At 45.5% G+C, this 115343-nt stretch carries 94 protein-coding genes and 1 pseudogene (2 of these 95 only partly in view); 21 read left to right on the plus strand and 74 right to left on the minus strand.

Annotation, left to right across the window (positions count from 1 at the left end):
- The 3 genes from BFJ94_RS05970 to BFJ94_RS05980 all read left to right on the plus strand — a co-directional run.
- A protein-coding gene (locus tag BFJ94_RS05970) for an SIR2 family protein (RefSeq protein WP_120461838.1) crosses the window boundary here: on the plus strand, window positions 1–604 show its 3' portion. 575 nt of this gene lie to the left of the window's left edge; only the last 604 of its 1179 coding nucleotides appear in the window; its start codon lies off the left edge, out of view; it ends in the stop codon at window positions 602–604.
- Complete coding sequence (locus BFJ94_RS05975) at window positions 588–2024, plus strand: helicase HerA domain-containing protein (RefSeq protein WP_162944198.1); 1437 nt, start codon at window positions 588–590, stop codon at window positions 2022–2024. The genes BFJ94_RS05970 and BFJ94_RS05975 overlap by 17 nt, the downstream gene beginning before the upstream one ends.
- 126 nt (window positions 2025–2150) lie before the next feature.
- Window positions 2151–3344, plus strand: a complete 1194-nt coding sequence (locus BFJ94_RS05980) for a transposase (protein WP_016311143.1) — start codon at window positions 2151–2153, stop codon at window positions 3342–3344.
- A 617-nt stretch (window positions 3345–3961) separates the two neighbouring features.
- Here the strand turns inward: BFJ94_RS05980 and BFJ94_RS25320 are convergent.
- From BFJ94_RS25320 to BFJ94_RS06005, 5 genes and pseudogenes are all read right to left on the minus strand, one after another.
- A complete protein-coding gene (locus BFJ94_RS25320) occupies window positions 3962–4291 on the minus strand; it encodes a hypothetical protein (protein WP_162944199.1) in 330 nt (109 codons plus the stop codon).
- Between the two features lie 883 nt (window positions 4292–5174).
- The gene (locus tag BFJ94_RS05990; protein WP_120460554.1) at window positions 5175–6470 is read right to left on the minus strand and encodes an IS110 family RNA-guided transposase; all 1296 of its coding nucleotides are present in this window, start codon (window positions 6468–6470) and stop codon (window positions 5175–5177) included.
- 508 nt (window positions 6471–6978) lie between these two features.
- The gene (locus tag BFJ94_RS05995; protein ID WP_162944200.1) at window positions 6979–7713 is read right to left on the minus strand and encodes a hypothetical protein; all 735 of its coding nucleotides are present in this window, start codon (window positions 7711–7713) and stop codon (window positions 6979–6981) included.
- A gap of 401 nt (window positions 7714–8114) precedes the next feature.
- Window positions 8115–8276, minus strand: a pseudogene (locus BFJ94_RS06000) (DUF3934 family protein).
- Window positions 8277–8412: 136 nt separating this feature from the next.
- Window positions 8413–9303 carry an alpha/beta fold hydrolase gene (locus BFJ94_RS06005; RefSeq protein ID WP_120461842.1) on the minus strand — a complete coding sequence of 297 codons (891 nt, stop codon included), beginning with the start codon at window positions 9301–9303 and terminating at the stop codon, window positions 8413–8415.
- 151 nt (window positions 9304–9454) lie between these two features.
- Between BFJ94_RS06005 and BFJ94_RS06010 the strand changes: the two genes are divergently transcribed.
- Together BFJ94_RS06010 and BFJ94_RS06015 are read left to right on the plus strand one after the other, a co-directional pair.
- Complete coding sequence (locus tag BFJ94_RS06010; RefSeq protein WP_120461843.1) at window positions 9455–10165, plus strand: MerR family DNA-binding transcriptional regulator; 711 nt, start codon at window positions 9455–9457, stop codon at window positions 10163–10165.
- 490 nt (window positions 10166–10655) lie between these two features.
- Window positions 10656–11060, plus strand: a complete 405-nt coding sequence (locus tag BFJ94_RS06015; RefSeq protein ID WP_120461844.1) for a VOC family protein — start codon at window positions 10656–10658, stop codon at window positions 11058–11060.
- Window positions 11061–11219: 159 nt separating this feature from the next.
- Here BFJ94_RS06015 and BFJ94_RS06020 read toward each other — a convergent pair whose 3' ends face one another.
- Window positions 11220–11675, minus strand: a complete 456-nt coding sequence (locus BFJ94_RS06020; protein ID WP_120461845.1) for a DinB family protein — start codon at window positions 11673–11675, stop codon at window positions 11220–11222.
- A gap of 153 nt (window positions 11676–11828) precedes the next feature.
- Here BFJ94_RS06020 and BFJ94_RS06025 point away from each other — a divergent pair, with 153 nt between their 5' ends.
- Window positions 11829–12548 carry a CAP domain-containing protein gene (locus tag BFJ94_RS06025; RefSeq protein ID WP_162944201.1) on the plus strand — a complete coding sequence of 240 codons (720 nt, stop codon included), beginning with the start codon at window positions 11829–11831 and terminating at the stop codon, window positions 12546–12548.
- Window positions 12549–12631: 83 nt separating this feature from the next.
- Here BFJ94_RS06025 and BFJ94_RS06030 read toward each other — a convergent pair whose 3' ends face one another.
- The 13 genes from BFJ94_RS06030 to BFJ94_RS06085 form a co-directional block, all read right to left on the minus strand.
- A complete protein-coding gene (locus BFJ94_RS06030) occupies window positions 12632–13525 on the minus strand; it encodes an AraC family transcriptional regulator (RefSeq protein ID WP_120461846.1) in 894 nt (297 codons plus the stop codon).
- A 23-nt stretch (window positions 13526–13548) separates the two neighbouring features.
- A complete protein-coding gene (locus BFJ94_RS06035; RefSeq protein ID WP_120461847.1) occupies window positions 13549–15846 on the minus strand; it encodes a glycoside hydrolase family 95 protein in 2298 nt (765 codons plus the stop codon).
- A 235-nt stretch (window positions 15847–16081) separates the two neighbouring features.
- Complete coding sequence (locus BFJ94_RS06040; RefSeq protein WP_120461848.1) at window positions 16082–17167, minus strand: GNAT family N-acetyltransferase; 1086 nt, start codon at window positions 17165–17167, stop codon at window positions 16082–16084.
- Between the two features lie 174 nt (window positions 17168–17341).
- Window positions 17342–17545, minus strand: a complete 204-nt coding sequence (locus tag BFJ94_RS06045) for a zinc ribbon domain-containing protein (RefSeq protein WP_021260544.1) — start codon at window positions 17543–17545, stop codon at window positions 17342–17344.
- A 517-nt stretch (window positions 17546–18062) separates the two neighbouring features.
- Window positions 18063–18536, minus strand: coding sequence for an IS200/IS605 family transposase (gene tnpA, locus BFJ94_RS06050; protein WP_120460925.1), 474 nt, complete (start codon window positions 18534–18536; stop codon window positions 18063–18065).
- Between the two features lie 234 nt (window positions 18537–18770).
- Window positions 18771–19520: an ABC transporter permease gene (locus tag BFJ94_RS06055; RefSeq protein WP_120461849.1), complete on the minus strand. Its 750-nt coding sequence runs from the start codon at window positions 19518–19520 to the stop codon at window positions 18771–18773.
- A complete protein-coding gene (locus BFJ94_RS06060; RefSeq protein ID WP_120461850.1) occupies window positions 19517–20287 on the minus strand; it encodes an ABC transporter permease in 771 nt (256 codons plus the stop codon). Before BFJ94_RS06060 ends, BFJ94_RS06055 begins: the two co-directional genes overlap by 4 nt.
- A complete protein-coding gene (locus BFJ94_RS06065; RefSeq protein WP_120461851.1) occupies window positions 20284–20997 on the minus strand; it encodes an ABC transporter ATP-binding protein in 714 nt (237 codons plus the stop codon). The genes BFJ94_RS06060 and BFJ94_RS06065 overlap by 4 nt, the downstream gene beginning before the upstream one ends.
- A 93-nt stretch (window positions 20998–21090) precedes the next feature.
- Window positions 21091–22101, minus strand: coding sequence for a HAMP domain-containing sensor histidine kinase (locus BFJ94_RS06070; protein WP_120461852.1), 1011 nt, complete (start codon window positions 22099–22101; stop codon window positions 21091–21093).
- Complete coding sequence (locus tag BFJ94_RS06075) at window positions 22098–22775, minus strand: response regulator transcription factor (protein WP_120461853.1); 678 nt, start codon at window positions 22773–22775, stop codon at window positions 22098–22100. The genes BFJ94_RS06070 and BFJ94_RS06075 overlap by 4 nt, the downstream gene beginning before the upstream one ends.
- Window positions 22772–23785 carry an aminoglycoside phosphotransferase family protein gene (locus tag BFJ94_RS06080; protein WP_120461854.1) on the minus strand — a complete coding sequence of 338 codons (1014 nt, stop codon included), beginning with the start codon at window positions 23783–23785 and terminating at the stop codon, window positions 22772–22774. Before BFJ94_RS06080 ends, BFJ94_RS06075 begins: the two co-directional genes overlap by 4 nt.
- Window positions 23782–23928 (minus strand): hypothetical protein, encoded by a 147-nt coding sequence (locus BFJ94_RS25325; RefSeq protein ID WP_162944071.1) that lies wholly within the window; start codon window positions 23926–23928, stop codon window positions 23782–23784. The genes BFJ94_RS06080 and BFJ94_RS25325 overlap by 4 nt, the downstream gene beginning before the upstream one ends.
- 300 nt (window positions 23929–24228) lie before the next feature.
- Window positions 24229–25194 carry a helix-turn-helix transcriptional regulator gene (locus tag BFJ94_RS06085; RefSeq protein ID WP_120461855.1) on the minus strand — a complete coding sequence of 322 codons (966 nt, stop codon included), beginning with the start codon at window positions 25192–25194 and terminating at the stop codon, window positions 24229–24231.
- A gap of 294 nt (window positions 25195–25488) precedes the next feature.
- Here BFJ94_RS06085 and mreC point away from each other — a divergent pair, with 294 nt between their 5' ends.
- Entirely contained in the window at window positions 25489–26265 is a 777-nt protein-coding gene (gene mreC / locus BFJ94_RS06090; RefSeq protein ID WP_162944202.1) for a rod shape-determining protein MreC, read from the plus strand.
- Between the two features lie 99 nt (window positions 26266–26364).
- On the opposite strand, the gene BFJ94_RS06095 is transcribed toward mreC, so the two are convergent.
- From BFJ94_RS06095 to BFJ94_RS06105, 3 genes are all read right to left on the minus strand, one after another.
- Window positions 26365–27711, minus strand: coding sequence for a lytic polysaccharide monooxygenase (locus BFJ94_RS06095; protein WP_162944407.1), 1347 nt, complete (start codon window positions 27709–27711; stop codon window positions 26365–26367).
- Between the two features lie 713 nt (window positions 27712–28424).
- Complete coding sequence (locus BFJ94_RS06100) at window positions 28425–31583, minus strand: collagenase (protein WP_229717232.1); 3159 nt, start codon at window positions 31581–31583, stop codon at window positions 28425–28427.
- Window positions 31584–31881: 298 nt separating this feature from the next.
- A complete protein-coding gene (locus BFJ94_RS06105; RefSeq protein ID WP_120461858.1) occupies window positions 31882–32763 on the minus strand; it encodes an AraC family transcriptional regulator in 882 nt (293 codons plus the stop codon).
- Window positions 32764–32883: 120 nt separating this feature from the next.
- On the opposite strand from BFJ94_RS06105, the gene BFJ94_RS06110 reads away from it, so the two are divergent.
- On the plus strand, window positions 32884–34989 hold the full coding sequence (locus BFJ94_RS06110; RefSeq protein ID WP_120461859.1) for a DUF5054 domain-containing protein: 2106 nt from the start codon (window positions 32884–32886) through the stop codon (window positions 34987–34989).
- A gap of 19 nt (window positions 34990–35008) precedes the next feature.
- Complete coding sequence (locus BFJ94_RS06115) at window positions 35009–37456, plus strand: glycoside hydrolase family 38 N-terminal domain-containing protein (protein WP_120461860.1); 2448 nt, start codon at window positions 35009–35011, stop codon at window positions 37454–37456.
- A gap of 164 nt (window positions 37457–37620) precedes the next feature.
- Here BFJ94_RS06115 and tnpA (BFJ94_RS06120) read toward each other — a convergent pair whose 3' ends face one another.
- The 5 genes from tnpA (BFJ94_RS06120) to BFJ94_RS06140 form a co-directional block, all read right to left on the minus strand.
- Complete coding sequence (gene tnpA / locus BFJ94_RS06120; RefSeq protein WP_120460925.1) at window positions 37621–38094, minus strand: IS200/IS605 family transposase; 474 nt, start codon at window positions 38092–38094, stop codon at window positions 37621–37623.
- A 207-nt stretch (window positions 38095–38301) separates the two neighbouring features.
- Window positions 38302–39687, minus strand: a complete 1386-nt coding sequence (locus tag BFJ94_RS06125) for a DUF4832 domain-containing protein (protein WP_162944203.1) — start codon at window positions 39685–39687, stop codon at window positions 38302–38304.
- A gap of 260 nt (window positions 39688–39947) precedes the next feature.
- Window positions 39948–40376, minus strand: coding sequence for an arsenate reductase (thioredoxin) (arsC, locus tag BFJ94_RS06130; protein ID WP_120461862.1), 429 nt, complete (start codon window positions 40374–40376; stop codon window positions 39948–39950).
- A gap of 5 nt (window positions 40377–40381) precedes the next feature.
- Entirely contained in the window at window positions 40382–41434 is a 1053-nt protein-coding gene (arsB, locus tag BFJ94_RS06135) for an ACR3 family arsenite efflux transporter (RefSeq protein WP_120461863.1), read from the minus strand.
- Window positions 41431–41766, minus strand: a complete 336-nt coding sequence (locus BFJ94_RS06140) for an ArsR/SmtB family transcription factor (RefSeq protein ID WP_240431898.1) — start codon at window positions 41764–41766, stop codon at window positions 41431–41433. Before BFJ94_RS06140 ends, arsB begins: the two co-directional genes overlap by 4 nt.
- Window positions 41767–42354: 588 nt before the next feature.
- Between BFJ94_RS06140 and BFJ94_RS06145 the strand changes: the two genes are divergently transcribed.
- Window positions 42355–43167 (plus strand): class I SAM-dependent methyltransferase, encoded by an 813-nt coding sequence (locus BFJ94_RS06145; RefSeq protein ID WP_120461864.1) that lies wholly within the window; start codon window positions 42355–42357, stop codon window positions 43165–43167.
- Between the two features lie 134 nt (window positions 43168–43301).
- On the opposite strand, the gene BFJ94_RS06150 is transcribed toward BFJ94_RS06145, so the two are convergent.
- The 6 genes from BFJ94_RS06150 to BFJ94_RS06180 form a co-directional block, all read right to left on the minus strand.
- Window positions 43302–43985, minus strand: coding sequence for a succinylglutamate desuccinylase/aspartoacylase family protein (locus BFJ94_RS06150; protein ID WP_120461865.1), 684 nt, complete (start codon window positions 43983–43985; stop codon window positions 43302–43304).
- 1048 nt (window positions 43986–45033) lie between these two features.
- A complete protein-coding gene (locus BFJ94_RS06160) occupies window positions 45034–45420 on the minus strand; it encodes a cysteine peptidase family C39 domain-containing protein (RefSeq protein WP_120461867.1) in 387 nt (128 codons plus the stop codon).
- Between the two features lie 351 nt (window positions 45421–45771).
- Entirely contained in the window at window positions 45772–46395 is a 624-nt protein-coding gene (locus tag BFJ94_RS06165; protein WP_120461868.1) for an HAD family hydrolase, read from the minus strand.
- An 84-nt stretch (window positions 46396–46479) separates the two neighbouring features.
- Window positions 46480–47430, minus strand: a complete 951-nt coding sequence (locus BFJ94_RS06170; RefSeq protein ID WP_120461869.1) for a LacI family DNA-binding transcriptional regulator — start codon at window positions 47428–47430, stop codon at window positions 46480–46482.
- 63 nt (window positions 47431–47493) lie between these two features.
- Window positions 47494–49323 carry a UbiD family decarboxylase gene (locus BFJ94_RS06175; RefSeq protein WP_120461870.1) on the minus strand — a complete coding sequence of 610 codons (1830 nt, stop codon included), beginning with the start codon at window positions 49321–49323 and terminating at the stop codon, window positions 47494–47496.
- A gap of 244 nt (window positions 49324–49567) precedes the next feature.
- Window positions 49568–50032 (minus strand): DUF8821 family protein, encoded by a 465-nt coding sequence (locus tag BFJ94_RS06180; protein WP_120461871.1) that lies wholly within the window; start codon window positions 50030–50032, stop codon window positions 49568–49570.
- Window positions 50033–50300: 268 nt separating this feature from the next.
- On the opposite strand from BFJ94_RS06180, the gene BFJ94_RS06185 reads away from it, so the two are divergent.
- From BFJ94_RS06185 to BFJ94_RS06195, 3 genes are read left to right on the plus strand one after another with little or no spacing between them, the layout of a single operon-like run.
- On the plus strand, window positions 50301–51248 hold the full coding sequence (locus tag BFJ94_RS06185) for an ABC transporter permease (RefSeq protein WP_120461872.1): 948 nt from the start codon (window positions 50301–50303) through the stop codon (window positions 51246–51248).
- Window positions 51249–51267: 19 nt separating this feature from the next.
- Window positions 51268–52017 (plus strand): ABC transporter ATP-binding protein, encoded by a 750-nt coding sequence (locus BFJ94_RS06190; protein ID WP_120461873.1) that lies wholly within the window; start codon window positions 51268–51270, stop codon window positions 52015–52017.
- Window positions 52014–52973: an ABC transporter ATP-binding protein gene (locus BFJ94_RS06195; RefSeq protein ID WP_120461874.1), complete on the plus strand. Its 960-nt coding sequence runs from the start codon at window positions 52014–52016 to the stop codon at window positions 52971–52973. Before BFJ94_RS06190 ends, BFJ94_RS06195 begins: the two co-directional genes overlap by 4 nt.
- Before the next feature lie 66 nt (window positions 52974–53039).
- On the opposite strand, the gene BFJ94_RS06200 is transcribed toward BFJ94_RS06195, so the two are convergent.
- From BFJ94_RS06200 to BFJ94_RS06255, 10 genes are all read right to left on the minus strand, one after another.
- Entirely contained in the window at window positions 53040–53690 is a 651-nt protein-coding gene (locus BFJ94_RS06200) for a glycosyltransferase (protein ID WP_188831439.1), read from the minus strand.
- A gap of 102 nt (window positions 53691–53792) precedes the next feature.
- Window positions 53793–54758 (minus strand): DUF4367 domain-containing protein, encoded by a 966-nt coding sequence (locus tag BFJ94_RS06205; protein WP_120461876.1) that lies wholly within the window; start codon window positions 54756–54758, stop codon window positions 53793–53795.
- Window positions 54748–55344, minus strand: coding sequence for a sigma-70 family RNA polymerase sigma factor (locus BFJ94_RS06210; RefSeq protein ID WP_120461877.1), 597 nt, complete (start codon window positions 55342–55344; stop codon window positions 54748–54750). The genes BFJ94_RS06205 and BFJ94_RS06210 overlap by 11 nt, the downstream gene beginning before the upstream one ends.
- Before the next feature lie 48 nt (window positions 55345–55392).
- The gene (locus BFJ94_RS06215) at window positions 55393–55899 is read right to left on the minus strand and encodes a putative periplasmic lipoprotein (RefSeq protein WP_120461878.1); all 507 of its coding nucleotides are present in this window, start codon (window positions 55897–55899) and stop codon (window positions 55393–55395) included.
- Between the two features lie 1229 nt (window positions 55900–57128).
- Window positions 57129–57623, minus strand: coding sequence for a DUF4358 domain-containing protein (locus tag BFJ94_RS06230; protein WP_120461881.1), 495 nt, complete (start codon window positions 57621–57623; stop codon window positions 57129–57131).
- 5 nt (window positions 57624–57628) lie between these two features.
- Complete coding sequence (locus BFJ94_RS06235) at window positions 57629–58768, minus strand: DHHW family protein (protein ID WP_120461882.1); 1140 nt, start codon at window positions 58766–58768, stop codon at window positions 57629–57631.
- Between the two features lie 12 nt (window positions 58769–58780).
- The gene (locus BFJ94_RS06240) at window positions 58781–60187 is read right to left on the minus strand and encodes an MBOAT family O-acyltransferase (protein ID WP_120461883.1); all 1407 of its coding nucleotides are present in this window, start codon (window positions 60185–60187) and stop codon (window positions 58781–58783) included.
- A 36-nt stretch (window positions 60188–60223) separates the two neighbouring features.
- Complete coding sequence (locus BFJ94_RS06245; protein ID WP_120461884.1) at window positions 60224–60919, minus strand: GDSL-type esterase/lipase family protein; 696 nt, start codon at window positions 60917–60919, stop codon at window positions 60224–60226.
- Between the two features lie 126 nt (window positions 60920–61045).
- The gene (locus BFJ94_RS06250; protein ID WP_120461885.1) at window positions 61046–62875 is read right to left on the minus strand and encodes a sensor histidine kinase; all 1830 of its coding nucleotides are present in this window, start codon (window positions 62873–62875) and stop codon (window positions 61046–61048) included.
- Window positions 62872–63549 (minus strand): response regulator transcription factor, encoded by a 678-nt coding sequence (locus BFJ94_RS06255; RefSeq protein WP_120461886.1) that lies wholly within the window; start codon window positions 63547–63549, stop codon window positions 62872–62874. The genes BFJ94_RS06250 and BFJ94_RS06255 overlap by 4 nt, the downstream gene beginning before the upstream one ends.
- Before the next feature lie 194 nt (window positions 63550–63743).
- On the opposite strand from BFJ94_RS06255, the gene BFJ94_RS06260 reads away from it, so the two are divergent.
- From BFJ94_RS06260 to BFJ94_RS06275, 4 genes are all read left to right on the plus strand, one after another.
- Entirely contained in the window at window positions 63744–64925 is a 1182-nt protein-coding gene (locus BFJ94_RS06260; protein ID WP_229717025.1) for a serine hydrolase domain-containing protein, read from the plus strand.
- A 157-nt stretch (window positions 64926–65082) separates the two neighbouring features.
- Window positions 65083–65463, plus strand: a complete 381-nt coding sequence (locus BFJ94_RS06265) for a GntR family transcriptional regulator (protein ID WP_120461887.1) — start codon at window positions 65083–65085, stop codon at window positions 65461–65463.
- Window positions 65460–66320, plus strand: a complete 861-nt coding sequence (locus BFJ94_RS06270) for an ABC transporter ATP-binding protein (RefSeq protein ID WP_120461888.1) — start codon at window positions 65460–65462, stop codon at window positions 66318–66320. Before BFJ94_RS06265 ends, BFJ94_RS06270 begins: the two co-directional genes overlap by 4 nt.
- A complete protein-coding gene (locus tag BFJ94_RS06275) occupies window positions 66320–66955 on the plus strand; it encodes an ABC-2 transporter permease (protein WP_120461889.1) in 636 nt (211 codons plus the stop codon). Before BFJ94_RS06270 ends, BFJ94_RS06275 begins: the two co-directional genes overlap by 1 nt.
- A 331-nt stretch (window positions 66956–67286) precedes the next feature.
- On the opposite strand, the gene BFJ94_RS06280 is transcribed toward BFJ94_RS06275, so the two are convergent.
- From BFJ94_RS06280 to BFJ94_RS25330, 3 genes are all read right to left on the minus strand, one after another.
- A complete protein-coding gene (locus tag BFJ94_RS06280; protein WP_120461890.1) occupies window positions 67287–68099 on the minus strand; it encodes a DUF368 domain-containing protein in 813 nt (270 codons plus the stop codon).
- Between the two features lie 186 nt (window positions 68100–68285).
- Window positions 68286–70694, minus strand: a complete 2409-nt coding sequence (helD, locus tag BFJ94_RS06285) for an RNA polymerase recycling motor HelD (RefSeq protein WP_120461891.1) — start codon at window positions 70692–70694, stop codon at window positions 68286–68288.
- A 235-nt stretch (window positions 70695–70929) separates the two neighbouring features.
- Window positions 70930–71076 (minus strand): hypothetical protein, encoded by a 147-nt coding sequence (locus tag BFJ94_RS25330; RefSeq protein WP_162944205.1) that lies wholly within the window; start codon window positions 71074–71076, stop codon window positions 70930–70932.
- Window positions 71077–71256: 180 nt separating this feature from the next.
- Here BFJ94_RS25330 and BFJ94_RS06290 point away from each other — a divergent pair, with 180 nt between their 5' ends.
- Window positions 71257–71991, plus strand: coding sequence for a DUF1266 domain-containing protein (locus BFJ94_RS06290; protein WP_120461892.1), 735 nt, complete (start codon window positions 71257–71259; stop codon window positions 71989–71991).
- A gap of 327 nt (window positions 71992–72318) precedes the next feature.
- Here the strand turns inward: BFJ94_RS06290 and BFJ94_RS06295 are convergent, their stop codons facing one another.
- The 6 genes from BFJ94_RS06295 to BFJ94_RS06325 all read right to left on the minus strand — a co-directional run bounded on the left by BFJ94_RS06295 (window position 72319) and on the right by BFJ94_RS06325 (window position 77732).
- A complete protein-coding gene (locus BFJ94_RS06295) occupies window positions 72319–72660 on the minus strand; it encodes a DUF1801 domain-containing protein (protein WP_120461893.1) in 342 nt (113 codons plus the stop codon).
- A 53-nt stretch (window positions 72661–72713) separates the two neighbouring features.
- On the minus strand, window positions 72714–74012 hold the full coding sequence (locus BFJ94_RS06300) for an RNA polymerase sigma factor (protein ID WP_120461894.1): 1299 nt from the start codon (window positions 74010–74012) through the stop codon (window positions 72714–72716).
- On the minus strand, window positions 74009–74443 hold the full coding sequence (locus BFJ94_RS06305; RefSeq protein ID WP_120461895.1) for a YciI family protein: 435 nt from the start codon (window positions 74441–74443) through the stop codon (window positions 74009–74011). Before BFJ94_RS06305 ends, BFJ94_RS06300 begins: the two co-directional genes overlap by 4 nt.
- Before the next feature lie 64 nt (window positions 74444–74507).
- On the minus strand, window positions 74508–75317 hold the full coding sequence (locus tag BFJ94_RS06310; RefSeq protein WP_120461896.1) for an alpha/beta fold hydrolase: 810 nt from the start codon (window positions 75315–75317) through the stop codon (window positions 74508–74510).
- Window positions 75318–76027: 710 nt separating this feature from the next.
- A complete protein-coding gene (locus BFJ94_RS06320; protein ID WP_229717027.1) occupies window positions 76028–76909 on the minus strand; it encodes a CPBP family intramembrane glutamic endopeptidase in 882 nt (293 codons plus the stop codon).
- 112 nt (window positions 76910–77021) lie between these two features.
- Window positions 77022–77732: an oxygen-binding di-iron domain-containing protein gene (locus tag BFJ94_RS06325; RefSeq protein WP_120461898.1), complete on the minus strand. Its 711-nt coding sequence runs from the start codon at window positions 77730–77732 to the stop codon at window positions 77022–77024.
- A gap of 409 nt (window positions 77733–78141) precedes the next feature.
- Between BFJ94_RS06325 and gntK the strand changes: the two genes are divergently transcribed.
- Together gntK and BFJ94_RS06335 are read left to right on the plus strand one after the other, a co-directional pair.
- Window positions 78142–79674, plus strand: a complete 1533-nt coding sequence (gntK, locus tag BFJ94_RS06330) for a gluconokinase (protein WP_120461899.1) — start codon at window positions 78142–78144, stop codon at window positions 79672–79674.
- 33 nt (window positions 79675–79707) lie between these two features.
- A complete protein-coding gene (locus tag BFJ94_RS06335) occupies window positions 79708–81054 on the plus strand; it encodes a GntP family permease (protein ID WP_120461900.1) in 1347 nt (448 codons plus the stop codon).
- Window positions 81055–81211: 157 nt separating this feature from the next.
- Here the strand turns inward: BFJ94_RS06335 and BFJ94_RS06340 are convergent, their stop codons facing one another.
- From BFJ94_RS06340 to BFJ94_RS06345, 3 genes are all read right to left on the minus strand, one after another.
- Entirely contained in the window at window positions 81212–81499 is a 288-nt protein-coding gene (locus BFJ94_RS06340; protein ID WP_120461901.1) for a hypothetical protein, read from the minus strand.
- A gap of 210 nt (window positions 81500–81709) precedes the next feature.
- Window positions 81710–81814 carry a DUF6254 family protein gene (locus tag BFJ94_RS25780; protein ID WP_229717028.1) on the minus strand — a complete coding sequence of 35 codons (105 nt, stop codon included), beginning with the start codon at window positions 81812–81814 and terminating at the stop codon, window positions 81710–81712.
- A gap of 83 nt (window positions 81815–81897) precedes the next feature.
- Window positions 81898–82800, minus strand: a complete 903-nt coding sequence (locus tag BFJ94_RS06345; protein WP_229717029.1) for a hypothetical protein — start codon at window positions 82798–82800, stop codon at window positions 81898–81900.
- 214 nt (window positions 82801–83014) lie between these two features.
- Between BFJ94_RS06345 and BFJ94_RS06350 the strand changes: the two genes are divergently transcribed.
- Window positions 83015–84274 (plus strand): M24 family metallopeptidase, encoded by a 1260-nt coding sequence (locus tag BFJ94_RS06350; protein ID WP_229717030.1) that lies wholly within the window; start codon window positions 83015–83017, stop codon window positions 84272–84274.
- 27 nt (window positions 84275–84301) lie between these two features.
- On the opposite strand, the gene BFJ94_RS06355 is transcribed toward BFJ94_RS06350, so the two are convergent.
- The 19 genes from BFJ94_RS06355 to BFJ94_RS06445 all read right to left on the minus strand — a co-directional run.
- Window positions 84302–84970: a CerR family C-terminal domain-containing protein gene (locus BFJ94_RS06355; RefSeq protein WP_120461902.1), complete on the minus strand. Its 669-nt coding sequence runs from the start codon at window positions 84968–84970 to the stop codon at window positions 84302–84304.
- 200 nt (window positions 84971–85170) lie between these two features.
- Window positions 85171–86673 carry a thiol-activated cytolysin family protein gene (locus BFJ94_RS06360; protein WP_120461903.1) on the minus strand — a complete coding sequence of 501 codons (1503 nt, stop codon included), beginning with the start codon at window positions 86671–86673 and terminating at the stop codon, window positions 85171–85173.
- 502 nt (window positions 86674–87175) lie between these two features.
- Window positions 87176–88360, minus strand: coding sequence for an aminotransferase class I/II-fold pyridoxal phosphate-dependent enzyme (locus tag BFJ94_RS06365; protein ID WP_120461904.1), 1185 nt, complete (start codon window positions 88358–88360; stop codon window positions 87176–87178).
- A complete protein-coding gene (locus tag BFJ94_RS06370; RefSeq protein WP_120461905.1) occupies window positions 88353–89291 on the minus strand; it encodes a D-alanine--D-alanine ligase in 939 nt (312 codons plus the stop codon). The genes BFJ94_RS06365 and BFJ94_RS06370 overlap by 8 nt, the downstream gene beginning before the upstream one ends.
- Window positions 89292–89320: 29 nt before the next feature.
- Window positions 89321–90811, minus strand: a complete 1491-nt coding sequence (locus BFJ94_RS06375; protein ID WP_120461906.1) for an aminotransferase-like domain-containing protein — start codon at window positions 90809–90811, stop codon at window positions 89321–89323.
- A gap of 204 nt (window positions 90812–91015) precedes the next feature.
- Complete coding sequence (locus BFJ94_RS06380) at window positions 91016–92035, minus strand: ABC transporter ATP-binding protein (protein ID WP_120461907.1); 1020 nt, start codon at window positions 92033–92035, stop codon at window positions 91016–91018.
- Between the two features lie 19 nt (window positions 92036–92054).
- Window positions 92055–92852, minus strand: coding sequence for an ABC transporter permease (locus BFJ94_RS06385; RefSeq protein ID WP_120461908.1), 798 nt, complete (start codon window positions 92850–92852; stop codon window positions 92055–92057).
- Window positions 92853–92872: 20 nt separating this feature from the next.
- A complete protein-coding gene (locus tag BFJ94_RS06390) occupies window positions 92873–93673 on the minus strand; it encodes an ABC transporter permease (RefSeq protein ID WP_120461909.1) in 801 nt (266 codons plus the stop codon).
- Between the two features lie 206 nt (window positions 93674–93879).
- Window positions 93880–94590 carry an AAA family ATPase gene (locus BFJ94_RS06395; protein WP_120461910.1) on the minus strand — a complete coding sequence of 237 codons (711 nt, stop codon included), beginning with the start codon at window positions 94588–94590 and terminating at the stop codon, window positions 93880–93882.
- 208 nt (window positions 94591–94798) lie between these two features.
- Complete coding sequence (locus BFJ94_RS06400) at window positions 94799–99685, minus strand: CLIPPER-2 domain-containing protein (protein ID WP_120461911.1); 4887 nt, start codon at window positions 99683–99685, stop codon at window positions 94799–94801.
- Window positions 99686–99861: 176 nt separating this feature from the next.
- The gene (locus tag BFJ94_RS06405) at window positions 99862–100131 is read right to left on the minus strand and encodes an AbrB/MazE/SpoVT family DNA-binding domain-containing protein (protein WP_120461912.1); all 270 of its coding nucleotides are present in this window, start codon (window positions 100129–100131) and stop codon (window positions 99862–99864) included.
- Between the two features lie 122 nt (window positions 100132–100253).
- The gene (locus BFJ94_RS06410; RefSeq protein ID WP_120461913.1) at window positions 100254–101639 is read right to left on the minus strand and encodes a glycosyltransferase family 2 protein; all 1386 of its coding nucleotides are present in this window, start codon (window positions 101637–101639) and stop codon (window positions 100254–100256) included.
- 23 nt (window positions 101640–101662) lie between these two features.
- Complete coding sequence (locus tag BFJ94_RS06415; protein WP_120461914.1) at window positions 101663–102757, minus strand: cysteine peptidase family C39 domain-containing protein; 1095 nt, start codon at window positions 102755–102757, stop codon at window positions 101663–101665.
- Between the two features lie 43 nt (window positions 102758–102800).
- Window positions 102801–103943 carry a radical SAM/SPASM domain-containing protein gene (locus BFJ94_RS06420; protein ID WP_120461915.1) on the minus strand — a complete coding sequence of 381 codons (1143 nt, stop codon included), beginning with the start codon at window positions 103941–103943 and terminating at the stop codon, window positions 102801–102803.
- A 14-nt stretch (window positions 103944–103957) separates the two neighbouring features.
- Window positions 103958–104224, minus strand: a complete 267-nt coding sequence (locus tag BFJ94_RS06425) for an acyl carrier protein (protein WP_120461916.1) — start codon at window positions 104222–104224, stop codon at window positions 103958–103960.
- Window positions 104225–104255: 31 nt separating this feature from the next.
- Window positions 104256–107627 (minus strand): beta-ketoacyl synthase N-terminal-like domain-containing protein, encoded by a 3372-nt coding sequence (locus tag BFJ94_RS06430; RefSeq protein ID WP_120461917.1) that lies wholly within the window; start codon window positions 107625–107627, stop codon window positions 104256–104258.
- A complete protein-coding gene (locus tag BFJ94_RS06435; RefSeq protein ID WP_162944206.1) occupies window positions 107620–111651 on the minus strand; it encodes a type I polyketide synthase in 4032 nt (1343 codons plus the stop codon). The genes BFJ94_RS06430 and BFJ94_RS06435 overlap by 8 nt, the downstream gene beginning before the upstream one ends.
- A gap of 24 nt (window positions 111652–111675) precedes the next feature.
- Complete coding sequence (gene fabD, locus BFJ94_RS06440; protein WP_120461919.1) at window positions 111676–112959, minus strand: ACP S-malonyltransferase; 1284 nt, start codon at window positions 112957–112959, stop codon at window positions 111676–111678.
- A 32-nt stretch (window positions 112960–112991) separates the two neighbouring features.
- Window positions 112992–115343 carry the 3' portion of a non-ribosomal peptide synthetase gene (locus BFJ94_RS06445; protein ID WP_162944207.1) on the minus strand. Its footprint extends 1506 nt past the window's final position, so 2352 of the gene's 3858 nt are visible here — the last part of the coding sequence; its start codon lies off the right edge, out of view — the gene reads right to left on this strand; it ends in the stop codon at window positions 112992–112994.

The following is a 115343-nucleotide window of genomic DNA, read 5'->3' on the forward strand; positions in this document are numbered from 1 at the left end:
GTTAGGGATACACTATACAAATGGTTTTAAGGGATTCGTCTCTAGAACATTTGATCCATCTGTGTTTCGATTTAGACTCGTTGACGAGGAAAATAGATACAAAGAAAAATGGAGTGCTGTTAGACGGTTTGTAAAATTATTTAAAATCCACGGTTCTATTGACTGGAGATTTGATGAAAAGGATCAAGCAATAAAGCAAAGTAATAATATAGACATTGATTATGCTAATTACTCTCAAGAGATTTTGATTTATCCAACTTTACAGAAACATCTTGAGTCTCAACAGAGTCCTTACTCTGAACTCTTCAGAGAATTCACTAATCATATGCAAAGAAAAAACTCAACACTTATAGTAATTGGATATGGATTCCCCGATGAGCATATCAATCAACTAATTTCCCAGTCTCTTCAGCATGATGATTTTAATCTAATTGTATTTGGCAATAAAAATGAGCTAAATGCTAAATTATTTATTGAGAAACACAAAGAAAAAAGCAATTTCCACTTCATCGGCGGAAATTTTAATAATTTAAATGATGGACATTATTTCAGTAATGTTATCCAATTGCTAGAGGATGGGATCAATAATGCAGACTCGAAATAGTATTGGAGTTATAAGCAAGGTATACACTAATAAAATTGTAATAGAAATACCAGATACAAATAAGATAAATTATAATTTCCAGGGAGATTTATATATTTGTGAGGGGATAAATTCTTTTGTTACAATATATAAATCATTACATCAAAAATTTATTTACCAAATTATTAATTTAGCGGAATTAGAAAAGCCATTTGATAATGAAGATGAATCAAAATTTTATAATAAGGCATATTTTGAAGCAATACCAATTGGGGAGATAAAAGAGGAAAACTTTAAATTTGGTTTATCTAAATTCCCGATGATTGGTAATGATGTTTATCTAACTGATATTTTAGATATGAACCAAATTTTTAAAATTGATGATGACATTCCTTCCTTGTCGTTAGGCTTATTATCTAGCCATGAATATTACTCTCCAAAATTCGCACTGGATAAATTACTTACGAATCATATGTGTATTTTAGGTAATACAGGATCAGGCAAGTCAACAACAGTACGTAAACTTTTAAATGAAATAATTTTATCAGCCAAAGAATTTTCTTTAGATATTAATTCTGCAAAGTTTATAATATTTGATGTTCATGATGAATATGATAATTTGCCAAGCAATATCTCTACTATTACTGATGTGCTAACGGAAATATCAATTCCTCTTAATACTTTGTCTCCAGATGATTGGATTAATTTAGTACAGCCTTCTAATGCAGTGCAACTCCCAGTTTTGATGAATGGACTGCGTTTAGCTAATTTAATTGAAAACAATGAGTCTTCCATTTGTGACTGGGTAAAAGCGTATTGTGCATTAGAACTTTATAATAATGTTCAAACAGAGGTTGTAGGTAAGAGAACTAAAATAGTCTCTTTGCTTCAAGATATAAATGATATTGGTATCAAAAGTATACTTAAAACATATAATTCTCAATTTGGTAATTTTAATAATTTTGATGAACAAGAGTTCATCAATGCTATTAAAAATTTCATTCGAATCAACTCGAATCATGATTATGAAAATTGTAAAGAGTTAATTTTTTCCCTTTTAGAAAGTTCAACTAGCAAAGTAACTCAACTGAAAAATTTAGAGTTAGGAATAGAACTTACTTTTTTATTTGAAGAAAGTAAAGGTAATACTCAAATTCGTTCATACTGTTCCACATTAATGACACGTATTAGTAATTTAATTGCGTCTTATTCTGGATCAATTTTTGATAACAACGAACAAAAAATCAATAAATTCAATGAAGTTTGTAATTTTGAAAAAGGTTTTACCTTATTTAAGGTGGCAAGTCTAGAGAATAAAGACTTACTTTTCTTTACGAGTTATATCTTAAAAAAAACTTATAATAGTCAAAAAGAACAACGGGCTAGTAAAATAAAAGGCGATTCACTTTACCATTTTATTTTTGACGAAGCACATAAATGAGCGTTTTGCAGTAATCTGAGGCCTTGAGCCGTAAGGATTTTCGGACATAAAAAAGGGACTTCACCCCAACTTGGAGAAGTTTTCAAGTGACCAAACCCAAAAACCTCAAGGATGGAGGAAGTCACTTTGTATATTCTCCAAGAATGTCTGTTTTCCTTCGAAGAACTTTTAAAAATTCAACCCAAGGAGAGATTGCCGATCTTCTTCAGTTCTCTCGATCTGAGACCGTATGCCAAGGAACTGAGAAGCCGTTCACCCCGAGGCGCTGAGGGATACTGCAGACAAGGTATTCTACGAGCACTCTTGGCTGCGCCGCTTGAAGGAATAAGTACCTTTTCAGGGTTGCATAAGCGTTTGGATACGGATCTCCGGTTTCGTTATCAGTGTGGTCTTCCGCTGGATCGAGAAGCTCCTTCCATATCCACATTAAGCCGAGTTTTCTCAGAACTGACGAGAAAGGACTTGGCAAAACGGCTTTTTGAGGATTTGGTCACACGCTGTCAGCAGGAAGGTATCATAGAAGGCAGTAACGTCGCCATAGACAGCGCCGCTCTCCGCGCTTACGAGAAAAAGCAGCCCAAACGCAAAAGCGAGCAAACGGGTAATGCGAACTGGGGCGCAAAAATTGATTCCTTCGGCAATAAAATCACATGGTTTGGTTACAAAATTCATCTGGCGGTCGATACGAAAAGTGAATTGCCGATCGCCTTGGAAGTAACGCCGGCGCATGTCAATGATGGAGAAATGGCGCCGGGCCTGATCGAGAAAACAGCGTCCAGGACGAGCACACGATTTTTCATACTCGATGCGGGCTACGACCAAATGAAAGTTTATGAGGCCGCCCGCAACGTCAAGGCACAAGCCATCATTCCCCTTAATCTGCGGGGGGAGAAGGAACCGCCTGCTGGCATGACCTCGAACGGAACACCGTGCTGTTCCATGGGTTATGCGATGACATACTGGGGAGTTGACGGCGATATGCATAAATTTCGCTGCCCGCATGCCACGGGTAAAGTCGACTGTCCGCTTGGCATGGCTGCCTGCTCGTCTTCAAACTATGGAATGGTCGTCAAAGTAAATGCGAAGGATGATCTCCGGCGATACAGCATCCCTCATCGGGATACAAAGCGTTGGAAGGAACTTTACAATGAACGAACCAGCGTAGAACGCTGCAACTCCCGATTGAAAACCTATTTGACGGCAGACGCCGCACATGTCCGGGGCATTCAGAAAGTCACAACTCACCAGTATTTGAATGCCATTGTTCTGCTTGCATCTGCGCTCGCCGTTTCTCATCATTCAAAACGGGCTGCCGCTTAAAAAACGAGCTGTTCTAAAATTCTGCAAGTCTGCCCTTTTCTTCACCCATATAATACCATTTTCGAAAATTACCCCTTAACGACAGTGAATATGCTATCGCTTCTTCTCTGAAACGGAATTATGCAAAACACTCAAATATATAACCGAAAGCGATACTGACATTTTTAATTCTATTAAAATGTTCGAACAAATAGCAAAAGAAGGTAGGAAATTCGGAATTTTCATGTTTCTAGCAAGTCAAAGACCTGGTGAACTATCCAAAACTGTGTTATCCCAATGCAATAATTTCATTCTACACAGAATTAGAAGTAATGTTGACCTAGAACAAATGAGAAGAAGTATCCCATATATTAGTGATTCCCAATTACAACGTATTTCGTATCTAACGACAGGTTCAGCATTATTAGTTGGTGATGCTTTTTCAGTGCCGATGGAATTAATAATCAAAGGAGAAGATTATGGATATCCTTCAGATACTTTTTTTCCATCTAGTATATGGGGAAGATTTAGCAAATCAACTGAGGTATGATCGGGGCCAAGCGAAGGGAATATTAAATTGATGGAGAGATGAGAACAGCTGTAAAATAATATGAACCGATAAAATCGTTTTACACGGTTTATTGTACATCATATTCACAAAACTCGTATTTTGTACATATGTATAACCCAGTAGCCCAACCCTTGGCAGGATTTAAATCCCTTTTTGCTTCTTCAACTATATCTGAACTATCTTTAATTCCATCTAATGATTCAAACACTTCTTCATAATTTGTCATATCCTCACTTGGAATTGTATTAATAATTTCTTTGTCATGAAGTGTGTAAATTATTGATTTAGGAGAACCTGGAACTGAAAAAATCATGTTCCAATATCTCCTCTTTCCATCATATCCTTGATTAGAACCTGATTCTCCGTCAACACTAGATATTAAGTATAACTTTGCCATGGGATCCCATTTAATTGCTTTGAGTTGTCCTATCTTATATGCCTCAAGTAAAGTTACCTTGAAATCTTGTTCGTCGTGAAGAGCTATACTTTGTAGACTTCTATGAAAGTGACTACTGTTGCTTATTGTCAATATTACTGAAGCTAGAACGAGGAAAGTTATGATATAGAATTTATATTTTTTAAAAAGTATAAGACTCTCACCCCTCTCGCTCATATAATTCTTTGGAGTTCATATGGATGCATTCCTCCTTCCCTCCAAAGTTTCATTCCAAGAAATTAAAATATAAACAGATAATCGTTCGATATACTAATAAATTCCAATTGATTCTATTTTATTCTAGTATTTTACCTAATGTCAATATAAGTGGAATTTTATTCAAGTGTTTTTTTAAAGAGGACTATGATTAGTTTCATTTTGAAAGGATGTAAGAAAGCATTATCGTAATAAAAAATAATAAGAGTATCTTATCTTTCATAAATTATCTCCCACTATAAATTAATGTTTTCTTTCATTTGCTCACGTTTTCTTAGAATCTCAAACACGATGTTCTCAAGAGATGGGGATATCATGCTGTTATGACATATTTTTCTCGAGGAACCGGTGACGGGAATAAAGCCTGGAACACATTTTCCAATCTGTGGATGGTACCTATGATCGCACCTTGGATATCCACAATTCCCTCGACGGTTTACCCTCCCATGTCACACTGGGTCTATGCCCTCACATTCCTTCGTTCTACCTCTCAAGGGGTGGATGCCGCTTCTTGCTCCTTTACTGGGTCGTTGCCCTTATGATGAAAAATCTGCGGCTACTCCGTGCTTCTGTTTGTCGCGTTTGAAGTCTAAGCACTGTGAAGCAAGATGAATCGTTAATGTTTGAATTAAGCAACCATCTGTAGCTGAGACTGGCGTACCGGTCCCAATACGTCATTTGCATTGTAGCGTATCTGTTTTGTTCCCAACGTATGCAATACTCGAATGAGTTTTCCACATAAGGCTACAATAGATTGTTTCTTCTTTAGCGGGTTCTGGGCTCGTTTCGTGTAATAGTGATGCAGCGCTTTAAATTCTGTATTTTTTGCCACCATGGGCATCATCGCACGGAACAGTAAAGCTCGAAGTCGAGACCGTCCCCGTTTGGTAATCGTGGACTTCCCTTTCTTCTTCCCAGAACTGTTCTCCCTTAGATTAAAGCCCGCAAGCCGTATAATCTGCTGACTATGATTATATCCTTTGAGATCGCCTACCTCGGCCAGAAATCCAGCCAATGTTACGACTCCAACCCCAGGAACCGTTAGCATTTCTTCCGAACCAGGGATCTGTTCAAGCAGTTCTACCACCTGTCTCATGATGTCGTCTATCTGCCGAGTAAACAAAGTATGCTGCTCCAGCAAGTTCTTCAATTCAATCTTGGCTGCCATTAAACCCTCTGTGAGGCCGATAGAGTCCTGAGCTGCTTGAACCAGTTTCTCTGCTCGCTTCATGCCAACCGCCCGTTTAACCTCTTGTTTCCACCGTTTCAAAACTGTGAAAGCTCCAAGTGTTACAATTTCTTGCGGGGTAGGAAATTCTGCAAGCGTGATGAGAGAGGCTTTTCCTTCCCAGTCAGCAAACACGTTTTGATATTCAGGAAAGAACCGGTCGAGCCAATTTTGAATCCGTCTTTGGACTTGACCCAGGTTTAACATAACCTTTTCTCGATGATTCATGAGGATGCGTAAATCCGCATAAACGCTCTTTGGAAGCCGGGGCTCCGAATAATGGCCGTTACGAACGAGATCTGCAATAACCTTGGCATCCTTGTAGTCGTTTTTCGTTGGTGAATTGTCTTCAAGTTCTTTACTCTTGCTAACATGATGAGGGTTTACGATAACTAGTTTAATGCCCTCATGCTGTAGAAACTCAGCCAGGGTAAACCAGTAGTGTCCGGTTGGTTCGATGCCGAAGATGACGTCAGTCTTGGCATGTTGCCGTTGAAGTTCCTTCATCCACGATACTAGTTTTAACAAACCTGAACGGTCGTTTTTAAATACACAATCTTTTCCCAATTCGATCCCACGAAAATCGATCCCGCGTGCTACATGGGTTTCTTTGGCGATGTCTGCACCGATAACCAGTGTATTTTCGGTAATTTGTTCAATACGTTGATTCTGTTTCTTAGATTGTTTATACTTCATATTGAGCGTCCTCCTTCTAACTTAGGGAATGAATGTCGACCATTCGGAACCCAGCATACAGGAGACGCTCTTTTTATTCAAACCTCAAATTAATTCATTACAGGAATGGCTCCTTAAATATTATATTTAATATTTACCGGTAATTGGCAAATAACTTATATATCTGCGAAGTTCGCATATCATGCTCACTAAATGATATCATGCGAAGTTCATATAATCCAGAATTATCCATTAACTCTACCCGTTAGTAAATTTAATATCTCACCCTTAACCACATAATGGGTCATGGTAGCAGTATATCGCTCTTACTTAAACCATATGCATAAAGATGCACTAGTGCAGTATCGAATGTTCTACATTTGCAAATCAAATGTCCAAGGCCCTCTTATGACTACGCTGGGTTGTGCCAGCTTCAGAGTCACTTGCTTGCTGCCCGGCTCGATTGCAAATTCGATATATTCGATTGCACCGGTTTGCTCATTTAGCTTCGCTATGGAGCTCAATCCATCTAGATCAAAAAGATAGAGGGAAGCAGCGCTTGTTCACTGTAATGAAGGTCCATGTACACACGTAAGCTGTTTGGCGCGACTTTCCCCGTCTTTGTGACGGTCACTGGAAATCCAGCGAGCTGGAACGTTTTATCCATGTGTTCTTGCGCTACCGTCGGCAGCTTGACCGACACCTCATCCCGATAAGTGACGCTAATTTCAGGCAATGTAAGTGTGTAATGAGCATCCTCTTTTATTTCCCTCAATGTAAAATAAAAATCGCTTGCAGGCGCACTTACGCCTGGAATGCGTTCAATCTTAACCCTCTCTCCGCTAGTGCCGTCGATTACATGCAGCTTATGATTCTCATCATGCATGTGCACACCATCTATCCCGTAATCGCTTATGCTAAAGCCCTCCATTGGAGGAGAAACCAACGATACCCTTGCCTTCTCTTCTATTCGGTCGGTGATCGCTGTGATCGTTACTCCATTTGCCGTGGCGGTCTTACCTAGTTCTGCGTAACTGGAGCAGGACTCCGCTTTCTCCAGATGAGCAGATACTCCAATGGTGGGTTCCTGGTGGAGAACAATCTTAATATTTCCCTTCACATCCAGCTTTCCTTTGTGCCAAAAGGAAGCAGTCCAGTCCCCAGAACTGCCCCACAATGCAAAGGAACGACTCAAGTTATACTCCGTTCCCTGTGCATTAACAACGGTGACCTCATCGAATTGTGGCGTTTCCTTCCCTGCCATCGTGATATAGGTCATTTCGTTGTCGGTGAGAATACCTGTTTTTTGAAATATTCTGCCCGTTAGCTTAATGAAGCGTAGTCAAGGATATCAAATCAGCACACTTTAATTGCCTTCTTTGCCCGTTCCATTCAGATGGATTTGCATTATAGGTTTATTTTACCAAACTAAAACTCATGACAATCGGTACAAGTTCTTGTCCTTCGACGGATGTGTCCCATAATATCTATAGATAAGATTTTTAATATCCCGTTGGGTACAAAGCTATACAAAATCAAAGGTATTAACGAAGGGGCTGCAATTGCAGTAGAACTCGAGAAAGACATATATATTAAAGCCTACAACAAAAAAAAGCCGCGGATTCCGCGACTCATATACTGCCACCCAGATAAACTTCAGATAGGTCAGGTAGTTCCCTCGTTTTTAGCATCGCTGGATTTTTTCGTACCTTTACTCGTATAAGGCTTCGGGGTGCTTTTGGCCCGGCGGGCTTTTGCGTCCCAGCGGGTCTAGCCTTTCTTCCCTGTGCCTCTACCTGTTCCACCCTTGCCTTTTGATTTGCTCAATAGATCACTCCGTTACATGCGGTATTCTTATTTTGGTCATATTCATTTCTTTAGATTAATTAACCAGCATGTTGTAATATACACCACTGCGGTCATTATGTACATACTGTAAGCATCAAAGCCCTTTCTAGGATGACTATTTTTTCCTGATAGGGTATTTTAATTTTTCAATCAACCAAGCCTTTATCAATGGCAGAACTGTTATTGGTTGCATTGCCTTGGTGTGGTCCATTTCATTTCCCTTTATTATTTCTACATCCCATCCCGAGTGTTCTAATTCTTCTTTATTTTTCTGTAAGATACCTACAATATCAACTGTAACACTCCCAAAGTTTTCTCCATAAACAATTGTATCTTTCTCACCTGCAAACGTCAGTTTTGGAATAGATAATTGATGTTGAATTTTTCGATCATCAAAATCCATTAAATTTTTGTACATCGTTACAAATTGTTTGGTTTGATTCGTATCAATCTTTACCTTTATATTATCCCAATCGATCTCTTCTGGACTTTCAAGGTTTACTTGTTCATCGCAAACAGGAGAATTTTGATTATCCAAAGCCTGTTGGTACGTTTTATTGGTAACTACCATCATTTCTTTATATGGGCCATCCAATGGTGGGAAACCACCCATAATTAAACTTTCTAATCGATTTGTCCTAATGGCTAATTGTAAGCCAACTAAAGCCAACCAAGAGTAACCATAATAGCTGAACTTATCAACGTTCATTTCATCGGCAATTAATATCAAATCATTTACAATGTTATCAGGTGTAAGATTTTCTGGATTGGGGTTTTGAAAACGATGTCCTTCATAGTCAAAATATAAAACTTGAAATTCGTCTAACAGTCCCTCAATAAAGTGTTTTCCTAGCTCAGGATCAACTCCCCACAACTTTAAGTTTTCGGCTTCTTGTCCATAAACAGATTCTTTAGCTACTGGAAGCATGATTGTTTTAAAAACGGGATTTCCAACTAATCCAACTTTTATTTCTGTTCCATCCGTAAGTTTTATGATTCTCTCCATGTGAATCACTCCTAAATTGTTTATACTACTAGCATATAACATTCATGCAATCTTTCGGTTTTATAATTAATTTCCCTTTAATGATAGGATTTTGAATAAAATATGTTATTGTAGCACTTGAATCTTTTACTTTAAAGAAGGAGCATTAAAAATGGATAAATACACCCCAAAACACATTGCGGAAATTTTAAATATCAGCACAACAACCTTGAGAAGATATGAAGAACAAGATCTCATCCCAGAGGTACCAAGAACGAAAAGTAATCACCGCATCTATACATCGGTTCATTTCCAAGCATTTAATACTATTAGAACTTTGTTAAAAGGGTATGAAATCCCCGTGGTTTATGAAGTAATGAGAATGATTAGAATAAAAAAGTTTGATATGGCTCTTTGGTTAGTAAATGAACAACTATTCCATATACAAGTAGAGAGACAAAGAGTGGAAGAAATACTCACTATGATTCAGACTACTGATTTTAACCAATTTAAAAAAATAAAATTAAAAGAATTTATGAGTATTGGAGAGGTCGCCGAGATAGCAAACGTAAATACTTCAGCTATACGGCATTGGGAACACGAAGGGTTAATTCATTCAGAAAGAAACAAAAACAATGGTTATAGGATGTTCACAATGCCTGAACTACGTAAAATTCTAGTCATTAGCAGTTTAAGAAAAACCGTTTTTTATATAGAAAATATGAAGAAGCTTTTACATGATTTAGATACACACAGCTATGGTCAAATCGAACGCTCTCTTCAACTTGTTTTGGAAAATCTAAATGAACAACTTTTCCTTCAATTTAAAGGCATCGAAGAACTGATGAACTATATTGATTTAATTAGAAAAGAAATCATATAAAATTACCCGGTAAACATCCATCCAATGGTGTGTGCTTACTATCTGCATACTGTCTACATTGCAAATCAAATGTCCAAGGCCCTCTTATAACGGCTCTCGGTCGTGTCAGCTTCAAAGTCAAATCGAGTCACATTTCATAGTTACAGGGAATTTTGTACTTTATGTCGGTAGTATGGCTTTCATAGGATTAACAATGCAATGTACGGCGCTCCCGCAATAACCTTACACCGACATTCATACCGCGCAACAAAACTACTAAAACTATGGTTTCAGCGGTTAGATATCCATCCGTTATGAAGGATATGGACGCAAATCTTCCTGATTCCCTGACATGCCAAAAATTTCGATATCGATAATGTCAAAACACTACTGACATAATGTTGTCAGTAGTGTTTTTGTATACTTGGAATAAGTAACCGTAAAGGAGATAAATGCGAAGCATTTTGACCCAAAATGATATGATACGGTATTGTAGAGAGGATGGTATTTCGTGAATTTTGCTTCTGTACGCATCATTACCGACGACGTGGATCGTCTCGTCCATTTTTATGAGAAAGTCATGGGTGTTTCGGCGGAACGCCCCGCGCCCATCTTTGCCGAACTCATTGTGCCATCGTGCACCCTGGCGATCGGCCACTCCCAGACGGTGCAACTGTTCGGCGCTGGTTCCGCAGTGGCGGCCGACAATCACACTGTCATCATCGAGTTCCGCGTCCACGATGTTGATGCCGAATACGAGCGCTTAAAGCCGTTTGTCAACGAGTGGGTAAAGGAACCAACCACGATGCCGTGGGGGAACCGTGCTGTGCTGTTTCGCGATCCCGACGGCAACCTGGTTAACCTCTTCACGCCGGTGACCGAGGAAGCAATCAAACGGTTCAGCGGTAGGTCGTAGACGGACAGTTGAAGTGAGTGAGGCGAATTTCGTCGTTAGTATTTTAACTAAGCACTTCATAATAAAGAGACCATATCACGAGCTATGGTCTCTTTATTTTATCTAGGTTCTTTAGGTCAATGTCAATCCATTCAGAGTGATGGTGATTATTAGGCACCGTTAGAGCCTCGCAAACGCAATGTAATCGACTTGGACGGGCTCTGCCAATTCGATCCGAAGTGCCCGGTTGATCTGTCCCCGGTGATATTGCCCATGTAAGAGCACCTGCAACAGGATGTCTCGGACGGACGTCTGGAACGGAACCCCGCTCTGGCTCGCATAGTCGACCATTTCGTCCAACCCAGATTCCTCGAGACCTTCGATATAGACGCGATATTGCTCGGCGTTTTCTTCGAATATCTTCCGGATCGCCGTCAGGTCTTCTGCTTCCTCCCACAACGAATATTGCGCGCTGCCCTTGCCCTGCAAACGCGACAGCCAGACTCGTTCCGCTACCGCGACGTGCCGAACCAGCTTCAGAATGTCTTTGTTCTTCATCTCACTCTCCTCGAGCGCGTCCAAGATGCGTCCGTTCGCCCAGTACAGGTGATCCATCATGCGCTTGATCGTCTTCATTTCGGTTTCCCCTCTTCGTCTCTTCTGATTACTTGAACCTACTGTTATTCGTAAGGCCCCCCTTCAAAAACCCTATAAGAGAATAAGTAAATAGCATACAGGAAAACCTAAATCCGGTAACTTCAATAACTAACGGATCTAGGAGGTTGGCAAATGGCAAAGTTCCTCGTTTTAACAATATTATTATTGGTAGCAGGCTGTTCGTCCCATAACAATATGATACAAAAGCAAGTAACTCCTAAGCAAAAACAAATTTCAACTTATGATCATGCTGCTGCACCAAACTCTGTCCTCACACAAGCATCATCAACAGCAACATCTTGGCAAGAGAGATCATCTATTACAACAAAAGGAGCACAAAATGGAATTCCATTGGATTTGCTGGATTTGATTCGAACACCGGATGGAAATCCAGCAAACCAGGCACCTACAGAAAACCCTGAAAATAAAGAGCCAACAGATTCAGCAGGACGAGAACAGGAAGGTAAAAGAGATACTACGGATAACTCTGATTTTGAACAACAGGTTCTGGATCTAGTCAATCAAGAAAGAGCCAAAGCAGGATTAAGTTCCTTGAATAGAGATGAAGAATTGTCAAATGTGGCTATGGTCAAGGCACAGGACATGTACAATAACAATTACTTTGATCATAATTCTCCGACACATGGATCCCCCTTTGATATGATGAAAGAATTCGGAATCACATACAATACCGCTGGTGAAAACATCGCAAAAGGGCAAACCACCCCTACCCAGGTTATGAAGGAGTGGATGAATAGCCCTGGCCACAAAGCAAATATACTGAATAATAGCTATACTCATATCGGTATTGCTTATTATAACAACACATGGGTCCAGGAATTTACAGGATAGCGCCTGTCCTTAACTGACTCAAATGCATTGTTAAAAGCCGCCTCTTCGCAAATTCCAGAAGAAGCGGCTACATCTTCAATTTTCTAACTTTTCAAGCAACGGTTGCGGTATTCCCTTGGAGACATGCCTAACGCTTTAGTGAAGCTGGTATAAAATGATTTATAATCGTTGAACCCTACGTCCAAGGCAATTTCCGCCATACTGACACTCGCCGATTTCAGGCGTTCGCACGCCTCCTCAATCCGCAGCTTATAAATATATTCGGTGACAGTTATTCCAGTAGTCTCTTTAAACACCTTGCAGAAATAATTTTTGCTTAGAAAAGAATGAGCGGCGATATCATTTAGACTTAACGATTTACTGTAGTTTTGTTTTAAATATGCAATCGCTGAATCAATGGCTGTTATCCTTTTATACACGTCTTGGCTTTTCGGATTTTGATCGAACAACCGCATAATAGCGATAATGAACTCGATCATGTAGGCACGAATAAGTGAACTGTATCCCGCCTTTTTTTTCGAATACTCATCATACATTTTCTCAATCAACAATTCAATTTCTAAACTTTCATCGTAATTCAAACGGAGATCGGGCTTTAACATCGGCTTATCCATCACATTAGCAAATAAATACGAAAGAGAAAGACTGTTAAAATCATTAAAATCAATTAAGCTTATGTCAATAAATTCAGGCCTAAACAAAATATTGTAAGTAATCAAAGGTTCCAGTTCATTCTCACGGTAAAAAGTATGCGATACATCATAATTAATAATAAATAAATCCCCTCGGGCTACAGGGCTGATCTCATTCTCTATGAGATGATAACCGCTGCCTTCAGACACATAACAAATTTCAACGAAGTCATGAGAATGATAGGTTTGTTTCCCTTTGACGTTCTCGTTGACACGGACAATATTGAAAGAATCTCCGGATTCAAAAAAATTCTGGCCTTTAAACTGAACTGATTGATGATTCAACTGGCACCACCTACAGTATAAGATTAGTTCCGCATAACCAATAGGGTTGAACCGTTATTTATCGTTTGGTACCTTCCTTCACTGCCGACCCTTATTGGCATAGGAATGGTAACCTCTGAAAGATACAATGTCGCCTTTGTAAGCAAACCGTTCTCCCAGAACATATCTAGCGTGTACCCGCCTCGAAGCTTCATTCCGGTCACACTTCCGTTTGCCCATGCTTTAGGAAGCGAGGGAAGAAGTACAATCTCATCCTCATGGCTTTGAGCCAACATCTCCAAAATGGCAGCTGGAACCCCCTGTGCGTCCCCTACTTGCGGATTCCCGTGAGCATTTATAAACAGGTTATGAAGGATATGGTGTTGAAATATATCTTGCAACGCCTCCATCGCCCTTTCAGGTTCTAGAAGTCTTGCCCATACATTGGCGATCCAGGAAAGAGACCATCCCTGTCCATTATATCCGTGTTCATACTTTCTATTGATTGTACATTTAGCCGCATTAGCAAGCTCTGGACTGTTATTCAGAGTTATCATCTTCCCTGGATACACGCCATAAAGCTGCGATATATGCCGATGATCAGGATAGTATTCTTCGAAATCCTCAGCCCACTCCTGAATGCCTCCAGTACGATTACTGATCTTTACAGGAGGCAATTTCTTGAGTGCTGCCATGATCTCTTCCTTAAAGCTATGATCAAATCCTGCTTGATGTATGCTTAAAATATCGATAATCTCAACACAAATCGTGCCAATGTCGTAAATAATTTCAGTATCCATCGTGGCTCCATAGGTGAATATGCCAATCGAACCGTCAGGTGCTATAAAATAGTTCTCAGGAGAATGCGATGGATTACACACCAGACTTCCAGGACAAGCTGTACCTTCAGGCGCTTCTACCATAAAGTCAAGAAGGAATCTGACCACCCCTTTGATGAGCGGATACGCCTTCTCCCTAAGAAATAACTCATCCAAATTATATAGATAATGCTCATATAAATGTCTGCACATCCAAGCAGCTCCCATCGGCCATATCCCTACAATATCAAAAAATATGGCAGTAGAACCCCAAATATCCGAGGCATGATGAACGACCCAGCCACGAGCATCATAACATACCTTCGCTGTATGACTGCCCGGAGCAACCAATGTTTCAAGCCAATCAAATACAGGAGTATGGCACTCACTTAAATGGTAAGCCTCCACCGGCCAATAGTTGGCCTGCAGATTTACATTCGTATGGAAGTCGCTTTCCCATGGTGCCCACATCTGATCATTCCATATGCCTTGAAGATTAGATGGCAGACAGCCAGGTCTTGAGCTGGAAATCATCAGATATCTGGTATAGTTCATATAAAGAACTGCAAATGCCGGATCGTTTTTTCCTTCTCGTATTTGATTGAGCCATTCATAGGTAGATACTTCCCCATCGTCGTGTTCGTTCTGGCCGCCAGATGAAAGCTCAATTGAAAATCTGTCATAATAAGCCCGATAATCTTTGATATGATCTTCCCGTACTTTATGATATCCCTTTTCACTCGCCTTTTGGACGGTTTGGATACATTCTTCTCGATGATCCATTCCTCGATAATTGGAGTTTGCGGCAATATAGAATGTAACACGGTCCGCCTTTTCTACAAACGCTATAATTTCATTTCCGTCTCTTCTACGGTCATTCAAAACCACGGTACCATTCTCACAAATGATTTTGACCGCTCCGCTAAAGGCAACGCCATTATCCCCGCACTGCCCAACAAGACCTATTGTATCTTCTGAAAATATTTGGCTAACTGACTCTTGAGATCGGGTCAGCGTTACGGACAAATCTAATCCGTCTGGCTTATCACATTCGTATCGAATGGCAATCACCTGGTCAATCGCTGATGAGAAATATTCTCTTTTAAAGTTTGTCTGGTTATCTTTAAACTGTACGGAAGCTACGGCATTGCCGAGGTCAAGCTGCCTGCAGTAGTGGCTGTATTCAACTGTATTCGTCATTTGTATGGTTAAATCTCCTAGAGGCTGGTAGGAATCAAAACGCTTGGGGTTTGAAACCATTGCTTTCTGGGCAAGCTCAGAAGCTTTGGCAGTCTCACCGGCAAAGAGAAGTCTTCGGATCTCGGGAAGTGCTTGAGCTGATTGATAGTTATTTCTATCCTGATAGTGTCCTGCCCAAATCGTCTCTTCGTTGAGTTGAACAACATCCTTATTCACTCCGCCGAATACCATTCCTCCTAATCTGCCGTTTCCTATCGGCAGAGCTTCAACCCATCTTTCTGCTGGATTCCTGTACCACATGATCTCTTTTTGCTGCTTGTTCATTCCTTCTCCTCCTAGGGTATGCTATCATTGTCATTATTCTCTGCATGATCTTCATCAAGTTTATTCGTGTACCAAGGATTGGCATACTATCAGCATCTTAGGAGATTATTATACATTTCATCAGCTCTTTGATATATGGTGATTATTCATATGATTATGGTGAATATTACGAATTCAAAGTGAATGTTAATAACGTGAACATATTTGAAATCTTTTTGAAGAAGATATTAGCGAGTTAACGTTGAGTGAGTAGCGATTTCAATCGCGCCTTATTGAATTGAATGAGGGAATGGGCCCGAAGCAGCTTAGTTCTACGTGCTCGGTTAATGAACCGGATATGATAGTTGATTTTCAAACGATCTGCCCAGTAAAATTTATAATCCTGCTGACCGCTTAGAAAATCGATTTCTCGCAAGCAGCTACTAGTATCCATGAGATGACGAATCACCCGATTGGTCAATACTAATCCAATTCCATATTCCGCGTAATGCTTAGGTGATGCGATCAAGTACATATATGCTTTGTCTGCATAGATCATGGTGAGCCAAGCTGCAGCGGTATGGCCATTTATTTCAAGATAAGAGAGGTATGTGCATTCTTGGTTGTGGAGTTGCAACAAGACTTCTTTAAAGAAAGCTTGATTATCAGGTTGGTTAAACCAACTATCCTGCCAACGTTGTTTATGTAATTCGATAAAGATGCTCCATTTTTGCAGATCAAAGGGCTCAAGGATTTTAATGGTTACATCATGATTCCGTAATAATTTCCGCTCTTTGCGTTCAATTGCTTTAATCCTGCTCTTATCGGCCTTCTTATCATTATATTGCTTTAAATCAATATATGGGGCAACAGATAATTTTCTTTCGAACAGATCAAATGATTCACCGAAGAAATGCTTGACCAGCTCTGTTTGCGGATTACCCGATTGCAGACTATACAAATCGATCCAATCCCATTCATCTTGATGCTGCAGAAGTACTTGGGTGATTTGGTTGAGTACTTTCACGCCATGATAGTCTTTATGAATGTAAATACGATTTACTTCCCCTAAACCGGTAACAATAAACTGCAGTGTACTTATCCTGCGCCATTTGATATTCTCGCTCACTTCACATAAAGGAGCTATAGCTACGCATGTATCTTGATCGGTAACGACGATAATGAAGAGTTCTTTCGAAGGATCCATCAAGTGATGAATATACGTTTTCATCCACTCCCACGTTGCGAAGATTTCAGGATTCTCTGTATGACGAATGAAATCCCGCCATTGTTGTTCTATGCTGGATAATTCCTCCACAGTTCGAATAATTGACGTATGCATGATATAACCACCCTTTTAGCGTAGTCCTATTCCTTCCATATACGAAATCCCCCCTTTAAATTCCTTCTGACTTCCACTCATTCGACAAATGTTCTAAAAATCCGCCAGAAAATAGTTAGTTCTCAGATCCCAATTTTACGATACAGTTGTTAAACTATACTGTTGCCTTACCTATCAACCGAAAAAGAAATCAAGAACATTCGAACCGGCCGAAGATTTTTTATTGTAAAATTCGGAATACCCGCAATTTGCACAGTATACGACTATAAATTGATTATGCTGAATATCGAACATTTTGGAAAGTCCTGTGCCGGTCATTGCTACTTCTTTCGTCCTGGCGTCTCTGCTTCCACATTTGATACATCCCTTTTCACTCATACATCTATCACTCCCTAGGCGAGATTATATTCCGTTGCTGCGCAAGCGGCTGCTCTTCATCACTAAAAAATGACCACTTGGTTTGGAACACCATTTTTCCTTCTTACTAGCTTGGAGTTATGTTTCGCATCATTTTGCTTGTTCATCACATTACACCTCCTCATATTGTGAGAATGGCGATTATTGAGAAATCAATGTTTCCTCAAGTAGTATTATGTGATGAGTAGCCTCACCCTATGCGTTGTTCTGCGAGCAGCATGTCTCATAAATTCCCTCAATTGTAGCGTAGGTCCTATTGGCTTTAGCACTACTGCATCCAATAAAGACCGGTCTCGTTCATAACCGTTGCCGTCAAGGAAGAACTTATATCGTAAAAATCATGACCACCCGTCCAACGGGTGGTTTGCACTTGGGGTATAACCCCCTGTTGCCAAACTGCGCCTAAAGACGCTAGCCTGACCACAAATCTGTTCAGGCTCAGTGTAATTTGTCACTTTCACTAACCAGTTAAACTGGTTTATTTCTTTTTGCTCCTGTTACTGCTAAACGGATCTTCGTACTCTTTTACACTCAACTTATCTATTGCTTGGTCATGTGCTTCTTGTTCACGAATGTATTTTGCTACGGTTGCTTCATTTAGGCCCACTGTACTTACATAATAGCCTTCTGCCCAAAATTTTCGATTCCCATATTTATACTTTAGTTGCGCGTGCTTTTCAAAGATCATTAGCGAACTTTTCCCCTTCAGATATCCCATGAATGTGGACACGGCTATCTTTGGGGGGATCGCTACCAGCATGTGTACATGATCTGGCATCATATGACCTTCCAGGATGTCCACTCCCTTATACTTACATAAACGTTTGAAAATTTCGATTAAGTCTTTCCTCACTTGATTATAGATCTCTTTCCGTCTATACTTCGGGGTGAACACAATGTGGTATTTGCACATCCACTTCGTGTGAGCTAGACTATAGCTCTTGTTTGCCATCTAAGACCATTCCTTTCAATTGAGCCTGAACATCTCAATTCTATCGGGATGGTCTTATTGGTCAAACCCTCGATCCCTCCACCCGCATAGCGGGTGGTTTTTTGTTTCGCGCGTTTCACGCACTCAACTGGCTAAAGCCATAACAAAAAAAGCCGCGATTTTCGCGACTCCTTAAGCGTATGTTGTTCTTGTTCGAGTACTTCTGCGTTTAGACTAAAAATATAAAGCCTAAATTTAGGCATCTCGTTGACGGTAAAATATAATAGCTACTTTAATAAAGATCAGTGTCCATAACATTAAAATACCTGTACCTTGCATCGGTGTAAGGACATTTATTTCATCATTGGAAGCGGGCATATACATATAATATCCTGCCGTATCCGGAAAATAATTAGGTAGAAAATCTCTCGACAAGGGACTGATAATGAAATAATAACCAAGTAGCATCACTAAAGCAGGAGTGGTTCGTCTTAATAAAGCACCTATAGCTGCACTGAGAAGTGTGGTTAATGTTAGATAGCCTGTTGCTCCTACTAATGTTTCTATCATTGTGTCTATTTCAAACCCTACTGCTGTGTCTCTCATCATCATAAAAGTATATAGTATACCTGATGCAGCAATAATAAAAGCCGCAGGAATGGTTATAACTGCCAATGCCAAATGCTTCGCGGATAATTGAAATCCACGCCAGGGTATCACAGTTAAAGTAGTTCGAATCTGTCCACTAGTATACTCCGAACAAGTAGCTGAGATGCCAAGAATAATGAACCCTGCTTGAAGATATCCCATAGAAGCAAGTCCTATATTCAGTATACTTTGCGTTCCTGCTGCCCCTTGTAGACCAGCAGAAGTAAAAGCTGCGGCTAAAACTAAATTAAGAATGAATGTACCAATAAGAGTGAGCCATATCAATGGTAATGAAACTAATTTATCCAGTTCAGCACCAAGGATTTTTGTAATCTTTTTACTAGAAGAGATACTCATGCTGCAACATCCCTCCTATGGAATACAATAACTGCAACAATGAAAAAAACGGCTACCCAAACTAACATGACTAAACCGGCTGTGAATGGGGTGTGAAATCTGTTGAAAATGGCGTTAGATTCGTCGTTAAAGGACATAAACATTTCAATGCCAGCCCGATCTGGTAAGTAAAATGCCAACTTTGTAATCTTAGAAAGCAGGAAACTAAATGATATAACGGATGAATTTATGATGAGTACTGTAAGCGGGATAATGCCATTCTTAGTTAGAACAGTGATCCCAAATGCTAAAAGAGCAGTGAATGTCCAGTAACAAACCACGCCGATAAGTCTAGATGCTTCAAATGCAGGGGCGTATTCACCAAGAATAAGATGTGTTGCTGACACCGTTGTCATCATAGCAACCATACAAAGCAGTATGCTGGTCACTGTCACAGCACCTGCTTTGGCCATCAAGAAATGAGGCCGGGATGGAACAACCGTTAAACTTGTTGTAATCTGTTGCCCTCCACCCGATTCACTGCTCTCTGTCAAATACTCACTGCTGACGGAAAGCACACCAAGAATAATGACACCTTGCACACCAAAACCTAATCCCGAATAGCCGATTTCCGCTAGCCGTGTGCTAACTCCAGCTATAATATCCTCTTTTTCTACTATACTGTCCAAGGCAGCAATGACCGCTGGGGCCAATGCTCCAATAAGAAAGGCAAGCCAAATGCCTGGGAGGGAGAACAATTTAGATAGTTCCGCGTTGAGCGCTCTCATACAACATCACCTGCATGTTCAGATGTCAGGGCAAAAAAAGCTTCCTCCAGCGTGGAATGATTACCTATTACTTCTTCCAGTGTCCCATCTGCAACGACTTTTCCATGATGAATAATCACCACATCATCAACAGTCTCTGCAAGCTCTCCCATCAGATGGCTGGATAGTAGCACCGTGTTTCCAGACTGAGCACGTTCACGTAAAAATGTCCGAATCCAACGGATTCCTTCTGGGTCAAGTCCATTTACAGGCTCATCTAAAACTAATATTTGGGGATCCCCAAGTAGTGCAGCTGCCATTCCAAGTCTTTTCCCCATACCAAGGGAATAACTACCAACTCTTTTCCCAGCTGCATTCGTAAGACCTACAATTTCCAGAACTTCCTCGACACGTGACCGAGACAATCCTGCGGCACGAGCAATCCAACGCAAGTGTGCCCGTCCTGTTCGCATCCGATGAGCTCCAAATCCATCAAGTGCTGCACCAACTGTTGTTAGCGGATTATGTAATTCTGCGAACGGCTTTCCATTAATCAGTGCACTCCCTGAGGTGGCATGATCTAATCCAAGTAGAATGCGAAGTGTAGAACTTTTACCTGCCCCATTTGGACCTAAAAAACCAGTTACTCTGCCTGGTCTAGCTTTAAAGCTGATGCCGGATAAGATTTTGTCAGTTCCGCGATGTTTGACTAAGTTATTAATTGTCAGCAACCATAACACTTCCTTTCTGTTATGGTTCTAAATTATAAAGAAGCAAAGTTACATCCCGGTAATCATGGTGTTTACTTCTGGGTTAACTTTAGGTTACGCTCTACCAATAGCTACGCTTGTGCCATTTTCATTTGATGTAAAGTCAGCTTTCAGCTTCATTTTTTTCAACATATACTTTGAAGTCGATAAACCAATCCCCGCCCCACGCTCATAGGGAGAGCTATCCATACCCGGTCCTCTGTCTGCGACAATGATCTGTTCTTGTTCTACATCAACCACAATGTTTGCATATTTCCCCTCTGCTGCATGACGAAGAATATTTTGAAATAAATTATCCAGAACCCGTGTCATCCATTTAGGATCTGCTTCCCAATAAAAAGTTTCCTCTGTTGGTAAATCAACATCGAGCTGAATTTCTTTTTCTTCAAAAGCAGGATACCACGCAGCTACCGATGCTCTTACTAAACGTCCAATATCTGTTGGTGTAGGCTCAAAAGGATATTTCCCTGATGTAAGCAATGTATAGGAAAGCAAATCATCCATTAGATCTCCAATTCTTGTAATCGTATGGTTCATCTCTGCTAACGAGTTTTGTCCTTCTAAACTCATGGATTCTTTATTTAATCTGGTGACCTGTCCTCTCAAAATGGTCAGTGGCGTTCGTAAGTCGTGAGATAAATTTGCAATAAGTCGATGACGTAATAATTCCTCTTCATATTCTCGCTTACGGCTATCTTCAAGCTGCTGAATCATCCAATTAAAAGAACTTCCTAATTGGTCTATTTCATCCATACGATCCGTTTGAACAGGTATTGGTTTAGGAAATGAGTTATTATGAGCTGAAAATGACATGACTTCCTGTAAGCGTGTAAGACGTTTTTGAAGTTTTAAGAAGAACAGCCAAGATAATATAACAAATGTGACAATAATAAAACCAAACAATAGCACGGTAACGTAAAATAGATTTAACGTATTTAGATCTTTTTCATGGATATCAGAAAACCCAACAAACGCACTGAAGAAAATAAGCACAATGGGAGGAAGAAAGATAAATAGAAAATGTACTTTTAGAAAACGACGAAATAATGATCTATTCTGCTTCATCGTTTCACCCGATAGCCTATTCCCTTCAGCGTTTCAATAATCTCCGGGGAATCGGGATGACGTTCCAGCTTTTGACGCAGTCGATGAATATGCACCATCACTGTTTTATCACCAGTTAAATAGGGTTCTCCCCAAATTGCTTCATAAATCTGTTCCTTGGGTAGAACTTGATTAGGGTGGCGTAAGAAATACATTAAAATTTGATGTTGCTTCCCTGTCAATATAATTTCTTCTCCTGTGCGTTTGTCATATACCATTTGGACTTCCGGATCTACTTCAATATGATCTCCTAATGAAATGCGTTCGGAATGTGTTCCCCCTCTTCGACGGATTAACACTTCTAATCTTGCAACTAATTCATCCGTATGGAAGGGTTTCGTTAAATAGTCATCAGCAAATTGTAGACCATCTACCTTATCATCAATCGATGTTCGAGCAGATAACAGCAAAATAGGAACCTCAGGAGCTTTCCTTTTTAATCGTTTTCCCACCGTAAATCCGTCTAGACCGGGTAACATGATATCCAAAATAACGACTTCATGCTGATTTACTTCTTTTTCGACTCCTTCACCAGAAAGCAGCCACTGGACTGAAAATCCCCGCTGTTCCAATTCTTCTTTTACCCAGCTGCCTATTTTCTCATTATCTTCGATATATAATACATTTCTTTTCAAGTAATATCCCCCTCTCTAATTTCATATATTTTTTGGAGTGTTTGGACATGCTTCCTCTTCTCGTCATCGTCCTCTGTGTAGAGATACCACTCCACAAGTCTGTACCCGAATGCGAGAAGAATCAGCTCGTAGACGCAATGATCAGCGAGAGGTGATACATCCGCATACTCCGAAAAGCCTTTGTAATACGCCGGGACACATCGCTGGTAGTTTTCGACCATGTGATCGATATCAGCTTCATCCGCAATCAGGCTAGCGAGATCCTCTCCCAGGTAGCCCCATCCGAATGTATCCCAATCGATGAGTGCAATTTTCCCGTCGGCATAGATCAGGTTCGTCACCCAGAAGTCCCGATGACACAGCACGAGGGGCAATCTTTCGATGCGGGCGAGTATCTCGTCGGCATGCTCATCGATGTCGATGAGCATTTGCCGCACGTTCTGTGGGAATTCGCAGTCCTCCGAGCGTATATAATCGTAGACGACCGGCCATGAACGGTAATGTAGATACGTATTCTTCATGAGATCCGCATGGCTCAGATTGCTCAGGCTCTGCAGCACAGCAGGCTGCTCCACATAAAGCTTGCCTTGATAGCGTCCTAACTCCAGCGCGGCCTGTTCATACATGTCACAGGTCAAGTCTAAACCGGTTACACCATCGATAAATTCTAGCCACAGCTGGAATTTATCTTCATTAGCATTGATCTCGGCATGATAACATGTCGGCCAGCGGAAGGAATCCGAGAACGTCGTTCCCAATTCAGACGTATAGAGATCATATTCCCGGCGCCATGACCCCGGATCACCGTAACGCTCCCATTTCTTCTGGATTTTCAACACGATACGGTACGAAAGATTTTCGCTATCTGCGGTTTCGGCACCCCCCGTTACTAGGTACACTTTTCCCACAGTTCCGCCCTGTAACGGCATGGTTTCGTAGTTGGCCGAGATGATATCCTTCTTGAACCGTCGGCTTAAGACATAGATCAGCGTTTCGAATTTAATATTCATTTCTTCCCTCCTCCGTTTTTCTTCGTTTGCTTGCTCCACATGGCGAGCATTTTATTTCGCGCCCTCTTGTCGATGAGGTTTTTAAATCCATCATAGTTTTTGTTAGCTCCTTTAATGTTGTTTTTTGGACGCAAAAATGCCACGGACAAGCAGCCTCTTAAGAAGCTGCTGTCGCGCGGCATCAGGACGCAAAAAAGATACGACCTTCATCGTATCCTGCAAACAGCAATATTCACGAAAGGTTACTTTGGATGGCATACCAAATAAATACGGGCGTTTTCCCGCTTATCTCGCGTATGCCTGCTATTCAGTTTTAAGACCAAACCACCATATAAGTAGTTGCCATTAAAACACATCTCCCTTCGTGTAAGGAACTAGCTTATCGCTAAGCTGTCTATAAAATAACCTATTTGGGAAAAAAAATCAATGGACTCGGTGCATTTTTACTTCCGTACGGGTCTGATATACTTCCAAAACCGCTCCGGATCATGATAAAAGTAAATTATTCTACCGGGGGAAGTATCAAAGCAGTAACCGGTATCTGCAAAATCAAAAGTTGCCATTGCCTTTTCAATCTTTGCCTCCACACTACGATTTTCCTGCTCATAATCGAATGGCCCATGTTCAAAAACAAGATACTCGGCTTCGGGAACATCAATCATAAGCATTTGTGATGGTACTTCGCCTTTATAATCAAAAGGAAGACGTACACCATGACACTCTGTACGCGGAACCCCCCAATCGCAGAGTCTGCCGTCCGGATCATTAATGTACGCCATAATCTGCCCACTGCTGCTGTTAGATTCGCTCCCACCCACGTCATCCAATTTGCCCTTGATACTATCGAGTAAGCCGCAAATTGTTTCGCAGTCCTGTCCCGGAATAAGACTTTGCTTTTGCCAAAAATCCCAATACCCATTACTCTCATAGTTTTTAATGTGCAAAAATTTGTGTGCGGGAATAGTTACAAAATAAATTTTAACATCATCTGTAGATTTCATCATACCAATCTCTCCAAATCCTAAAAAGTAGCAGTCGAAAAGGTTTATTTTAGTACGAAGAACGACAGGCTTAGGCTTTTTTCGGTACTCACTTGGAGTTACACCATATGTTCCCTTGAAAGCTCTGGTAAAAGCTTCATGTGATGAGAAACCATAGTCAAAAGCAATGTTCAAAATACTTTTTTCGCTATCCCGCACCTCTTTTAGTGCAAAGGCTAATTTTCTAAGCCGCAGATAATCCCTAAATGGCATACCCGATATTTCTTTGAATTTCCTCGTTGTATAAAATTCGGAATAACCCAGCCTGCGAGAAAGAAAACGTAGTGTCAAGGCTTCATCATTATAATTTTTGATACATTCGTCAATTTCATCAACAATTATTTGAATTTGCTTCTGCCACTCGTACATTCGTTTTTTCACCTCATTTCAACCACCCTACTTTTACTATAAGTATATAGGGAGAGTACTGCTTGATTTTACTTGCTATTATTTCATGCTATGATATGTAAGAGCCATTTTCCCGAAAAGAGGTGAAGGCTATATGCCTGATTCAAGAAGAATAAAGCAAATAGCCTTCATCCCTTTTCACTCATACCTCTATCACTCCTTAATGTTATGCTTCTTTGTACGTTTCTAAGGTTTAGAAGGTTTCGTAAAATCAGAATAAGTTTATTTTCAATAGGTTCAAAGGGGAAATTCAATTTGTATTGGTATAAGAGAAAACGTAAAAAGAGCAAAATGATTGTTGCTGTTTCTGTGGTTGTTTTTCTTATTGGCTCACTATTTGCTGCTTCGTATTATAAATTCAATGTTTCGTTGCTGCAGCGTGAAATGTTCCATTTAGTATCTATATACATAGAGAATAAGCAACTGAAAAAGTCAATTGAATTCCTCAAAATTCAAGATATGGATTTAAATATGATGGAATCTGAAAATAAGCAATTAGTCAAAGCTTCTAAAGCAAAAAAACAGTTGCCTCCTTCTTATTCATATTCAATCGCTAGAATTATTGATTATATACCTCCGATAGAAAACAACATCCCCGTTGAATCAATTATCATCGATCTTGGTAAGTTAGATGGAGTAAAAGAGAATGATTCTGTTATATCCCTCGATCAGGATCTAATAGGTGTTGTTACAGAGATAAAGAACCATACATCTACCATACAACTAATAAATTCAGGGGAATTCTTAAAAAATCAAGGGATATCGGTGAAAGTAGGGGACCATTCAACAATTGGAGTTCTAGAATATGATCTTCTAGAGAATACAGCAGTTATTAATAAAATTTCGAAAGATAGTAAAATAAATGTAAATGACAGCGTTAAAACAAATGGAGGAAATGAATCAAAGTATCCTGCAGGTTTTAGTCTTGGAACGATCAGTTCCGTATCAACCAATCGCTTTGGTTTGTCGCTTCAAGCAACCGTTGAATTATCCCCATTACCGAATGATATATATGTTTTTATAGTTCATTGATATTTGTCAAGAACCCAAAAAGGGTATAAGATCGACCCTTAAAAATAAGCCCGCCGCTCTTTTCAAGCGGCGGGCTTCCTACTCATCTAAATCCTGGGTTTACGGTTGTAGCTGCCAGAGAGCGGGCACGTTGCTCGGCTCCCAACCCGGCAAGGAGGTATGGGCCTGGGTGCATTTGTACACCTTGCCGTTATAGGATACGAGTGCATTGACCGCATAAGCGGTATTGGGCTCCCATGGCGTTGCACTTGGACCGTCAGGCGTTGACACCGTCACAGCATTGCTGTCGCCAGATTCGTTGTTCGACGGGTCGTAAGCGCGGACCGTAAACGTATATTGCGAGTTCGGTGACAAACCGGTAACGACCTTCTCGGTTGCCGTTCCAGTGATGGTAGCGATGACCGTATTGCCGTTGTAAATCCGGTAACCCGCGATGCCGGAAGCATCTGTGGATGCATTCCACATCAACGTAACTGACGTTGACGTCGGGGTTCCCATCACATGCAAGCCGGTCGGATTGGTCGGCGGCGTCACGTCAACCGGAAGCTCCGTGGTCGTAAACTGGACACTATTGCTGGACGGCGATCGATTGCCGGAAGCGTCGAACGCCTTCACAGCTAAGTTATAAGTCGTGCCCGCCAATAGATTGGTGAGATTGGCGCTCGTCTGACTAGCAGGCACAGTGGCGATGACATTGACGCCGTTGTACACCTCATAACCCGTGACGGCAATGTTGTCCGTCGAGGCCCCCCAAGTCAGCGTAGCCGTCGTTGTGCCCACGTTGCTGACCTCCAAATTAGTCGGCGCCGTAGGCGCAATGCTGTCGCCAGGACCAAATTGAGCATCGATGACGACGTACCAGGCATTTTGAGTATCCGCGATATCCCACACGCCGAGGATGACATGATAACCGTCTCTTTGCGGTACGTTGCAGGAATGGGTTAACGTGGCCGGCGGTTGCTGACCATTCCCGTTAATTGTACAGAACGGAGTCAGATCAAACTGGGCGCGGGTCAACGGTGCATTGGGATTCCAATCCGGCTTGGTGATGAAATAACGGTAGCTTGTCGTGGCATGACGAGCGGTAAAATTCCAAGTAAAGTTATTGGTGCCGCTCGTCATGTTCACCTTGTTCCAGCGCGTAGCTGATTGTTGGTCAAGCTGAGCGAAGCCGGCAAGACCGGCGCTAGCGATTTTACCGTCAGGGGGTCCGGCAGCAGGAAAGCCTTTCGGCCCTTCCAGGCTCTGAGGTTCATAGATGATCGGGCCGCAGTTGGTATTCAATCCGTTTTTACACTGGATCGCGCGGCTGGCCGGGTCATTAATATATCCGTGGGCTGACACGATCTTCGAGAACGCGAACGTACAAGCAAATACGAGCAACAATCCGCCGCCGATCAGCATTAATCGCTGGATGAAACGGGAATCCAAACGGGTTTGAAACATCATCACATTACCTCCCATGATTTGGTTTGGTCATCATGTGCCTTTCATTTTTCGACACCATCTTTGCCGCGATCCTTTAAGTTCCCTCCTCTCTTCAATATGATCCTGCCAAGGCTGTGCACAACCGTTAACGTGGGGGCATCCGCTCCTTTTTAAGCCGATTTATATAAACTCTAAGGAGCTTATATACTCGTACAAAGTCATGAAAAGCAATACCAATCACATTGTGAGAAGCATAAACAAGCGAGTTGGAAATCTTCATGGGAAGGTGAATTAAGCGTTTACAATTCTGCTCTCCTATATAGAATCAGCTATATAATCTGCCAACTAATGCTGACATTCATAGCTCGCAACTATGCAGGGATCAAAACCAAAAGTACACCCATGAGTAAAGTATGGAGGGGATTAACATCATATCTCAAAATGGAGGAATCTATATAGATAGGTATAATAGAGTTTTGTCACCATTGGAGTCGTGTTAGCGGAGTGTCATAAAGCCAAGTAAAGTAGATTTATGGGGCTGACAGAAAAGAAAGATATACTATAGTAAATGATGTATATATTATTAAATAATAACCATTTCTTGTCAAGATTTATTATCAAATAGCACTTGGTAAATGCAAAAAAAAGCGTGCCGCTCATTCAAGAGTGACACACTTTTCAGGTTACAATAGCACTCCGGTAACCTACTTACCGGTTTATGAATTTAAATACTATTGAATTTGGAGCTTGTAGCGTACATCCTCATCGGCATATTTATATACATACAAATGATACCGACCAGGCCCCGCCTCGACTTGACCCTTCATCCAATTTCCGTCTATATCAACAGGATACAGAACCTGCTGATTATCGCCCTCGCGGTACAACACCCAGTTTACGTGTTCGCCCTGTTGCTTCTCCAATCCAATGTTCAACGAGGTCGATTTTTCCAAGTCAATCATAAATACATCCTGTTTGTCGTCTCCTTCAAGCGTTCCATTTACTATTCGGCCTAATGGTACCGGTCCGTTAGCCATGTCAGGCGCATCATTCGGTTCAGTCTCCTCAAATAGAGATAGCTCTGATTCAGGCTGTTGCTGCGCATCCGACTTAACAGACAGACGGTACGACTGATCTCCATCTGCTACCGCATATACATGCAAATAATAGATTCCCGGCTCGGAAACTGATATGGAGCCAGCTAAGCTGTTCCCTACCATTTTAGTTGGATAGGCCTTATAATTATCTGGGTCAGACTCATGGAAAAGCACCCAAGCTACTCCCCGTGTCTGCGCTGATTCCAATTCGATCGTCCATTCCCCCACCTGCTTCGCGTTAAAACGGTAAATATCCAGCGCATCTGTATTACTCACTTTACCGGAAACCGTTTTTCCTGTATCGTCGAGCCGGATAGCTGTTTTCCATGTGTCGTTCGGTTCACGATCCACAGGTTCTTGTTGATCGCCGTCATGATTCCCGCTGTTGTCTTCGTTACCGTTTCCGGAATTGGCGCCATCGCCCGGCAATGTAACATCCCCGCCGTCTGCACCTTCTGGAAGCTTGCCATTGAACACAACTTCATATTCAAAATTGCCTTCATCATTAACGCGATAATTAGTAAAATATGCAGTAAGCGTTTTGTACCCATTCCATGGTTTATCCGATAAGGTTTGCAAGAAGCCATCCGTCAACTGGTTCATTGTCTGCCAGTCTTGTTCTATTCCTGCAGAAGCACCGCCGACATAAGTGCCGCGCAGCTCGTACGACTTGAACAAGCCAGAATTACTTTTCTTAACGCTTCTGTTGCCCAGCTCAGCCACGTTCGTGATCTCATCGTAAATTTCAATTTCCGGCTTCTGCTCCACTGCTTGCAAATAGTCGTCAGACACCAGCGGTACCGACAATTCATCGTAACGTGCGACCTTCTCACCAATGGAGCGTTGGTACGATTCGTTCATGCGCGCATCGCCGCTAATGGAAGTGAGCTCATGCTCGTAAGCATTCGCATCATTGTATCTGATCGCGCGATGAATCCGATCCATGGCCGAGAAATCATGATGATATAAATAATCATATAGTGCAAAGGAATAATTATAAAATTGCCACGATCCATAGTTCGAATTTACCGTATCCGACACAGTGAAGCGCTGCTCCGACTCGTCAGCCACCAAATAGCCGACAACCGACTTGCGAGGCTGAATTCCCTCCATTCGCGTAGCGCCAGCGAAGAATTCAGCTCCCCCTTCGTCGAACCATTGCATGCGTCCGCCTCGATACAACGGCCCTTGGCCAAACATGCCCGGTACCTCAAAGCGTGCTTGCAAATAATGGGTGAACTCGTGCCGGAACAACTCTTCCAAACTATAAATGCTTTGCTCTTCCGTGCGATCAAATGTAAAGAAGGTGCCATCCCCTTCGATGTAAATGCCGCCGTTGTCCGTATCATATCCGTATAAAAACCGGTTCATTTTATATTCATCTGGACTGTTATAAATAACGATCGTCAGCACATCGTCTGGATTTCCCGCCTCTAATGGCTGGTCATTGCCGATGACCCGGTGGAATTGGGCCTTCACTTCTTTCGCCGCCCAATACAGGCGTTGGAGCTGCTCTTGGGTCAATTGGCCGCCCACCTGGAACACAAACTGGCCATCATCGAATTCAACTCGCTGCGGCAAATAATGTTTCTTCCCGAGCTGCTTCAGTTCGTCTATATCAACCCGGTTGCCGTAAGCGTCCTCCCCATCGTAATTCTGTGAAATCTGATCAGCTGCAACGAAATAGAGCTCCCCCAGCTTCGGATTCGTCTGCATAACGCTCGTCAGCACCTGGTTCGCTTTCTGCGGGTCGCTATGATAATGCCCGAGCGTACCAGTATAGTAAATCGCATTGCTGGTCAACCATTTCCTATCCTCTGCTGTGGAACCTTCGCTCCCCAGACGGAATAATTGCTCCAAATATCCGTCGATGTTTTCCTTGAATTCGGCCTTCTGATCCGGTTCGATCATGCGATACATCAGAACATATCCAATGCCCTGGATTACGTCGTAGAAGGCCTTTCCCGATAAAAAATTACCACCCAATTGCTCTTGGCGATCCGTAAAGTCTGACAAAAGTCCGGTTAACCGGTTGATGATATATGTATCGGCTGTGACGTTAGAAATCAGTCTGCCCGTTGATGAAATCACCGAATGCTGCACTTCATTTCCCCAAGTAAAGGAAGGATTATCTACAATCGCCTTCATGGCAGGCAGCATCTTCTCACGGAAATCCAACTCATTAAGGCGACTTAGCTCCTTATTGTAATACCCCAGGTACACACCGGAACGCAGTACCTCTACCAGCGTTGGAATGCCTTGTATATCCTCGGTCGTAAATCGTCTGCCGCTTTCCTCCAGCCGATCAATGATCGCTTGCATACGATTCTCGTCCGAATAAAAACGCTGGGTATCCTCATTCAATTTGAACAACTCAGGGATCTTCTCCCACTCAATGCTTACAAGCAGATCTGTAAGCTCCTCATACGACATTGCATTCAAATATGCCATGCTGTATGTCGATCGCTCGCTTGAGCTTGAGCTCGTCAAGGCTCTAGTCTGCGACTCCATAATCCCTGAAACTTCAGACTGTTCCGCAATCGGTAGACTCCCATCGAAGTCGAACGGTAAATCAGTTGCAGAAGGATCTTGCTGTGCGATTACATTGCGATATCCAGAGTGAACGGCGTCTTCCCTAACGTTCCATCCTCGCTCTTCAGCCGCAGCGAAGCCCGCTGTACTCCCCGCTGCGACAGTGGCCGCCAACATAATCGAAGACCACTTCATCCATGCCCGTTGTTTCATCTGTTGTTTCTTCAGTTGCTTTTTCTGCTTTTTCGTCATTTGTTTCATCTGCAGTTATCTCCCTTGTGCGAATTTGTGTACGTCCACGATAGATGAACGATAATTCTAATATCGGCGTGACACAGAGCTGCAGTCATACGGCTAAATTCCTGTTTTTTCCCGTGGATAGTCCTTTCGGATCAGTAATATACTCCAAAAATAGGGACTTTCTCCCTTGGCAAATTACCCCTTTTATTCTGGAATTTCGTATCGTTAAACTAAAAAAAGCCGCGATTTCCGCGACTCCTTCTGAATATGGTCAGTGGCTGCTTTCAAAGTGCATTTGCTATTGTTCCAGATTATTGTCTCACTTCGTATTTTGCTTTCTCCACGCCTTCGGCGTCATCCCAATCATTTTTTTGAAGACCGTTGAAAAATGCTGACTAGTCTTGAAGCCTAGTTCCATGGCGATATCCGTTATGGACATCTCCGATTCCTTCAACACTTGACATGCATAATCCATGCGAACTCGTTCCATATACGCAGTAGGAGATTGTCCATTCGTTTCTCGGAACACGCGATAGAAATGCGACTCGCTTAACCCCATCTCTTCCGCAAGCTGTCCGATTGTATATCGTTCAAATGGATTTTGTAGAAGTCTTTCTTTCAGCTGCAATGTGTAGGTATGCATGTTTGGAGATTGTACAACATGCTGCGGATGATGCAGAATATGCAGCAAAAGCTCCAAGACGTAATGACGAAGCTGAAATTCAAGTAATTCCGTATGCTGCTGCTGTTGAAGAAGCTGTTTCAAGCGTTTGAAATAGATGACAATATCTTTACTGACTAATTGTACGCGAGGACAGTTTTGTATCCATTTGACGAAGATCTGTCGCTCCTCCTCTTGGAGTCCGAACCATTCTTTCTCCTGAGCTGGATCCCGAATAATCATCCACCAAATGGTGGACGGCCCAATATAGTCAAAGCTGGCACGATGTCGTTCACCTGGTCTTGTATGAATGATATGCTGAGCATTCGTACTGTAAGGTTCTTCTCCTACTTCCCAATCAACCGCTCCCTGATCAACATAGACAAACTCGTAGGCATCTTCATGCATATGACTCGTCAAAGGTGTTGCTTTGCTGAAATGATCATATCCCAAGAGAACTAAATCCTCAACACGAGCCGCCGGGCCGTGTTCCCAATCTGCAAAGTATACCCATCGTTCATTTTTGATATGTTCTGTCACCCTATTACACAACCTCTGCAAGTATATGTTTCTGATCCTATTAGATATAAATCGGAAAGTCAAATGAGATAAATTTTAATACAATGAGGGCGTAATCATCAGGAAGGAGCGATACGCTTGATGAAAGACCGAGTACAAATTCACGTTATATTTAAGACACATTTGGACATTGGCTACACGGATCTCGCACAAAACGTTACGGATCGCTATATGAAATTGTTCTTCCCAAAAGCAATACAAACAGCGGAATATTTCGATAAGCATCCAGAAAAAGGTTCTTTTATCTGGACTACTGGCTCTTGGTTAATCCATCATCTATTGAAGCATGGAACCGCCGAGGAAAAGCAACGAGCAGAAGAAGCGATAGCCAAAGACTATTTAAGATGGCATGGGCTTCCTTTCACCACCTATACCGAGTTATATGATAGCGAATTGCTCGATTATAGCATTCAAATGGCAATGCGGCTTGATGAACGATTTGGCAAACATACGATCGCAGCCAAGATGACCGATGTTCCGGGGCATACCCGCTCCTTAGTCACGCATATGGCGAAGGCTGGATTGAAGTATTTGCATCTAGGTGTCAATCCATCTAGCCATGTTCCCCATGTCCCTGAAATGTTCCTATGGCGAAATACAGACGGCTCTGAAATTGTTGTCCATTATAGTAAAGATTACGGCACAACTTTTGAAATAGAAGGATTGAATGATGTTCTTTACTTCGCGCACACCCATGATAACCATGGACCTTCCACGGTCGAGCAGATTGAGGCAGAATTCGCACAGCTGCAAGCGGCGTATCCGCATGCCGAGATTAAAGCTTCTACTTTAGATCAATATGCCGAAAAGGTATGGGCCATTCGCGATGCCTTGCCTGTTGTGGAAGATGAAATCGGAGACAGCTGGATTCACGGCTCCTCCACTGACCCTTATAAATTGGCGTGCTACCGGGAATTACTTCGCTTAAAAAGCAAATGGCTACACGAAGGGCAATTGACGGCAAACGACGTAGAATACCACAATTTCTGTGATGAATTAATTATGATCCCTGAGCATACCTGGGGCGTAGATATCAAAAGATATCTTGCGGACTATGCCCATTATGATAAGGATGATTTTCAAAAAGCTAGAAAGCGTGACAAGGTTGATATTAGCCTGAATCCGTTGGAATATCGTTTTTACGAAATGAATTCACGTGCCGAAATGATCGAAATGTTCGGTGATGAAGCCGAAGATAAGCTGAATTCACGCTCCTTTAGTCTTATGGAGCGATCCTGGCAGGAGCAGCGTGAGTACCTGGATCAAGCGATTCAAGCACTTCACCCTGCACGGCAAGCTGAAGCGCAGGCTGCTTTACTCGCTTTAAAGCCTGCTCGCAACGAGCTTGCTGATGCAGCTAGTTTATCTAGTGATCAACCTTATGCATTAGGAGATTTTGAAGTTGTATTTGAGGATACTGGCGCTATCGTCGGACTCAAAGATGCTCAAGGTCGAGAATGGGCAGGACCTGACAATCTGATCGGATTATTCTCTTACGAAACCTATTCACAGGCGGACTATGAACGCTGGTATCGTGAATATCATGTAAGATGGAAATATACGCATGTATGGGCAACTGGAGACTTCGGCAAGCCAGGAATGGACTTAACTAAAGAATGGATTACACATGAAATTATAACTCCGAAGCTCTTGTCCTTACAGGCTGTCTATGGCGAAGATCAGGATGTCGTGCTTGCCAGCTTGCGTATGCCAAGAGCGGCATGGGAGCGCATGGGAGCTCCCAGAGAATTAACGCTGGAGTACGTCTTCAAGAAAAATACGCATTCACTGGAATGCAAGCTGCAATGGTTTGACAAGGATGCCTATCGCCTTCCTGAAGCGACTTGGATGAGCTTTAATCCGATCGTTAACAATCCGAATCAATGGAAGCTGGACAAACTAGGACAACTCATTTCACCTTTGGACGTTGTAAAAGGAGGAAATCGCAACATGCATGCCGTACAGCGAGGGATGTACTATGCAGCCGCTGATGGAAAGGTTCATATTGATACCTTGGATGCTGCCCTTGTATGTCCTGGAGAACCTCGCTTGGTTCAGTTTGATCATACTTTTGCTCCGCTCTCCGGGGGGATGCATGTGAATTTGCATAACAATGTATGGGGTACGAACTTCCAAGCATGGTATGAAGAAGATGCTTTATTCCGTTTTAAGTTGATGATCCTGTAACTGCGAAAGGAGTTTGACTATGAGTCAAAACAAACCATGGAAAATTTATGTTATTCAGCACTCTCATACCGATGTTGGCTACACCGAACGTCAGGAAAAAATCAGACAATATCATGTGAATTATATCCGACAGGCTTTGCAGATTGTAAGAGATATCGAGAGCGGCGCAAGACCCGATTGGAAGGGCTATAAATGGGTCTGTGAAACCTATTGGCCTGTTGAATCATTCCTATTAAAAGCAACGGAAAAAGAAAAAGAAGAATTTGCTCATGCGGTGAAGAAAGGCTATATCGGCCTCTCTGGTACTTATCTCAATTTTAGTGAGCAATTAAGTCAAGACATGCTCTCTGTCATGATCAAAAGAATTACCGATTACGGGCTATCCATTGAATTTCCTGTACATTCTGCAATGACAGCAGACATCACCGGCTTTGGCTGGGGGTACAGTCAGGTCCTAGCCGATGCCGGCGTCGAGAATCTAATAACTTGTATCCATACGCATCATTCCATGTTCCCATTATGGAAGAAGCAAGTTCCATTCTGGTGGGAGACACCTAGAGGTGATCGTATTCTCGTTTGGAGCGGCGAGCATTACATGTTCGGTAACGATCTCGGCTTGATCCCTAGCATTGGAGGATCTTATACGATTCGCGATGATCATGATGTCCGTAATGGCGTATCCTTCGAAGTGGCCGAAGCACGATTTGACCGCTACTTAGAGCAATTAGTTGCAGATGGCTTCACATTCCCGTTCGTACCTGTGATGGTGTCCGGTCTTCCGACCGACAACGGCTCGCCAAATGCAGCGTTGATGGATTTTATTAATCCTTGGAACGAAAAGCATGGTGACCGCATCTTTATTCAACCCGCGACATTGGACGATTTCTTTGCAGATTTGGAAGGCTATGCAGAAGAACATCCTGAAGAAATCGAGACCTTCCGTGGGGACTGGCCAGATTGGTGGACAGACGGTTCAGCAACAACACCGATGCATGTGCAGATCTTCCGTGAAGCTCAACGTGTGTATACGAAGGTGAAGCAATTAGATCCTTCCTGTCAGATTGTCTCCAAAGAACGGCTTGAAGCGATAGAGTATGAGCTAGCCCTTTTCGCTGAGCATACATGGGGTTATCATTCCTCAGTCACAGAACCATGGAATCCATTCGTTCAAGAGCTGGGTTGTAGAAAAGAAGCGTATGCTGCCAATGCGAGCTCACTCGCTCATACAGCACTATATGACATCCTTGAGGCGCGTGGTGATGCGTTACTTCGTCCTAATCGTCCAATGAAATTTGAGTTATATAACCCCAATGACTATGAGCAAACCGATTATGCTCACCTCATTATGGAAGGCTGGCATGGGACGGAGTTACAGAATGGCTTCGAGGTTATTGATGAAACAACGGGTACTAAATATGATGCGCAAATGGTTACAGGACATCGTGGTGTCGTCATTACTATCCCGGTAAGCCTACAGCCTAAACAACAGGTTCAATTGACGATCAAGGCCCTTGCAGAACGCAAGCCTGTGACGGCTTATCGGACAGATTTTGTTGGGTCGGATCGCATGATGGATATCATGCCACCTGTTAAACCGCAGCTGCACATTACCCCGAAGTTCATCGAATCCCCTTTCGTTCGACTCGAATGGGAAATGGGAGCTGGCATGACGAAGTGGATCGACAAGACCACAAATGAGGATCTGCTTCGAGCAGATCGTAAGCATCATGTATTTACTCCCGTCTATAATGTAACACATGCACCTAATGAATTTGGTATGTATGATGTTCGCCGTAAGATGGGACGTAACCGTAGAGGACCTGATGCGATAACTTCAGTGGGAACATTAATAAATGTTGATATTATTGAAAAAGGAGTCCTTTACGGTAAAGTTCGTTTGACATACAGTGTGGACGGTTGCAGTCATTACTCCCTACTCGTCACGGTATACCGTGATCGTGCTCGTGTCGATGTGGCCGTACGGATTCATAAGGAAAGCGTATGGGACCCAGAAAATCTATACATCTCACTTCCTTTTGGAAGTTCCATTGCATCGGAGCAGCAAGAACTTTGGGTTCAAAAAAAGGGGGCAGCCTTACGCCCGCGAGTCGATCAACTTCCAGGTTCCCTGGCAGATTTTTACTGTGTTGATGAAGGGGCCGCGTATGTCAATGATGCACGAGGCGTTGCGATTGCCATGCCGGATACGCCGCTCATTCAGATAGGATCTCTAGATTATGAGGATCGACTCTTAAGCGGGCATCTTGAGCTAGTTAAAGATCCAGCCCACCTCTACTCATGGCCGATGAACAATTACTGGGAAACGAACTTTAAGGCAACATTAGGTGGGTTTTATGAATTCCGATACTATGTTGCATGGGGAAAAGAACTTAATACACCAGAAGCCGCTTTGACGGCATGTACGAGCATGAACACTGGCATACTGGCTTGGAGAACAAGCCAATAATCCTGTTTAAAACCTCTGCTACAATCATGACCACCCGTCCAACGGGTGGTTTGCACTTGGGGTATAACCCCCTGTTGCCAAACTGCGCCTAAAGACGCTAGCCTGACCACAAATCTGTTCAGGCTCAGTGTAATTTGTCACTTTCACTAACCAGTTAAACTGGTTTATTTCTTTTTGCTCCTGTTACTGCTAAACGGATCTTCGTACTCTTTTACACTCAACTTATCTATTGCTTGGTCATGTGCTTCTTGTTCACGAATGTATTTTGCTACGGTTGCTTCATTTAGGCCCACTGTACTTACATAATAGCCTTCTGCCCAAAATTTTCGATTCCCATATTTATACTTTAGTTGCGCGTGCTTTTCAAAGATCATTAGCGAACTTTTCCCCTTCAGATATCCCATGAATGTGGACACGGCTATCTTTGGGGGGATCGCTACCAGCATGTGTACATGATCTGGCATCATATGACCTTCCAGGATGTCCACTCCCTTATACTTACATAAACGTTTGAAAATTTCGATTAAGTCTTTCCTCACTTGATTATAGATCTCTTTCCGTCTATACTTCGGGGTGAACACAATGTGGTATTTGCACATCCACTTCGTGTGAGCTAGACTATAGCTCTTGTTTGCCATCTAAGACCATTCCTTTCAATTGAGCCTGAACATCTCAATTCTATCGGGATGGTCTTATTGGTCAAACCCTCGATCCCTCCACCCGCATAGCGGGTGGTTTTTTGTTTCGCGCGTTTCACGCACTCAACTGGCTAAAGCCATAACAAAAGAAGCCGGGAATAAAGCAAAACCCGGCTTCTTTTGTATAACATTATTTTCTCCCACGATCTATTCGATTACATCTGGTGATTCAAGTTCAAGCTGCACTTCTACGTTGCCAAGGGCATACCAACCGTCCGATTGTCGTCCAGTATTGGCTAGTTGTATAGCAGGCTGATGGGTATGCCCATGCAATATGGCCATCTCAAGCTCGTAATTCCCCAATGGCATATCTGCCGGAATCCATACGGCGCTATCGAAAAGGCTGTCTCCAGGGAGCCACTCGCGTATATTGGCGTCCGTGATGAAGACTTGGGTTGATCGATCATTTTTAAGTCTCAGTGCCAAAGGAAATTTCTTGTAGCATGGAGCGACACCAAGATTCTCCCACCAAGAAGTAAACGCAAGCTTACCACCCGGTTTTACCTTCTCAGGGAACGAAAATTTGCGTAATGCCAGGCGATAACCCATCTTTTTAAGCCAACGGTTCACATTGGGCTCCCATTCCTTGGGGATCGGTGAAGATTTTGCGTTAAAGGATGAAATATGCCATTTCAGCGATTGATCGATAATGTAATCAATATCCCACCCCATATCCTTCCAATGCTGAACCACCCAGCATACCTCTAGTGAAACGGGCGCCTTCTTCCACGCCTCTTGCATGCCAGATCGTATCAGTTGCTGTGGATAGTAATCGTTCATATGCGACCAGTCATCAGAGAACTCCCACGCTTTACCACATACATCTCCTAGGCAATCCACACGCCAGCCCACGTGGGCTTTGGACATGCCATAACTATTCGTCTTCTGATCGGTCAGCAGCATCACTAGCGGAGTTTCTTTGAAAGAATCCGTATACGCATCCACCAGCGCCTCTCTAGTTGTACGGGTTAATAGATTAGAACCGATCCCTTCCCCCCAGGAGCCTACAATGGACAGATCGATACTTTCCATATCCGGGTGGCCGTCGTATCTTCTTCCCAAGGCGCGGATAAAACCTCCGAAATATTCGGCATAAGTCGGGTCTTCCGGATCGACCATCCAACCGGGTCCATCAAACTTTTCGGGCGGTTTCCCTAGTAATTCTCGGTACCAGGCGGGAACGTCTTCTGCTTCATTTGCACCATAAGGGGCTATTCGAAGCATCAGCGTCTGTTTGCGTTCACGAGCCGTCGCCAGCGCCTTGTCAATGAGCTCCCAATTGTAGCTGCCTTTTTCCCCCTCTATGTATCTCCAGTAGATTCTGAAATAAGCGATTGAAGTCATTGGATGATTTTCATTCTCCAGGTTCCCATCGAAGTCTTGATATACAATAGGTAGTCCCTCTGTCCAACGTTTCCCTTCGTTCAATTTGTCTCCATTGAAGCGTTGAAAAGTCGTAAATCCGATTCCGGGGTTAATCAGAACATCATCGATTAATTTCGGTCTTGTGACAATGACTCTGCAAGTACTCATTCTATCTACTCCTTCCGGGGATGTTACTTTAATCATAAATCAGCTCAACTGTAGCTCAATATCAATTTATTGATTTTACTTTAGTTTTGTTTACTGTTTTCAGTTTAAGCTTACAATCTATATTGCCTCGTTTATCCAAAAAGGTTCGATCGAAACCCCAAGAAATTATCATTATAGATTTCATAATACAAATAAGGGAGCACAACATAATATTGTGCCCCCCTCTTATTTTAAAAGAAAGTTTGCTTTGTTGGTATTATTCATTTTTGAGGCAATTCAGTTAAGAATTGCTCGATTCTTGCTTTAATAGCGTCCCGAACAGAACGGAATTGATTCATAATTTCTTCTTCGGTCCCTGTTGCCTGAGCGGGATCATTAAATCCCCAATGCCACTTGATCACATTTTTATTGGAAATGACCGGGCAATGCTCATCGGCATGGCCACAAAGTGTAATCACATAAGTTGCCCGGTTCAGAATATCCGGATGAATGACATCCGATGTATGGCCGGTTATATCAATCCCGGCTTCTTTCATCACTTGAATTGCGCGAGGGTTTAAACCGTGTGCTTCAAGACCAGCACTGAGCACCTCATAATGCTCTCCACCAAGATGCTTCAACCAAGCTTCTGCCATCTGACTACGACAAGAATTTCCCGTACATAAGAAATAGACAACTGGTTTACCCATAAACATCACGACTCCTTCGGTTTGAAATATTTTCTTTCAAATCTACGTGCTACATTCACAAGTGCAATCAAAACAGGTACCTCAACCAAAGGGCCTATCACTGCGGCAAATGCTTGCCCAGAATTAATTCCAAATACACTAATTGCAACCGCGATCGCTAATTCAAAATTATTACTTGCCGCCGTAAAGGATAGCGAGGTGCACACTTGATAACTTGCTTTGGTTTTATGAGATAAGTAAAAAGAAACAAGAAACATGATAACAAAGTAAATGACTAATGGTATGGCTATACGAACTACGTCTAACGGCAAACTAACAATCATGTCTGCTTTTAAAGAAAACATCATAACGATCGTAAAGAGCAAGGCTATTAGGGTTAGTGGGCTAATCTTGGGAATAAACTTCTGAATATACCACCCTTCTCCCTTTAACCGAATAAGAATAAACCGCGTCAAAAAACCGGCGACAAACGGGAGCCCCAAATAAATAAGAACACTCTCCGCGATTTGCCACATAGTAATGTTGACTTCCACCCCTGTGATGCCGAACCATTCTGGCAATACCGTGATGAAAATGTAAGCAAATACGGAATAAAAAAATATCTGAAATATAGAGTTGAAAGCAACAAGCCCCGCTGTATAGTCAGGATCACCTTTCGCTAAATCACTCCACACCAGTACCATAGCAATACAACGAGCAAGGCCAATCATAATAAGACCAATCATGTATTCAGGCATATCGCTCAAAAACAGAATGGCTAGGACGAACATGAGGATTGGACCCAGTACCCAGTTCTGAACCAATGAGAGAAAAAGTACCTTCCAATCTTTAAATACCCGTCCCAATTTCTCATAGCGAACCTTCGCAAGGGGTGGGTACATCATCAAGATAAGACCGATAGCAATCGGTATAGAGGTAGTGCCTATTTGCATCTCAGTCAATGCATTAGATACTCCTGGTACTAAATTTCCGAGTAAAATACCGATGGCCATCGCAGAGAAGATCCAAAGCGTTAAGAATCGATCCAGGAAGGATAAGTGATGAGTAGTCTGCCTCATTCGTATTCCTCCTTTGACTTGCAAGGAGTTCCTTTTAGAACTGATTTGGATTCTTCGCTTAATTCAGGTAATCGAGTTAGTATTTCGCGAATATATGGTTTATCGTCAATATCTACCGAATAAAAAATCCATTGACCCCTACGCTCTTCTCTAACGAGGCCCCCATCCTTTAGTTTTCGCATGTGTTGACTGATATTCGGTTGGGTCATTTCTAATATTTCAACCAAATGACATACGCAAGCTTCTTGGTGAAATAAGATATTGATGATGCTTAAACGTGTTTTATCCCCTAATAACTTGAGTTGCTCTGCCATGATATCTATAGGAACCACACCATTCACTCCTTTCCATATTGGTTTCGGTCAATTGTTTCTGAAATCATTATATAATCATGCGCTTATATAATCAAGTGATTATTTGGTATTAGAAGATGATCTTATCCGCAAGAATATCTTATCTTCATCAACATATGAAATTAATGATATAATAAAATATATGGTATATTTGGTAGAAATCCACTCACAAAGGCGAAAGCTTACTTTCTTAGAATCACTTCACCTACCTATCCCTGCTCTCTTCTTTGATTCAATTTATGTACGCTATAGTTTTATAAAAAAAGGGGGGATGATCATAATCGAAATCTTTTATTCTAATTTACTTCTTTTGCTGATCCCTTGTATCATCGTGGTTATTTTAGTAACTATCATTGTCACAGTGCTTGTTTTGAAAAAGAAATAATATTGGTTTACCAGAACCATTCGATAAATGAGATTTGAGATCACATCAACGTTATATGGAACATTTTAGCTGGAATTATTCATGCGAAGCTGGTAAATTGGGAATTAACAGAGCAAATGTTCGCATTTGACAGGTTATCTGTTTAGGTTCCTATTATTTATTTATATTTGGAGGGCATCGACATGGACAAGGATTCTGCTGCTAGAACTAACATTATAGGCGCTGGAGAAGTTGGTAGCGCTATCACGGTCGACTTGGATAAGAATTCTATTCATCAAACAAACAGCATATTTTGGGACACCAAAGGAAATGACATTTTAGGAGCGACCGCACTTCCTCTCTATGGAGCATTTGTCTCAGAGGAAAATTGCCAGCTTTTTGGCGATGTCTCAGGGAAAAAGATGCTGGAGATCGGGTGTGGGACGGGTCACTCCTTGCAATATCAGGGTGAACGTAAGGCATCTGAATTATGGGCCTTGGACATGTCAGAACAACAAATCGCAAAGGCAAAGCAGCATTTGACCGCATGCGGTCTTTCAGCAAAATTTATCTGCTCTCCCATGGAAGAAGAATGCGGCATACCAAAGGATTATTTTGACTTTGTTTATTCGGTTTATGCCATAGGCTGGACCACTGACCTTGAGGGTACTTTTAGTCGAATCGCTTCTTACCTTAAAAAAGACGGTGTATTTATTTTCAGTTGGTCTCACCCTATACACAAATGTGTAGTTGCAGAAAATGATATGCTTGTTTTTAAAAAATGCTATTTCGATGAATCTTGGTATTCCGTATCTCTTGGTGAAAGTACACTAGCATTGTCGGACCGTAAACTATCAACCTATGTGAATGCACTCTCCAAAGCAGGATTTGTCATTGAGCAAATGGTTGAACAATCTGATGATGAAATTATGCAATCGCAAGACGATAACAACGAATTTGCCAAAAAAGCAAAGATGCTTCCTGTGACTTTCGTTATCAAAGCAAGGAAACTATAGTAATCGATAGCTGGTCGGAAAACCGTTATATTTTCCGTCTATTGTTCTGCCGCTTTTTAGCATTCAACAAAAAAGGGGCGTCCAGCGGTCAGCTTTCACTGACTTTCTGGACTGCCCCTTCGTATTATTCATGATCAAAATTTGATCAGACCAGCCTCCTGCATAAAGCGCTGAACCACTTGTGTGTGATATTTAATCCGTGTTTTCTTCTTTAGGCTCCAGCACGTTTCAACGGTTACCGCTTTAGCATGAATACGATCGGCCGCAGCGGTGCGGGAAGAGCCTTTAAGTTTATGCAGACGTATGTGAAACTTGTGGGAAGGGTGGTTCACACGCTTATTCATTTGTTTGATAATCTTCCGGACAACAGGGACTGCAGCATTGCCTGGATTCGTAATCAGCGTTTGGCCGAGTACATGTTTGCTTTTCGAGGATAAGCCATTGGCTTCATGGAGATCGAGATACCAGACTGGTTTATACTTTTTCATGACACTGAACAGAGCACGAGCCATCTCATGAGTTGCCTTTCCTCCTCGGCTACGTGGAAATGTACGGTTTAGATCCGGCTTGCCCCGTACTCTTTTTTTGAAGGCTGGTTGGTTTGCAATGGGGACGACAATCAGTGTCCCACGCTGGATGGTCAACCTATGGTTCCTCAACTGCTTGACCAGTTGCTGAGCAGCATAAATACTGCCAACTTCCTTTCCATGGATACCGGCCACAATCATTACTACTGGACCAGACATTTCGCCATGAAACAGGTGTAGTGATGTTTCAAAGGGTGTGTTTTGGGCTAGTTTCTGACTTTCTGTCCGCATAACCTCACCACCTCCGTTGAAACATTCTATGCTAGGTTAATTGTAGGAGTATAGGCAAGCGGACAATAATGACCGTTAGGGCGTGAAAACAACATCTACGCTTCTCTAACGGACACTTTTGACCATTAGAAGCATAAAATGTAGTTTTCCGCGACATTTTCCTTTGTAATGGACATAATTGTCCGTTACAAAGGCAGAACACCACAGAATCAACGCTAACGGACAATAATGTCCGAGTGATCCAGACCGACCAGGACATGGGGATGTTCACATTTTTGGGTACGCAAAAGGGGCGTCTTCAAGTCGGAAGATCGACTTTTGTGACAGCCCCTTACAAGGAATATTTTGCTACTAGCTTAGAGCTTTGTTTTGCTTCAGGGATTGGAGCATTGTATCGTTGACAAAAGCAGGGTTTTTCTATTCAATCTTTCTCAGGGATTAATTCATCATATTCACCGGCGATAAACAAAGTAGGACAGCTTATAGTTCTTAATTGAACATTCTTTAGCTGAGGATAAGTTCGCCAATCCTTTATTTTCTGCCTTAAGACTTCTTGCCATTTCCATAGTGTGCATCCAAATGTATTTCTTCCATGGTAAATGCGGGGCTTCTATAGGTTAAAGGAGCATCTCAATAGAAGTGCCTGGATTTATGCCCCTGATCAGTTAGCTTTTTCTCGTAGCTTTGGACTTCGCATGCCATCGAGAATTTCCTTAATCATTTTTGTTTGTTCATAATTAGAGGTCAACAATAAAAGCTGCAAGGAAGATTTAATAGCTTCTTGATAGTCTTCCTTGTTGATTTGATATTGAATGAGCTCAATAAAAAAAGCGCACTTTAACGAAACAAGCACATCTTCAGCTTTTTGAGAGTCTTCAAGCAACTCATAAATTTGATTGGAAAATAAGGAAATTTCTTTATCTATGTTTAATTTGTATATATTTGCTGTCTTTAATAAAGCAATAAGTCCATGTAAAATTTCGTAATCGTACGGATGAGTTTGTAAAAAGGATATAAATTCTTCTAAGACACTTAAGTTGCCTAATATTTATTCAATTTCTAGTAAATTAGGTAATGAAATATACGCATAATAGTTAACTTCTTCTAGTCCCGCTTGATCTAGGTTCTCAAACCAACTTAAATCAGAATATTGACGAATGCATTCTTTTGCCTCGTCAAATCTCCTCAATTTTTTAAATGCCGATCCTTTCATAAGTAGAGCGTATCCATAATAATACACGAGAGGTCTTTTTAAAATGAGGTTAGGTTTGTCTTCTTTCAATTTATTAATTCTAATGTATAGCGATTCAGAAAAGCGAATAACTTCATGCCACAATTCAAAAGAAAAGGCTGCCTTAATCATTTGTACAGTTGAATCGTAATCAAATTGATCAATATCAATAATGAAATCACCAAGTTTTTTCACTTCATACACCAACTATTCCTAAATTTACTATTAAAATTATATTATAACATTGCAATAATTTGTCAATGACTTTTCATGATCAGGACTTTATCAGACCCGCTTCTCTCATGAAATGCTTGACCAGTTGCTGAACTGAATAGATACTACCACTAGTCATTACTACTGGACCAGGCATTTCGCCATGAAACAGGTGTAGTGATGTTTCAAAGGGTGTGTCTTGGGCTAGTTTCTGTCTTTCTGTCCGCATAACCTCACCACCTCCGATGCAAACATCCAATGCCAGTTTAATTGGAGAAGTTTAGGCGAATACAAAAAACACACAAAAGGCCAATAAGCCCTTTGTGCGTTGAAAGTAGATATCTATCGACTGCAAAGTGTAAAGATATCCTGAGGATGCTCAAACTTATACTTAGCTGGAATAGCATCCGGTTGTTTGCATCCCCAGAGCGCTAAACCAAAATCCATTCCAGCGTCTCTAGCACATTCATAGTCATAGATGGTATCGCCGATATATATGGATGTCTCCGCCTGCGCACCTGAAATCTCAAGGAACTTAAGCAAAGGTTCAGGATTGGGCTTATGCCGCTCCGTATCATCTGCACATACAACATGTGGAAGATCGCGAGCGAGGCCAAATGGAACGAAATCATCCAGAAATTCTTGCTTTGTCTTGGACGTTACGACGCCCATAGTAACCGATTGCTCCCTGAGTTCGGCAAGCAGCGGCTCGATACCCTGGAATACATGAACTGTATGTTGATATTCCCTCATAAGCTCATTCCAGCATTTATTTGCATACTCAACGTCCTCAATACCGAGTTGGCGCAAGGATACAGCCCCCGGAATCCCAAGCACAAATGCGAGATCTTGCTGCAGTATTTCCCGATGATAGTTAGTTCTCAATAGCTTCTGCAAGGATCCCAACACCGCTTGCTCTGTGTTAATTAAGGTACCGTCAATGTCAAAAATAAAGGTAGTATACATGAATTTCCTCCTCCAGCATGTTAGAGTTGAGCGCTCTTATTGATATGCTAATGTATGAAATCCATTTCAGGTCAAGGTCAATTCTTATATGGAATAACGTTCGATGATTCGATAAGGAATCTCTACCTTATCCTTTGATTTCTCAATGGCAAGATCAAAGGCCTGTTCCCCGACTTTGACCAATTGATGATCAACCGTAGACAACCGCAGTGCGATCCCGATCGGCTGGTTCTCTTGACCAATGATCGCCAGATCAGCGGGAACCCCTAGTTCTATACTCTTTCCATACTGATAAAGGCCTGCTGCAACCTCATCGCCGTTGGCATATACTGCGGTTGGTCTAGACTCTAAATGCAGCAATTGCTGTGCTGCTCTTGCCCCGTCATCCATATCGTAACAATCTCGGATATGATACTCTGACGGCAGATCGCCAAATACTTGCTGATAGGCTTTTATCGTCAACTGCGTACTATTGCTCTCCTCTCCCCTTGCTGTTGTAAAAGCAACCCTTGTATGCCCTTTATCCTTTAACATTTGAAATGTCTCCAGGTAGGAGGCATATCGATCCATGTAGGCGCAGCCAATCTCAGGATGATCGGTATACTCACATGCCACGATCGTCCCATACTTGGTATATGGCGTTATAGCTTCCCAGCCGTTTGAACGAGAGGTGATAATGATACCGTCAAGCTGTTTATTTTTCAACATATTTAAGCAACTGTGTTCCCTATCCGGATCGTACTTCGTAGGCAGAACCATCACGGTATAATCAAGCTCGACCGATCGATTAAGTACACCATGTAGCAGTTGGTCAAAGGCCTGGTTGTTATTGTACGGCATGATCACACCGATCTTTCTTGTTTCCTTGCGGATTAAATCGACAGCTAAGCGATTGGGCGTATAATCCATTTCATCAATCACACGTTGTACAGCTGCTCGCTTCGATTCAGATACATAAGGATGATGATTCAACACCCTTGATACTGTCGATACGGATACTCCAGCACGCTTTGCAATATCATTGATATTCGCCACTGCCACTTCTCCTTTATCTTTCACTCTATACTATAGGCTCACACCCATATCTGGGTGATGTAGCTATATAATCCCGCCCAGGCTGGCGCCTTTTATAAACAAGCGCTCAATCTTTTTCTCAACCGTTGGATCCGGAACTAAAGGTGGTGCTTGATGCGGCTTCGTACGAGCATCGATGATTAAATTGTCGCAACCCCAGTGCTTATGCTCATAAAAATGATTAACCCCATGAATATCATGGGAAGGATTGCTGCGTGTAAATGTAACCCATAGGAAATTGTGGATCGATTCACTCAAGAACGAGCTGTCGTCGCAGAGCACAATCATTGGACAAGCTTCGAAAGGGCCCTTCTCTTGAATGGCATTACACAATCCTCGCATTTCTTCCTCTGTATCGGCATAGCTCTTAAATTCAGGACCTCGCATGGCTACTACGCCTGGCATAATAAGCTGGACGTTGTCATATCCACGTATGCCCTTTAAGCCTTCAGGTACTTCATGACATAAACTTCTCAGTTTGTCTCCATATGCAGCAAGAACTACTTTACTGCCACTGTTCAGGCCTGTCCCGGAATAATCAAGGGTATCAATCGTAGTATTCGTATAAAAATGAATGTCACGGCGCAGATCAATTCGCTCTAAAATATAAGTCAAAAAATTCACTTCATCATGTGAATTAATGGGTTCATTTTCTTCAGCTGTAATAAATAAATATTTAGCCAAGCTTAATTGTCCCGTGCCCAATATACGATTCGCCAGTGTAAGGAGTTCAGTAGGTTTTTTTACTTGTTGGTAAGGTGTATATCTTTCACTGCCGATCGCGAAAAGCAAAGGATGAACCCCCGCAGCATCTACTGCATGAACTTCTTTTACCCCCGGAATTTCATGCTTGATCGAATCACCCGTCAATTCGTGAATGAGTTCACCAAAAGAGGTGTCCTCTTGCGGAGGTCTCCCTACGACGGTAAATGGCCAAATCGCATTTGGCTTGGCATATACTTTATGGATTTTCATGACTGGGAAAGGATGAACAAGGCTATAGTAGCCCAAATGATCTCCAAAAGGACCTTCTGGCTTGGTATCTTCAGGATATATCTCCCCTGTAATTACAAAATCAGCATCACTGCTAATGCAGTAACCATCTACATAATTGTATCTAAAGTTATGCCCCGAGAGCATCCCCGCAACCGTCATCTCACTTAATCCTTCCGGTAGCGGCATAATGGCTGCTAAGGTATGCGCTGGCGGACCTCCAACAAAACAGCTTACTTTGAGCGGCATCCCCATTTTATTCGCCTTCGTCTGATGAACTCCGATTCCTCGATGAATTTGATAATGCAGGCCAATCTCTTTATTCATCTCATATTGATTTCCGGTTAATTGCATGCGGTACATCCCTAAATTGGAATTCATAATTCCAGGTTTCTCGGGATCCTCTGAATAAACCTGCGGCAGGGTAACAAAAGCACCGCCATCATTGGGCCAGTGATGAATCAACGGAAGATCTGAAATCTGAATTTCTTGCGCCATAACCGGCAGCTTCCCCCCTTTTTTTAACGGGAGTGCTTTAAATGCGGCTAGTCCAGTCCCTATATTGCTAAAGGGCTTCTTAAGAGCTTTCATTGGATCGTTACGAACGGCCATTACATTGTGTACAGAATCCCATGTATTACGAAAAATAAACTTGCTGCGTTCCATTGAACCAAATAGATTAGAAACCGCACGAAATCGAGAGCCTTTCACACGCTCAAACAATAAGGCAGGGCCTCCCGCCTCATACACTTTCAAATGAATTGCCGCCATTTCAAGATACGGATCAACTTCTTCCCGAATTCGAACCAAATGACCATGCTTCTCTAAATCAATAAGGCAATCTTCTAAATTGCGATACATTATAATTAGCTCCATTCAATATAGATAATATTATTTTCACTACTGTCCGTTCTCCCAAGAGAAGAGAACCAAAATTCTCGTACGGATGCTGGCTATACCTAGCACCAAGAAAAAACCACCAATGTCATATCAATTATATCAGACAGGTTTTGCAAATTGTACGGGATATCGAGTGCAGAACGATGAAAAAAAGCTGCCAGGTTAAATAACCCCGCAGCTTAGTCATTATAATAGATCTATCCGCTTAATATTCTCCCTTAATGACGAAAAAGGAACCCCGAATCGTTCCGGCTAATTTAGACTTCTGCCGGGCGAACTTAAACTTTCCTTCTAATTCCTTAGGTACCTCCATCCCCTCCGAAAGCTTAAAACCAACGGCCCGCTTTTTAGGATCATCCACCGTATACATCACATTGAGCCCGAGACCATCCTCATAGAAGACGTAGGCAAATCGGATATTTTCCACTTGAAAACGTGAGGTTTCTAAAGGTTTGGCCGCAAATTCAATATCACGTTCTTCCTTCAAAATCCGCTTCACATAATCGAGTGTTTCCTGGCTTTCACTTGCTGGGACCACTGTAAATTCATGCTTGTATTTGTTCATAAAATAGCGGGCTTCATTCGCTCGCAAACCGGCGAGCGCCTCCGCTACCGGTGAAGATTCCAGACCCACTGTAGACACGTTTTTGAAATCAACGATATAAGACACTTTTCATCCCCCTTTTATCTCTTGAAAGATTATATTCATATTTTCTTTCCATAAGCAAGTCGGGTTAAACCTCTGAGGAGTATCCCTACAATTATGGTCAAGTACAAGATAACGTAGGTTTCGCTGTGCTCACGGGGTTGTACGAAGGGCTGGTCCGGAGCGACGAGAACGGTAAAGCCATTCCCGGCATTGCTGAGAAGTAGGATATCTCCCCGGATGGACTGATCGATCCCCGTATCACTCTGGGCTTGAGAAAGGAGAAGGCCGCATGACCATGTTCCATTCTTCCCCTGCTGACAAACGTGAACTGGCCCTGGATGATTTCCGAAGGGCAGACGTTAGCGAACATGCGGCGGAAGCGATCGAACAGGAAGGCGTGTCTGCATGGCGCGATATCTGGCTTCGTCTGCGCAACAACCCAGTTGCTATGACAGGTCTTGTCTTCCTGCTACTCATTATCATCATGGCAATCATCGGCCCCATGCTGACGCCTTATGACTACTATTCCAATAATCTGCAGATGACGAACCTGCCTCCTTCCACCGAGCATTGGTTCGGTACGGACGATCTCGGCCGCGACATGTTCGCTCGCACGTGGATGGGCGCCCGCATTTCTCTTACCGTCGGTTTCTCCGCCGCAGCCATCAACCTTGTCACCGGCGTTATCTACGGTGGGATTATGGGTTATATCGGCGGACGTCTCGACGAGGTAATGAACAAAATCTCTGAAATCATCTATTCTATTCCCGATCTTCTGGTGGCGATTCTGCTTGTCGTCGTCTTCGAGCCAAGCCTGGGCACGATTATTTTGGCGCTGTGTGTGACCGGATGGATCAATATGTCCTGGATCGTGCGTGGACAAATGATGCAGCTCAAGAATCAGGAATATGCCCTCGCCTCTCGTTCCTTAGGTTCGCCTCCCATGCGCATTTTATTTCGACATCTCCTGCCCAACGCGATGGGTCCGATTATCGTGACCTTGACCTTGGCGGTGCCTTCAGCCATCTTCAGTGAAGCTGTATTAAGCTTCCTTGGGCTGGGCGTGCAGTCGCCGGCTGCATCTTGGGGGACAATGATCAACGACGCGCTTAAGACGATGATCATCTATCCATGGCGTCTTGCCTTCCCGGCGCTGTTTATTAGCTTAATGATGCTATGCTTCAATCTGTTCGGGGACGGGCTGCGTGATGCACTCGATCCGAAGATGAAAAAATAAGGATGAGGAGGGTTGGCCCTTGCAAAAATTGCTAGAAGTCCAGGATCTCCATGTCTCCTTCCATGTCCGCGGTGGAGAGGTGCAGGCTGTGCGCGGCATCGGATTCGATATTCAGCCTGGCGAGGCCGTCACCATCGTCGGTGAGTCTGGCTGCGGCAAGAGCGTGACGGCGCAAGCGATCATGCGGCTTCTGCCGCAGCCCCCCGCCCGCATTCATCAAGGATCAATCCTGTTCCAGGGGAAGGATCTGCTGCGTCTGAAGGAGCGGGAAATGCAGTCCATCCGAGGCAAGGATATCGGGATGGTCTTTCAGGATCCGATGACATCGCTGAATCCGACGATGACGATCGGACGCCAGATTGCCGAGGTGCTGATCACACATCAGCGCATGACAGTACAGGAAGCCAAACGGAGGGCCATAGAGATGCTTGAGATGGTCGGTATCCCCCATCCGGGCTCGCGCTTCTCGCAATACCCGCATGAGTTCTCCGGCGGGATGAGGCAGCGAGCTATGATCGCCATGGCCTTGGCCTGCCGCCCATCGCTGCTTATTGCGGATGAGCCGACAACGGCGCTCGATGTGACGATCCAGGCCCAGATTCTGCGTGTTCTAAAATCTCTGCAGAGCGAACTAGGGACGTCGATCACCCGCTGTAATGACACGATGCATATCTGCCAGCAGCAACAGCCGGAAGCGACCGCTATTAGCGGAACCCATAGCGCAAGCTGCTGGCTGCTCCATCCGCTTGCAAAGGAGGTGTCCAGATGAGTACAGAGCCATTGCTTCGCATTAATCAGCTGTGCAAACATTTTTATATGGGACGGGGCCAGACGTTGAAGGCCGTCAATAACATTAGCTTCAGCGTCGACAGAGGTGAGACCCTCGGGATGGTAGGCGAATCAGGTTGCGGCAAATCGACGGCTGGACGGACGATCCTTCGCTTGTACGAGCCGACTGCAGGGGAAGCCTGGTACGGAGGAACGAATATTTACCGACTTAAGCCGGGGCAGCTTAAGGCTTTCCGTCGCGAGATGCAGATGATCTTCCAGGATCCGTGCGCTTCGTTGAATCCTCGCATGACCATTATGGACATTATTGGGGAAGCATTGGACATTCACCGTCTCGCCGATAACCGTTCAGCGCGCAGGAAGCGAGTTGAGGAGCTGCTGTATCTGGTCGGACTTAACCCGGAGCATTCTACCCGTTATCCCCATGAGTTCTCGGGTGGCCAGCGCCAACGCATCGGAATCGCCCGCGCGCTGGCAGTGGATCCAAAGTTCATCATTTGCGACGAACCTATCTCGGCGCTTGATGTATCGATCCAGGCACAGGTCGTCAATCTGCTGAAAGATCTGCAGAAGCGGCTTGGACTGACCTACCTGTTCATCGCACATGATCTGTCTATGGTCAAGCATATCAGCGACCGTGTCACCGTCATGTATTTAGGTCAGATCGTTGAAATCGCCGACAGCGGGGAGCTATACTCGGAACCCCTTCACCCTTATACTCGTGCACTTATGTCTGCCATTCCCGTCCCTGATCCCGACATCGAGGCTGACAAAGAGAGGATTGTACTAAGCGGTGAATTGCCCGGTCCCCTGAATCCGTCGAGCGGCTGTTCCTTCCGGACACGATGTCCCTACGCAACTTCGGTCTGTGCTGAGCGTGAGCCTGAATTTCAGGAGACGAAGCCAGGACATCATGTCGCCTGCCATCTGGTCTAAGCCGGATCGATCACACAAAAAGCCGCATCTACGCGGCTTTTATATACATTTATTCTTTTCATTCTATTAAAATTTTTCGGGAAATTGTTTGACAATTCCTTCTGTAAGGATATCGGCTAAGTGAATCATGTGGATTTCATTCTTGTCGGTCGCAGCAATATCCGCTTTCCAATCTCCTTTGAGGCAGCTAATGACGATTTCCGTAATCAACTGAAGATGCGTATACAGCATATCTTGCAGCTCTTTAAACGGCCAGTTCGGATTCGCTTCGCTTAAAAATTTGGCGATATCATCGGCATTTCTATGCCAATCTGCCTCAAGCTTATTCACATCCGATTGATTTCCCGCTTTGGCAGCCGCTACAATTTTCCCTGCAATTAGAATATGTTCTCTTAGAAGATCGGCCAGCTTATTACCGGCGGCTTCTCCATAATAGGGCTTGATTATATTCCCAATGTCCTGCTGGTTCCTCAGGAGCCGGTCTAATACATCCTTCTGATCTGGACGATCAGATATGGCGCTAACGATATAGCTTCTTGTCCAAATCGTATGGTCAATCCATACCTTCTGCATATCGCCTTTTAGTTGCATCATTTTAGGGCTTAGGCAAATTGAGCCCTTCTCCTTGCTTACCTTCGCTTGCACAGTTCCTATTGGCGTCATGCACGACACAAACACTAACGTTAACAACAATGCCAGTAACCATTTGTTTTTCATATTCATCTACTCCTCTGTCACTTGGATAAGACAAGCCTTCATATTATGTTTTTGGACATCCAATTATATACAGAGGATGATTACATCGTTAATGTTTTCCAATTACTTCAGCTCACGTGCAATACGAAGTAGCTCCTCCTTAGTCAGAGTTGGAGATGTACTTCCAACGCTATACACGAGCGTATAATTCTCAAACGTTTCTAACCACTGAATCTCCTGAACCCGATTGGAATCGCTAAAAAAGAACGGTTGGGTATTGAAGTAATGTGCTCTTGCCCCATTGATATCAATCTCTTCTTTTTGTAGATGACTTGTCGAAATTTTAAAATCTGTCTTCTGGTCAATGAGCTGCATGCTGACGTAAATTTCGTCCTGGCGCTCATTATGATAGATCGTCGTATATATGCGTGGTAGATTTGCTGGCTGATCGCCCTCCTTCCTCCAAACCGCCCTTCCCTTCATCTTCTCCGATTCCCTCTCTAGTTTCGGAAGCAATTTACTCCCCTCCACAGGTAAGAAACCTCCGAATGGCGGATCTTCCTTGCCTGCGACGAAATGAAGCCCTGTACTTCTTCCAGACGGGAGTTTGTACTTCGCCATGTTCTGAGCCAGAATCGTCTCCCATTTTGGGAAATCAGTGACTACAGAAGGATTGGATACAACGACAAGTGCCTGCTGCTTATCCATAGTATATAGCTTAGCTAATTCCGGCAAATATACGATGGCTGACTCCCCAACCTTCAGCTGAGCTATAACTTCCTTAAGTTCACGATGAATTTTAGTAGATAATTCTTCGTTATCTACACGGGTATTCATTTGGACATATTGCAAGCTCGTTCGATGATCACTATTTTGAAACCATATGTATCTGCTAAATCCTGAAATGACAGCAAAAAGTGCAAGTGCCAGGACAATTTTAAATAGAACCGGCTTCACAGGCATGGAACGCCGCCGGCGCTTCTGATCAGCTTCATACAGCTTCCTGATACTATCCTCATGTCCGGAAGACGGCTGTATTTCTTCAGCCCTTGCTTTGAACTGTTTGGTTAATTGTTCACTATTGAACACGGACGGATTCCCCCCTGTCGGCGTGAAAGGTATCGATATCGATGAACTCACGGAGACGACGAATAGCCAGATGATGGCGAGATTTAGCCGTTCCTACAGGAATGTCCAAGCTTGCCGCTATCTCTTCATAGGAACAATCTTGATAATACCTTAATACAATGACTTGTCTAAGCTTCGTTGGTAATCTGTCCACATATGCGAGCATTTCATATTGGCCCTCTATATCAAATACATGCTCCTCAGGCTGTTTTGGCGGCTGATGTGGGGGCATTAGCTGCTGGTTTTTGGCGTTTGATCTCACTATTCTCCATAATTTTCGTTTCCAATTACTCGTTTGCCGTATAATAATGCCGTTCAGCCAGGTACGAAACGGTTTATCGAAATCATAAGACGGAAGCGCTTGAAACAGGGCTATGTACACTTCGCTTACAACATCCTCGACCTCCACCTTATGGGGCATCAAAAAATAGACCGTCCGATAAATATGATCATTAATACGACTATAAATCTCATGAAAAGCTGCAGTGTTGCCTTGTACCATCAGCCTGAGCCACGGTTGCAATTCCTCGTCTTTTACCCCGTCCACCTCCCGGATTGATAAGCTCTCTTAACATAAGTAAGCCAATAATACTCCTCATTTGTTGAACCAGGATAGTTCCGATACGATAACCATAGCCACCTTATTCTGATCCACGATGAATTCAATCACTCTCTTATTTTCTTTATCTAGATACCCCTTAATGCTCTGTTTATCCTGCTTGCGCGTATAATAATTTTCCCCATACAGTTCAGTAATACGTGCTTCATCATCCCCTATCTTCAATTGTTTAGCGGTCTCTTGGCCTGGCTTTAAAGAATAGGACACAACCTGTCCCTCTGCTAAAATGTACTGATAGTTGTCATACTCTAATATGACTTCTCTATCCTTCTGATCGTTCTTCGCTTGAATTTCTCCTCGATCCAGTGGCTCTCCCCGCTGCTTTATAACCTCTTGCTCCGAAGCGTTTAGAACCTCTAGACCACCGCTCTCAGCACTTAGATTCGTGCTTTGCACGCTCTCCATATAGTCAAGTGGTGATCCCTTGCTGCTGCAGGAGACGAGAAGCAACGAAATGCAAAAGATAAAAATGAGTTTTTTCAATTTAGAACCCCCTTCTAAATTTCTAGCCTTGATAATCTATATTGGTCCGAAGTTTAGAAATGGTTCAGTTAATCTACCTCCAAATCAAAAAAATTAAGAGAACTTAGTTTTCTTCATAGTAATGCCCAGTATGATCAAGACGACATAGATTACGATGCAAAGATCGAATGATGAACCCCATATAGGCAGTTGTCATATGTTATAGATATGTATTCAAATTTGTGTAAAAAGGAGTTCACCAAATGAATAGATATATGTACTATGGCTATCCACAAACGAAAGATGAAAGTCTCGCCGTTATTTTTTTATCTCGTCCATGGTACTTATAATTTGCCTTATACACTAACATCCCTTCTAGGTTTTCCTTAATACCACTTATCGTCTTGCCATCTTGTGATAATCTTAAACCAAGTAATTTATTCTCCATATCATACACGCTGCTTATTCCAAAATAGGCATTGGCCCAATCCGAGAAATTCATTCCCGCATACATTACATTAGCCCACTTTTAATAAGGAGTGAACCTGAATGACGTTTATACCGCCAATTGGTCCACCATTCGGACCCCCGACTGGACCACCACCTGGAACAATTGGACAACAAGGACCAACTCTCCCTCCTCCAGCTTTTGAACCTACGATATCTGCTTTTGCAGTTGACCCCCGAGCCATTTCTCGTTGCTTGTATAGAAACACTTTTATTTGGCTTAATAATGGGAATCGCTTCTGGTATTATCCAACTTTTGTTGGAAGGGTTTCTGTCGTAGGTTTTAGGTGGACCGGTTGGTTTTGGTTAATCTCCGGGATTAGTTTAAGAGAAATTCGTTCATTTTCATGTTTTTAGTTGATGGCAGCAACACTTTTTCTGCTGCATATCTTTATCGGCTTCAATAGCGGGGGGCTAATCAGCCCCTTTTTTATGGAATAATTTCAAAAACAGTGCCTTGGTGAGAATCAGCGACCTTTGTAGAGCCGTAAACACCTAAATATAGTCTGGATTGATTCAGATTTGCTCCCAAACTAACATAATAAGCGGATTGAGGCCCAAAATGATAATCAAAATGTAACGCATAGGAATTTATGGATCGATTTTTGTCATCTCAGAGAACAATCATTGGACAGGTTTCGAAAGGTCCCTTCTCTTGAAGGGATCTCACAACCCTCGCATTTCATTCTCTGTATCGCATAGCCCACAGAGTGGGCTTCAATCATGTAAATTCATTTCAGCTATTAAAACGCACCATCAAACGCACGCTCCATTTGAGCGGCTTCTTTGGAAACTGCGAAGAAGATAAAGGGTCCCTTCGTCTTTAACACATGATGTTCTACCAAAAAGTATTCATCTGGGCGATAATCCTTGAATTTTAGTTTTTGCGCATCGATTCGTTGCTCCAGCTTGGCTTTGGCGTTCTCCACCTGACTGGAATCCTTGAGCTTGATAACGGCTAATTCATCCGCTCTCACATTCGATGTAGATGTGTAAAGGATAAAATCTTCTACACTGTCCGCCTCTATTTTATACAACTTATACAGCTTATTCTGGTCTCCCGCTTTCATGTTCTCCAGATTCACTGCCTGCTCGATTCTTTGTCCAATTTGAGCAGCCGAGAGCTGTTCCATTGTCTTGTTATCCTTACCCGAGCATCCAGTCAGAACGCTAAATGTGAAGATCAAGCTCATAACTATAGGGAAAAGCCCTCTTCTCCCCTTCCATTGTCCTCTCATACAAATCACTCCGATAAATTTTTGATAGATGGATCTTCAAAAAACGTGTTCGCATTATAAAGCAGCAGCATATCATCGATCTCATGTTCGTTCACGAATGCTGCCAAGTCTCCCTCATAGTAGCGTAGGTCTACCACATCAATTTCACTGAAATGCTTCAATAAGAAGGGAATGAAACTATTGGCGTACGAGTCTTTGACCACAAGCAGCTTTTTTCCGTCCGGGTGAGCCGTTTCGATATGGATCAGCGCATAGTTCCCGTTTAGAAACACCGCATATTTATCCTTCTTTTGAAGCTGTTCCATCGCATATAACGTATCCGCGGATTCCTTTTCATCAACATAGGTTACAGTATAGCTCTCCGGCTCTTTCGGCAGATACAGTTCAATCCGGTCAGGCTGCAAATGTCTGAACCCGCTCTTGGAATATAGCGAACCGTAAAACTCACCAGTCACTTGCCGAATATCAAAGTTCTCCTTACTCTGAGGCGTCAGCCCCATTTGCTTGCAAAGCTCCAGGTAAGCGACATAAGCGCCCCGGGTCGTCCAATGATGATCGGTTTTATAAAAAATAGGCTGCTCCCGTCCCGCATACAAAGCGGGAAACACATCCACAAACTGAATATTAGAGGGCAGCATGCGTCGGACTTTACTCAGGTACGCTTCTTCATCGCCGACCATGGCGTATTTCGGGAGCTTATCTTTATACAAACTCGCTGCCGTTGGCACCAGCATCACATATTTATGCAAGCCGGGCGTAGCCTGGTCAAACGCATGAATGGCATCCAGCTTCTCCTGTAAATCCTCTTCTGCCGGGGGGACAAAATTCTGAATCAGAACCCCGTCTTTGCCGAGGTAAACTCCGTTGCTCTCCTTTTTCCCCATGATGCGGTCCGTCTCGGTTTTCACCCCGATCCATACGTCCCTATAGACGAATTGGTCGGACAAGTATTTCTCGAAATCCGAAGTGAACGTCCCCGACACCAGAGCTTTCAGCGAGAGAGGGGGCTGCCGCTCCAGCATCCGGTTCTCCGATTCCGAAAATGTCCGATCCGGTGCGGCAAAATTGAGAATGCTGACCCATCCTATAAACAGCAGCAACGTCAAAGCCAGCATTTTTCGAGTGGTCTTGAGATTACTGTCCATCGCCGTCCCTCCTTAAAATCGAAAGTATAAAAACGGATTGTAGGTGGCATTGACCAGATAAGCGGTCGACAAAGTCATGAATAAAATGTAGAGAAACGGCACGGTAATCATACCGGCGATCCTCCACTTTTCTCGCACATAGGATAGAAGCTTCGCAGGAAACGGAGTGGCACAGAAGGCCAATACGACCAGTAATATAGCATTCGTAGATAAAGCATAGAGCGCCTGCTGATCCACTAAGCCCTGCCCGCCGATCCCGAGCATCACACTGAAGAATCGTCCAGCGGAAGCCAGGGTATCCATTTCAAACAACACCCAGCCAAAGATCAAAACCAGCAGCGTATAGATATGAGCGACATAAGCAGGTCTACGCTCCAGCCATCTTAGAAGCAGCAGCTTCTCAACCATCACGAAGAAACCGAAATACAAGCCCCATACGATAAAATTCCAGCTAGCACCATGCCATAATCCGGTCAAAAACCAGACAATCAATAAATTGCGGAGCTGCTTCCTCAGCCCTGACCTGTTGCCGCCAAGCGGGATATACACGTACTCGCGAAACCACATGCCGAGTGAAATATGCCATCTGCGCCAAAACTCAGTCACACTTTTGGAGATGTAAGGGTAGCGAAAGTTTTCCATAAAATCGAAGCCGAACATTTTGCCCAGCCCGCGGGCCATATCGGAATACCCACTGAAATCAAAATAGATTTGCAGCGTGAACGCGATAATACCAAGCCAAGCGGATAGTACACTCAATTGCTCGAGCGGGGTCGCTTTGACGCTTGTCCACAACCATCCGATGTTGTTGGCTAGCAGCACTTTTTTGGCAAGACCTCGGATAAACAGCTCCGCCCCTTCGCCAAACCGATCCAGAGTCACCTTGCGGGAATCGAGCTGTCTGGCGATATCACCATATTTGACAATAGGACCGGCCACAAGCTGCGGAAACATCGTCACATAGGCTCCGAATGAAACAAAATTCCTCTGCACCGGTACTTTATCCAAATAAACATCAATCACATAAGACATCGTCTGAAAGGTGTAAAAAGATATACCCACAGGCAGCGGCAAATCGGCCGCATGAAGGTTTAGATGAAGCAACTGATTGAGATTATCCACCACAAAGCCGGCATATTTGAAGAACCCGAGAATACCTAGACTGCCGACCATCGAACCGATAAAGACCGCTCTGGCAATAGGCTTCCGATATCTATACTTATCGATCAGCAGCCCGTTGACATAATCGAACACGGTTGAAAATATCATAATCAGAATGTACAGTGGCTCGCCCCATGCATAAAAGATCAGACTAGCAATTAGCAGGACGGCATTGCGAAGCTTCCTTGGCGATACATAATAGATCAGAACGGTGACCGGCAGGAAGAGGAACAGAAAGATCAGACTGCTAAAGACCAATATTCCCACCTCCAAACAGATAGACCCCGTCCCATGCTATTTCACTTGATCTTTCAGCAAATCTAGCAATTTGTTATAATACTTCGGTTTGAAATGAATGCCATCCGAGTCGTACAGATCATCTGAGCCGTCTGAAAATATCGGGGACAAATCCACAAATCCAACATTCTCCTGCTCCGCTAGCTCTTTTAAGCCTTGATTGTAGTCGCTGATATTTTTATATCTGGGTTCCTGCTTTTCCGCTTCGGCCGTTACCGGGGTTACCGATAGAATCGTAATTTGGGCCTGAGGAAGTTTTTCCTTGAACGCACCGATCAGTTTCGTATAGTTCTGCAGCGAATATTCTTCAGGGTTATCCGTAGGCCACAGAATATCGTCCGATCCCAATTGAATAAAGATTTGCTTCGGGTTCCGCCCGGCCAGCTCGTCGATATCCTCTAAGGCAAACTCCGCCGTCTTGCCTGCCCCCGCCAGCACATTCTTCTCTTTGAGAACATCATGGAAGGATAATCCCTCCATGATGGAATCTCCTACAAATAGGCTATCTTGAAAGATAGATTGGTACGGAGACTCGGTTAATCCTTTTGAATCTGCTGTCTGCCCTTGAGCAAGTGATGCTGGTTGCTGCGGATTCAGGTTTGCGGATTTATCTCCACAGGCTGCCAAAGCGAGCACACAGCTGCCGATCAGTAATGTTGTAGCGATTTTTTTCGTTGTAATAATTTTTTTCATCGTTTGGTTCTCTCCTTCATTCATTTCTTTCTTTCTGAAAAGAGTGTATTCGTCTCAGATCAAGATAAAGTGCAGATCATGTCAAATTCATTTAAAAAAGGCGCAAAAAAACGCAGAACCGAAGTTCTACGCTTTTTTATGCAAATAGAAATAAAACATAACCCCATCGGGTGTATTGGTTGCGCCATAGGGAACGCCATGCATCTCCAGAATTTTGCTGGAAATAGCCAGGCCTAAGCCGGTGCCTCCGGTCGACCGCTGGCGGGAAGGCTCGCCGCGATAAAATCGGTCCCAGATCTTCTCCAGTTGTTCGTCTGGAATGTGAGTTCCTTTATTTTCGATGCAAATTTTAACGGTGTCCTGACTTTCCTGCAGAGTGACGAGAATGGACTCCTGCTCCGGTGTATAACGAATCGCGTTGCTGAGGAAATTGACGATGACCTGCTCAATCCGCCGCTCATTCGCCACCACCTCAACAGGCTTCAGTGTCGTTTCCAGCTGTAATCGCTTTGCCTTGATCTCCACAGTCAATTTGGCGCATATCCGCTCGATAACGTCGTCGATATAAAAGGAATCCTTATCCAACGTATACGTTCCAGATTCATATTTGGCCAATTCCAGCATATCCGCGATCAGCAGATCCATTCGGTGAACCTCGTCCTCCATCGCCTTGAAATAATAATCCCGTTTATGGCTTGCCACCCCGTCCTGCAAAATCGCCAGACAGCTCTGAATGACGCTCAACGGAGTCTTCAGCTCATGAGATACGCCGGATATAAATTCTTTTCGCGTATGCTCAAGCTGCTTTTCCTTCTCGATGTCCTGCTCCAGCCGAAGAATATGGGTGTGCAAACGGTCGGAGAGCTCGTTGATGTTGCGCGACAAATCTCCGATTTCATCCCTCGTAGTGATCGGGATTTTCTCCGAAAAATCAAGGCCTGCCATTTGCCGGGTGGTACGATTGATGCGCAGCAGCGGCCGTGCAATCTTACGGGAATAGTAGAACGATGCCAGCATCACGAGAAACAAAGTAGCAATAATGATATAGACATAGTACTCTTTGATCATCCCTGCGGCTTCATTAACCGGCTGGAGTGACGTCATTGCAAACAGGTATTCGGGATTTCCGTCACGATCTTGAATGCGATTCACAAAAATTTTGTAATTCACATGGTTTTCTTCATAATCCAGGATCTGATTGGCATTCGTGTTATCCTGCAAGTCGCCATACAATAGATCCGCCTGGAAAGCCTTGATCCGATCCATCAGCAAATGATTGGTGTAACGAGAGACTCCTGCCCCTTCCGGTATTCGAACCTTTGTAATGGTTCCTTTGACCAAAAACGGGGGATATTCCTCAAAATATTGGTTCGGGTTCTCATATTTCTCATGCCGAGTAACGACCTCGTATTCTTTGTTCACCATCTGCCGATTTTCCAGATGGGTTTCGTCTCTTAGATTAGACTCTCTCTTCCCCATCCGCTGGATCACCGGCTGGCCATCCATGATCAAGCCTTCCATAGCAATCCCTCCCCCTTCTTCGATCCAGGGAGTGAGGAACGGATTATCGTTGCTGAATTGCTCTACGTTAATGAAACTATATAGAGGGATGGTCATTGTTTTATTGGAAAACATAGCCTCATCTGAGTGTTCCAGCTTAATCTCCATACTGAAATCGGCGCTCTCCTTTAAATTACCGCGAGCATCCAAAGCCGTGATCCAGGTGTTATGCTTTTGATAAAAATCTTGCTCCAGCCTTGCCGTCTCCGGCCTATCCGTAGAATGTTTCAGATAGTCTTGTTCATAAGACTGCAGCGCTGCGTTCACGTCCTTCACTTTTTGATGAACATAGAACTGTTTGAAGAACACCGTCTGCAAGGCGAAAATCACAGCAAGAATGAACAGGCATAATCCCGTCGTTAACAGGAACAACTTAAACACAATGCCTCTTTTCATACCTTCTCCTCAAACTTATAACCGGAGCGGACCACCGTGACAATATGCTTGGCCTGCTCTCCCAGCTTGGCACGCAGATTACGGATATGGCTGTTGACCGTGCGATCGTCGCCGATGAAATCATATCCCCATATTTTTGTGATCAGCTGTTCTCTGGTTATAATAATTCCTTTATTTTTCAGCAAATAAGCCAAAATTTCAAACTCCGTATGCGTCAAACAGCAGTTTTCTCCGTTAGCTGAAACCGTCCGGGATGGAAAATGGATGATAATCCCGCTGCTAGACAATGTATTTTCCTCTTGCTCTCGAATCTGCCTTGTTTCCAGTAGCCGTTTGGCCCGGGCTAGCAGGATCGGGGGACTGTACGGTTTGGTTACATAGTCGTCAGCCCCGAGTTCAAAACCCAGCAATGTATCGTCTTCGTCCGAGCGGGCCGTCAGCATGATAATCGGCACATTCGATGTTTTTCGGATTCTTCTGCATACCGACCAGCCGTCCAATTCCGGCAGCATAATATCGAGAATGATCAGATCTACCTCATGTTCTTCAAATAACGCTAAGGCATTTTTCCCATCGCCTGCCTCAAGCACTTGGTATCCTTCCTCCAGCAAATAATCCTTCATAATTTCCCGTAAAATAGGCTCATCTTCTACAATCAATATGGTTCTAGACATATAACTACCCCACCATGTTTTACTTGTTGCTCATACTTTCAGACTTTTTGAGATTGCCCGTATGAGTATAATTGGATGCTAGCATGTTTTCGAAAGCTAGACAAATGAGTTAAGATACAAATCCTTCTATACAACAGTCCCGAAAGCGCTTAATATCTTATATAGAACATAATCATGAAGGAGTCATAACTAATATGCTTATGCTGGAACCAATAATAACCGATCAACTGAAAAAAACGCTGCGAGCAAGCATCGAAAACCAGGAAATCGCCGGTGCGAATTTTATGGTGATCCAGGACGGGAACGAGATTTTTTATCATGAAGATGGCTTGGCCGACCTCGAATCAAGGCGCCCTATTGCCAGGGATTCGATCTTCCGCTTATATTCGATGACAAAGCCGATGACCGCTACCGCTGTCATGATGCTGCTGGAACGCGGGGAAATCGATTTATATGATCCTGTAAGCCGCTATATTCCAGGCTTCAAAAACCAGCGGGTCGAGAAAAATGGTGAATTGGTACCGGCCAGCCGCGATGTCACCATTCACGATTTGCTGAACATGACATCGGGATTGGTATACGGAGGAACCGATCAAGCCGGACAGTATACAGAGGCCCTATTCCAAGAGATGGACCGCCGTTTATTCGGCGAGAACCCCATGAGTACCCTGGAATTCGCGAACCAACTGGGCCAAGGCCCCCTCTCGTTCGAGCCGGGAGCAGGCTGGCAATATGGAACATCGGCGGATATCCTCGGCGCGATCGTGGAGACAGTCAGCGGTATACGGTACGGAGAATTTCTGCACAAAGAAATATTTGAGCCATTGGAAATGAAAGATACCGGCTTCTGGCTGCCTGAAGAAAAAAGAAATCGCCTTGTGAAGACCTATCAGGATGATGGTGCAGGAGGCTTGAATCTGTATGCGGAAAGTCATCTGGGCATCCGCCATCAGATGGATCAAGAGCCAGCATTTGAGTCTGGCGGAGCAGGTCTTGCTTCCACGATTGACGATGCCGCCAAATTTACGACGATGCTGTTGAATCAGGGAAGCTACAACGGCGTTCAACTGTTGAGACCTAGAACCGTTCAATATTTAACCTCAGCTTCTCTGACCGAATGGCAGCAAAAAGGCTTCGATCCGTGGCATACCTTCCGCGGCTATAGCTATGGCAACCAAATGCGGGTCATGACCGCCCCGGAAACAGCCGGATTGATCAGCAGCCCGGGCGAATATGGCTGGGACGGCTGGCTTGGGGCATACTTCTGCAACAGCCCGCTTGACGGCCTGACGATCCTATTTATGGTCCAGAAAAAAGACGCCGGCACAATGACGATTACGCGCAAGCTGCGTAATATTGTGTTTAGCAGCTTATAAACCTTCATAACCAGTAAAAATAGACTTGGCCGCCTATGGCCAAGTCTATTGCTGTTAATATGATTTGTGAATTAATTCAACAATAAATTGACTGCATAGTGTATATAGTGTATAGTGTGAATGTATATACATCACACCACTAGGAGAAGTGTATCTTATGAAGATTTTAATTTCTAATACTTCTGATAGCCCTCTATATCAACAAATCAAAGATCAGATAAAGGATGCCATTCTTATGGAGGAATTGGTTGATGGTGAGGCATTACCCTCTATCAGAAGCTTTGCTAATGATTTAAAAGTAAGTGTTTTAACTATCCGACGGGTTTATGAGGAATTGGAGCAAGAAGGATTTGCCACAAGCCAAGTTGGTAAAGGTACATTTGTTACTTCAGGTAATCTTGAATTGCTTAAAGACTCAAAGCGCCGCCTTGTCGAACAGAAGATGCAGGACATGATCAAGACCGCAAAATCGCTGAATATCAGCAAAGAGGATTTAAGGGCAATGATGGATATTTTGTATGAGGAGGATTTAGGATGAAAAATATTTTAGAAGTATCCGGCCTGAATAAGTCGTACAAGGATTTTTCACTCAGTGACGTTAACTTTACAATACCAGAGGGCTGTATCGCTGGGTACATAGGAGTAAATGGTGCGGGTAAAACCACGACACTTCGTTCTATTTTGGGTTTGACCAAAAAGACTTCCGGAAGTATAAAACTTTTCGGACTTGAAATGGAACGCCATGAGCACGAGCTTAAAAACCGCATTGGTATAGTGCTTGATGATGGCTGCTTCTATGATGAACTTACAATGTCTGAAATGAAAAATATTATAGCCCCGGCCTATACCTCATGGAGTGAACAGGATTACATGAACTACCTGAGTCGATTCTCGCTTAATCCTAAACAAAAAATCAGTACGCTGTCAAAAGGGATGCGTATTAAATTTGCTCTTGCACTCGCCCTTTCTCATAAAGCAGAACTTCTTATCATGGACGAGCCAACCAGTGGACTTGACCCACTGATCCGTAGCCAATTACTTGATATTCTGACTGATTATATGAATGAGGGTGGCAAGGGAGTGCTTTTCTCAACGCATATTACCTCCGATCTTGATAAAATTGCCGATACGATAATCATGATCAACAACGGGAAAATTGTTTTTCAGGAAGTAAAGGATGCTCTATTGGACAGCTTTAGAATAGTAAAGGGAGATACAAAGGCACTTAATGAAGACACGCGAAAGCTATTTTTGAGCCTTACTGAAACACAGTTTGGATTTACAGGAATTACTAATCATACTTTAGAGGTACAGAATTGTATGCCGAATATTGTTATTGAAAAATCCACGATTGAAGATATTATGCTAGCAAATATTAATGGAGGTAAAGAGTAATGTTATTTCATTTAATAAAGAAAGACTTTTTAATTGTTAAAAAATATGCTTTTTTAATGTTACTTGTATCTATTTTAATACCGCTATTTGTATTAACAGTTACTCCAGAGTTACCGGGTTCCGTGAGCTTTTTTATCTCAGAAATATTTTCTATATTTATGCTCTTGCAGTTTGTTTCAATGAAAGAGTACCAATACCCTAAAGCAACATCTTTGCTGTGTGCGACCCCTTACCGTAGAAGTACGATCGTTGCGTCAAAATACGGGTTTTGTATGTTTATATTCCTTGTTTGCTGCCTAACTTATCTGATCGATTCTTTTTTCTTTCCGGATTTAGGTAGATTTAGCCTTGAAATGATATCGATAACTTTTCTGAGTATTTCACTTGTTATAGGCATTTACTTACCAATACAATATAAATTGGGTTATGAAAAGACAAGATTCTTTTTCATTATAATTATCATGGTTACCCCATTTTTACTTCCTCAAATTATCCAATTTAATGATGGTATAGATATGACATCGTTGGTTCCAAGCGTGATGTTTTCTTTAATCGCTCTGTTTTCAAGCTTAATTTTTTTGTTACTATCCATTTATATTTCCGTAAAAATCTACAATCATAAAGATTTAGTGTAGGTCTATGAAAGGAGACCCTTAAATGCCGCATTTCCCATTATGGTTTATTATAATTTGTACTTTGTTTCCCATTCTATTTCTGAGCTATCGGAGATGGAAAGACAGACGTAGGAAATAAAGACTCGCTAACACTTAAAATCTCATGAAAATGAAAAAGGGGCGGCCCCCAGTCGGAAAGTAGACTTAGGTGACTGCCCTAGTTTTTTACTCACTGTCCTTAACGGTTTGAAGCTCTGCTACACAATCCTCCAGCTAGGCAATTCCTTCTCCTGCTCGGCCAAGTCGAAGTCGCCTTGTATTAACTCTTTTATATCAAATGAACCTTCTATTATTATTTATTACCTAACTTTAGAGAGCAGAATAAACCAAGCCCCATGGCTAATAGGCTGATTACAATTGTACCGATCTCGGTTGGTATTCCCGGAAAGATGACATATAAGGAACCTATAACCGTACCAATAATGATAGCGTACATAATATTAGGATGAGTGGCTAGTAAATATTTAATGAGCTTACTGCTTAGAATGAATCCAAAGAGAACGCCGCTGCCGATAATTGCGATGAGTGGCAGATTAAATGTTGATAGAGCTTCTATCGCTATTGGGTACACGCCAATCAGTAGAAGGACAAAGGAACCGCTTATCCCTGGAAGGAGCATCGCCATGCTGGCAAGCGCCCCTGCTCCGAATAAGCCTACCCCATACATAAAAGTAAGATCGATGGTAGCATGATTGTGCGCATCAGCGGGTACTAATAAGCCTGTTAGCGCGATCGCAATCGCTGCAAGAATAAACAATATGTAATGAATCGTTCTAAAGTTCTGCTTTACATCTGCACTTTTGTAGAGATAAGGGATAATCCCTAAGACAAGTCCAATAAAAAAGAAATATGTCGGCTGTTCATGGTTAGCGAGTAGCCATTTCATCACTCGACTTAGAATGAGCAAAGCCGATACAACACCGATACCAAGCGGAATAAGAAACCCAAGATGCTTCTTCCATTCCTTGCTGAAAAATCCGCTAATCGCTTGAATTAATCGATCATAGAATCCTAGAATGACTGCAATGGTACCTCCACTAACACCAGGAATCAGATCTGCTGTCCCGATCATCATTCCCCGCCAAATATTGCTCCATGTAAACATAGATTCTCTCCTCTTCTTTATAGATCTGCATTTTTTCTTTGTCTACAAATAAATGCATATTCCGATCATTTTACAATGGCTGTAGATGACTTGCAAATTTTAAGGGAGTTATCCTGGATAACTCCCTTGTTAGATATACGATTGTAAGGGGTCTAGGGTTACAATACTCCGTTTCCAGTTTTTTGTTCATTGATCATATAACTCTACCGGTAATGCCTGCACGAACGGCGACCATTCGCCTGTCGTATAGAGATGAAGCCGATGCATAGCCCGCGTACAGGCGGTGTATAGCAGCTTGCGTTCGTTTTCCCGGCTGTATGTCTGAGGTGAAGCATCATAAATTAGCACCGCATCGAACTCAATCCCTTTGGCGAGATATACAGGGACTATCATGACCCCTTTTTGAAAGGTTATCGTCTCTTTCGTAATGAGCTGTAACACCTCACCTCCTAGCACCAGTAATGATCTATAAGCTTCATGGGCTTCGGCCGCAGTCTTCGTAATGATCGCAATCGAGTCGAAGCCTTCAGCTTGAAGCGCCGCGATGTCTCTCAGTATCTGAATATCGCGCTTCTCTCCACTTTCTAACCTGGCAAGCAGGGGCTTCGGCCCGCTCCTCTCAAAAGGTATAATTTCCGCCCCATCCGCAAGCAGCAATTTCGTGAATTCCACGATCTCCCGTGTTGAACGATAACTGCGCACAAGGCGGATCAAGGTTGCTTTATCCTCACCGTAAAGACGATGCAGCAGCGAATCATCCCCCTCCAGCTTGGTTGACTGCGTAAAGATCGCCTGCCCGAAATCACCCAGGACCGTCATACGAGCCCGAGGGAATAGCTTCTTGAGATACTCATATTGAAACAGCGAATAATCCTGCCCCTCATCGACAAAGACATGCCGAATCTCTGTGTTCGTCCGTACCCCCTCGATCAGTTCTTTTAAATACAAGTACGGAGTCGCATCCTCATAAAATAACTCAAACCGCTCCAGCTTTTCTCTCGTCTGTTGACAGATTTCAGACCAAAGTTCCGGAATCTCTGCCTCCTTCGTCTTCTCACGGTAACCAGCTTCCCCGTCAAACAATTGGACGTATAGACTATGGATATCGATAAATGATAATTTCCTTACGCTTCTCCTTAGTGGTTTGAAGCTCTCCTTCACGATCCATTGACTGAGCAATTCCTTCTCCCGCTCTGCGAAATCAAAATCACCTTCATCTTCCCGACGCTTGTGGCTTATTTTCTCGTAAACTTCGGCGTAACGCTCGGCAATATCGAACACTTCCCGATCCTTGTGCAGCTCTGCGAAAACCTCTGCATATTGCTCGTTATCCAGGTAATCCAGTTCTTCCTCGACCCAAGCCGCTTCACGTTCCTGGCGTTCTATTCGTGATAACTCCTTCAGAAGCCATTTCTGCAGCAACTCGACACGATTGGCCAAACGTAAGGAAGAGTCATAGCTGTAAAATTGTGAGCTTATCCGCTCTGCGGTAATTAAGTCTCGATCTCGAAACCGAAGGCTCTTGAAGAGCATCCCTTCCCGTCCCAGCCATTGCGCATAGCTCTGTAACGCCATCAGGAAAGCCTCAGATGCCTTATATTTCATCCCTTGCAGCCGGGCTTCATACTCTTGAGCTGCTTGGGCGGTCAGCACATATTCGATCTGATCGAAGGGATCTTCCAGACTTAGGGATGAACCTAGCCAGTATTCAAGATACTCCTGAAACGTTGTCTGCTGCATATTCTCTTCCCCAAGCTCGGGAAGGACAGAGGATACATAGCTATTGAAAATCGGATTCGGCGAGAAAAGAACGATCTGATCGGCCTTAAGCGTATCACGATTTTTGTACAGCAAATACGCTACCCGCTGCAAGGCCGCCGAGGTCTTCCCGCTACCTGCCGCACCTTGCACGATTAGCAGCCGACTATGATCATCCCGGATAATGGTGTTCTGCTCCTTCTGGATCGTGGCTACGATACTTTTCATTTGCGAATCTGCGCTCTTGGATAGCATTTGCTGGAGCAGCTCGTCGCCGATCGTTACGCTCGCATCGAACATATTGCGAATTTGTCCATTCTGGATCTGATATTGCCGCTTCAATTTCATCGTACCCGTGATCCGCCCACCCGGCGTGTCGTAGGAGGCTGTCCCTGGGGAATGGTCGTAATAAAGACTCGCGATCGGAGTGCGCCAATCATACACCAGGAAGCTCAGTCCATCCTCGTCGATGAAAGAAGATACCCCGATATAGATTTGTTCACTCGAGTTCAGACCATCCTCCAGAAAATCAACGCGACCAAAATAAGGCGACGGTAACAGTCGATTCAAGCTCTTCCATTGCTGCGCCAGAAGCCGATGACGACGCTCCCGTTCGGATAACACCGCGGCCTGCTGCTTAATCGTATAAAAAGTTTCTTCAAAGTCCTCGTCCGAGCTTGTGTTCACCGTCACTTCTTCCCAGAAGCGTCTGCGAAGCTCGGCTGCCTGCTCGCGTGTCCCGCTAACCTCCGGTTCTATCTCGTCTATTCTTGCTTGCATCTTCTCTCTAACCAGATCCAGCCTGTTTTGTTCTGCCTGCCATTCCTCTGCATCCATCTTGTTCTGAACACACTCCTTATCAGTCCGGATAAAATAGGTATTGACAAATCAGCGCCCCAGAGGTAAAATTATAATGAAAATAAATTAGAATACACCTTTCATTTGTTTGCCAATACCGCTATTGATTATATCATAGCGTTTTTTCGCGTTCAATCCTTTTTCTATCCTTGAATAAAAAAAGAAACGGCTGCTGATATAGAGCAGCCATTTCTTTTTTCTGAAGTCTGTTTTTTCACTCCGTGGAGCTTTTCCGCTGCTTTTTACCTGAATTCATCGGTTTATTTCCCTCAGCTTCTGACATATGCTCACCGAATTGATCCAGTCGATCCGGAGAAGATGCAGGTCCGTCGTTCTTCGGCTTGTTGTTCCTTCCAGTCATGACGCTCACCTCCATTCATAACATGAGCGCCTGACCTTGTTTTCATACACCACTGTCTCCTCTCCTATTTTAAATAAAAAATAAAAAATAATATAAAATTTATGCAATCTCCTGCCGATATAGCTACAAGGGCTTATACCCTAAAAAGGTAAATATAAATATGGAGAGGAATGTGATGGTTTGAAGATTGTAGGATTTATTGTGGTCGCTGTGATTTTACTGATTATCGGATTGATTACAGCAAGCAAACGGGTTGAGAAAAAAGGTAAAGTAGCACGCGCAGAAATGGAACAGGCTAACTCTCTGCCGAAGGAGAAGCAGCACTTGCTTGCCTACGGCGCCAATCTCGCTCTTTATCGCTCTGAGTCGCCGCGGATTTTGCACGTGAAGACGGATTCCGAGACTTTGAAGGAAGGCCTTGCCACAGCCTGGGATATTAGCAATTCGGAAGAGGCTGCCCAGACCCTGGAATGGCTGCTGACAGAAGGACATCGCGAGCAGTATGATCCGCTTCTTACAGAGCTGCAAGCGGGGAAGACTTTTACAGAGGAGGAAGTCGGAAAATCGCAGGCATGCTATGAATCCGCCCAAGAAGTGATGATGAAGAAGCTATCGTTTGCCAAATCCGATTTCGATCAGGTTAAGACCATTGCTGCCTGGGATTTTGACCGGGCTGTAAATATTGCAAGATGGAGTTATATACTGGGTTACATAACCGAAGAAGAAGCCTGGACCTACATAAAAAGAGCTGCTGACTCCGCCCGCCCACTCTTCAATTCCTGGAAGGACTATTTTGTTTCTTTCGCCTTTGGCCGAGCCATTGCTTATGAAGGAGATATTTACGACATCATTTGGAGTGGAAAAGAACTGCTCAATGACGCAGACTCTATCTGGAAGGAATTTAGCATTAAGTAGTCCACCCAGTTAGTTAGCTATAAACGCTCTGATGAACCTGCATCAGGGCGTTTTTTTCATGTACGCCCCAAGGTGATTGCTAATAACTGCAAAAATACACTTATCTCCTTAAAAATAACTACACCATCAGAAAATAAGTGCGAAGATACAACTATTTCCTCACTACAGCCCCGATCCAGGGATAATCCGTCCTAATAATTGTATAAATGCAGCTATATCCTCTGAAGCCAGGCTAATGCATCGATATAGTTGCACATAAGCACTTATTATAAAATAATCACTTGTAGGGATGCGCTAATTATGGTTTACCCTACTAACGAATATCATTTAAAGCGAGCTAGAAGCCTGACTAACCAGTGTCACCAACTGCTCGGAATCAACCGTATCTCCTTGACGAAGCTTCAGTGTCTTTCTTTCCGGTGGCCCATCGAACATCCCTTCTGGGAAATCTAAATCTGAACAGTTAAAAATGATGAAACTCACCGCTTCCTTTGAGGTTGAGATCGCCGCAGCATATTTCCCATTTTTCAAAAAGTGAGGCTTCTTATACTGAATACGCTCTTGCACATCCGGGATTGCTTGGTGGACAACGTCACGTAGCCTACTGGTAAATTCCCTATGCCACGGTTCCTTCATTTCCTCGATAAATTGAGTGACTTCCTGATTCATTCTTCATACACTCCTTAATAATATTCTTAGTTAGGCTAAAAACTCTGCAGCGGCTAGAAGCGCGCCAACCCTGGGCAGAGATCTTGAAATTTATATGTACCCGAGCCACAATCGGCTGCCTGTTGAAGCAACAGCTCGCGCTCGCGGGTATTCCGGGTGATCGATGCTGCGCGTTCAAATTCTGACCGTGCTTCATCATATCTCCTGAGCTTAGCGAGTAAATCAGCACGAACACTAGGGAGCAAGTGATACTCCTGTAAGGAAGGTTCCTTATTCAATTCGTCCACAATCTGTAATCCGAGGGCAGGCCCAAATGCCATCGATATCGCAACCGCTCGATTCAATTCTATGATAAGCGAGGGCGTTAACCTGGCTAACGCTTCATAAAGTGCAGCGATACGAATCCAATTCGTCTCAGCAACAGAACGCGCTTCGGCATGACAAGCCGATATCGCCGCCTGTAGCGAGTAAGGACCTAGTGGACGTCCTAGCTTCCGGCTCCGCTCCAACGCCGCTAGACCACGTCGAATCAGCAGATGATCCCACTTTGCGCGATTTTGATTCATCAGAAGGATCGGTTCTCCCTTGGCGTTAATCCGCGCCTTCAGACGCGAAGCTTGAATCTCCATCAGCGCAACCAGACCGTGAACTTCCGGTTCACAAGGTGCAATTTCAGCCAGAATCCGTCCCAATCTAAGCGCTTCCTGACAAAGTATGGGCCGGATCCATTGCTCCCCAGTTGTTGCCGAGTATCCTTCATTGAACATCAAATAGATAACTTCAAGCACTGCAGCCATACGTTGATTCAGTTCCTCCCCTATAGGTACTTCAAAAGGGACCTTCTCTACGCTAAGGGTTCTCTTCGCCCGAACAATCCGCTGAGCGACCGTAGACTCCGCTACAAGGAAGGAGTGTGCAATCTCATCCGTAGTAAGCCCACACAGCAAGCGAAGCGTTAGCGCTACCCGGGCATCCTGCGACAGCACCGGATGGCATGTCATGAAGATCAGACGAAGGAGATCATCACTGATCTCCCCATCCAACAGCTGATCTACATCATCCTCTTTATACAGTGGGGCTGTTCGTCCAATCTCATCATATTTCTGATCGCGCAGCTTATTCCTGCGTATAAAATCAATGGCTCTGCGTTTCGCCGCTGTCATCAGCCAGGCGCCTGGATTGTCTGGAATACCGATGTCTGGCCAGCGTTCAAGTGCAATTACCAGGGCATCCTGTGCCAGATCCTCCGCGAGAGCCACATCCCTCACCATTCGCGTCAGCACTGCAATAAGCTTTGCCGACTCTATTCGCCATATCGCATCGATAGTTCGATGTGTCTCATGTGGACTCACGCTTTCTTCTGCTCCTCGATCTGTTTACGAAGATCTGATTCCTTGGCCAACGTATCAGGATTATCCATCAGTTCCTCAACTTCGAATACCTGCCTGAGCTCAAGCTCACCCTGCCCATTTCCATGTGGATCAGGCATGCGCAGCGCCCATTCTAAGGCTTCTTCCCTTGATTTAACCTCAATCAACGTGTACCCAGCAATTAGCTCTTTGGACTCTGTGAACGGACCGTCCACCAATATTGGCTTGTCTCCGGGCTCAGGATAAGAAATCCGGATTGCGTTTGAACTGGGCATCAGTCCATCCGCCGCAAGTAGGACACCAGCCTTCAATAATTCCTCGTTATACTTCTGCATTGCATCGAGCAGCTCTTGACTGGGCATGACTCCTGCCTCTGAATCGGTTGTTGCTTTTACGATTATCATAAATCTCATAAGTTAATCTCTCCTTTGTTACTAGAATCATTTATTCAAGGGTGTTGATGGCATGGACGTCTAATTACTTAGCGCTAAAAAATGCTTCAAGCTCAGAAGAAACCTGTTTGGTATTGAGTTTTTTCGTATGACCGAGCCCTTTCTTACTTAACAGCCGGGCATTCGGAAGTACATCCGTCAGCGCCTGGGCTGCATGGCGTAACGCAACTGGGCTCTCGGTTCCTTCAATAACAAGCGTTGGTATCTTAACCGTATCCCACAATTTTTGCGGCAGAGCCTTTCCATCCATATATCCATCAAGCAAAGCCGCGTCGTAAGGCAGCGTATGAGCGAGCGCAGTCAGGTTGGACCACACGCCCGGCATCATTCGCATCATACTAACCACAAATGAAGGCACCCCCATTCCCTTGGTCATAAAATATTTAACAGTCTCGCTTCGCCGATTCGAGGACATCAGTGCGGATACTTGCTTGCCGAAATCCTCTGGCGGTTTGTGACCAGCATCATCGACGACAAAGGGAGGCTCGTGCAAGGCAAGCTTCTTAATATTCGCCCCCCTCGCTGCGGCCTGCAAAGCTAGAATTGCCCCGGATGACAATCCCCACACATAAGCTGAACCCCCGGCTTCATCAATCATCGCCTGTAGATCCTCGATCTCTCGCTCGATCGCGTATGAGGATGCATCCCCGCTATCACCACGACCGCGGCGATCGTAATTGTAGACTGTGAACTGCTCTGACAACAGATTTGCAAGCTGCACCTGGCCAGGAAATTTACGATAGCTGAAGGCTCCCGCTACCAATATGAGTGGTGGTCCTTGACCCACTCGATCATAAGCAATGGATGTTCCATCCTTTGAAATTACTGAATACATCGGTGATTTCTCCTTTTTTATATTTTGAAAACTATTTCTCAGCGTCGTAGAAACTTGGCTGTTATCTAAACAACGAACAACGAAAGAGGAAATCGACATTGAATCCAGAATTTTTTTCTTTCCAGCAAGTAGTAAAAAACACAGAAGCCCGCATAAGCCTTAGTGGCTCAAATGCGGGCTCTTGATGTGATCGCTTGTTGCTGACTATCCTGCTGACTTGTACATGAGACGGTTATGGAACATAGCATAATTAATGAGATGAATACCAATACCAGCTTTTTGTTCATTTACCTGCCTCCAAATCTATACTTGTCGATTGCCTCCCCGAGGTGGTTACTATAGATGCAGCTATATCCTCTGAAGCGAGGCTAATGCATCGATATAGTTGCACATAAGCACTTATAATGTACCATAGCCATATTCTAAGCGCATTCATAATGTTATAATAAGTAAAAAGCTGTTGAAAGGAGCACTCCTTATGATGGACTTTCGCAATCCCCCTGGACAGTATGATCCTCATGTACACAAACAACAGCATGAAGAGAAGCATAGAATGGGTCACAGTTCTTTTAGGGAAATTCTCTGGAATGCGGCTAGCCTACTTATTGCCGTTGGAATCCTCGTTTTGATTTTTTTCCTGATTAAATTATTTAGATAAGAAATACGCCACTCCTTTATTGATGAGCCGGATGATTACTCCAGAAAGAGGACTATGCTATATCCTGTAGTCCGACCCTTTGATTTCTCCGTATAAAGTGCTTCGCCCCCAGGATAACGAGTGACACGAGGATACTCCCTATAATTATCATAGTGACAGAGAGTAACGCGAAATATTCCGGCGTCGATTCGTGGAAGTTGATAATTGCCGGTTTACCTTCTTGATTCGATGAAACTACAAACCTCATCATCTCCAGGTAAGTCAGGTGAAAACCAATCGATGCCCAGAGACTACTAGTCCAAAGACGAAGCAGTTGCAAGCATATTCCGAAGCAAAAAATTAAAATGATATAACCGATGCTAAGGGGTCCTCCTGGTGGAAAGCCAACGAGCATTTGTAGCAGGTTAACGGCTACAGGGAAGGACACAAATAGCAAGGTTTGGAGCAATACGGATAACCAGGCGGAAAATCGATGACGCAGGATATCATACAGCATTCCTCGCAATCCCAACTCCTCTGGCAAAGCTTCGTAGAAGAAAGCAAATACTATATTGAAGAGTAGGGCAGCCGACCACTGTTCAAGAGGATTCCATTTGACTGTATCAATCCACCCCAGGGAACAGGCTATAAGAACACTCAGTGACACAAGTGCAATCGCCAGGAACATCCCGATAATCAAGTGATGTAGCCTTTTCCAGGAATATTCCGGCGTCTCGGGCTTCCCCCCTGCCATCCGATAGACACGCTGATACAAATAGAGAGTGATAGGAACAACGAGCACGCTCATGACAAACCCCTGGACGAGTTGTTGAGATCGAATAGAGAAACCGAACCACTGTCCAACAGCATCACCGGAAAGCCCACTTAAGAATAGACCTGCGACTAATGTGATCCATCCGGCAAGTAGAAGAAGCATCCACTTCTTATTTTCCAATTGACTCCCCTCCCCCAACAATTCAATCAATTGATAGAAAAAAGCGGGCTAGACACGCCAATAATAGACGATAAGTTGAAAGCTAATCTTGAGTTCCGATAGTTTCGTTTCGTTAGAGATTTTCCTTAAATACTTGAATAAGCTCTTCTATTGCTCTTTTGCCATCGCCTTTATAGGAAGAGCCGTGCATAACAGCTAGTGTCTTAGGCTGTAAATCTGCTAGTCGGCGCAGCATTTGCTCCGTGTGCAAGGTATAAGGGATATAGTTGGAAAAAGGGCCTTGAAAGTTTCGCAGCACGTGTTGAAACCGATCTACTAGACTAGCTTCAGTAATGGGCTCTACATCGCCGTTCTGATGGAACAAATCCGAAGTAAAGAGAATCCGTCCAGTCTCTTCAAAGAGGAATCCGGCGTCCCACCCATGCGGGAGATGTGGCGTGCGCAAGTAGCGGAAGCTTCTTTTCCCGGTACTGAATACCTCATTGTCCTGAAGCGGACGAATAGGTCTAATCGCAAATTCCCCATTGACCGCCGCCCCCACCATACCGATGATCGCCTCTGCTTGAGGTGCAATCGTGAGCCATCCATTGAGCGCCCCACACTCATCCGACTCGAAATGACTGTAGCTAATCCACCGTAAATCGTTAAGATCTATTAGATTATCCACAGCTTGACTGAACTGCGGAAAAAGTGACTTAGGGCCTGTATGGTACAAAAGAGGCTCCTCGTCCCGCACTAAAAACACATTGTATTGAAATCCGGATTCTGTTGAGAAGATCGATAGACGAAATATACCCGACTCAATTTCATCAATTCGTACCATAAGATCGCTCCTTTTTGAATTTCACATTTCACTGAAATTATCATACGCCGGGAAAACTCGTATTCCAAGTGATAAGAAGCATGATTTAATATGACAAATGTCACCTTTTCTCTACTTTTCACTCATATATACGGCAATAAAACGCTTGCATAATGAAAAATCAAGAGTATAATACTTGTATACAAGTATACCTGAATGGCAAAAGAGGTGAGATGTTGACGTTTCCGCGCTATCGTAAGCGGTACCATTTGTCTAAGCATCAGTAGATTAATGAGAATCTGGAATAATTTAAAACCTGTTATGGAAAGCTTTATTCTAATCACGAGCTTTATGATTGCTCAGGAGAAGGAGTAAGTCGATGTCCTCGGGAGATCGCAGCAAATGTTATCTAAAGGAGTAGAACGACAGCATGAATAGCTACATGTTAGGGATAGATATTGGCACTACAAGCACCAAAGCGGTATTGTTCACCGAGCAAGGTGAAGTCATCCAAACGGAGAATATCGGTTACCCGCTGCACACCCCGGATATGTCCACAGCGGAGCAAGATCCGGAAGAGATCTTTCAGGCCGTGCTGCAGGCGACTTCAAACATAACTTTACATCATCCGGATAAAAAGCCTTCGTTTATCTCATTTAGCAGCGCGATGCATAGTGTGATTGCGATGGATGAGGATGACCAGCCGCTGACGCCTTGTATCACCTGGGCGGATAATCGCAGTGAAGCATGGGCTCAGAAGATTAAAGAGGAATTGAATGGTCATGAAGTTTATAGAAGGACAGGCACTCCGATCCACCCGATGTCACCGTTAAGCAAGATTACCTGGATCGTGAATGATCGGCTGGAAATCGCGACGAAGGCAAATAAATATATCGGAATCAAAGAATATATCTTCAAAAAATTATTCGATCGATATGTAATCGATTACTCCCTCGCCTCAAGCATGGGAATGATGAACCTGTACACCTTGGATTGGGATGAAGAAGCTCTAAGCATCGCCGGCATCACTCGTGCTCAATTATCCGAACTCGTGCCGACCACCCAGATATACAGCAATTGCAACCCGGCTCTAGCCCAAAGGATGGGGATTGATCCGCAGACCCCGTTCGTAATCGGTGCCAGTGATGGGGTGCTGTCTAATCTAGGGGTAAATGCGATTGGGAAAGGTGAGATCGCCGTCACGATTGGGACAAGCGGCGCGATTCGAACTGTGATAGACAAGCCACAAACCGATGAGAAAGAGAGAATATTCTGTTATGCCTTAACGGAAAAGCATTGGGTGATTGGCGGGCCTGTGAACAATGGCGGCATGGTTCTCCGTTGGATTCGTGATGAGCTTGCTTCCTCCGAAGTAGAGACGGCTAAAAGACTAGGCATTGATCCATATGATGTACTTACCAAGATTGCTGAGCGTGTAAGACCTGGAGCAGATGGCCTGATCTTTCACCCCTATCTCGCCGGTGAACGCGCTCCGCTATGGAATCCCAAAGTGCGCGGCTCCTTCTTTGGCCTGGCCATGTCTCATAAGAAAGAGCATATGATTCGCGCGGCTCTGGAAGGGGTTATTTATAATCTATACACTGTGTTTCTGGCCTTGACTGAGTGCATGGAGGGACCGGTCACGCGGATTCAAGCTACCGGGGGCTTTGCCAGATCTGAAGTATGGCGGCAAATGATGTCCGATATATTCGAATCCGAGGTCGTCGTTCCACTGAGTTACGAAAGCTCTTGTCTCGGGGCATGTATACTGGGGCTTTACGCTACAGGGCAGATTGAATCCTTTGACATCGTGAAGCAAATGATCGGCAGCACCTACAGACATACACCAAGAGAAGAAGCGGTAAAAGAATACAGACAATTACTGCCGATATTCATCAGCCTGTCGAGAGTGTTAACCGATGAATATACACGAATTACCGATTATCAGAGAAGCTTGATCTAAGACAACTAATCTAAGCAATAAGGGGAAATTACGATGCCATTACTCATTGTAGCTTTTGGGATAGTCGCTTTACTTATTTTAATTATGTTCTTTAAATTGAACACCTTCGTATCATTAATTATTGTATCCTTCGGCGTTTCTCTAGCCCTGGGCATCCCATTAGATAATATTGTAAAAACTATTGAGTCGGGATTAGGCGGCACACTTGGGCATTTAGCGCTCATATTTGGTCTCGGTGCGATGCTAGGGAAGCTGCTCTCCGATTCCGGTGGCGCACAGCGTATCGCCATGACTCTAGTGAACAAATTCGGTGAGAAGAATATTCAATGGGCGGTAGTAACGGCCTCTTTTATTATAGGTATTGCCTTGTTTTTCGAAGTAGGCTTAGTATTATTAATTCCGATTATCTTTGCGATTTCCAGAGAATTGAAGGTTTCCATCTTGTATCTCGGTATTCCGATGGGAGCGGCTCTGTCGGTGACGCACGGATTTTTGCCGCCGCATCCCGGACCGACCGCGATCGCTGGTGAACTTGGCGCGAACCTGGGTCATGTCTTGATGTATGGATTGATTGTCTCTATTCCAACGGTCATTATCGCCGGCCCTTTATTCACGAAGGTGGCTAAGAAGCTGGTGCCTGAAGCCTTCACGAAGACTGGAGATATCCGTTCACTCGGCGAACAGAAGGAATTTAAGCTTGAGGATACACCTGGGTTTGGTATTAGTGTATTTACCGCTCTACTCCCTGTTATCCTGATGTCCATCGGTACGATCATTACTTTGCTGCAAAAAACGATAGGATTTCCAGAGAATGCCCTGCTGAGAGGTATCGAATTCATCGGCAATGCGGATGTGTCCATGTTGATCTCTTTATTGGTCGCTGTTTATACGATGGGATTGGCCCGCAAGATTCCGATCAAGAATGTCATGGAATCCTGCGCCACTGCAATCTCCAATATCGGCATGATGCTCCTGATCATCGGCGGGGGCGGCGCCTTCAAGCAAGTATTAATTGACGGTGGCGTTGGCGACTATGTCGCTGAATTATTCCAAGGCACTTCATTGTCGCCGATCTTGCTGGCCTGGATCATCGCTGCCATCTTGCGTGTCTCCTTGGGTTCTGCAACTGTCGCTGCCCTAACGACTACCGGTCTGGTTCTGCCGATGCTTGGACAATCTGATGTGAACCTTGCGCTCGTCGTCCTTGCAACCGGAGCGGGTAGTGTTATTGCCTCGCATGTGAACGATGCCGGGTTCTGGATGTTCAAGGAATACTTCGGTTTGAGCATGAAAGAGACGTTTGCAACCTGGACGCTGCTTGAGACGATTATTTCCGTCGTCGGCTTAGGCGTTATTCTATTGCTAAGTGTCGTCATATAATTCACTCGCTTACCAGGTATTTCGAGTCAACGATGAAGCGCGGTCAGAATTTGACCGCGCTTCGTTATATCTGACTGGCTGATAAATGCAAATATACAACTATTACTATATCAACGTTGTGTATTTCTGCACCTATATTAACGAGAGTCATTGATCTCTATATTCTTATTTCCCGTAGATCGTCCCCCTCCCACTCGTATTCTCCAATCCACATCTTCGTAGTATCTCCTGAGGTTTCATGTACAGATATGGGGTCCTGCTTGGAAGCAGGATTTTCAAGAAATTTCAATCTGGAAAAACAACCTGCCGATGAGGAATCAGCGACAAGCTCCCAGTTACCTTCTAATTTTAACTCTGGGGATTTCGTTTTTGGGCTCCCATTACAACCTGCCAATAAGAAAATAGCGAATAATGCCATAATCATGCCTGATATTGGATTTTTCATGGATAACCTCCTTGCTCCTCTGCAATTTAATTCCACTATGAATGAAGTAATCATACCTTACAAACCGGTCATTTACACTCATAAATGATTAAAAAATAAATATTAGACTTTATTCCCATACCGATCGAACCAGAAACGGGTGAATTGCATAAAAAAACTGCCGGAGAAATCTCCGACAGTTTTCTTCTTGCATGGAGTACATCCTTTGCCCTATTCGTTGGACAATTCCTTGAGCGATTTGATCTTGCCATGAGGATGTTGTTCTTGCTTCCGAGATTTCCAGGCAGCTTCTTTCCTTCTCTTCTGATGAGCCATAGCACATATCCTCCCTCTGGAAAATAAGATGTAACCACTTCCTTAGCTTGTCATTCCTGAGTTCTGTTCATTCATGAGCCATGTTAACTTAACCTTTGCTGCAGAATCACGGCTAGCTCTTCAGCCGTATCCCAGACAATAGGACGGATTTCTTTAATGCTTATAGGAAGTATATGATCGGCATTTCTGCTGTTCACGGTCCAGATCACCGGGATATTCAGACCGAGCGCATAGCCTGCCGTTAACTGCATCTCGGGAGATTGACTCGTTAAATCCGCGATAATCAGCTTACTCTCCGCGATCCGTTCAAGGGAATACTTCTCACTGGATGGAGTTCTCGTATTTGCATGAGTTAGCAAGCGCGGCAGATATCCATACTGCTCGATGATAGGCAACAGTCTCTCCTGCCACTCCGTGCTCAAATCCTCATCATCAGCGATAAGAATCGTGCATGGCTTCAGCTTCTTGCCTCCTTGGATGGCAGCCGCTTCGCGCCAACCTTGCTCCGTAAGCTGGAAGCTCGTCCCCTCTCTGATAATCAACTGCTCATTTCGCAGCTTATCAATAATGAACACCAGCTCCTGCAGATTGGGAGAATACGTCAGATTATAATTACTGGCCAACGGATGAATAATAACGGATTCTCCTGCTCCCTCAGCATGCCTGTACAAATACTGAAGAAGCCGATTAGCTTTATTGTCTATAGTTACAGGAATCGTCGGCGAATTAACAATAGACTCCAGATCCTCGACGGACAAACTCATCTCTTCATCTCGATCCGTCAGCTCACGGATATAAGCCGATACGATATGAAGCATGCCGCGCTTCTGTGGATGCGGTAACGAATTAATCGGTTCGTAGCTGTCCCGCCGAAGTCTATAGGACCCGCCCGGCGCACAGGAACAGCTCATATATCTATCGTAATCCCCTTCCGGTTTCGTCGCCACGATCTCATCACAGAACAAACAACGTTTCTTTGTCATCATAACTCATCACCTCTTATCCATTACTATTCTCTACCTTACCAAGATTTTGAGAAAAAATGGACAAGAAGATATTTCCTCACCTGAGGAATTAGATAAATAATAAATATAATTTAATTCATTTGATTGAATTAATCATTTGGATGGATTATACTTAGCTTGCAAGGAACAGCAATGAACTCTAAGTAGAGAGTAACCATTCAAAGGAGGAATTGAAGTGACCGTTCTTGAAATGAAATTTCCTGCCTATTCGCTTTCTGAACGAAATCGTAGATGGAGCATTGCAAACCAACTGATGGAAGAAGAACATGTGGATGCCCTAATCGTCTATGGGGATAGAGAAGGCGCCTTCCCTGCCACCTTTGCTCCCGATGCATACTTTACGAATGAACGTCCGGGCTCCATTGTCATCTTTCCCAAAAATGAAGAACCGATCTCTGTTGTATTCTTAGTCACGGCTATTGAGGATCATATCCAGGCTCGATACACGAATTCACAAGGCTGGATACGTCCGGAAAATATGTATGTTGGAAAGATGGGAACTACTATTGTTCAAATTATAAAAGACATCGGACTAAAAAACGGAAATTTCGGCGTCATTGGACTTGAGCCTTATCCTCCCTACTATTTCGACGGTGCCATGCCCTATAACACGTGGCAAACTATATTGAAGGAATTACCGAATGCGACGTTTAAACCGGTCGGTCACAAGTTTTTTGCGTTGACTTCTGTAAAAAGTCCAGAGGAAATTGAAGTATTGAAGTGGTCAGCCAACGTTGGGGAAAAAATGTGTCAAGCCATGCTTGAGGCCACACGCCCCGGAGTTCGTGAAAATGAGCTCTATGCAGCAGCTATGGCTGCCTGCGCTCAGCATGTTGGATTCACAACGGTGATATTGATGGGTTCTGGCCCTGAGTTTGTGGGATGGGGACTGCCAGCATGGACCTACCGTCCAGAGCAGCCACGGGTTATTCAGGAAGGAGATATCATTCTGGCCGAGGTATTCTCCTCATTGGGGATGCTGGAAACGCAGCACCAACCCTCTATAGCAGTCGGAAACATTCATCCGGATTTCGAGAAGGCGGCAGCGGCAGCAAGACAATCTTATGAAAATGGCGTGAAAATGCTTCGAAACGGAATCAGATTCGGAGATGTGGTCAAAGCCATGAATGAACCGATGCGCGAGGCAGGCGGTTGGCATGTCCACCCGCTCATTCATTCCATCAGTCCTTTTGGTCTTATTGGGGTTGGTGATGAGATTGCCCGGCTGCCCGAGACTAAAGAGTACGGCAAAGTCATGCCTATTCCCTCGATCGGCTTGGATACAGAGTTAAAAGCAGGGATGGTATTTGCCTTTGAACCCAATTGTGCCATTGGCAAGAAGGTAATCAACCTCGGTGGAACGGTTATTGTAGGGGAAGGCGGAGGGATTGAGCTTAACCATAATTCTACGCGGCTGATGCGGGCTAGCTGGTAAACAAAATAAATGGGACATCACTTTATTTCAATCCCTGTTGCAGATGCGAATGGACAGTTCACCGAGCTCTCTAGCGATCAAGTCAATATGCGCTTCATCCAAATCTTCAATACCTTGACGCCGAAGATAGGTTTCTTTCGCCACTGAGAAGGCTAACGACTGTCCAACGATGGCATGGGCGATTAAAAGCGTTGTTCGATCATTTGCGTCTAAAGCAATTAATTTCCCCACTAAGCCTGAGATAATTTGGTGCAAGGGCTGAAAAAACCTTTCATACAAAATATCATAAGCTTCCGTAGGCTGTAACTGCTCTCTTGCAAGAAAGACGCTTCTTATATTCGCTTCCTTGTTGCCGATCATTGCTTTGGAAAAGTGAAACATTACGGTCTTAAGCGATTCTGCTGCTGCTTCTCTGGTCAGGCTATCGCTTCCTTCAGCCTCTATTAGAGCTTTTTCCAAAAAATCTTCATGTACCGTTTCGGCCAAATGGTTGGCAACTGCTAGATACAGTCCTTTCTTTCCACCAAAATAATAAGGGATCGCCGATTGGTTAACACCCGCTTCATCTGCAAGCGTCCGCGTCCGCACACCTTCAAAACCATACAATCCAAAAATTCGTAACCCTGCGTCCAATAAACGAGTCCTTGCTGTATCATCATTCAGTTTACTCATATCATTGCCTATTTTTGAATTCACGTCTCATTCCTCCATATTAACTCCATATGGATAAGTATAATTAATTCAACTGAATGAATCAATGTGGAGGAATTAACTCTGTTAGATCACTAAGATTGCCCAGCTCGGATAGCCGTGAGGGGAACCGATAACCATAAAGGTATAGCGAGTAAAGAAAAGAGAATCTCCCCAAACCCCTGGGAAGATTCTCTTTAAAATGTCTAACTAGTGATGGATGAATACGGATATAAGGTGGTTCCCCAAATTGAGACGTTGATGTTGCTGTTTAATGGAACATTATGTTCATCGATCACGGTTCTCCACCATTCCCAAGCCAGGCCTGTGCATTCTCTTGCGAAAATCCGGATGTTTTTGGCATTAGGCGGGAGTGGGATCTCGGTCGAGAAATGTGCGGTTTTATCCTGCCAATTTCCTTCCCAAGCTCGCTGCGTAACGACTTCCTGTCCATTTTCATCAAAGCTAACTTCGTCCCAATACACTTCAAATTGAGCTACATATGCGCCACTGTGATCAAGCGTTATTTTACCCTTAGAGTATTCGGTAGTTTTCGTCTCAATATATTCCGTGTTATTACGAACCGCAGCAATCGAATTATCCTTCAAGAAAACACTCGTATACGAGATCGGGTACGCTGGGTTCCGCGGACTAAATTGGGCATTATCCTTAATTACACTCTGGATGACACTGAAGTCCTTTGTGACGATCTGGTTATGAGTCTGAGCATCACCGCCTAATACGACTGCGGTGAACGAGCTATTCTCATAGATATCCTGATACTGTCCGCTACTCTGTATGCTAGCGTTCTGAAGCAAGGCTTTAAATGCAGCCTGTACATCACTGCTCTTCGACGTGGTCTCCAGCTTCACATAAATCGTTCTGCCATAAGCTACATTGGATACCATAAGCGGCGGCGAATCATTGCTAACCCCTTTGCGAACCAATTCATCGAAGGTCACACCTTCACCAAAAAGATCCGATGGATTGTTAGGTAGAGCCGCATTCACTGTATAGAAGATTTGCTTATAGGCCGCGACCATCACTTTTTTCTCACCGCTCGAGACCGCGTTAAAATCGATACCGAGGGTATTAGTAAGTGCCTGAGCGTTCACATTAAGCGCGCTGGAAATCTGGTTCTTGCTATAAACCATAGATTCCGCATACTGCAGCCTTGCCGGCAAGGTATGGGTGTCTGAATACTTATCAACCCAAGTCGATACCAACTGATCCACCGCGCCGTTTACACTGCTATAGGTTGGGTTTTGAACCATAATGGTATTCTCATTTCTCAATCCTGGCAGATCAATGCTAATCTCCAAAGGCTGTCTCTGCGTCATGATCAAGTCTGGCTGGTTATCCACAAAAGCCTGATTGGCCAGCTGAATAGCCCCCGGATAGGTGCGGCTTGTCATGGAATCGATAATCGAGACATCTACGGGTGAAGTGGAGATTGATTTTTTCTCACGTTCAACCACGATAAATTTGCCATTCGATTGAATGCCTTCCTTAGGAATAAAGCTGTTGATCTGATCCCCGTTTGCCGCTAACACGGCATGGCGATCATAGCTAAGGCCTGCGATTCCGGCATCAATATCACTCAGTTCGCCCGCTGCCGCATAAGAAATGCTAGAAACCGCAAGTACATTCAAGCTGATGAATAGACTGGCCAGCACCTTCATGCCTTTTCCATGTTTTGTTTTCTGCATATGAATCCTCCCTCCTGTTTAATATATATATCGGTCTTTTGGTATAAAATTGTTAAAAAATAGATTAAACCCATATTTATAATTGGTTCATAGTTTTCAAATAACGATACAGTTGTTTACCGTTCAATATGTTCTCCCTCCTTGATATGAAGCTAGTTTCTTTGAATCTAGCAGCTAGAACCCGCTTTTTATTTTTGCGGACATCTTGTAATCTATCATATTTGCAATATTTGTCGAGTTTTGTAGTCATCGATATGCTCGCTGCTAGAGTTAAGGAGAAAAGTAGGATTTTGGGGTGCAAAAATACCCAGAATCAAGGCTCTCTTCTCGATACTGGGTATTGTAAAGGAGTTCGTATAACGGTATAACGTGGTGTAATTGCTTCTCAGGTTGCATAGCTGCTGAAATACACTTATTTCGAATATTTGAAGCTAGAATCGGAAAATAGCTGCGTAAATACAAACTAGTTCCTAGCCAACGCCACATTTTCAAAATTCACTCCTCAAACCGGCTGCATCACCTGTACGAATCGACCCATTCGCTCCAGCGCTCTCTCCAGATCGACGAGCGAGGTTGCATACGAGCAGCGAATGAAGCCTTCGCCGCCTGATCCGAACACATGTCCCGGCACAACCGCCACCTTCGCTTCGTTCAACAACCGCAGAGCGAACTGTTCCGAGGACATCCCGGTAGCCGCAATGGATGGGAAAGCATAGAATGCTCCCTCAGGCTCATGGCAGGTCAGCCCGATGGCGTTCAACCCTGCCACGAACAGCTTGCGGCGTTCATTGTAGCTCGCCATCATCTCATCCTTGGCCGTCAAGCCATAACGCAAGGATTCAAGCGCAGCGACTTGTGCAAGCGTAGGGGCGCACATGGCCGTATACTGGTGGATCTTCAGCATGCCGGCGATCAACTCACGCGGACCACAGGCATAGCCTACGCGCCAGCCAGTCATGGCGAACGCTTTGGAGAAGCCGCTGATGACAATCGTGCGCTCCTTCATGCCTGGCATGGAAGCGATGCTGACATGCTGTCTCCCATAAGTCAGCTCAGCGTAGACTTCATCCGAAATGACGACCAGATTATGCTTGATCACAAGCTCTGCAATCGGCTGCCAATCCTGCTCATTCATTACTGCTCCGGTCGGATTACACGGATAATTGAGCATCAAAACCTTCGAATGCGGCGTAATCGCCGCCTGCAGCGCCCGCGCGGTCAGCTTGAAGCCCTGCTCTGCCGTTGTCGCCACCTCGATGATTTTACCGCCATGTAGACAAGTTATCGGTTCATAGGCAATATAGCTCGGCGCCGGGATCAGCACCTCATCGCCCGGATTAATCACTGCCCGCAGCGCCAGATCCACGGCCTCGCTGCTCCCGACCGTCACGAACATTTCGTGACAGGGGTCATAGGAGAGCGCGAAGCTATTAGCCAAGTAAGCCGCGAGCTCCTCACGCAGCTCCATCATACCAGCGTTGGAGGTATACTTCGTCTTCCCTTCGCGCAAGGCCTGAATGCAGGCTTCGCGCACCCGCTGTGGTGTCACGAAGTCCGGCTCTCCAACACCAAGCGCGATCGTATCCCCATCCGATGTATTCAAATCGAAGAAAGCGCGAATTCCTGAGGGACGAATGTCCTGTACGCAAGTGGACAAAAATTGTCCTGCACCTTTTTTACTATACATGCTGTAGCTTCCCCCATTCCTGTCCCCGCTCACGAAGCGAACTGTCAATGATACGATCGAGCACCTGCGTAAAAGTCATACCTGCGGCTGCCGCACTCTTCGGAAGCAGGCTACCTGCGGTCATCCCCGGCAAGGTGTTCACTTCCAGCACATAAGGAATACCCTCAGACAAGATCATATCGACCCGGGCATAAACCTTGCATTGCAGCAGTCGGTAGCTGGCAAGCGCCGCTTCACGCACACGCTGCTCGGTAGCAGGAGGTAGCTCGATCACCTTCTCCTCCGCACCACCGACCTCATATTTTGCCGTGTAATCGAACCACTCCGAATGGGCGGAGCGAATGCCGATAATCGGCAGCAACTCACCGTCCATAATCGGGCAGGTAATCTCTGTCCCTTGAATATAGGCTTCAATCAGGATGGTCTGATCCAATCTGCAAGACTCCTGCACAGCTGCCAGCAACTCTGTCTCATTATGCACCAGCTGAATACCGATGCTGGAGCCCCCCGTATTCGGCTTCACGATCACCGGATAACCCATCCGTTCCACCGCTTGCGGATCATAATCATCCATCCCCTGCCAGCACAGGCCTGCCGGCGTATTGACGCCCGCTGCCTTCAGCAGCATTTTGGACAATTGTTTATTCATGCACAGACTGCTTGCCAGAATACCGCTGCCGGTATAAGGAATGCCCAGTGTCTCCAGCGCTCCCTGCACTGTGCCGTCCTCGCCATATTGACCATGCAGCGCCAGTAGCGCCAGATCAATGCCAGCCTGCTGTACCTGTCTGATTAAATCCGCTCCCTGATCGATCACAATCGGAACCGCCTCATAGCGATCTCGATCCAAGCGCCGTATCATCTCTTCACCTGTCCGCAGAGAAACCTCACGCTCCGTGGACATCCCGCCCATAATCACACCAATCTTCATCATGACACCTCATTTGTCCGTAATTATCGTTATGCCTTAAGAATGTGGCGCACCTGCTCGCCGATAATCTGAATCCCCCGCTCGATATGCTCATCCGTAACTCGTGAGAACCCCAGCCGTAATGTATTCGTCCCTTCGCCCTCCTGAATGAAGAACCTGTCTCCCGGCGTAAAAATAACCCCCCGCTCCGTGCATGCCTCCAACAGCTCACGGGTATCCACCCTCGACGGAAAAGTAAGGAACAGATGCAAGCCCCCGTCGCCAGACAACTGTGCCTCGGGGAGATAGGTCTCACAGCAGGCCTTCGTCAGCTCGTATTTGCGCTTGTATTCCGTGCGTGCTTTTTTCACATATTTATCGAAGTTTCCGTTGAGTAGATATTGATATAGAATCGATTGATCGATCGTTGATGTATGAATCGTACGCGCGCGCTTAATGCTCTCCAGATTGTCGATCAACGCCCGGTCGCCCAGCACCCAGCCTACCCGCAAGCCAGGGAACAGCACCTTGGAGAAGCTGCCGATATAAATCACTCCATTCCCTTGCCCGGCGGTCGCCATTAGAGGCGCGATATGTGCTCCCGAGTAGCGCAGTTCCTCATTGAAGCCATCCTCAATCACCGGAATCTGATACCGCATCATTAATTTCACTACGGCACTGCGCTTGGCTGCCGACATGACAATCCCGGTTGGATTGTGATAGGAAGGCGTCAGGTAAGCCAGATCGAAGTGATGCGCCCGCTTCTGCAGCACCGCTTCAAGCTGCTCCACATCAATACCATCCCGTTCCATCGGGATGCCGGTAATCTCGAAACCCTGCAGCCGCAAATTTTTGATCGCTGTATGATGGGTCGGATTCTCGCAAAGGGCCGCGCCGCGCCGTCCAGCAGGACGCAGTGCCGACAGTACAATGCCAAAACCCTCGGTAAAACCGCTCGTAATCAGCATATCCTTGCCATTTACATCGACGCCCTTATTCTCCATATAGCGCATCAAATAATCGATCAGCGGCTTATAGCCCTTGGCATATCCGTAGTTCAGCAGCACCTGTCCCTCGATGGACATCCGATCCATGAAGGCTCGCTTCACATCACCGAGATCGAATAATTGCTCATCCGGAGCGATGCTGGTGAAGGAGATCGTTCCTTTCCGACCGCGGATGCCCTGCTTCATCATATCGAGCTCTACAGCTGATGTGGCATACTCGTTCATTCTCGCCTTCCAATCAATCTGCCAGGTGGAGGAGCCGTCAGCCCCGCCCATATCTTCAGCCAACTGACCTACCATCGCAGCCACGTAGCTGCCCTTGCCTGGAATAGCATACGTAAAGCCGTCATCCGCCAGCCCTTCATAGGCGGCAATGACTGTGTTGCGGCTCACCTTGAGCAGTCCGCTCATCTCTCGTGTAGAAGGCAGCTTCTGATCCGCTTGAAGCGCCCCTTTTATAATTAAACGTTTGACGTATTCTTTCACTTGTATCGCGACCGGTCGGTCGTCGACGAGCTTGAAATCCTGGAACATTCTTTCATCGCCCCCTTATGTCATTCTGGCACAGGACACGCAAGAAAAAAAGAACCACCGCACTGGATTTTTCATCCTTCGGTGGTTCCTCGGTATGCTGCTAAGGTGGTACTCGCGCTCATATCCCAGAAAGCCTGCGAATCTGCAGGAATCTTACTAATCCCGGGGACTCCACACGAGTATCACCCGTAAGGTTACGGTAGTTCACGGATTTATCGGTTCAATGACCATTCTGCGCGGAGCAGCCTGATAGTTTTTGGACAGATACAATTCTTTAAGTACGCTATCGATCTTAGGTTCCTCGATATCCACTTTTAGAATACTGTAGGATTGGGCAGACGCAGCGATGATTTGCGATACCTCTGCATCATCAGCAACTTCAAAAAACAGACGGTTTCCTTCTTCTTTAATGGGGGCATATGGAAGTGGGTGGTTTAACTTCATATCGCCAGCCGCCACTTCCAGGATCAGGAGTTTGCTTTGTTTGACCAGATCCCGCAGTGCATCCTTTGCCCCATCAAATTTCACTTTACCCTGATCGATGAGGATGATTCGTTTACAAAGACGCTCCACATCATCCATATTGTGCGACGTAAGCATAACCGTTACTTTTTCTTCCTTATTTATATAGGCGAGGAATTCCTGAATCCGGTCTTTAGCCAAAACATCAAGCCCGATGGTCGGTTCATCCAGGAACAAAATCCGTGGATTGTGGATGAGTGCCGCCACCATCTCCCCTTTCATCCGCTGACCAAGTGAAAGCTGGCGGACGGGCTGGTTGATGAACTCATGCATATCCAATAACTCGATAAACCGATGTAAACGCTTGGTAAAATCGGTCTGCGGTATATTATAGATTGCTTTCAGCAGGTCAAACGAATCGCGAAGCGGCAGATCCCACCACAACTGTGTTCGCTGACCGTACAGAACGCCGATTTGCTGAGCATACTTTTTACGGTCTTTTGACGGATTAAGGCCAAGTACGCTGATCTCCCCCAATGTAGGCTGCAGCACGCCAGACAACATCTTGATGGTCGTTGATTTGCCTGCATCATTCGGACCGAGATAACCTACGAATTCGCCTTCTTGAATCTCCAAGTCAACTCCATCAACGACACGCTTGATTTCTCCTTTACGCCGGAGGATTTGATTTAGCATATGAAACGAGCTTCTGGCTTTGTAAATTTTAAAATCGCGGGTAAGATGTTTCGCTTGAATAATCATTCTAGATCATTACCTCCTATTAAGAACCTGCACCTGAATAACGGCGGAGGGACGAATTCCACATGACATAGCCTAAAATGGCCAGCAGAAAGGCTCCACACACACAAGCAATGAGAATATAGTCTCCAAAGATATTTCCCCCGGTTTTACCGAGCAAGTACATACTTGGATAGAAACCGATAAAAGCCAGCGGGAAAATAAAGCTCAGAAAATATTGCGTCCCTCTGGAGAATACGGCCAGTGGATAGTCACAAACGTTTCCATATACAACTTCTTTCATTTCAAAAAAACCTCTAGTTTGCAACGTAATGAATGAAAAAGATGCGATCATCAGATGGATAGCGATGGCTGTAACCAGTCCACAGAAAATCAGCAACACCGCCGATGCAATGGATAGGAAATCCCACTCGCGTACATGGTAGCCGGCATACAGCAGTACAATCAATGAATATCCCACCGTACCGATCCCGTTCAAATTAATCCGTTTGCAAGCAAACTGGAGCAGCGTGTTCATCGGACGAACCAAAATCCGGTCAAATTCGGCATTCCGCACATAGACATCGATATCCTGTAACTGAATGAATAGCGCCAGTGCCAGCGAGTAGCAAAACATATTAAAGGAAGCATTGAACAGAATCTCGTAGAAGTTCCAGCCTACGATCACCGGAAACCTTTGAGTCAGCACCCATAGGAACAAGGTCGAGAAGATCCCGAAGGACATGACACAAAAGATACCCAGGAAAAAGTTGAACGGATACATCATTCGTGCACGAACATTCGCTTTCTGAATTTTAAAATATAGATAAAGATATCTCATATACTCTCCTTTCCGCCAGGTTACCCACCGGCTACCACGAGCAATCTTTGGAAGTAGCGGATCATCACACGAACGATGAGCATGAGGATGACAGCCCAAATTCCCTGGAATATTAAAAGGTCCAGATATTGTGCAGGTGCGACCGTTCCAACAAAGATTGAGAGCGGAATGTCAAACAGACCGCGAAACGGTAAAAGATGAATCAAGTTCTGCAAAAACTCCGGGTACATCGCGATGGGAATGATCTTTCCAGAGAAAAAGGCAATCACCAAACCGAGCACGATCTCGAACCCCCAAACCTCTACGAATACGAAGGAAAGCAGTCCGACAAAGAATTGAAGGGAAAAGTTAATCATGATGCCTATTAGGATGCTTAGTAGAAACGTCATCCAAGTAACAATAGATGTCGGCAATTGAATGGGGAAAAAGAGACATGTCACAACTGCGATTGGAATGACCACGGTAATCACCCCGGCAAAGATCTTGCCAAGTGCCCGAAAAAGAATAGATGTCTGAAAATCCCATGGGCGTTGGAAATCCTGTACAATATTCCCGTCCATGATCTTCTGGCTAATCTCCCATACGATAGTAGGACCGTAAAAAGCCTGCAAAATCATTGAAATGGTGGCATAGGTCAACATCAAGTCAAGCGACATTCCGATCGTTCCAGAAGAAGCCGATTGTGTAAACAATGCAGTCCAGACCTGCCGTAAGGCGAATACAGAAACCAAGGTGGTTACGATCCGTGCCAGTAGATCAAGCTGGTAAACCGTGTTGTTTTTCAACACGATTCTGGACAGGGCCCAGTACTTCTTCAACATAATCCCCCCTTTTTTAAGTTGTAGGTTATTACCATCGTGATTAAGTATATTAAAAAATTTACAATTTTTTCAATAGGGTTTCGATAATTCCGGTGGAATCAAATCCGAGATTTTCGAACAAGCTGGAGGTTAGGATATTCCAACCACTAAAATAAAAAAAGGAGGTCTCTCTGCCTAAGAGATACCTCCTGCCTACCTGTTTAGATTCAGGACAAGCTACTATTTTCTTTAATTCTATTCTTTATCCAATAAGTGATAATGTCTTTGGATGTTCCGTGCAGATCGTTGCCATTCAAGATGATATTGGCGAACTTTTTGGTAGGAAGCGCAAACTCTGCTTCTCTATGCTTCGCGGCCTCCAGATAGTAAGTGGCAACCTCCTCCATACTCACTCCCCAATTTTGCATATTTCTTCTTATCCTGCGATACATACGTTCGTCCGCATCCAGATCCACAAAGATCTTTAAATCCAGCAACTGTCTTAATTCTTCAAAATAGAGTGTGAAAATACCTTCAACAATAATGACATCCGCTAGCTGCTCCGCATTGAGTAACTCGTGTAAATGTTCGCTGAACTTGCTATAGTCGAGTGCGTCCGGATGGTTGAAATCATCATATTCCACACGGGATACAGGCGATATTATCTTTGGCAGAGGCCTTTTGAAAAATTGGTCTGTTGAGACGACCGCGACCTGATAATCTTTCAGCTCCTGAACTAATATCTCACAGAAAGTGGACTTTCCACTCCCCGAACCACCTGCAATCCCCACAATAAATGGTTTTGATTTGGCCAGCTCTCTTCCCGCCCCTCTGGTAAAATTACCCTTTTTAAATGCAAACCTTCGATGCCGATTCAAGTTGATTATATAGATTATAAGTCGCCAAGTGGCAAAATAAAAGTATGAGAGATTGAGCAAGTAATGACAAACTCTAACGAAACGTAGTAAAGCTGTTCACGCCAAAAAGGGCCTTCGAAAATTGTAAACGAAACCGGGTAACGCTATTCAGCCAAATTAGCCACTTAAAGCCTGGATTTAGCTCAAATAGCGTTATGGAGTTTCGTTAGATTCGAATCGCCCTTGTTTTGGAGCAAATAGTGCTCTGTAGTTGCGTTAGAACTCCGCCCTACTCTTCATGCTCAAGAATGTGAATAATTACCACATTGGAACTAACCTGGAAGGTTTGGCGGGCTCCTTCCGGACGGAATGAAGCGTGAGCCAGATTACTAACCTTTCTCTTTGGCGGCACACAGACCGCTTTAACCAGGAACACTACCTCGATGCTCTGACCTGGAGCCAGGCTGCCAAGCGGGATACCGACCTCCGGGTTCGCAGAGTTGACGGACTTACCATCAATCATGACACTGCCCGGAACGAAGCGGATGCCTTCCTGCAGTGAATCCGTAAGCACCGTATCCAGTATCGGCACTGTGCCATTATTCGTTACAAGCAGCGTGAACGGAAATTCATCCTGCACGAAAGCCTGAGTAGTTCCCGATTTCTTCAAGATAGATAGCGGCAGCGCAATCACACTGACCGTCGCTGAAGCCATCTGTGTAGGTATGCCCGGTCCAGATACCTCCAGGGTATTGACGATTTGCTCTCCCTTGGCCGCCGAAACAGGTACCGTATACGGAATTATTAGCTTCTGCTTTTCTCCCGGATTTTGCATGAGCATCCTGCCCTGAATGCCGAGCAGCGGATCATTTATCTGCAGATCGCGCAACGGAACATTCCCGGTATTTACGATGCGTAGGACGAATATTACGGTTTGCCCCGGTAAAGCGGATGCTGGGTTTACTGTTTTATGCACTTTCAATTGCGGCACGCCTTGAGTAGTAACCGCTGCGAAAGCTTCGATTTCTCCGATCTCTGGAGAATTGACGATAACCCGGTTCAGCAGCTGGGCTCCGTTCGGGGTCCCTAACGGGATCGTAAAGCTGCGGGTGAACACCGTAACAAAATCAGCAGGAGCTTCACTGATCGTGATATTCTCGATACTCAACAAGGGATCGGAGAAAACCAGGTTCGTCAGCGGTGCATTGGACAAGTTGCGGAACTCGATTGTAAAGGTCACCTTCTCCCCAGGAGCGGCCGTTGCCCGGTCTACAGTCTTCGTGATCGCGGCGTTAAAGCCTGGAAGAACGCTCAAGGAAGCCGAGGCGGAAGCTTCCCCGGTTTGATTCGAAGTCGCTGTTACCGTATCCGTAATCACCGCTCCTGGTGCCAATTCTGGCACGACAAACGGATAAGTGACGGTCTGGATGGTTCCGGCGGGTAGCGAAGGAACCTGTGATTCGAAGCCAAGCTGCGGATCACGCAGGACAATATTGATCAGATTCGTATTTCCGGTGTTGCGTAGCGTTAGAATGACTTCGACAGTCTGCCCTGGTCTGGCTTCGGCAGGCCGGAACGCTTTATCCAGCTGTAAGCCCGGAGCCTCAGCTACAGTTATGATGGCGGTAGCCTGCACCGGATCGGTCTCATCGGAATCGACGGTAGTCGTATTGAGAATCGTCGAACCGGCCAAGGTACCCACAGGCACGATGAAATCAAAATGAAGTGTGCGGCTCTCACCCGCTGCGAGTGTTCCAAGCGGCTCGAAAACGTCCAATAAATCATCTGTCAGCAACACATTCGTTAATGAGCTTGCACTCGTGTTGGTGACGACGATAGTGTACTGCACCGTTTGCCCGGGTACAGCCGATACTGGATTAGCCGTCTTGCTAACATTTAGCGTGAAGGCCGGCGCATTCACAATCACGCGAGCCACCGCTTCAATCGATTCCGTCTGATCCGACGTCGCCGTGCTGATATTGGTAATAATCGTACCATCTGCTGTATCTGCTGGAATCGTGAAGGTAGGGGTGAAGGTAACAGACTCACCAACCGCAAGCACGGGGATAATCTCATCCAAGCCAAGCTGCATATCGCCAACCCCAACACTGATCAGATCAATGTTGCCGGTATTTGTGACCGTAATCGTATAGGTAACGGTATCTCCCGGCATGGCGGAATCCACGCTGGCGGTCTTCGTCAATTCGATAGCAGGCGCGCCCAATGCCGTAACGGTCGCCGAAGCTGTCTGTGCCGAAGTCTCCAATGGCGCTGCGGTGAGCACATTCGTAAACATTGTCCCAGCAGGCGTCCCCTCTGGAATGATGAACGGAATCGAGTCACGGATAGACGCTTCTGGTGCCAGAACCGGAATCGTGCTGGTAAAATTCAACAGCGGATCAGACAGCGCAATATTCGTCAACGGTACATTGCCGGTGTTGGTCAGAGTATAAGTGAACATCACTTCCTCACCGGGGAGTGCCTCAGCTGGTGTTACCGTCTTGGTTAATGTAAACGTAGGAAGCAGGAGCGTAACTATGGCATCGGCCTCAGCACTAGCCTCCACCGGACCGAAGTGACCAATAACGGTAGCAATATTAATGAAGTTCGTACTCGCTCCTTCCGGAATCACGAACGGCACCGTGAGCGTTCTCGATTCTCCGCTGGTGAGAACGCCGAGATCATTACTGATCCCTAACAGCGGGTCAGTAAGCAGCACATCGGAGAGAGTGGTGTTGCCGGTATTGGTTACGACAAAGGTATAGGTGACAGTGCTGCCGGGAGAAGCTTCAGCAGGAGTAACAGATTTCGTCAACGAAATCGCCGAGGCGCCTGTCACGATCACATCGGCATTGGCGGTTTCCGGACCGGTTTGATCGGAAGTGGCCGTCACCGTATTATGGATGATATCGCCCTCCATAGCTGTCGGCGGGATCACCAATGGAGCTTCAATCTGCAAGGTGTCTCCCGGATTCAAGCTGGCGAACACCTGATCAACACCAAGTAGCGCGTCCGTTACATGGACATTGGTTAGCGGCGCATTACCAGCATTGGTTACGGAAATCGTATAAGTTACAGTTTCACCAGGCGAGGCTGTAGAATGATCAACGGTTTTGAACACGAATAATCCGGTGACTTCACTGACGATAATCGCAGCGTTGGCCGATACGGGGCCAGTCTCTGCCGGAGTTGCCGTAGCCACATTGGTAATAACGCTTCCGGCCGTTGTACCGGGTGGGACGACAAAAGGAATAATGAAAGAGCGCGATTCACCTTCCCCCATAAAAGGCACAACCGTCGAGAAGCCAGTGAGCGAATCTTCAACCACGACATTGGTAATGGGCGCATTGGATAGATTGGTAACTTCGATCGTATAGTTAACCGTCTCTCCCGGATTCGCGGAAAAGCGATCTGGTGTTTTCGTGATTTGCACGTTGAAGCTGGCTTGAACGATAACATCCGCTTCAGCAACAAGCGGTCCCGTTTCATCGGAGATCGCATTGACGAAGTTACGGAAGATCGTTCCGGCAGGAGTCCCTGGAGGAATGACGAAATTGAGGAAGAACTCTACCACGGTGCCAGGATCCAGACGAAGGATATCCTGATGGAAACCAAGCGTTGGATCATCGATATGAATATTGTTTAAAGGCGCATTGCCCGTATTAATTAGCGTAAAAATATAATGAACAACCTCACCGGGAAATACATTGGTAGGAAACGCCGTTTTCTTCAGAGCCATCTCTGCAGCCAGGAACGGTGTAATGACAGGATTGGATACGACTGTACCCGTCTCAAAAGGGCCTCCGGTGACGATTTGATACTCAAACTTAAGAGTTGCTTCATTAATGATCAGATCATTCGGTGGACGGGAGACAACTCTGACCTGGAACGTCAGCACATGATCTTGCCCAATCTCGAGATTGCCTATAGGGATGCCCGTCTCTGGATTGACGCCAAACAGCTGGGCACCATCCAGAAACACGCTTCCGTCCACAAACTCCGTCCCCTCGGGAATACTATCAACAATGGTGGCAAAGTCAGCAGCAGCTGTGCCTGAGTTTCTAAAGAAAATGGTATAGGTCAGAATCTGACCGAGAACAGCATCGGGCGCATCTACCGTTTTATTAATATCGATCAATGGTGCGTTAAGATCAATCTGCAGGCCAAATGCGGAGACGATGTACACATCGGCAGACGTTCTGAATTGTACAAATGCCTGGGTCTGATTATTGACCAGCGTAGGAGAGATATCGACATTGGTTATATCCCAGCCCTGCCGGCCGCCAACGACATTCGTTCCCGGGCTGCCATTGATCTGGTTGCGAGTCCCGAAGGTTCCTGACGTATCAAGGAGGCCATTATCATCGTTAATCTGTGAAGCGAAGAAATTGTCAGCAAAGTTATTAGGACCGCTTAATATAGTAAGATCACTAGTCGTTGGACCGAACAGCATCTGGGTTCCTCCCCCGTCAGCATCTCCTTCCTGAGCAGAGACGGCGAGCCGACCGAATACCGGGCCGGTCACCGGGGTTCCAAATCCGCTAATAGGAGTAGTAACCGTGCTGTTAGAGCTAACGAGAACACCGCCGACGAAGATGGATAAATTCCGGAAAGGAAGCCCGAAATTCTGATAAGCGACGCACAGCGTCCAACCGCAATAATTAGCGACCGCATCAGGGAATGAAATGAGTCCAGCGACCCCGCCAGCAGTATACACCCCGGGACCAGCGGTCTGAACGATTGAAGTAACATTCGCAGAACGCACATAACCATTGACTCCGACGTTAATCATCAAATCATTCGTGGCCGTAGCCGGATCAGGCGCAATACTGAGCACATTTCCTTGAGGGGTGGTAAAAGAAATCGATTTGTCGATAAAGGCACTTACATTACCAGAGGTATTCGTATAAGTTCCGCTCCAGACCAGTTCGGCGTACAGTACTGTACTCCCTGGCGGCATGCGCAGAATCGCGCTCGAGCTGTTCAAGTTGAAATCATTGGTCGTCCCTGGCGGATAGCTGCCGAATTGCAAAGCGGTATCCGTCGTAACAAAAGCACCGATAGAGCCAATTGTGCCCGGAACACCAACGGTATCAGATCGGCCCAGTCCCAATGTATTGCCTGTAAACGTAATCGCCCCTGGCTGATTATCCACGAACCTTAAATTTAACGGCATTTTATCCCTCCTTTGAATGAATTTCTTCGTACAGTCCAACTCTTATCAGTGTATGCCAATTCAAATTCAATTTTGCTTGTACCTGATGAATAACTACAGCAGCAGTTTGTAGGGGATAGAAAAGAACCTCAGCTCCAGATTCATTCGGGCTAAGGTTCTTCATTTTTGTCTCTTCGTTATAAAACTCCGGCTTCCCGTGCAGGGCTCAGCTCACTCAAACAGGAGAAGCAAATAAAACGCCCCCGGAAGTAAGTGATCCGTTCCATCGAGCTGCAGAATACACATTCCTGCGTGCGATATTTGCGCAAGATGATCTGCTCCGTTTCATCATTTATAAATAGCTCAACCGAGTCCTTCTCCTGCAACTCCATCAGCCGCCGCGTCTCTACCGGAAGTACGATTCGTCCAAGCTCATCAAGCTTCCGCACGATACCTATGTTTGTCATGATTATTTCTTCTCCTTAAGTAATGGCAGCCTCAAAGGGGAAACGGGCATCCTTCCCTTCATTACAGGCGACAACTGTCACAATAGACGAAATCCGTAACAGCCCGTCGAAATCAGTAGCAACTAGACGACCACCGGAACCGCTTTGCCGACCTCGAACAACTTACAATCGCCGACCTGACGCTCCGTATGAGCCTTCAACTGATTGCGCTCCAGCAGCTGCCTCAGCTCCTGCCGACTATGCCATGTCCATCCCGCCGTTGTGACAAGATAGGATACATAGCTGTCATTGTATAAGAATACCGCCTTCTTGCTGATCCGGAACAGCTCCTTCAACATGATCCCCACCAGCGGCTCACTGATCATTCGGAAATAATCCGTGACAATGATCACATCAAAATGCTTGGACGGATAGAGCGTATCCACCCCCAGCAAATATACGAACTCCTTCTCTGTCCAGATGTTCTCATAGCGCTGAATCAAGCCTTTATTTTGCAAAAAGACGTGGGACACTTCCAGAGCAGAAAGGACGGCGCGACTATCCGCCCCGATGATCGCGGAGCGCTCCGTTCCCTGCACATACTCCTCATTAAGTAGTTCAATCAACTCCTCGCTATAGCCAGGCAAATAATAATGAGTCACCAGCCGATTGAACTTGGCCATGATCAGATCGAAGTGCATATCTGCGGAATAAGGATAAATCTCCGTATCGAAGGTACGATGCTTCATATGCATCTTCTTGCGGTTCAAGTAGCTGGATTTGATCTTCTGATCGATTTTGTCGTCGGAAGGATGCGGCAGATGCAGCGTGCAAATGTCCTCAGTCGCATACATCTCCGCCCCATGCATATGAAGCTGATAGGCAAAATCAGTATCCTCCGCCCCCCAGCCCTTCAGCGTCTCATCGAACCCTCCTGCTTGCAGCACGATGTCGCGCGAAGCACTGACGGCGCCGCCCCACCCCATGGACCACGGGACATCCATCCGATTCAGATCATGATCGACCAGTTCGAAATGCGAGGTGCGCATATCCTCCCACTCGGGATGATACCTTAGCTGCTCACAGACAGCAGCAAGATTGGATGGTCTAATATGCTCAATCACAGATAAATCCTGACTAGGCTCAGTAAAAGCCCCCATTACATAATGGTACAGCACCCTATTCGTGCTATCCCCGATCTGATTCACTACACGTTCGATAAAAAATTCCGGGATGACAATGCCACAATCGAGAAAAACGAGAATCTTGCCGCTGCTCTCCCGAATACCTACATTGCGAGTTCGGGAGCGGCAGGATTTCTTATCCCGCTCTAAATAGATATATTTCAAATTCTGAATCTGATCCTGATATGAAGCGATAATATCCTGTACCGGCTCAGTGGAGCCATCATCGATAACGACGACCTCAAGCAATATCCCTGTATGGATCTGGTTCGCAATGAAATGGAGCGAACGCTCCAGCTGCTCCATTTTGTTGTACACAGGAATAATGATCGATACGTCCAACATGTACACTCTCTCCTATCTCTATTTTACTTGCGAAACTCAAGCTCATCGATTAACTGCGTAATCAATGCCTTTTCTGTATCCAGCATCTCCCCAAGTGAGTTCACTAGCGGCTGCAGTATGCTCCGGTTCTGACTCATGAAGCCCTTCAGCATAAGGTTGCGATGGGTATAGGCTTGCTTCTCCAGCCGCTCGGCCACGGCTAATAACGGAGTATCCTCGGCGAGATGACCTAACTGCTGCAAATATTTGATCCGCTCCACCATCATCTTCTTATGCTCCCACAGAATATGAAGCTGACGAACGTCGAAATTCTGTGCTCCCTCTATCACGCGCATCACGAATTCCTGGAGATAGGGATAAATCTCCACGCCGAAATAGCCTTCCATCGGCTGCTGCTGAATACGAAGCCGCTCTGTAGAGTTGCGCCCTTCCAAATAGTCGGTAAGAATCTCAATCATCAGTGTCAAGTCAAAATCGAATCTTCCGGCGCCAGCGCCGTATTTACTGCCTTCATAGTCCAGAGGCTCCAGTCTCTTGCAGGAGCTGATCAAGGATTGAGTCTCTTTGCCTTGCGAAGAATAGGCTTGGCCCAATTGCTCGAACGTAACCTCCTGCATCGTGAACTGGCGATTCTTATCAAAGATAGCCACATGATAGATTTGCCGATCCAGATCATAGCCATAGATGAAGATATCATGGACAAAATGGTTCTGCTGATAGCAGATCGAATTGTGAATATAGAATTCATCCACATACGTGACTACATAATATTTGCGCTCCAGCTGCGTAATCAGATAGCGATGGATATCGACTCCTAACTGATCCAGCAGCACTTTATCCGTATGCTTGTACATCAGCCACGGCATATGGGTATAAGCAATCATCAGATCCGGATAGAAATCCAGCCGATATTCCTGCAAATCCTGCAGATAAGGCTTGGAAATGAACAATTGAATATAGCTCGTATGAATCCACGGCTGAGCGTACTCGAACGGCTGAAGAATGCCAAGCACATAAGCATGACCTAGAAAACCATATACCTTCGGCATTTCAAAGGGCAGCTTAACGCTTCTCAACATTTTATTTTCAAGTACTGATTCGATTTCCACGATGTTCATGTGACTGACCTCCATAATCTTGGTTACATTTTGGCTAGGCGTATTAGAATGATTCTGGATCAGCAAACATCCGGGTGCAGCGGTTGCACATCATCAGATTCGTCGTCTTCATATAGTCACGGAATCGGGTCGCACGTTCACCCTCCCACATTTCCGCAAACGTGTTCTCATAGATATTGCCATACTTGAAGTCCGGTAAATCCACACAGGGGTACACATCGCCAGTACGACGGACCACCAATTCATGCCAAGGGGCCACGCATTTCGAGCGGCCAAATACATTCTCGATGTCGGTATAATAGTCATGGATATCAATATAATGAGAGGAATCGATACCTTCCTCCGCCCATAGTTCCTCCAGCTCCTTCTTCAATAGCTGCGTGTCCATCGGGATCGATTCCTCGACGAAGCCCTGCCAAGCCGGGGAGACATCACAGTCCAGATCATGCTTCATCTGAGTCGCATAAGCCCGGCCTCGTTCCGGCGTGGTGAACAAGAGCGGGGCCAGATTCACCGATAAGTCGCGGCGTCTTGACCACGGATTACGTGGATCATGCAGCACGACCTCCGCATCCGGGAACCGTTCACGGAGCGCTCGCATGAACTGCTTAATACAGAGATAGTTGGAGGGCGAGAGCACCATCGTAATATTGATAAAAGGGAACATTTTCTTGCGTCGGCGTTTCTCTTCGATCAGCGCGTCGATATTCTCGCAAATCTTCTGGAAGCTGCCTTTTCCCCGAATCGCATCATGGAACTCCTCAGGTCCATCGATGGAAATATTCATTGCCACGATATTCTTCATAATGAACTCAACCCGGTTCTTGATTAAGGAACCATTGGTCAGCAGGTAAATATTCGCCTTGCGCGCTCGTAGATGCTCGACCAGCTCGGTGAAGTCTTTGTACAGCATCGGCTCTCCGCCTGTAATGATGACACCGAGGTTCTTATTCACTGCCGTAACCTCATCCAGGAATTTCTTCAAGACATCGATATCCAGCTGTTCACGGATCGCCCGCTGCGGCTCTTTCAGCGCCCAGCCAGTCTCTCCCCAGATATGACAGAAGTTGCAGCGATAGTTGCACAGCTCTGACGGGAATAACGTAAGCTGCTTAATCTCTGGTGCTAGATTGCGAACATGCTCCTCCAGAGCCGTTCCTCCGAGTTTACCTGCCTTGGTTAGCATAAGTTATCCCCCTCCTATTCCTCACTTTGATTCAAACGGATATAGTTCATGATTTGATTGATCGTGCTGAAATTGCGGAAATCAAGATCCTCATCATTCCACGACACGCCGAACTCCATCTCAGTGGCGATTACAAGCTTGATAAAAGTTAAGGAATTAATGCCTAGTGCTGATAGATCATCATCAGGGCCGCACTTGTCAAGCAGAGCGGGCTCATCCACATTGTCTCGCAGCAGATCCATGACTTTCTGTCTTAATTCATCCTTCGTTTCGATGGTCATCTTCTTTCCTCCTAATGGTTAGTTATATATATTAAATAGGTTGAAGCTCGTTAAAAAGTTGAGACAGAAACTGCTGTTCTGCGGTAAGCAACTGCTCCCATTTCGCCTGAATAGCCTCTATTCTCTCCGTCTGATAGACCGGAACGTAGAAGAAGCGGACAAGTCCTTTGCGGATCGTCTCCCAGTGCTCAACGCATTCATGATGAGCTGCTAATATAGCACCCTCCCCATATAAAGCTGTCAAGCGGTACGCTTCCACCTGCTTCGCATTGAGAACCTGATTCAGCGTCTCGATGATCGAATCGATATGCTGTTTCAAGCTGGCTTCAGTGGAGCTGACCTCGATGAACCATGCTGCAAATTGCTGAAGTATAGCCAGGCTCTCTTGCAGACGATGACGATGCTGTGTCAGATGACTCTCGAAGCGCTGCCTCAATTCGTCAAGCTCAGGCTCCCGGTACGGCGCGCCCGGCTGGTGCTGGATGATATAATAAGCGCCCCCTTGTTCTTGCTGTTGCCCCTGCGTCTCATAACCTCGGCAGGCACGGACGAGATCCTCGAATGCGATGAGACAAGGCTTGTACGATAGATTTTCCCGTCGGTCATGCTCGATAATATGGAACATTTCTGTCCCCCTATCAAAACCGTACACCAGCAAGGTATGATCCACATGCTGCTTCTGATAGGCATCGCTGCGGAACGGGATCTCATAGCAATCGACCCATACGATCACGGGATTCCCTTGGCTGAGATTGTGGATGATCATCTGCTTGATATCGATATCTCCATATGCAGGCCGGGGTTGGACGGACAGATTCATCTGTGCGAAGAGCGTCTCCTGTGGCTCTATCTCCTCATAGCACAGCTCATAGGCCTGTGTCCCCTCCGGGTCAGCTTGTTGATACAGAAGTAAATCATTGATCAGATACGGCAGAATACTACCCCCAAAATGCTTTACCACTGGAAAAAAAGAATTATAGAAGCAGTTGCGATAATAGAGATCATTAAACGGCTCGATATTCGGCAGGACGACCGGCGAAATGACCGATTCGCCAGACTGCTGCTCTATATAAGCCGCTGCTTCGCGAATCGTCGAATAACGATATAATTGCTCGGATTCAAAGGGAATTCCGGCTTGCTCCAGCTCGACCTCAAAACGAATAGCGAGGATCGAGTTGCCGCCGAGCTCGAAGAAATCATCGTCGATGTCGATCTCCTTGAGCCCAAGCAGATCTGCCCATAGCGCAGCCAAGCGGAGCTCGGTTGACGTATAACTGCTATCGGCTCTGCCCTTCAGCATTGGCGCATTATCCGCAGCGCTTCGGTTCAGGCTTGCGGATGAAGCCGCACCCGCTTCTTTGTAGGATTCAGCCGCCATCGGCATCGACCACGCCGTATAAGTGTCTGCCGCGGAATCAATCCAGCAGCGGGATGGTTCGAAGCTGTACACCGGCAGATGCAACTTGGAGCGCCGCTGTCCCTCATACAACTCCTCCCAATTCACCGCCGCGCCTTGGACATAGAGCCGGGCAAGCTCTTCGATTCCCGCCATATCCAAGCCAGCACCTGAACTAGCCGCTTGCTGAATCAATTGGTGGGCGGCCTCACTTCGGGTCTTGAGCTCATCCGACGTATATTCCCCTTGCTGCCGCTTCTCTCTGCGGCCACTTGTCGTCCGATGCTCACTATAAAGAATGCCTTCGCCTGATTCCGCTGCATCCTTAAGCTTCTCCAAGCCCGCTTCTAATGCCGCAGACAGCTTGTCCCTCAAGCTTGAAATACCATCCGCGATGATCGCTAATCGGCAGCTATAATGTCCCCTTCCTGTCTGCGCTGTGAAGCACAGATCCGCGAAGCTACCATCCAGCTCAGGCAGCCTGTGGATATAAGCATGCATGAGCCGCTCCAACGCGGGCCTGCTCTTGGCCGACAGCACCGTAAGCCTCGGTTGATCGCCCAGATCCGGTTCCTGATCCTGTTTCGTGTCGGCTGTGCTTCCCCCGATTAATGGCGCTTCCTCCAGCACAAGATGACAGTTCGTACCGCTGAAGCCAAAGGAGCTTACGCCGCATCTCCTCGGATGCTCTTCATTCGTCTCCCACGGCTCCAAGCGATCACTGACATAGAGCGGTAAGCTCTCAAAGGGAATATTGCGATTCGGTCTCGTAAAATGAAGCGTCGGCGGCAGCTTTTTATACTTGAGAGAGACGATCGCCTTCGCCAGTCCAGCCACCCCTGAAGCGGCGTCCAGATGCCCGATATTGCTCTTGACCGAGCCGATGGCACAGAATTGCTTACGCTTCGTGTAATGTCGGAAGGCCCGGCGAATTCCATCGGTCTCGATCGGGTCACCCAGCTTCGTCCCTGTGCCATGGGCCTCGATATAGCCGATCGTCTCTGGGTGGACTCCTGCATCCTTCCAGGCCCGTATCAGCAGCTTCTCCTGAGAGGCGGCATTCGGTGCGGTCAAGCCTACAGACGTCCCGTCCTGATTGATGGCGCTGCCGCGAATGACCGCATGGATCGGGTCTTGATCCCGCAGAGCCTGGCTTAGCGGCTTCAGCAGCAAGGCGACCGTCCCTTCCCCCCAGACCGTGCCGTCAGAACTGTCATCGAAGGCACTCGTCCTCCGATTCGCCGATTCGATGCCGATCTCGAACAGTCCATCCACAGGCATCAGACATACCTTCACTCCGCCCGCAATCGCCATCTCGCACTCGGCATTCCTTAGCGCCATACAGGCGAGATGAACCGCTACTAGTGAAGAGGAACAGGCCGTATCCACCAACAAGGCAGGGCCCTGCAAATCGAGCATATAGGCGATGCGCCCCGCAATGATGGAAGGTGTGTTACCTATACTAGCCATCGGAATCTGCGAGGGTTGATTCTTCGTAATATACTGGCCATAAGCCGGCCAATCCGCATAGCCGATATAGACACCGGTCTTGCTGCCTTGAATACGACTGCCCCCATACCCTGCGTCCTCAATGGCCTCCCAGGCGGCCTGCAGGAATAGCCGTTGATTCGGGTCCATCAAGGAGGCTTCCTTCGGAGACAGATTGAAGAAGGCATAGTCGAATTTGTCGATATCCTGCATAAATCCGCCATGACTGAATTGAATGCCGTCCGCTGGAAGCTGGGTAAAGGTGCGGATGAAGCTGAGGCTATCACGCTGCCGCTCCTCCGAGAGCGGACCGATGCTGTCAAGCCCCTGCGTGAGGTTATCCCAGAACTGCTCGATATGATCTGCTCCCGGCATCCTCAAGGAAAGACCGATGATCGCAATCTCCTTACTCTCCGTCGTCTGTTGCTCCTTAAGCGTTCGAAGCAGCTGCAGGGCGGCCTTCTCATCCAATTGGCCTTTTGCCACCTGCTCAAAGATTTGACTCGCTAGTTTATCCATTCGCTACCTCCATCCCGCGATATCGATCTACCGCATGCTCGATGGATAATTCGCCCCGTTTTATTTGTTCCAACATCGTAAATATAGCTTCATCAAAAGAGTCCGCCTCGACCGATTCCAGCCCGAATCCCTCCGCTTCTGCCTGATTGGAGACGAGGGAATACAGATGATCGGTGATCCGGGTAATAGTCGGATAAGAGAACATATCCGCCACGGTAGTCAGCCCGGGGAAGGCCTCATCGAGATAGTGCTGCACTCTCGTGATCAGGATCGAGTCTCCGCCGATCTCGAAGAAATTGGCATTCACGTTCAATTCCTCGTAGCCAAGCACTTCCTTCCAGGCTTCCGTCACCACTTCTTCGACCTCAAGGAGACGGACAGACCGTAGATTTCCCGCCTTGGAATTCCCATTTGCCGTGTCTCCTGAACGCTCCTGTACTGTGGCTGCTTGAGCCTTCCGGATGGACATGGATCGAGCAAGCGCCTGTTGAAGCTGCTCCGATAGTCGAAATGGCAGCAGATCCCCTAATGCAAACAGATGGCTGCTGCTATTCCATTGCCCGACAAGGGCTTGTCGAACTGGGGCGGCTTCAGCAACGGTGACAGCGGTGAGAAGCGTCTGGAAGGCCTGAACTCCATCCTCCGCAGGCATCACACAGAACATTTCCTTCGACTCATCCGCTTCCCCAGTCCCATCCAGCTGCTCCTGTTGCCAGGCTGGCCAATTGATCGCCAAGGTTCTCAGGCCAAGGCGGCTCCGATAAGCCGCATATCCATCCAAATATGCATTGCCTGCCGTATATGGGCCAGAGCCAATTCCGCCAACCAGCGTAATGGCCGAGGAGAAAAGAATCAGGAAATCCGGCTCATCCTGCCGTGTGAGATGATCCAGCAGCCAAGTCCCGGTCGTCTTGGCTTCGATGATGGATCGCAGCTCTTCCGCTGACAGTTGACTCATCAGATTGCCTGCGGAGATCCCGGCTGCATGAACGATACCAGCGATGCGCCCATAGCGTGATCGCAGACTCGTAATCGCCTCATCCAACTGCGTATAATCCGCAGTATCCGCCTGGATAACTTCAATCTGCGCGCCGACAGCCTCCATTTCACGGATGGCCTGTATCGCCTGAGCGATCTTAGTGTTCTGATTCGACTCGATTAGGGATGCCCACTGCTCACGTGGAGGCAAGCCTGTTCTGCCCATCAAAGCCAGGCGAATGCGGCCTTCGGATGCTCTAACCAGATGCGCCGCAATGATCAGCCCGATGCTGCCAAGGCCGCCGGTAATAAGATAGATTTCTTCTTCCCCCTTGAAGACAATCGGTAACATCCCCGAATCGATGGGCTTGGCCGCTGGCATCTCCAGTAGATCTACCCGTTCCACATATCGCTTGCCTTCGCGGTAAGCCGTCCAATACTCATTTGAATCATGCTCCAGCTCCGCGCATACGCTCTCGACCTGATCCGATCGCTCATCCACATCGATCCAGCGGATTCTTAGCTGTGGCTGCTCCCAAATGACAGCTTTGCTCAGCCCGATCATGGCGAATTGCTCTGGCCGCACCCTCGCCTGCTCCGTCGTCACTTCATCCGCATAGGAGGTGACAAGTGCTACAGCTATCGATTCTTGCCCATCCCATCGTGCTAGTGCATGCAGCAATCGGTAGAGCCGATAAATGGATCGCTCCTGCTGCTCTTCATGCTGCTTCAAGCTTTCCTCTTCGCAACCAGCATAATTAGCGGCAGCAAACCGTAAATCAACGAGTTGCAGAGAAACGGCTGCTGGAGAATCACAACTTTCTAATGGGACGATTACCTCTCCCAGCAACCGTTCATAATCTTCGATTTCATCCCGAATCATATATTTCAACGTATTGACTCGCTCATAATGATCTCCCATAGTAGCTTCGATCACCTGCCATCCGTCCGCGTTCCAGCGACTCACGAAAGGCAAGCTGTCCTGTTGCGCTTCCGTCAGGAGTAGCATCGTCCCTCTCTCGCTGCGCCTACGACTGCTCTTCGGCAGCGGTTCATGCAGCCATTTCCGCTGATGATAGAAGGATGATGCATCGTTAATAGGATGGCTCTTGGCCAAGTCATGGCGAGCTCTATTCCGGGATGCTCGCTGCGGCGGCTTCACCCAACAGCGATGCCGATCGAACGGATATGCCGGGAAGCTGAGGCGTCTTCTGCGCTCCTGCCGGTATAGACGATCCCATGGGATCGTAGCCCCTTGCACATAGAGCCTGCCAAGCTCTGCACAAAGCGCGTGATCGCCCTTGTCAGAGGAAGATGCGAAGGCGGCATAAGCAGTCTCAGCTGCCGCGCGTATCGCTTCAGGCTGCGATCCTGCAAGGCTATTCGTATCTCCGACACATAAGTAACTGTTCGCTGCTCCTTGCCCTTCCTTGAATCCCATAGCTTTAAAATGGCTCAGCTCATGAAGCAGTTCATCTACACACTTGACTGCAATCGCCATCCGATAGCGATAATGCCCTCTACCCGTGCTCAAGGTATAACAGAGATCCGCCAAATCGAGGAATGGATGGTCCGTCAGATACTTCAGACTTGCAGCCACATAGTTCTCTAATGCCGACTCCGTCTGAGCCGACAATACGAACAGCCGGTATTCATTCTGCTTCGGCGTAAGCCTGGACGAACTACGTTCCTCTGGGAACTCCTCGACAATCACATGGCAGTTCGTACCGCTAATTCCGAAGGAGCTGACCCCACAGCGGCGAGGAGCTAGTTCGCTCTCCCATTTCATCAGCCTGTCGTTCACATAGACCGGAGATTCCGCAAAATCGATCACCCGGTTCGGCCGCTCAAAATGGAGCGTTGGATAGAGGCATTTGTTTTTTAGTGATAGAACGGCTTTGAGCAGGCCGGCGATCCCCGCGGTATTATCCAAATGCCCGATGCTGCTCTTGAGCGCCCCGATGGCGCAAAACTGTCGTTTATCTGTGAAGCGCCGGAATGCCCGCCTAATCCCTTCAACCTCGATGGGATCTCCCAGCTTGGTAGCCGTGCCATGGGTCTCGATATATCCGATCGTCTCAGGATCGATCCCGGCCCGCTTCCACGCCTCGACAATGACGGCTTCCTGGGCCTCAGCATTCGGAGCGGTAATCCCGACGGAGCCGCCATCCTGATTCAGTGCGCTCGATTTGATCACGCCATATATATGATCCCGAGCTTCAAGGGCTTGTTCGAGCGGCTTCAACATCATCGCGACTACGCCTTCTCCAGCTCCGGTCCCATCCGCCTGGTCATCGAAGGTTCTGGCCCGGGAAGTAGAGGACTCAATACCGACCTCATACTCTCGGATCGGAATCAGATGCAGCTGAATCCCCCCTGCGATCGCGGAATCGCACTCGCCATTACGGATCGCCTGGCAGGCAAGATGGACGGCCACGAGGGAGGAAGAACAAGTCGAATCGACGATGAAGCTGGGTCCCCTAAGATCCAGCAAATACGACAAGCGGCTCGCGATAATGGGGCGTACATTGCCCGCCATCGACATGGAAATCCCCTCCGGCTCCACCTCGCGGATCAGCTTCAAATAGTCGGCATCCGAGCCATAACCTACATAGACGCCTGTCCGGCTCCCGACCAGCTTGTCGCCGCCGTAGCCGGCGTCCTCGATCGCCTGCCAGGCGGTCTCCAGGAATAACCGTTGGTTGGGATCCAGCAGGCTCGCTTCCCGCGGCGAGAGCTTAAAGAAGGAATAATCAAATTTATCGATCTCATCAAGATAGGCCGCCTCTCCATAGGCCAAATCCTCCGGCTTCAGCCCGAGCTGCTGAAAATATAAATCCGTATCCTGCTTGCGTAGAGAAGGAATCGGCCTAACGCAATCCCGGCCTGTCTCAAGATTGTAGGCAAATTGCTCGACCGTATCCGCCAGCGGCAGCTTGACCCCGATTCCAACAATCGCGATCTCCTGACTGGAGGCTTGATCGAAGACAACGCCCTCCAGTTCAGCAGTAGACCTGCGATTTAATTTGATTGACTGAAAATCCACCCTGATCACCTCCATCCAACATCATTAAGCGATTACCCATGAATCAGGCGAGAATTCTGGAAATAATGCGGTCGTTCCTGTCTTGTTCAGAATGTCGGCGAATCGTTCCCGCTGCTCTTGCTCCGGCACCATCTTGGTATCCAGCATCTGCTTCAACAGCTTAAGCGCCTTCTGCATCTGTGCTGGCGTGGGCACTTGTCCCGTCTCATCCAGCTGCTCCTGCAATCGCTGAACTTGCCGGTAAGGAAGGACGAAGCCTTGTTCATACGCTTCTGAATCCCAATTGCGATTGCGCGTGCACACGGCTGCTGCCAGACATCTTGTCACCACATTATTGGAAGCCTGCTGGCGGGCTTGCTCCAGTTTGTCGGCTTCCAGCTCCCGCTGCAGCAGATCGAGCTCCGCTGTTTTCTCATACGGGTAGCAGGTGATAGACTTGGCATCGATCCGCATGAGCTGCGTCAGCACCTGCTTAGCGCCGAGTTCAACAGCAATGCTGATCCCTTGCTCCACTAGCAGCTTCATCGTCCAATCCCAGCGCACCGGCGCAGTAAGCTGCTCGGTCAGATAGACGACCACCTGTTCCGGGGATTCATACGGTTGGCCTGTAACATTAGACAGCACCGGCCACTGGAACGGACTGTAGGTGCAGGAAGCCAGCTCTTCTCTAAAGCGGCTGGCCGCTCCCTTCATAAGCGGGCTGTGAAATGGCGCGCTTACTTGCAGGAACGCGATCCGTGCCCCAAGGGCTTCGAGCTCATGAGCCGCCTTCTCCACCGCTAGGCGATGACCGGAGATGACGAGTTGCCCGGAAGAGTTATAGTTGGAGATGACCACCTCCTGCTGATCGGAAATAAATACGCCCCGACAAATCTCCTCCACTCGGGCCGGATCGCTGCCCATAATCGCGCACATCGCACCGATGCCTTCGGCCGCCGCCTCCTGCATCAGCTGACCTCGGCGTCTGACGAGCCTTAACGCATCCGGGAAAGTCATCACACCTGCACAGGTCAGCGCCGAGAACTCGCCTAAGCTATGTCCCGCTGAATACGCCGGAACTACGCCGATTTCTTCCATATAAATCCGGAAGGCGGCGACGCTGACGGTAAGCAGTGCAGGCTGTGCATTTTCCGTTCGAGTCAGCTCCTCAGAGACCCCTCTTGTAAGAAGTGCTTGCAGATCAAAGCCCAGTACATCATTCGCCTCAGCGAATACCGCCCTTGCTGTTGCCGATCGTTCCATCAGATCCAGGCCCATACCGATATATTGCGAGCCTTGACCCGGAAATAGAAGCGCCAGCTTTCTCATTAACGATTCCTCCTTAAGATGCTTCAAGATGCTTACGACGTTACGCGGCTTTCGATCAGTTGACGCAGAAGATCCACATATCCGTTGGCTAGCATCTGAATCGCCTCTTTTTTCAGCCGCTGATCATTGAATTTGAGTGAGATCGATAGCTGATCTTCATCCATCTGATCCTCGATTTCCCAAGCCAGATCATAGATGTCAAGCCATACCGCATCCATGTTCATATTAAGATCTTGCCTGCGGTAGATCAGAGGAAGTACCTCATCCCTCCCCTTCTGCACATGTACGTCCAGCATGCGTTCCATAAGATAGGCCTGCGTACCGTTCACCCGGCTCTGATGCACCTGCCGGAACAGCTCCTCAAATCCGCCAATCTTCGTAAAATCAAGCGATATCGGAACGACTCGTTCACCTTCCGCCTGCAGGCAGTGAATCACCGCATCAGACTGCTCATTCCATTCACGGAACAGATACAGCGCCATCCCGGTACACACATCGTAAGACTCCACTTGAGTCTCAGCAGCAAGTCCATCTATACCCGCTCTAAGCCGGGGTTGAAGATGGAAACGCTTGATGCCCATCCCGTTGCCATTCACCTGATGCTGGAAGAAGGCTGCTGGAAGCTGCTGATAAACGTTCCATGCTGCCTGCTCCCCAAGCTGCTGCGCACCTTGCTTCCCGTCAATCCATTGAGCCAGCTTGGCGATGGTCGTATAGGAGAAGAGATCCACGATCTGGATGCCCCAGCCGTATTCATTCTCCAGCTTCGCATGCAGCTGCATGAGCAGGATCGAGTTGCCGCCGAGATCAAAGAAATGCTCATGCAGTCCGATCTGCTCTAGCTTCAGCACTTCCTGCCATACCCGGCGGATGCGGCTCTCCGTCTCACCTGCCTCTTCCTCGGTCCATGAAGCCTCCTGATCGGCAGCAGCCAGCCTGTCCGTGACCTGCAGCAGCGCTTTGCGATCCAGCTTGCCATTGGGGGTCTTAGGAATCTCAGTGATCCGGTAAAAGAAGGTTGGAATCATATAAGCAGGCAACACTGCCGATAGCTCATCTCGCAACTCATTGGTTGTTACCTCTACCTCATGATTAAGCTTCACATAAGCGGCGAGGAGCATCATCCCGTGTTCATCTTCATGCGCCAGCACAACCGCTTCATCGATCGCCTCCAGAGCAAGCAAGTGATGCTCGATATCCCCCGGCTCCACGCGATAGCCGCGAATCTTCACCTGCTGGTCATTCCGCCCGACATACAACAGGCTTCCATCAGGTAGCCATAGTCCAACATCGCCGGTGCGATACATGCGCACTTCAGGATCATAGGGATCAGCGCAAAAATAACGTTCCGTAAGCTCCGGCCGATTCAGATAGCCCCTCGCCACCCCCGCACCTGCGACGCAGATCTCTCCCGGTACGCCTACAGGCAGCGGATGTCCGTAAGGATCAAGCACATAGACGCGGTAATTCAAAATGGGCTTGCCGATGGGAATGCTCATTCTGGCAACCGACTCCGGTAGACAGCGGTGATACGTCGCACATACCGTCGCTTCTGTCGGCCCGTACGTGTTATAGACCTCCGCTCGCTTAAGCAGCTCTGTCATATAATCCGGCTTCAGAACATCGCCGCCGCTGATGAAAATTCGGACGCTGTCCATTCCAGCTTGCTTGTTCAGCTCGTTCATCAGCAGGGGAGAGCAGGACACGATCGTGATCCGGTGCCGATCGATTAACTTAACCAGCTTCGGCATATCGATCACATCGGTCTTGCGAGCAATCACGACCTGTCCGCCCGCGAGCAGCACCGGATACACCTCCTCGACGAATTGGTCGAAGGAGCAGGAGGCCTGCTGCAGGAAAGTATCTCTGCTGCTTAAGCGGAATTCATGCTGGAACGCTTCAACATAAGCAAGTAGATTGCCATGCTCCACCACGACCCCCTTCGGCGTTCCGGTCGAACCCGACGTGTAGAGGATATAAGCGGCATCGCCGTGTTGATTCACAAGTGGAACAGGCTCACCTTCAATTGCGTCCGGTGCTGGCATCCCCTCCTCCATACAAATGCTAATGCCAGAAAATTCAATCGAATCCGGAAGCTCTGCATCTCTCACGACTAATATGCTTGCTCCGCTGTCCTGGAGAATCTGGTTAATCCGGCCGGGCGCATATTCATAATCTATCGGCACATAAGCAGCTCCTGATTTCAAAACCGCCAGCATAGCAATCAGGAGCTGCCCGGAGCGATCCATCCATAGGGCGACAGGCTGCTCTGCCCCAATACCAAGCGCTCGGAGCTGCCGCGCCAGCCGATTGGCTGCGCGGTCGATCTCCTGATAGGTGAAGCTCTCTTCACCACAGATCACTGCTATACTGTCCGGTGTTTC

It is taken from the genome of Paenibacillus aceti (assembly GCF_003614185.1).
Taxonomy (GTDB): Bacteria; Bacillota; Bacilli; order Paenibacillales; family Paenibacillaceae; genus Fontibacillus; species Fontibacillus aceti.

What these genes read in the sequence shown, in the direction of transcription:
- BFJ94_RS05975 (WP_162944198.1), top strand. Translation starts at nt 588, where the DNA reads ATGCAGACTCGAAATAGTATTGGAGTTATAAGCAAGGTATACACTAAT.
- BFJ94_RS25320 (WP_162944199.1), bottom strand. Translation starts at nt 4,291, where the DNA reads ATGGCAAAGTTATACTTAATATCTAGTGTTGACGGAGAATCAGGTTCT.
- BFJ94_RS05990 (WP_120460554.1), bottom strand. Translation starts at nt 6,470, where the DNA reads ATGAAGTATAAACAATCTAAGAAACAGAATCAACGTATTGAACAAATT.
- BFJ94_RS05995 (WP_162944200.1), bottom strand. Translation starts at nt 7,713, where the DNA reads ATGGCAGGGAAGGAAACGCCACAATTCGATGAGGTCACCGTTGTTAAT.
- BFJ94_RS06005 (WP_120461842.1), bottom strand. Translation starts at nt 9,303, where the DNA reads ATGGAGAGAATCATAAAACTTACGGATGGAACAGAAATAAAAGTTGGA.
- BFJ94_RS06010 (WP_120461843.1), top strand. Translation starts at nt 9,455, where the DNA reads ATGGATAAATACACCCCAAAACACATTGCGGAAATTTTAAATATCAGC.
- BFJ94_RS06020 (WP_120461845.1), bottom strand. Translation starts at nt 11,675, where the DNA reads ATGAAGACGATCAAGCGCATGATGGATCACCTGTACTGGGCGAACGGA.
- BFJ94_RS06025 (WP_162944201.1), top strand. Translation starts at nt 11,829, where the DNA reads ATGGCAAAGTTCCTCGTTTTAACAATATTATTATTGGTAGCAGGCTGT.
- BFJ94_RS06035 (WP_120461847.1), bottom strand. Translation starts at nt 15,846, where the DNA reads ATGAACAAGCAGCAAAAAGAGATCATGTGGTACAGGAATCCAGCAGAA.
- BFJ94_RS06040 (WP_120461848.1), bottom strand. Translation starts at nt 17,167, where the DNA reads ATGCATACGTCAATTATTCGAACTGTGGAGGAATTATCCAGCATAGAA.
- BFJ94_RS06045 (WP_021260544.1), bottom strand. Translation starts at nt 17,545, where the DNA reads ATGAGTGAAAAGGGATGTATCAAATGTGGAAGCAGAGACGCCAGGACG.
- tnpA (WP_120460925.1), bottom strand. Translation starts at nt 18,536, where the DNA reads ATGGCAAACAAGAGCTATAGTCTAGCTCACACGAAGTGGATGTGCAAA.
- BFJ94_RS06055 (WP_120461849.1), bottom strand. Translation starts at nt 19,520, where the DNA reads ATGAGTATCTCTTCTAGTAAAAAGATTACAAAAATCCTTGGTGCTGAA.
- BFJ94_RS06060 (WP_120461850.1), bottom strand. Translation starts at nt 20,287, where the DNA reads ATGAGAGCGCTCAACGCGGAACTATCTAAATTGTTCTCCCTCCCAGGC.
- BFJ94_RS06070 (WP_120461852.1), bottom strand. Translation starts at nt 22,101, where the DNA reads ATGAAGCAGAATAGATCATTATTTCGTCGTTTTCTAAAAGTACATTTT.
- BFJ94_RS06080 (WP_120461854.1), bottom strand. Translation starts at nt 23,785, where the DNA reads ATGAATATTAAATTCGAAACGCTGATCTATGTCTTAAGCCGACGGTTC.
- BFJ94_RS06085 (WP_120461855.1), bottom strand. Translation starts at nt 25,194, where the DNA reads ATGTACGAGTGGCAGAAGCAAATTCAAATAATTGTTGATGAAATTGAC.
- BFJ94_RS06095 (WP_162944407.1), bottom strand. Translation starts at nt 27,711, where the DNA reads ATGTTTCAAACCCGTTTGGATTCCCGTTTCATCCAGCGATTAATGCTG.
- BFJ94_RS06100 (WP_229717232.1), bottom strand. Translation starts at nt 31,583, where the DNA reads ATGAAACAAATGACGAAAAAGCAGAAAAAGCAACTGAAGAAACAACAG.
- BFJ94_RS06110 (WP_120461859.1), top strand. Translation starts at nt 32,884, where the DNA reads ATGAAAGACCGAGTACAAATTCACGTTATATTTAAGACACATTTGGAC.
- BFJ94_RS06115 (WP_120461860.1), top strand. Translation starts at nt 35,009, where the DNA reads ATGAGTCAAAACAAACCATGGAAAATTTATGTTATTCAGCACTCTCAT.
- tnpA (WP_120460925.1), bottom strand. Translation starts at nt 38,094, where the DNA reads ATGGCAAACAAGAGCTATAGTCTAGCTCACACGAAGTGGATGTGCAAA.
- BFJ94_RS06125 (WP_162944203.1), bottom strand. Translation starts at nt 39,687, where the DNA reads ATGAGTACTTGCAGAGTCATTGTCACAAGACCGAAATTAATCGATGAT.
- arsC (WP_120461862.1), bottom strand. Translation starts at nt 40,376, where the DNA reads ATGGGTAAACCAGTTGTCTATTTCTTATGTACGGGAAATTCTTGTCGT.
- arsB (WP_120461863.1), bottom strand. Translation starts at nt 41,434, where the DNA reads ATGAGGCAGACTACTCATCACTTATCCTTCCTGGATCGATTCTTAACG.
- BFJ94_RS06145 (WP_120461864.1), top strand. Translation starts at nt 42,355, where the DNA reads ATGGACAAGGATTCTGCTGCTAGAACTAACATTATAGGCGCTGGAGAA.
- BFJ94_RS06150 (WP_120461865.1), bottom strand. Translation starts at nt 43,985, where the DNA reads ATGCGGACAGAAAGTCAGAAACTAGCCCAAAACACACCCTTTGAAACA.
- BFJ94_RS06165 (WP_120461868.1), bottom strand. Translation starts at nt 46,395, where the DNA reads ATGTATACTACCTTTATTTTTGACATTGACGGTACCTTAATTAACACA.
- BFJ94_RS06175 (WP_120461870.1), bottom strand. Translation starts at nt 49,323, where the DNA reads ATGTATCGCAATTTAGAAGATTGCCTTATTGATTTAGAGAAGCATGGT.
- BFJ94_RS06185 (WP_120461872.1), top strand. Translation starts at nt 50,301, where the DNA reads ATGACCATGTTCCATTCTTCCCCTGCTGACAAACGTGAACTGGCCCTG.
- BFJ94_RS06195 (WP_120461874.1), top strand. Translation starts at nt 52,014, where the DNA reads ATGAGTACAGAGCCATTGCTTCGCATTAATCAGCTGTGCAAACATTTT.
- BFJ94_RS06200 (WP_188831439.1), bottom strand. Translation starts at nt 53,690, where the DNA reads ATGAAAAACAAATGGTTACTGGCATTGTTGTTAACGTTAGTGTTTGTG.
- BFJ94_RS06230 (WP_120461881.1), bottom strand. Translation starts at nt 57,623, where the DNA reads ATGAGAGGACAATGGAAGGGGAGAAGAGGGCTTTTCCCTATAGTTATG.
- BFJ94_RS06235 (WP_120461882.1), bottom strand. Translation starts at nt 58,768, where the DNA reads ATGGACAGTAATCTCAAGACCACTCGAAAAATGCTGGCTTTGACGTTG.
- BFJ94_RS06245 (WP_120461884.1), bottom strand. Translation starts at nt 60,919, where the DNA reads ATGAAAAAAATTATTACAACGAAAAAAATCGCTACAACATTACTGATC.
- BFJ94_RS06250 (WP_120461885.1), bottom strand. Translation starts at nt 62,875, where the DNA reads ATGAAAAGAGGCATTGTGTTTAAGTTGTTCCTGTTAACGACGGGATTA.
- BFJ94_RS06255 (WP_120461886.1), bottom strand. Translation starts at nt 63,549, where the DNA reads ATGTCTAGAACCATATTGATTGTAGAAGATGAGCCTATTTTACGGGAA.
- BFJ94_RS06260 (WP_229717025.1), top strand. Translation starts at nt 63,744, where the DNA reads ATGCTTATGCTGGAACCAATAATAACCGATCAACTGAAAAAAACGCTG.
- BFJ94_RS06265 (WP_120461887.1), top strand. Translation starts at nt 65,083, where the DNA reads ATGAAGATTTTAATTTCTAATACTTCTGATAGCCCTCTATATCAACAA.
- BFJ94_RS06270 (WP_120461888.1), top strand. Translation starts at nt 65,460, where the DNA reads ATGAAAAATATTTTAGAAGTATCCGGCCTGAATAAGTCGTACAAGGAT.
- BFJ94_RS06275 (WP_120461889.1), top strand. Translation starts at nt 66,320, where the DNA reads ATGTTATTTCATTTAATAAAGAAAGACTTTTTAATTGTTAAAAAATAT.
- BFJ94_RS06280 (WP_120461890.1), bottom strand. Translation starts at nt 68,099, where the DNA reads ATGTTTACATGGAGCAATATTTGGCGGGGAATGATGATCGGGACAGCA.
- helD (WP_120461891.1), bottom strand. Translation starts at nt 70,694, where the DNA reads ATGGATGCAGAGGAATGGCAGGCAGAACAAAACAGGCTGGATCTGGTT.
- BFJ94_RS25330 (WP_162944205.1), bottom strand. Translation starts at nt 71,076, where the DNA reads ATGACTGGAAGGAACAACAAGCCGAAGAACGACGGACCTGCATCTTCT.
- BFJ94_RS06295 (WP_120461893.1), bottom strand. Translation starts at nt 72,660, where the DNA reads ATGAATCAGGAAGTCACTCAATTTATCGAGGAAATGAAGGAACCGTGG.
- BFJ94_RS06305 (WP_120461895.1), bottom strand. Translation starts at nt 74,443, where the DNA reads ATGAGATTTATGATAATCGTAAAAGCAACAACCGATTCAGAGGCAGGA.
- BFJ94_RS06310 (WP_120461896.1), bottom strand. Translation starts at nt 75,317, where the DNA reads ATGTATTCAGTAATTTCAAAGGATGGAACATCCATTGCTTATGATCGA.
- BFJ94_RS06325 (WP_120461898.1), bottom strand. Translation starts at nt 77,732, where the DNA reads ATGGTACGAATTGATGAAATTGAGTCGGGTATATTTCGTCTATCGATC.
- gntK (WP_120461899.1), top strand. Translation starts at nt 78,142, where the DNA reads ATGAATAGCTACATGTTAGGGATAGATATTGGCACTACAAGCACCAAA.
- BFJ94_RS06335 (WP_120461900.1), top strand. Translation starts at nt 79,708, where the DNA reads ATGCCATTACTCATTGTAGCTTTTGGGATAGTCGCTTTACTTATTTTA.
- BFJ94_RS06340 (WP_120461901.1), bottom strand. Translation starts at nt 81,499, where the DNA reads ATGAAAAATCCAATATCAGGCATGATTATGGCATTATTCGCTATTTTC.
- BFJ94_RS25780 (WP_229717028.1), bottom strand. Translation starts at nt 81,814, where the DNA reads ATGGCTCATCAGAAGAGAAGGAAAGAAGCTGCCTGGAAATCTCGGAAG.
- BFJ94_RS06345 (WP_229717029.1), bottom strand. Translation starts at nt 82,800, where the DNA reads ATGATGACAAAGAAACGTTGTTTGTTCTGTGATGAGATCGTGGCGACG.
- BFJ94_RS06360 (WP_120461903.1), bottom strand. Translation starts at nt 86,673, where the DNA reads ATGCAGAAAACAAAACATGGAAAAGGCATGAAGGTGCTGGCCAGTCTA.
- BFJ94_RS06365 (WP_120461904.1), bottom strand. Translation starts at nt 88,360, where the DNA reads ATGTATAGTAAAAAAGGTGCAGGACAATTTTTGTCCACTTGCGTACAG.
- BFJ94_RS06370 (WP_120461905.1), bottom strand. Translation starts at nt 89,291, where the DNA reads ATGAAGATTGGTGTGATTATGGGCGGGATGTCCACGGAGCGTGAGGTT.
- BFJ94_RS06375 (WP_120461906.1), bottom strand. Translation starts at nt 90,811, where the DNA reads ATGTTCCAGGATTTCAAGCTCGTCGACGACCGACCGGTCGCGATACAA.
- BFJ94_RS06380 (WP_120461907.1), bottom strand. Translation starts at nt 92,035, where the DNA reads ATGATTATTCAAGCGAAACATCTTACCCGCGATTTTAAAATTTACAAA.
- BFJ94_RS06385 (WP_120461908.1), bottom strand. Translation starts at nt 92,852, where the DNA reads ATGAGATATCTTTATCTATATTTTAAAATTCAGAAAGCGAATGTTCGT.
- BFJ94_RS06390 (WP_120461909.1), bottom strand. Translation starts at nt 93,673, where the DNA reads ATGTTGAAGAAGTACTGGGCCCTGTCCAGAATCGTGTTGAAAAACAAC.
- BFJ94_RS06400 (WP_120461911.1), bottom strand. Translation starts at nt 99,685, where the DNA reads ATGCCGTTAAATTTAAGGTTCGTGGATAATCAGCCAGGGGCGATTACG.
- BFJ94_RS06405 (WP_120461912.1), bottom strand. Translation starts at nt 100,131, where the DNA reads ATGACAAACATAGGTATCGTGCGGAAGCTTGATGAGCTTGGACGAATC.
- BFJ94_RS06410 (WP_120461913.1), bottom strand. Translation starts at nt 101,639, where the DNA reads ATGTTGGACGTATCGATCATTATTCCTGTGTACAACAAAATGGAGCAG.
- BFJ94_RS06415 (WP_120461914.1), bottom strand. Translation starts at nt 102,757, where the DNA reads ATGAACATCGTGGAAATCGAATCAGTACTTGAAAATAAAATGTTGAGA.
- BFJ94_RS06420 (WP_120461915.1), bottom strand. Translation starts at nt 103,943, where the DNA reads ATGCTAACCAAGGCAGGTAAACTCGGAGGAACGGCTCTGGAGGAGCAT.
- BFJ94_RS06425 (WP_120461916.1), bottom strand. Translation starts at nt 104,224, where the DNA reads ATGACCATCGAAACGAAGGATGAATTAAGACAGAAAGTCATGGATCTG.
- BFJ94_RS06430 (WP_120461917.1), bottom strand. Translation starts at nt 107,627, where the DNA reads ATGGATAAACTAGCGAGTCAAATCTTTGAGCAGGTGGCAAAAGGCCAA.
- fabD (WP_120461919.1), bottom strand. Translation starts at nt 112,959, where the DNA reads ATGAGAAAGCTGGCGCTTCTATTTCCGGGTCAAGGCTCGCAATATATC.